At 33.3% G+C, this 115,343-nt stretch carries 99 protein-coding genes and 1 pseudogene (2 of these 100 running past the window's edge); 68 read left to right on the forward strand and 32 right to left on the reverse strand.

The window, feature by feature from the left end; genetic code table 11:
- The 6 genes from H2O64_RS15090 to H2O64_RS15115 form a co-directional block, all read right to left on the reverse strand.
- Positions 1-1,743, reverse strand: the 5' portion of a protein-coding gene (locus tag H2O64_RS15090) for an MSEP-CTERM sorting domain-containing protein (RefSeq protein ID WP_187563042.1). Its footprint begins 927 nt before the window's first position; only the first 1,743 of its 2,670 coding nucleotides appear in the window; it begins with the start codon at positions 1,741-1,743; the stop codon falls past the left edge of the window.
- Positions 1,721-2,230 (reverse strand): exosortase K, encoded by a 510-nt coding sequence (gene xrtK, locus H2O64_RS15095; RefSeq protein ID WP_187563043.1) that lies wholly within the window; start codon positions 2,228-2,230, stop codon positions 1,721-1,723. Before xrtK ends, H2O64_RS15090 begins: the two co-directional genes overlap by 23 nt.
- Positions 2,231-2,300: 70 nt before the next feature.
- Positions 2,301-2,612 carry a hypothetical protein gene (locus H2O64_RS15100; protein WP_187563044.1) on the reverse strand — a complete coding sequence of 104 codons (312 nt, stop codon included), beginning with the start codon at positions 2,610-2,612 and terminating at the stop codon, positions 2,301-2,303.
- Between the two features lie 113 nt (positions 2,613-2,725).
- Positions 2,726-4,138, reverse strand: a complete 1,413-nt coding sequence (gene creD / locus H2O64_RS15105; protein WP_187563045.1) for a cell envelope integrity protein CreD — start codon at positions 4,136-4,138, stop codon at positions 2,726-2,728.
- 184 nt (positions 4,139-4,322) lie between these two features.
- Complete coding sequence (locus tag H2O64_RS15110) at positions 4,323-4,619, reverse strand: winged helix-turn-helix domain-containing protein (RefSeq protein WP_187563046.1); 297 nt, start codon at positions 4,617-4,619, stop codon at positions 4,323-4,325.
- 5 nt (positions 4,620-4,624) lie between these two features.
- Positions 4,625-5,263, reverse strand: a complete 639-nt coding sequence (locus H2O64_RS15115; RefSeq protein WP_187563047.1) for a hypothetical protein — start codon at positions 5,261-5,263, stop codon at positions 4,625-4,627.
- 126 nt (positions 5,264-5,389) lie between these two features.
- Here H2O64_RS15115 and H2O64_RS15120 point away from each other — a divergent pair, with 126 nt between their 5' ends.
- The 7 genes from H2O64_RS15120 to H2O64_RS15150 all read left to right on the forward strand — a co-directional run bounded on the left by H2O64_RS15120 (position 5,390) and on the right by H2O64_RS15150 (position 13,195).
- Positions 5,390-6,673, forward strand: coding sequence for a sensor histidine kinase (locus tag H2O64_RS15120; protein WP_187563048.1), 1,284 nt, complete (start codon positions 5,390-5,392; stop codon positions 6,671-6,673).
- 27 nt (positions 6,674-6,700) lie between these two features.
- Complete coding sequence (locus H2O64_RS15125) at positions 6,701-7,981, forward strand: sensor histidine kinase (RefSeq protein ID WP_187563049.1); 1,281 nt, start codon at positions 6,701-6,703, stop codon at positions 7,979-7,981.
- 163 nt (positions 7,982-8,144) lie between these two features.
- Positions 8,145-9,968, forward strand: coding sequence for a helix-turn-helix domain-containing protein (locus tag H2O64_RS15130; protein WP_187563050.1), 1,824 nt, complete (start codon positions 8,145-8,147; stop codon positions 9,966-9,968).
- Between the two features lie 205 nt (positions 9,969-10,173).
- Complete coding sequence (locus H2O64_RS15135; protein WP_187563051.1) at positions 10,174-10,359, forward strand: hypothetical protein; 186 nt, start codon at positions 10,174-10,176, stop codon at positions 10,357-10,359.
- A 200-nt stretch (positions 10,360-10,559) separates the two neighbouring features.
- The gene (locus H2O64_RS15140; protein ID WP_187563052.1) at positions 10,560-12,362 is read left to right on the forward strand and encodes a helix-turn-helix domain-containing protein; all 1,803 of its coding nucleotides are present in this window, start codon (positions 10,560-10,562) and stop codon (positions 12,360-12,362) included.
- A gap of 99 nt (positions 12,363-12,461) precedes the next feature.
- Complete coding sequence (locus H2O64_RS15145; RefSeq protein WP_187563053.1) at positions 12,462-12,743, forward strand: hypothetical protein; 282 nt, start codon at positions 12,462-12,464, stop codon at positions 12,741-12,743.
- Between the two features lie 104 nt (positions 12,744-12,847).
- Entirely contained in the window at positions 12,848-13,195 is a 348-nt protein-coding gene (locus H2O64_RS15150) for a DUF1801 domain-containing protein (RefSeq protein ID WP_187563054.1), read from the forward strand.
- A 125-nt stretch (positions 13,196-13,320) separates the two neighbouring features.
- Here H2O64_RS15150 and kdsA read toward each other — a convergent pair whose 3' ends face one another.
- The 4 genes from kdsA to H2O64_RS15170 are packed head-to-tail and all read right to left on the reverse strand — an operon-like array spanning position 13,321 to position 17,678.
- A complete protein-coding gene (gene kdsA / locus H2O64_RS15155; RefSeq protein ID WP_187563055.1) occupies positions 13,321-14,139 on the reverse strand; it encodes a 3-deoxy-8-phosphooctulonate synthase in 819 nt (272 codons plus the stop codon).
- Positions 14,140-14,166: 27 nt separating this feature from the next.
- A complete protein-coding gene (locus H2O64_RS15160) occupies positions 14,167-15,360 on the reverse strand; it encodes a hypothetical protein (protein ID WP_187563056.1) in 1,194 nt (397 codons plus the stop codon).
- Complete coding sequence (locus tag H2O64_RS15165; protein WP_187563057.1) at positions 15,357-15,989, reverse strand: ATP-binding cassette domain-containing protein; 633 nt, start codon at positions 15,987-15,989, stop codon at positions 15,357-15,359. The genes H2O64_RS15160 and H2O64_RS15165 overlap by 4 nt, the downstream gene beginning before the upstream one ends.
- 18 nt (positions 15,990-16,007) lie before the next feature.
- Complete coding sequence (locus tag H2O64_RS15170; protein ID WP_187563058.1) at positions 16,008-17,678, reverse strand: DUF4836 family protein; 1,671 nt, start codon at positions 17,676-17,678, stop codon at positions 16,008-16,010.
- A gap of 647 nt (positions 17,679-18,325) precedes the next feature.
- Here H2O64_RS15170 and typA point away from each other — a divergent pair.
- The 6 genes from typA (at position 18,326) to H2O64_RS15200 (ending at position 25,307) form a co-directional block, all read left to right on the forward strand.
- On the forward strand, positions 18,326-20,125 hold the full coding sequence (typA, locus tag H2O64_RS15175) for a translational GTPase TypA (RefSeq protein WP_187563059.1): 1,800 nt from the start codon (positions 18,326-18,328) through the stop codon (positions 20,123-20,125).
- 235 nt (positions 20,126-20,360) lie between these two features.
- Complete coding sequence (locus H2O64_RS15180; protein WP_187563060.1) at positions 20,361-20,600, forward strand: uroporphyrinogen decarboxylase; 240 nt, start codon at positions 20,361-20,363, stop codon at positions 20,598-20,600.
- Between the two features lie 77 nt (positions 20,601-20,677).
- The gene (locus tag H2O64_RS15185) at positions 20,678-22,138 is read left to right on the forward strand and encodes a hypothetical protein (RefSeq protein WP_187563061.1); all 1,461 of its coding nucleotides are present in this window, start codon (positions 20,678-20,680) and stop codon (positions 22,136-22,138) included.
- A gap of 110 nt (positions 22,139-22,248) precedes the next feature.
- Entirely contained in the window at positions 22,249-22,461 is a 213-nt protein-coding gene (locus H2O64_RS15190; RefSeq protein WP_187563062.1) for a hypothetical protein, read from the forward strand.
- On the forward strand, positions 22,451-23,839 hold the full coding sequence (locus tag H2O64_RS15195; protein ID WP_187563063.1) for a class I SAM-dependent methyltransferase: 1,389 nt from the start codon (positions 22,451-22,453) through the stop codon (positions 23,837-23,839). Before H2O64_RS15190 ends, H2O64_RS15195 begins: the two co-directional genes overlap by 11 nt.
- Positions 23,829-25,307, forward strand: a complete 1,479-nt coding sequence (locus H2O64_RS15200) for a sulfatase-like hydrolase/transferase (RefSeq protein ID WP_215907176.1) — start codon at positions 23,829-23,831, stop codon at positions 25,305-25,307. The genes H2O64_RS15195 and H2O64_RS15200 overlap by 11 nt, the downstream gene beginning before the upstream one ends.
- Positions 25,308-25,313: 6 nt before the next feature.
- On the opposite strand, the gene H2O64_RS15205 is transcribed toward H2O64_RS15200, so the two are convergent.
- The 4 genes from H2O64_RS15205 to H2O64_RS15220 form a co-directional block, all read right to left on the reverse strand.
- The gene (locus H2O64_RS15205; protein ID WP_187563064.1) at positions 25,314-26,921 is read right to left on the reverse strand and encodes an Eco57I restriction-modification methylase domain-containing protein; all 1,608 of its coding nucleotides are present in this window, start codon (positions 26,919-26,921) and stop codon (positions 25,314-25,316) included.
- Positions 26,921-27,238: a helix-turn-helix domain-containing protein gene (locus H2O64_RS15210; RefSeq protein WP_187563065.1), complete on the reverse strand. Its 318-nt coding sequence runs from the start codon at positions 27,236-27,238 to the stop codon at positions 26,921-26,923. The genes H2O64_RS15205 and H2O64_RS15210 overlap by 1 nt, the downstream gene beginning before the upstream one ends.
- Positions 27,239-27,308: 70 nt before the next feature.
- Entirely contained in the window at positions 27,309-28,502 is a 1,194-nt protein-coding gene (locus H2O64_RS15215) for a phospholipase D-like domain-containing protein (RefSeq protein ID WP_187563066.1), read from the reverse strand.
- A complete protein-coding gene (locus H2O64_RS15220) occupies positions 28,499-28,729 on the reverse strand; it encodes a helix-turn-helix domain-containing protein (RefSeq protein WP_187563067.1) in 231 nt (76 codons plus the stop codon). The genes H2O64_RS15215 and H2O64_RS15220 overlap by 4 nt, the downstream gene beginning before the upstream one ends.
- A 298-nt stretch (positions 28,730-29,027) precedes the next feature.
- Between H2O64_RS15220 and H2O64_RS15225 the strand changes: the two genes are divergently transcribed.
- From H2O64_RS15225 to H2O64_RS15255, 7 genes are all read left to right on the forward strand, one after another.
- The gene (locus H2O64_RS15225; protein WP_215907177.1) at positions 29,028-29,870 is read left to right on the forward strand and encodes a FemAB family protein; all 843 of its coding nucleotides are present in this window, start codon (positions 29,028-29,030) and stop codon (positions 29,868-29,870) included.
- Positions 29,867-30,970, forward strand: coding sequence for a DegT/DnrJ/EryC1/StrS family aminotransferase (locus tag H2O64_RS15230; protein ID WP_187563068.1), 1,104 nt, complete (start codon positions 29,867-29,869; stop codon positions 30,968-30,970). Before H2O64_RS15225 ends, H2O64_RS15230 begins: the two co-directional genes overlap by 4 nt.
- Complete coding sequence (locus H2O64_RS15235) at positions 30,967-32,271, forward strand: O-antigen translocase (protein ID WP_187563069.1); 1,305 nt, start codon at positions 30,967-30,969, stop codon at positions 32,269-32,271. Before H2O64_RS15230 ends, H2O64_RS15235 begins: the two co-directional genes overlap by 4 nt.
- 32 nt (positions 32,272-32,303) lie before the next feature.
- Complete coding sequence (locus tag H2O64_RS15240; protein WP_187563070.1) at positions 32,304-32,867, forward strand: acyltransferase; 564 nt, start codon at positions 32,304-32,306, stop codon at positions 32,865-32,867.
- A gap of 61 nt (positions 32,868-32,928) precedes the next feature.
- Positions 32,929-33,477 (forward strand): CIA30 family protein, encoded by a 549-nt coding sequence (locus H2O64_RS15245; RefSeq protein ID WP_187563071.1) that lies wholly within the window; start codon positions 32,929-32,931, stop codon positions 33,475-33,477.
- Between the two features lie 119 nt (positions 33,478-33,596).
- The gene (locus tag H2O64_RS15250) at positions 33,597-33,839 is read left to right on the forward strand and encodes a hypothetical protein (RefSeq protein WP_187563072.1); all 243 of its coding nucleotides are present in this window, start codon (positions 33,597-33,599) and stop codon (positions 33,837-33,839) included.
- Positions 33,839-34,291 carry a tRNA (cytidine(34)-2'-O)-methyltransferase gene (locus H2O64_RS15255; protein ID WP_187563073.1) on the forward strand — a complete coding sequence of 151 codons (453 nt, stop codon included), beginning with the start codon at positions 33,839-33,841 and terminating at the stop codon, positions 34,289-34,291. Before H2O64_RS15250 ends, H2O64_RS15255 begins: the two co-directional genes overlap by 1 nt.
- Before the next feature lie 81 nt (positions 34,292-34,372).
- Here the strand turns inward: H2O64_RS15255 and H2O64_RS15260 are convergent, their stop codons facing one another.
- The gene (locus H2O64_RS15260) at positions 34,373-35,506 is read right to left on the reverse strand and encodes a glycosyltransferase (protein WP_187563074.1); all 1,134 of its coding nucleotides are present in this window, start codon (positions 35,504-35,506) and stop codon (positions 34,373-34,375) included.
- Positions 35,507-35,544: 38 nt separating this feature from the next.
- Between H2O64_RS15260 and H2O64_RS15265 the strand changes: the two genes are divergently transcribed.
- The 33 genes and pseudogenes from H2O64_RS15265 (at position 35,545) to H2O64_RS15425 (ending at position 79,225) form a co-directional block, all read left to right on the forward strand.
- Entirely contained in the window at positions 35,545-36,630 is a 1,086-nt protein-coding gene (locus H2O64_RS15265) for a glycosyltransferase family 4 protein (protein ID WP_187563075.1), read from the forward strand.
- Between the two features lie 3 nt (positions 36,631-36,633).
- Positions 36,634-37,059: a sugar 3,4-ketoisomerase gene (locus H2O64_RS15270; protein WP_187563076.1), complete on the forward strand. Its 426-nt coding sequence runs from the start codon at positions 36,634-36,636 to the stop codon at positions 37,057-37,059.
- A 515-nt stretch (positions 37,060-37,574) separates the two neighbouring features.
- The gene (locus tag H2O64_RS15275) at positions 37,575-37,817 is read left to right on the forward strand and encodes a transposase (protein WP_187563077.1); all 243 of its coding nucleotides are present in this window, start codon (positions 37,575-37,577) and stop codon (positions 37,815-37,817) included.
- Between the two features lie 497 nt (positions 37,818-38,314).
- Complete coding sequence (locus tag H2O64_RS15280; protein ID WP_187563078.1) at positions 38,315-39,079, forward strand: hypothetical protein; 765 nt, start codon at positions 38,315-38,317, stop codon at positions 39,077-39,079.
- 261 nt (positions 39,080-39,340) lie between these two features.
- Positions 39,341-39,940, forward strand: a complete 600-nt coding sequence (locus H2O64_RS15285; protein ID WP_187563079.1) for a toxin-antitoxin system YwqK family antitoxin — start codon at positions 39,341-39,343, stop codon at positions 39,938-39,940.
- Positions 39,924-41,153 (forward strand): hypothetical protein, encoded by a 1,230-nt coding sequence (locus tag H2O64_RS15290; protein WP_187563080.1) that lies wholly within the window; start codon positions 39,924-39,926, stop codon positions 41,151-41,153. The genes H2O64_RS15285 and H2O64_RS15290 overlap by 17 nt, the downstream gene beginning before the upstream one ends.
- The gene (locus H2O64_RS15295; protein WP_187563081.1) at positions 41,131-41,496 is read left to right on the forward strand and encodes a hypothetical protein; all 366 of its coding nucleotides are present in this window, start codon (positions 41,131-41,133) and stop codon (positions 41,494-41,496) included. The genes H2O64_RS15290 and H2O64_RS15295 overlap by 23 nt, the downstream gene beginning before the upstream one ends.
- Positions 41,483-41,965 carry a hypothetical protein gene (locus H2O64_RS15300; RefSeq protein WP_187563082.1) on the forward strand — a complete coding sequence of 161 codons (483 nt, stop codon included), beginning with the start codon at positions 41,483-41,485 and terminating at the stop codon, positions 41,963-41,965. The genes H2O64_RS15295 and H2O64_RS15300 overlap by 14 nt, the downstream gene beginning before the upstream one ends.
- Entirely contained in the window at positions 41,949-43,073 is a 1,125-nt protein-coding gene (locus H2O64_RS15305; protein WP_187563083.1) for a type II secretion system F family protein, read from the forward strand. The genes H2O64_RS15300 and H2O64_RS15305 overlap by 17 nt, the downstream gene beginning before the upstream one ends.
- Positions 43,074-43,216: 143 nt before the next feature.
- Positions 43,217-43,645: a type IV pilin protein gene (locus H2O64_RS15310; protein WP_187563084.1), complete on the forward strand. Its 429-nt coding sequence runs from the start codon at positions 43,217-43,219 to the stop codon at positions 43,643-43,645.
- 4 nt (positions 43,646-43,649) lie between these two features.
- On the forward strand, positions 43,650-44,138 hold the full coding sequence (locus H2O64_RS15315; protein WP_187563085.1) for a hypothetical protein: 489 nt from the start codon (positions 43,650-43,652) through the stop codon (positions 44,136-44,138).
- The gene (locus tag H2O64_RS15320; protein ID WP_215907178.1) at positions 44,128-45,549 is read left to right on the forward strand and encodes a GspE/PulE family protein; all 1,422 of its coding nucleotides are present in this window, start codon (positions 44,128-44,130) and stop codon (positions 45,547-45,549) included. Before H2O64_RS15315 ends, H2O64_RS15320 begins: the two co-directional genes overlap by 11 nt.
- A gap of 3 nt (positions 45,550-45,552) precedes the next feature.
- Positions 45,553-47,469: a type II secretion system protein GspD gene (locus H2O64_RS15325; protein WP_187563086.1), complete on the forward strand. Its 1,917-nt coding sequence runs from the start codon at positions 45,553-45,555 to the stop codon at positions 47,467-47,469.
- A gap of 2 nt (positions 47,470-47,471) precedes the next feature.
- Complete coding sequence (locus H2O64_RS15330) at positions 47,472-48,662, forward strand: hypothetical protein (protein ID WP_187563087.1); 1,191 nt, start codon at positions 47,472-47,474, stop codon at positions 48,660-48,662.
- Positions 48,662-49,180, forward strand: a complete 519-nt coding sequence (locus H2O64_RS15335) for a hypothetical protein (protein WP_187563088.1) — start codon at positions 48,662-48,664, stop codon at positions 49,178-49,180. Before H2O64_RS15330 ends, H2O64_RS15335 begins: the two co-directional genes overlap by 1 nt.
- The gene (locus H2O64_RS15340) at positions 49,170-50,132 is read left to right on the forward strand and encodes a hypothetical protein (protein ID WP_187563089.1); all 963 of its coding nucleotides are present in this window, start codon (positions 49,170-49,172) and stop codon (positions 50,130-50,132) included. The genes H2O64_RS15335 and H2O64_RS15340 overlap by 11 nt, the downstream gene beginning before the upstream one ends.
- Positions 50,133-50,142: 10 nt before the next feature.
- On the forward strand, positions 50,143-50,622 hold the full coding sequence (locus H2O64_RS15345; protein ID WP_187563090.1) for a hypothetical protein: 480 nt from the start codon (positions 50,143-50,145) through the stop codon (positions 50,620-50,622).
- A 7-nt stretch (positions 50,623-50,629) separates the two neighbouring features.
- On the forward strand, positions 50,630-51,127 hold the full coding sequence (locus H2O64_RS15350) for an OmpH family outer membrane protein (RefSeq protein WP_187563091.1): 498 nt from the start codon (positions 50,630-50,632) through the stop codon (positions 51,125-51,127).
- Between the two features lie 7 nt (positions 51,128-51,134).
- A complete protein-coding gene (locus tag H2O64_RS15355) occupies positions 51,135-51,722 on the forward strand; it encodes a hypothetical protein (RefSeq protein ID WP_187563092.1) in 588 nt (195 codons plus the stop codon).
- A gap of 279 nt (positions 51,723-52,001) precedes the next feature.
- A complete protein-coding gene (locus H2O64_RS15360) occupies positions 52,002-58,145 on the forward strand; it encodes a hypothetical protein (RefSeq protein WP_187563093.1) in 6,144 nt (2,047 codons plus the stop codon).
- Positions 58,146-58,171: 26 nt separating this feature from the next.
- The gene (locus tag H2O64_RS15365; protein WP_187563094.1) at positions 58,172-58,759 is read left to right on the forward strand and encodes a hypothetical protein; all 588 of its coding nucleotides are present in this window, start codon (positions 58,172-58,174) and stop codon (positions 58,757-58,759) included.
- A gap of 23 nt (positions 58,760-58,782) precedes the next feature.
- Positions 58,783-59,508, forward strand: coding sequence for a hypothetical protein (locus tag H2O64_RS15370; RefSeq protein ID WP_187563095.1), 726 nt, complete (start codon positions 58,783-58,785; stop codon positions 59,506-59,508).
- A gap of 91 nt (positions 59,509-59,599) precedes the next feature.
- Entirely contained in the window at positions 59,600-70,612 is an 11,013-nt protein-coding gene (locus H2O64_RS24385) for an RHS repeat-associated core domain-containing protein (RefSeq protein ID WP_187563096.1), read from the forward strand.
- Complete coding sequence (locus H2O64_RS15380; RefSeq protein WP_187563097.1) at positions 70,612-71,094, forward strand: hypothetical protein; 483 nt, start codon at positions 70,612-70,614, stop codon at positions 71,092-71,094. The genes H2O64_RS24385 and H2O64_RS15380 overlap by 1 nt, the downstream gene beginning before the upstream one ends.
- Positions 71,095-71,301: 207 nt before the next feature.
- Positions 71,302-71,861, forward strand: a pseudogene (locus H2O64_RS15385) (REP-associated tyrosine transposase).
- A 158-nt stretch (positions 71,862-72,019) separates the two neighbouring features.
- The gene (locus H2O64_RS24305) at positions 72,020-73,192 is read left to right on the forward strand and encodes an RHS repeat-associated core domain-containing protein (protein ID WP_317173836.1); all 1,173 of its coding nucleotides are present in this window, start codon (positions 72,020-72,022) and stop codon (positions 73,190-73,192) included.
- 4 nt (positions 73,193-73,196) lie between these two features.
- Positions 73,197-73,649 (forward strand): DUF6896 domain-containing protein, encoded by a 453-nt coding sequence (locus tag H2O64_RS15395; protein ID WP_187563099.1) that lies wholly within the window; start codon positions 73,197-73,199, stop codon positions 73,647-73,649.
- A gap of 162 nt (positions 73,650-73,811) precedes the next feature.
- Positions 73,812-74,897 (forward strand): RHS repeat domain-containing protein, encoded by a 1,086-nt coding sequence (locus H2O64_RS15400; RefSeq protein WP_317173837.1) that lies wholly within the window; start codon positions 73,812-73,814, stop codon positions 74,895-74,897.
- A 7-nt stretch (positions 74,898-74,904) separates the two neighbouring features.
- Complete coding sequence (locus H2O64_RS15405; RefSeq protein WP_187563101.1) at positions 74,905-75,570, forward strand: hypothetical protein; 666 nt, start codon at positions 74,905-74,907, stop codon at positions 75,568-75,570.
- Positions 75,571-75,834: 264 nt separating this feature from the next.
- Positions 75,835-77,028, forward strand: a complete 1,194-nt coding sequence (locus tag H2O64_RS15410; RefSeq protein WP_317173838.1) for an RHS repeat domain-containing protein — start codon at positions 75,835-75,837, stop codon at positions 77,026-77,028.
- 15 nt (positions 77,029-77,043) lie between these two features.
- A complete protein-coding gene (locus tag H2O64_RS15415) occupies positions 77,044-77,511 on the forward strand; it encodes a hypothetical protein (protein ID WP_187563103.1) in 468 nt (155 codons plus the stop codon).
- Between the two features lie 207 nt (positions 77,512-77,718).
- Positions 77,719-78,765 carry an RHS repeat domain-containing protein gene (locus tag H2O64_RS15420; protein ID WP_317173839.1) on the forward strand — a complete coding sequence of 349 codons (1,047 nt, stop codon included), beginning with the start codon at positions 77,719-77,721 and terminating at the stop codon, positions 78,763-78,765.
- On the forward strand, positions 78,743-79,225 hold the full coding sequence (locus H2O64_RS15425; RefSeq protein WP_187563105.1) for a DUF6843 domain-containing protein: 483 nt from the start codon (positions 78,743-78,745) through the stop codon (positions 79,223-79,225). The genes H2O64_RS15420 and H2O64_RS15425 overlap by 23 nt, the downstream gene beginning before the upstream one ends.
- Before the next feature lie 1,307 nt (positions 79,226-80,532).
- Here H2O64_RS15425 and H2O64_RS15430 read toward each other — a convergent pair.
- From H2O64_RS15430 to H2O64_RS15450, 5 genes are all read right to left on the reverse strand, one after another.
- On the reverse strand, positions 80,533-81,474 hold the full coding sequence (locus H2O64_RS15430) for a glycosyltransferase family 2 protein (protein WP_187563106.1): 942 nt from the start codon (positions 81,472-81,474) through the stop codon (positions 80,533-80,535).
- Entirely contained in the window at positions 81,474-82,370 is an 897-nt protein-coding gene (locus tag H2O64_RS15435; protein ID WP_187563107.1) for a glycosyltransferase family 2 protein, read from the reverse strand. The genes H2O64_RS15430 and H2O64_RS15435 overlap by 1 nt, the downstream gene beginning before the upstream one ends.
- A gap of 123 nt (positions 82,371-82,493) precedes the next feature.
- Positions 82,494-83,174: a cell division ATP-binding protein FtsE gene (locus H2O64_RS15440; protein WP_187563108.1), complete on the reverse strand. Its 681-nt coding sequence runs from the start codon at positions 83,172-83,174 to the stop codon at positions 82,494-82,496.
- A gap of 200 nt (positions 83,175-83,374) precedes the next feature.
- The gene (locus H2O64_RS15445) at positions 83,375-83,542 is read right to left on the reverse strand and encodes a hypothetical protein (RefSeq protein ID WP_187563109.1); all 168 of its coding nucleotides are present in this window, start codon (positions 83,540-83,542) and stop codon (positions 83,375-83,377) included.
- 194 nt (positions 83,543-83,736) lie between these two features.
- Complete coding sequence (locus tag H2O64_RS15450; RefSeq protein WP_187563110.1) at positions 83,737-84,264, reverse strand: hypothetical protein; 528 nt, start codon at positions 84,262-84,264, stop codon at positions 83,737-83,739.
- A gap of 371 nt (positions 84,265-84,635) precedes the next feature.
- Between H2O64_RS15450 and H2O64_RS15455 the strand changes: the two genes are divergently transcribed.
- The 3 genes from H2O64_RS15455 to H2O64_RS15465 all read left to right on the forward strand — a co-directional run bounded on the left by H2O64_RS15455 (position 84,636) and on the right by H2O64_RS15465 (position 91,243).
- On the forward strand, positions 84,636-87,671 hold the full coding sequence (locus tag H2O64_RS15455; protein WP_187563111.1) for a tetratricopeptide repeat protein: 3,036 nt from the start codon (positions 84,636-84,638) through the stop codon (positions 87,669-87,671).
- 51 nt (positions 87,672-87,722) lie between these two features.
- Positions 87,723-89,474, forward strand: a complete 1,752-nt coding sequence (locus H2O64_RS15460) for a TonB-dependent receptor (protein ID WP_187563112.1) — start codon at positions 87,723-87,725, stop codon at positions 89,472-89,474.
- A 143-nt stretch (positions 89,475-89,617) separates the two neighbouring features.
- The gene (locus tag H2O64_RS15465) at positions 89,618-91,243 is read left to right on the forward strand and encodes an amidohydrolase (RefSeq protein WP_187563113.1); all 1,626 of its coding nucleotides are present in this window, start codon (positions 89,618-89,620) and stop codon (positions 91,241-91,243) included.
- A 199-nt stretch (positions 91,244-91,442) separates the two neighbouring features.
- On the opposite strand, the gene H2O64_RS15470 is transcribed toward H2O64_RS15465, so the two are convergent.
- A complete protein-coding gene (locus tag H2O64_RS15470) occupies positions 91,443-91,982 on the reverse strand; it encodes a DUF2911 domain-containing protein (protein ID WP_187563114.1) in 540 nt (179 codons plus the stop codon).
- Positions 91,983-92,178: 196 nt separating this feature from the next.
- Here H2O64_RS15470 and H2O64_RS15475 point away from each other — a divergent pair, with 196 nt between their 5' ends.
- The 5 genes from H2O64_RS15475 to H2O64_RS15495 all read left to right on the forward strand — a co-directional run bounded on the left by H2O64_RS15475 (position 92,179) and on the right by H2O64_RS15495 (position 98,464).
- Complete coding sequence (locus H2O64_RS15475) at positions 92,179-92,337, forward strand: hypothetical protein (RefSeq protein ID WP_187563115.1); 159 nt, start codon at positions 92,179-92,181, stop codon at positions 92,335-92,337.
- A 242-nt stretch (positions 92,338-92,579) separates the two neighbouring features.
- A complete protein-coding gene (gene asnB, locus H2O64_RS15480; protein ID WP_187563116.1) occupies positions 92,580-94,244 on the forward strand; it encodes an asparagine synthase B in 1,665 nt (554 codons plus the stop codon).
- A gap of 292 nt (positions 94,245-94,536) precedes the next feature.
- The gene (locus tag H2O64_RS15485) at positions 94,537-96,258 is read left to right on the forward strand and encodes a DUF1036 domain-containing protein (protein ID WP_187563117.1); all 1,722 of its coding nucleotides are present in this window, start codon (positions 94,537-94,539) and stop codon (positions 96,256-96,258) included.
- 6 nt (positions 96,259-96,264) lie between these two features.
- A complete protein-coding gene (locus H2O64_RS15490; RefSeq protein WP_187563118.1) occupies positions 96,265-96,699 on the forward strand; it encodes a hypothetical protein in 435 nt (144 codons plus the stop codon).
- 748 nt (positions 96,700-97,447) lie between these two features.
- The gene (locus tag H2O64_RS15495; protein ID WP_187563119.1) at positions 97,448-98,464 is read left to right on the forward strand and encodes a dipeptide epimerase; all 1,017 of its coding nucleotides are present in this window, start codon (positions 97,448-97,450) and stop codon (positions 98,462-98,464) included.
- 75 nt (positions 98,465-98,539) lie between these two features.
- Here the strand turns inward: H2O64_RS15495 and H2O64_RS15500 are convergent, their stop codons facing one another.
- Positions 98,540-99,013, reverse strand: a complete 474-nt coding sequence (locus tag H2O64_RS15500) for a hypothetical protein (protein ID WP_187563120.1) — start codon at positions 99,011-99,013, stop codon at positions 98,540-98,542.
- A 146-nt stretch (positions 99,014-99,159) separates the two neighbouring features.
- Between H2O64_RS15500 and H2O64_RS15505 the strand changes: the two genes are divergently transcribed.
- Positions 99,160-99,786, forward strand: coding sequence for a hypothetical protein (locus H2O64_RS15505; protein ID WP_187563121.1), 627 nt, complete (start codon positions 99,160-99,162; stop codon positions 99,784-99,786).
- 141 nt (positions 99,787-99,927) lie between these two features.
- Here the strand turns inward: H2O64_RS15505 and H2O64_RS15510 are convergent, their stop codons facing one another.
- Entirely contained in the window at positions 99,928-100,947 is a 1,020-nt protein-coding gene (locus H2O64_RS15510) for a T9SS type A sorting domain-containing protein (protein WP_187563122.1), read from the reverse strand.
- 388 nt (positions 100,948-101,335) lie between these two features.
- Between H2O64_RS15510 and gyrB the strand changes: the two genes are divergently transcribed.
- Positions 101,336-103,273, forward strand: coding sequence for a DNA topoisomerase (ATP-hydrolyzing) subunit B (gyrB, locus tag H2O64_RS15515; protein ID WP_187563123.1), 1,938 nt, complete (start codon positions 101,336-101,338; stop codon positions 103,271-103,273).
- A gap of 69 nt (positions 103,274-103,342) precedes the next feature.
- On the opposite strand, the gene H2O64_RS15520 is transcribed toward gyrB, so the two are convergent.
- A complete protein-coding gene (locus H2O64_RS15520) occupies positions 103,343-104,083 on the reverse strand; it encodes a T9SS type A sorting domain-containing protein (RefSeq protein ID WP_187563124.1) in 741 nt (246 codons plus the stop codon).
- A gap of 180 nt (positions 104,084-104,263) precedes the next feature.
- Between H2O64_RS15520 and H2O64_RS15525 the strand changes: the two genes are divergently transcribed.
- From H2O64_RS15525 to secDF, 5 genes are all read left to right on the forward strand, one after another.
- Complete coding sequence (locus H2O64_RS15525; protein ID WP_187563125.1) at positions 104,264-105,310, forward strand: DUF6588 family protein; 1,047 nt, start codon at positions 104,264-104,266, stop codon at positions 105,308-105,310.
- A 99-nt stretch (positions 105,311-105,409) separates the two neighbouring features.
- Positions 105,410-106,336 (forward strand): malate dehydrogenase, encoded by a 927-nt coding sequence (mdh, locus tag H2O64_RS15530; protein WP_187563126.1) that lies wholly within the window; start codon positions 105,410-105,412, stop codon positions 106,334-106,336.
- A 130-nt stretch (positions 106,337-106,466) separates the two neighbouring features.
- The gene (locus H2O64_RS15535; RefSeq protein ID WP_187563127.1) at positions 106,467-107,453 is read left to right on the forward strand and encodes a SecDF P1 head subdomain-containing protein; all 987 of its coding nucleotides are present in this window, start codon (positions 106,467-106,469) and stop codon (positions 107,451-107,453) included.
- 114 nt (positions 107,454-107,567) lie between these two features.
- Positions 107,568-108,197 carry a hypothetical protein gene (locus H2O64_RS15540; protein ID WP_187563128.1) on the forward strand — a complete coding sequence of 210 codons (630 nt, stop codon included), beginning with the start codon at positions 107,568-107,570 and terminating at the stop codon, positions 108,195-108,197.
- 231 nt (positions 108,198-108,428) lie between these two features.
- The gene (gene secDF, locus H2O64_RS15545) at positions 108,429-111,461 is read left to right on the forward strand and encodes a protein translocase subunit SecDF (RefSeq protein WP_187563129.1); all 3,033 of its coding nucleotides are present in this window, start codon (positions 108,429-108,431) and stop codon (positions 111,459-111,461) included.
- Positions 111,462-111,590: 129 nt separating this feature from the next.
- On the opposite strand, the gene H2O64_RS15550 is transcribed toward secDF, so the two are convergent.
- The 8 genes from H2O64_RS15550 to cysS form a co-directional block, all read right to left on the reverse strand.
- Positions 111,591-111,746, reverse strand: coding sequence for a hypothetical protein (locus tag H2O64_RS15550; RefSeq protein ID WP_187563130.1), 156 nt, complete (start codon positions 111,744-111,746; stop codon positions 111,591-111,593).
- A gap of 111 nt (positions 111,747-111,857) precedes the next feature.
- Positions 111,858-112,061: a hypothetical protein gene (locus H2O64_RS15555; RefSeq protein WP_187563131.1), complete on the reverse strand. Its 204-nt coding sequence runs from the start codon at positions 112,059-112,061 to the stop codon at positions 111,858-111,860.
- Positions 112,062-112,235: 174 nt separating this feature from the next.
- A complete protein-coding gene (locus tag H2O64_RS15560; RefSeq protein WP_187563132.1) occupies positions 112,236-112,421 on the reverse strand; it encodes a hypothetical protein in 186 nt (61 codons plus the stop codon).
- Positions 112,422-112,497: 76 nt separating this feature from the next.
- Entirely contained in the window at positions 112,498-112,974 is a 477-nt protein-coding gene (locus H2O64_RS15565) for a DUF192 domain-containing protein (protein ID WP_187563133.1), read from the reverse strand.
- The gene (lgt, locus tag H2O64_RS15570) at positions 112,971-113,843 is read right to left on the reverse strand and encodes a prolipoprotein diacylglyceryl transferase (RefSeq protein WP_187563134.1); all 873 of its coding nucleotides are present in this window, start codon (positions 113,841-113,843) and stop codon (positions 112,971-112,973) included. Before lgt ends, H2O64_RS15565 begins: the two co-directional genes overlap by 4 nt.
- Positions 113,844-114,058: 215 nt before the next feature.
- A complete protein-coding gene (gene yidD / locus H2O64_RS15575; protein ID WP_187563143.1) occupies positions 114,059-114,307 on the reverse strand; it encodes a membrane protein insertion efficiency factor YidD in 249 nt (82 codons plus the stop codon).
- Between the two features lie 24 nt (positions 114,308-114,331).
- Positions 114,332-115,000, reverse strand: a complete 669-nt coding sequence (locus tag H2O64_RS15580) for a hypothetical protein (RefSeq protein ID WP_187563135.1) — start codon at positions 114,998-115,000, stop codon at positions 114,332-114,334.
- Positions 115,001-115,021: 21 nt separating this feature from the next.
- Positions 115,022-115,343 carry the final stretch of a cysteine--tRNA ligase gene (gene cysS / locus H2O64_RS15585; protein WP_187563136.1) on the reverse strand. 1,163 nt of this gene lie beyond the right edge of the window, so the window shows 322 of its 1,485 coding nt (coding positions 1,164-1,485); the start codon falls outside the window, past its right edge; it ends in the stop codon at positions 115,022-115,024.

Genomic DNA, 115,343 nt, shown 5'->3' on the forward strand with positions numbered 1-115,343 from the left:
AAAGTTGACAGGCGTTCTGTGATACAGCGTAAAACCTGATGTGCGCGTTTCATCTTTCTTAAAAGGAAAAATCTTCAAAGAAATCACATCATCATACAAATACTGCAAAATTCCAGGATCGCGCCGTTGATTGGTAATCTGTTCGTAAATCCAATTGGCAGCTTTCTTTTCGGCTAAAATCCCGAACGTTCTGCGACCTTCAATGTCCAAATAATAATCAGAAATAAACACATCTTTTGGCAAGGCAAATTCGCTTCTAAATTCGCGCATGCCTTTGCTATTCATGTTTGTAATGGCTAAATGCAATTGTGTTTTATAAAAATCGCCTTTAGCAACATATTCAGTTTCGTAGGTGTATTTTACGGTTGCATTCAAACGTTCAGGCGGACGATAGCCCGACCAAGGAAATGTTTGTTGTCCTAAGAATAAACGTTGAATTTCTTTTGTTTTTTGGTGTGATACTTGCAAATTATCAAACACATACCAATCGTAAAAAAGTGATAAAATAGGCAAACGTTGCTCTGGATTTTCAATAGAAAGTCTACGATTTCCTTTGTGCATTTCTCTAAAAATATATTCAATCTTTTTAACATCATAATCTGTATAGGTTGTATCTGAAGCGTCAAATTCATGCGTTTCCGCGATTAATTCGTTGAGGTAATCTCTATGATTTGCACAAAATCCAACATAGCTTACAGGAAGCAATAACAAGCAAGCGATACTTAAAATGATCACTTTATTTTTGCTGTATTCCTTTAAAATTAAAGGCAATTGTTTTGACATGATTTGATACTGTAATAACAGCAACACAATTGGCGTTAACATCAAAATTCCTGCACCAAAAACGATCAATGCTACAAAAGAAAGTGGTACAAAAGGCAAGAAGATAACGAAGAAATACAACACAATCGGAATGCCAAAACTGGCGCATAAAAAACCGATAAATTTTGCTAAAACGGAATCCATCAACAGTAATGTGAGACCAATTACATTTATGGCAAATGCGATGTAAATTAAAGTATAATTAAAGTTTCCAAACAATTCAAAATTTACATTCAAAGCCAATCCGACATACGGAAAAATCAATCCGAAAAGCAACACCATAAACGGATGTTTTGCTTTCAGGTTTTTCCCAACCATATTTCCCAATACAAAACGCAAAAAGAAAAATAGAAAAGCCGTAATGGCAATGCATACAGTTATTTTGGTCACAAATATTTCTAAACCATGATATCCTATTGTACGATTTCCAAAAATTGGAATAATGGCAATTACAAAAATGTACATGACAAACGGAACAAGAATAGCTGAACCCAAATTTTTCAAGTTGGATGAAAGTGTTCCATCCGGGCGAAAATATTTATAAATAAGATCAAGAATTGCATGAAAAATAGCGGGAATCGTCAAATACAACGGAATAATTTCGTAATTAACGCTGCTCGATTTTATGCGTGGAATGCCTCTAAAAAGATTCGATTCATACAACCAAAAAAGAAAAACTGCGTAACAAAGTATAATAGCGCAGGGCAAAATCCAATTTTTGATTTTTTGTGTTACTTCGAGAATAATTAATCCTGAAAATAACACAATTAAAATACCCCAACAAGTCGCTAAGCCTGAAAAATTAAACGTGTTTCCTTCGGGCGAATTGAATGCATTGTATAGCAGCCAACCCAAAAATAATTGCGGTAAAAGTAAGGATATAACATATCCGAGTGTTTTATGTAGTTTGAGTGGTAACATGTTTTGGTGAGATAAAATGATTTATAATAAGTAAGATGAAAATGTATAAAATGCTTCCGAGTGCTAAATGCGCATCTTTTGGATCAATAAACTGGTTCGTCCATTCCCATTCGGCTAATTTCATAGCGCTGATAATTCGTGTGGTATTTGCTAAAATCATGATGAGATAACTGCAAATTCCTAAAAAAGTGACACGCAAAATTGTATTTCTAATGGATTGAAACGTGCACAGTTTGAAACATAAAAAAGCAACACAGATAATAAAAAAGTTTCCGCCTGCACATGATTTTTCAATCACAATTCCGATTGGTGAACTAAAACCAATAGCATCAATCCACTCAAAAGAAGTCTTTGTAAATACTTCCACAAATGGAATCATTGGATACATAAACCATTTCAAAGCGTTTACGGTTGCAACGCTATACAAAGCTTTCAAGCATAAAATTAACCCGAGAATAAAGCCGATTTTTTGATATGTTTTGTTCATTTTGCAATAGTTTAAAAGCTTAATATTGAGATGTTTAATCATTATTTTACTTGAAATAATAAACAATCATTTAAGGAACATTATAACTCACAATCACACAGGCGTAACACAAACCAATGGGCACGTTTATAATCATGAGGAGCAATGATTTTAAGATTTTTTTGCGTTTCAGTTCGCTATGCATAAAAGTGATGAGCAGTGTAAAAAACAAGATGCTATTTACTAGTATTGCCATCAACATATAATAAATGCCATAATCTAAAATGGTATGTGCGCCAGAAAAATATAAATAGGCAATTAGTAAAAAAGTTCCGCCTAAAAAGCTCAAAATCGCAGTGATTTTTGCAGCTTTCAATAATTGATATAAAAAGGTAATATTCATTGTTATTTTTTTTGAAATTGAATTTGAAGGATGAAAACGAAACCCGAACTTTTCAGCACTCGAATCCCAAAAAGTCAGGAATCGTTTTCTCACCAAACTAACTGTTTTTTGAGTTATGAGTTATGAGTTGTCAGTTTTGAGTTTTGAGTGAAGTCGAAGCCCCAATCAATCTTTCGAGACACAAACATTACAATTCCGAGAATCAAGAACAATCCGATACTTCCAACAAGCAACGCGTAGTTTTCCATTTGAATAATTACGAAAATAAAACCATACAAAGCTGTTAATGAAGTTCCAATGAATACTGGAAATTTCCAGTTTTTTAAGATCGATTTCGAATAGAGTGTAATCATCACAATGACGGCAGTTCCTGCAATGAGATATGCTTTTAAGAAACTACTATGTTCCGAAATGGAAATCAACAACGTATAAAACATCACGAGTGCAATTCCGATCATTAAATACTGAAACGGATGAATCGGAATTTTGCTTAATGTTTGAATGAGGAAGAAGACTAAAAACGTCAATCCAATCACTAAAAAACCATATTTCGCCGAGCGTTCACTCTTTTGATATTCGTCCAACGGAATGATAAATTCGGTTCCAAACGCGTATTGATTCAAATTTGGTAGCACTTTAAAAAACTGTTGCGAAAATGAACGATTCGTATTCAAAAGTTTCCAATTCGCTTCAAATCCGCCATTTTCGGTTTCTCTTTCGCTTTGTGTGATAAAATTTCCAGCATGTTTGGGATCTTTCCAATCAGACTTCATCTGAACATTTGTTACTTTTCCAATTGGGATAAACTGAATACTTTTACTACCATTATACATGAGTTTAAAATTGAACGAGCGATCTGCTGTCTTTGGAATATCAGCCAATGCAATAAATGAACTTTCGAGTTCTTCCAACTTCGTATGCGATTTATTAATTGTATTAAAATTGGTTTCAAAACCATATTCGTTTCCGTTTAAGTTTAGTTTAACTTCACTTTTCAAACCTTTCAAATTGGTGGTTTTAATCAATAAGGTTGCTTTTTCCCAAACAATGTCAGCGTCAGCAATTGATTTTGATGAAAAATCTGGTGTTTCAAAAGTTCCCGAAGCGGCAATATCAGAGGTGAAAACTGCGGTTTCAAAGTTGTTTCGCTTTTTTGAAGATGCTTTCACGTCAGCTGTAATGTCTAACTTCTTAGGGAAAAAATAGGCGTATTTTATAATCGTACGATTTTCTTTAAACGTTTCTTTCATTTCCTCATTATACTTCACGGTTTCTTCGTAGGTTTTGTACGGAACTTTTAAAATAGGTCCATAGAGTAGAATGGAATTTCCCCACTTGTCATTCAATTCGCTCACAACACCTTGTTGTCTGATTTCACGTTCTTTAATCAATTTTTGAATCAGCGTAAGCGGAATCATAAGTAATAAAATTAATGCGCCCATCATCAGCATACGTGCTGTGATAGAGGTTTTGAACCAATTTGCAACTTTGGTGCCGTTGTTTTTTTCTGTTTGATGTGTTTCCATTTTTTTTGTTAGTTTTTAAAGTACTTTGAAATTCAAAGTTGATAGATAAAAAAAAGATTTTACTAAGTTGCTAGGAGTGAAGTCTAGCGTTTTTGTTTGTACAAAGTACCGTGTTTTTTTGTGTCTTATTCGTGATCATTTAGTAAGTGTTTGTATTGAATTAGTATGTGTTATGATTTTTATATTATTCGCTCTTTCTAATCAATTGTTCCAACGCTTCAATATGTTTTTTAAATTCTAGTTTTCCCAAAGGTGTTGCGCTGTAACGTGTATTTGGCTTTCGCCCGATAAATTGTTTCTCAACCTTTATATATTCAACCTTTTCCAGGGCTTTCGCGTGGCTCGCCAAATTTCCATCTGTAATAGACAGTAATTCTTTGAGCATTTTAAAATCGGCAAACTCATTCACCATCAGAATGGACATAATGCCCAAACGAATTCGGTGATCAAAAGCTTTATTAATATTTGTGATAATACTCAAAATGATTATTTAGTGGTTCGTTCAATTAAAATATACATCAATCCGCCGTAAACGATGTGAAATACACCAAAACCAACTGCCCAAAAATACAAACCGTATCCAATATATTGTGTGGCAATCAATCCTAAAATGATGTTGGCAATTCCTAAATATTTAACATGTCCGAGTGTAAATTTACTTGCGTTGACACAAGCCAATCCGTAAAAAATAAGTGTTACAGGCGCAATCAGTCCAACCAATCCTTTTTGAAGAATAATTAAAGCGAAAACTCCTCCAGTTACTAACGGAATTAAAAAGTTGATCAATAGTTTGAAAGCTGCTTTATCAAACATTTTCTCGCCGTTTTTTCGTGCTTTTCGTTGTGTTAAAACGATTCCTGTAACAATTGCTAGTAGAATAACAATGGCGGCAATTACTAATAATTTTGTGGTAACATCACTAGTTTCTGTATAGCGTCCGCCTTCAAGAAACCGATTGTTTACGTTGTATGCAGACATAATTTCTTGTCGTGCAAACCAGGCGCCAATTAAGGCATAAATCCCAGCGAGAATTCCCGAAAGTCCACTCAAAGAAATGAACCGAGATGATTTATTCATGAGATTTTTAATCTCCTTAATATCGTTTAAATAGTCTGATGATGTCATAGTAAAGCACTTTGAAATACAAAGTAAAATAAAAAGTATGACATGTGCAAGAAAAAATAGTTTTTTAGATACTAATTAATTAGAATCATTTCCATAACTTTAAAGACTTAACTTAAAACAAACTACTTGAATAAAGTTTTAAAATATCTTAAAGATATTGGCCGATTAGAACCTTTTGAAATTAAGAACAGTAGCTTTACGTTCGCGCTTGCCGGTCCTAGTACATATATTTATGTAATGATCATGTTGTATTACAACCCTGATCTCATAATTCCATACCGCGGTGAAATTGTATTTTCTGTATTGTTTGTAGTTGTAGGATTGATACCGTATTTGAAAAGCAAATTTTTAAATGAAAACTATGGCTGGGTTACGTTCATCAGTTTAATTATTTTTCAATATTATCTTACCTATACAACAGCACTCAACAATTTCTCTTTAGATTATTTGTTAGTGACGTATGTCTTTATTTTTGGATCTGTGTTGCTATTGAGCAATCGGTTACTTGTCATTATTTTCAGTGCTTCACAGCTGATTCATTTGGCGTATCGTGTGTATTATTCTGAGTTAGATCGGATGTCTGAAAGTGCAATTTTAGTATCGATGAGCACCATTTTTATATTTTCTTTTTTGGTGATGAATGGTTTAATTCGATATAGAAGAAACCTAGAAGCTGTCAATGTAGAATTGGAAAATAGAATTCAAGAACGTACACTCGATTTGGAAAATAGAGCCAAAGAATTACTCCGAAAGAATAAAGATTTAGAAGAGTTTGCGTATGTAGTTTCACATGATTTAAAACGTCCGTTGCGTAATATTTATACGTTAACAGATTGGTTGACCGATGATGATGAGTATGAATTTAACGAAGAAGCCAATCAAAGTTTGCGACTTATTAAAGAGCAAGTGACACAAATGGACTTGTTGGTAGAAGGAATTTTGAATTATTCCTTGCAAATGGATAAAGAGCAAGTTGTAAATACCGTTGATGCGCAAGCGTTGATCAAACGTATTATTACGGTAAATTCTACTGAAACGATTGACATCACGCTTAAAGAACGCTTGCCAAAAGTATCATTTAATGAATCGCAATTGTTGCAAGTATTTCAAAATTTAATTCAGAATGCCATTAAACACAACGATAAAAAATTGGTAGAAATTCATATTGGGTATAAAAAAATGAAAGTTGGACATCAATTTTCAATACAAGATAATGGACCGGGAATCGAGAAGAAATATCACGGTAAAATCTTTGAATTATTCCAAAGACTTCAAATAAACACAGAAATAGATTCTATTGGAATCGGTTTGGCATTGGTAAAGAAAATCATTGAGCGAAACGGCGGAAATATTTATGTAGAAAGTGAACTAGGCAAAGGAACAACGTTTGTTTTTACCATTCCAGCGTAAGTTGTATAAAAGCTCCATAATTTCAATATGAACAGAAACGTATTTAAAAATCTTGGAAGGCTTGAGCCTTTTGAAATCAGGAATAGCAGCATTACGCTATGTCTTGGTGCGCCGAGTACGTTTATTTATCTGGAGATTATGAAATATTACAATCCAGATATTATCCTACCTTTTTATGGAAACATCATCTTTGCAGTACTCTTTTTAATTGCGGGTATTTTGCCCAATTTAAAAAACAAATTCATCTTACAACACTACGGATGGTTTGTTTTTGCATCAACGATGGCATTTCAACATTACCTGACGTATGCAACCAATTTGAATAACTTTTCATTAGATTGTTTGCTCGTTTCTTATGTTTTCATATTTGGTTCTGTATTGTTATTGAGCAATCGAATTTTAGTATTGATTTATAGTGCTTCAGAAGCATTGCATTTATCGTATTATGTATATTATTCCGATATAGATATTGCTGATAAAAGCAATATTTTACTATCGCTATTCGTGATTTTTGTGTTTTCTTTTTTAGTTATGAACGGATTTATTCGGTATCGAAAAAAATTAGAAGGTATGAATATCAATCTGGAAGAAGTTGTGCAAAAACGTACGTTTGATCTTGAAATTAGAGCCAAAGAATTGCTTGAAAAGAATAAAGATTTAGAAGAGTTTGCCTATGTAGTTTCACACGATTTAAAACGTCCGTTGCGAAACATTTATACTTTAACAGATTGGCTTGGAGAAGATGAAGACGAACAATTTCATGGAAGTGCCGCCGAAAGTTTGCAACAAATTAAACAGCAAGTAACACAAATGGATTTGTTGGTGGAAGGAATTCTGAATTATTCCTTGCAAATGGATGCGGAGCAAGAAGGAAAAGAAGTCAATGTGCATACGTTAGTAAAGCGTATTATTAGCGCAAATACGTGCGAAGATGTGACCATTTCGATTGAAAAACGATTGCCTAGAGTCACCTTTAGCGAATCAAAATTGGTGCAGGTGTTTCAAAATTTAATTCAGAATGCTATCAAACATACAGATAAAAAACACGTAAAAATTTACATTGATTATAAAGCTACAAAGGCGGCACATCTGTTTTCTGTGAGAGATAATGGTCCTGGAATTCATGAAAAATACCATAAAAAAATCTTTGAATTGTTTCAAAAACTACACGTTGATTCAGAAGTTGGAGCCATTGGAGTTGGCTTGGCATTGGTAAAGAAAATCATTGAGCGCAATGATGGTAAAATTTACGTAGAAAGTTCTGAAGGAAACGGCGCAGCATTTGTGTTTACTATTCCAAAACGATAGTTTCGAGTTTGTGTAAAAAAAAATAAACATAAAAATCCTTTATACATTTACGCTCTCATGAAAGAATGTATTACACAATTATAAAAATAAACATACGTTTATAAAATATAATTTTTCTATTTTTGAGTATTCCCACAAAACTAAATTGCTATAAAACATATCTATGTCAATTCATCTATTTAAAAAAATTGGTGTGCAGTTCTTGTGCATGTCCATATATTGCTTTACAATTATTGTTGTTGCTCAAGATCAAGATGCTACTGTACAAGTAGATATTCCTGCTTTTGAAAAATCGTTAGAAGAGAAATCTTTTGATCAATTGCTTGATGCCTTTTATGCTAGTAAAGAGTTAGATTCTACAAAAGCAGCTACTATTATTGGATATCTAAAAAGACATTTTTTAAATTCAAAAGATGAAAATGAAGTTGCTGGAACATACCTAACAATTGCGACTTGGCAACAAAAAAATGATAGTTTAAAATTAGCAATGGCTAATTTGGATATTGCAATAGCAAAAGCTACTAAATTAAATAATAAAAATTTATTGTATCAAGCTTATAATAAAAAAGCATCTTACTGGTTCGTTAATGGAGAAAACGAAAAAGCGTTAGATAATTTTTTACCAGCCTTAGAATTTGCCGAGCAAACAAATAATTTAAATAGGCAGATTGCAACTTCTAATAATATTATTCTTATTAATATTCAAGCGAAGAATAATTTAGGAGCTGTAGCACTATATCTTGATAATTTAAAGAAAATTGAAAGTTCCAATAACCAGGCATTTAAAAACACGAAGCTTCGTATTTACCAAGGTTTGACCAAGGCGTACATCAATTTAGATAAATATGAAGATGCTGCTTTGTATTGTAATCTAGGCTTGGAAATGAGTAAGCAAATAAATTCTATAGCTTTTCAAGGATATTTCCGTGTTTTTTTAGGTGAAATTGCTTCCAATAATGGTCGTTATAAAGAAGCACATGATTTATTTAATAAAGCTGAAGAATTGATTAATAAAGCTGGTGGAGATAAAATTATGGATATTTTTTTAAAACTGTATGTTGGAAAAACGTATGCTTTAGAAAATAAACACAAAGAAGCAATTGACGAATTACTGAAAGGCGAACAGTTATTAGAAGGAAATGATGTTAGTTTTTTGAGTATTCAAGAACTGTATGTGAATTTGGCAAAATCATATTTAGCACTCGATAACATTCAAGAAAGTACTAAATATTTTGAAAAAGCACACGATATATATGCTAAGAATGAGAAAGCTAGAGCAATCATAAATTCTCGGATTACACAAGTCACCTATAGTAAGTTTAAAAAACAAATTGATGCTTTACAAAAAAAGTCTGAACAAACTAAATATATATATGCGATAGGAATAACGTTTTTGTTTTTTGTAATTATTGGTTTAATTCTTTACAATAAGAAACAACAGCGAAAAAATAAAAATCTTTTTAATGATTTGATGCTTCAATTAGAAGAAAAACGTCAACAAGAAAAGCTTCGTCAACAAAAGTTACAGCAAGAAAAAGAAACTTCAAACCTGAAAGAAACAATCTCAGAAAAACGAGAAGCTATTGAAGAAGATGTAGCACAAACCGAAACAAAAGTACAACTTACTGAAATTGACAGTAAAGATGCCGCGATTTTAAAAAAGCTAACCGAATTTGAACAAAAAGAACAGTTTTTAAGTAAGGAAAGCACGTTGGTAGAAGTAGCTAAAAAAATACATACAAACACCACCTACTTATCCAAAGTAATCAATACACACAAAGAAAAATCGTTTACAGCATACATTACCGACTTGCGTGTCGATTACGCCATAGAGCGATTGTCTCATGATCGTAAATTTAGATCGTTTACTATTGGTGCCATTGCGCAAGAAATTGGCTTCAAACGATCGGAATCATTCTCAAAAGCATTCAAGGTAAAAACTGGATTGTATCCTTCGTATTTTATAAAAGAGGTTGAGAAACAGTGAGTTGGTGATTTGTAATAGTCGTTATTTATAAATTACGACTAGCTATTTTAACACTCAACTTTATTTTCTATTATATTTGAAACCACATTAAAACAAACAAAATTTAGGATGATGTAGTTTGTGCTACATTACTTAAATCGATACCAAGCGATGTGTTGTAAACCAAGTTACATCAACCCTAAATGTAACAATTAAAAAAAACTGTATGAAAAAAGAAAGAAAATTAAAATTAGAAGTGAGCAGAGTAAGTGTTTCAAAATTAAATCATATTATTGGATCAGGTCCAAAAATATCAATAGAACTTTGTGCACTTACGACTCAATGTGATACAAATATTGACGGAGATTGTAAAACCTATATAACCGTTTTAGGTACAGTAGATGGATGTTAATCTATTTCAAAATATATTTTATAAAACTCCTAAGAACTTCTTAGGAGTTTTTTTGTGTATTATCTTTCGTGTTCTGTTATTTAAACTTATCTGTATTACTTCTGAAAAATAGCGTTATAAACTATACCCAAATTACAAGTAAAACCCTTATTTTTGAGTAAACACCTACCCAAAATATATTAATACAAAGAAAACTGTATATGTACCTCCAAAAATGTACAGCGTTATTGCTGCTTATTATTTCTTTCTGTTTTAGTCAACAATCTTTTGCAACTACTAGTTTTCAAGACACAATTCAAGGTTTTGACAAAGAAAAATTTATTACATCTTTAAAAGAATTACCTCCAAAAGAATTTGCACGCCACTTTGCGGAACAATACTCACAAGATTCTATAAAATCAATGTTGAGTATTTCGCACATAAAAGCAAATATGCTAACATCTGAAAATTTGGAAGTGCAGTTTTGGGGATATATTGGTTTGGCGGAATCGCAAAATTATAAGACCGATTTTAAAGAGTCAATCATCTATGCTAAAAAAGCTGCAAAAATTGCAAAAACGATTGGTGATTCAAATTTATTGCTGAATAATTATATGTTTCAAGGAAAAATCTATTACGATTATGGCAAGTACCAAGAGTCCATGGAAAATTATTTGAATGCCCTAAAATATGGAAAAGAAATAAAGCTTGTAGGATTAAAATTAGTTGTATCCAAAAACATTGGGTTATTGAAAATTGAAGTAGGTGATAATAAAGGTGCAATCGATTTGTTAGAAGGAACGCTAAAAATTCTAGAAGAAGAGCATTCAGGAAAATTCAAATCATTGCATGTCAGTTTATACATTGCACTGACAAAATCATGTATGCGTGCGAAAGAATATGAAAAAGCCGAGTATTATGGTAATAAAGGAATTGATCTTAGTAATAAGTATGAAGATGAAGACGCAAAAGTCTATTTCTATAATTTTCTAGGAGAGACCGATATCTTTAAAGAGAATTATGCAAAGGCAGCACAATTATTAAATAAAGCATGGAATAAGGCACATGAAATTAAAAGCGCGCAATCACAATTACCTTTTATAAACCTCAACAAGGCAAAAATATATTATCATAATGGTGATTATAAAACAGCGATTGATCTTTTAGAAAAAATTGAAGCTAATGAAAAACAAAAAAACACAAATTTCTTTAGTCTAGAAGATATGTATAAATATTTAGGGAAATCGTATAAAACGATTGATACTAAAAAGAGTTTATATTATTTTGAAAAGGCAAACGAAGTGTATACAGAAAATGATAAAAAGCAAAATGAAATTGGTGTCGAAATTATAAAAAAATATGACCTGCAATCTTTAAAAGAAGAGTTAAGTCAGGCAGAAAAAACTTCAAAAAAAACAAAAATAATTTTATATGTAAGTGTTTCATTAGCTGCTATTGTTGTTGTAGGATTAATTTTTTTTTATAAAAGACGCGAAAAAAGCAACCAACGTAAATTTGAAGCCATTCTAAAAAGTTTGGAAGAAGAAAAAGAAGAAATTGCAGAAAAAGTTGATGAAGTTGAAAAAGTAGTCGTCAAAGAAGTTGTTCAAACAAAAGCTGCAAAAGGTAAAGAAACGGATCCAAAAGAAGTTGAAATCATAGACGAAACAAAAGAACGATTATTACGAAAACTACAAAACTTTGAAGCGAAAGAATCATACTTGAGCAAACACAGTAGTTTAAATGAAGTTGCCAAAAAATTAAAAACAAATACTTCCTATTTATCAAAACTAGTAAATGCCCACAAGGGAAAATCCTTTACTGCATACATTACTGATTTGCGTGTCAACTATGCGATCAAACGTTTAAAGAATGATAAAAAATTCCGTTCCTATACCATCGATTCTATTGCGCAAGAAATTGGGTTTAACCGTTCTGAGTCGTTTTCAAGAGCGTTTAAAAACAAAACAGGTTTATATCCTTCATATTTTATAAAAAACCTTGATAATCAGGATATTGAATAGTCTATTTTATGCTCGGAATTTATGAATTTCTAGATACATTTTACTAAAAATAACAAGTGTGGATTTATATTTGAGGATAACTTAGTAAACCAAAGTATTATGAAGAAAAGAGAATTCACCTCCAAATTGCAATTTCAAAAAACAACTGTTGTATCATTCAACAAAATGTTAAACGTTAAAGGCGGAACCTTACAAAATGTTGATACACGCGTTGTGAGTTTAGACGGATATATGTGTTTAACAGGCGCATGTGTTACAGATAGCCCAACGACTGCTATAGATAATACTTGCCCGCCTCCAACAACAAGAACTGATACTGACACAATTTACTGTGGAATAGATGTTACTAAAATAGATTGTCTTGAGACAAGAAAATGCTAACACATTAAAACCACCATATTTCAAAAGAGTTTACAAGATGTAAGCTCTTTTTTTATGTTCAAAAAATTCAAAATATAATGTATCTTAGATTTTTAAAGTACATTATGAATCCCGCAGAAGCATACATTTTAAAACAACCAGAACCGTACAAATCAATTTTATTACAACTGCAAGTTGTCTTTGAACACCTATTTCCTGAAATTGAATTAAAATACAAATACAGAATTCCGTTTTATTACCTAAAAGGAAAACCATTCTGTTACTTAAACGCAAGTCACAAAAGACAATATGTAGATGTTGGTATTGTAAAAGGCAACCAAATTTTAATTCATAGTGAACATTTAGTCACTGAAAAAAGAAAAGTAATGGCTTCATTGCGTTACAAAACGCTGGAAGATATTGACAATGGTGTTTTAATTGAAGTGCTAAAAAAAGCCGCTAGTTTATACTAACGGCTTTCAACTATTTTATATAAATTAGAAATCTAAACTTCGATTTCGCTCTGTTGCCTTGTCTAACAAAGTCCAAGCAGTCCAATAATTAAGAAGTCTAACAATCTAAGAAAGTCTAAGTACGTCTACAAAGAATTAATCGTTTTACGAATCTTTACCAAATTAGTTAGCAAGCGTTCCAAATGATCTAAATGAAGCATATTTGCGCCATCGCTTTTTGCGTTAGCCGGATCAAAATGTGTTTCAATAAACAAACCATCAACATTATTCACAATCCCAGCACGTGCTATGGTTTCAATCATATCAGGTCTTCCGCCAGTTACACCACTAGATTGATTTGGTTGTTGTAACGAATGCGTCACATCCAAAACTGTTGGAGCAAATTGTTTCATCGTTGGAATCCCACGAAAATCTACAATCATATCTTGATAACCAAACATGGTTCCACGATCGGTAATCCAAGCATTCTGGTTTCCAGAATCGTGTACTTTCTTCACGGCGTGTTGCATACTTTCAGGACTCATAAATTGTCCTTTTTTCAAGTTCACCACTTTTCCCGTTTTGGCAGCAGCCACCACTAAGTCTGTTTGGCGCACTAAAAAAGCAGGAATCTGTAATACATCAACATATTCTGCAGCTTTGACAGCATCTGAAGCCTCGTGAATGTCAGTAACAGTTGGCACGTCAAAGGTCTCAGAAACCTTTCTAAGTATCTTTAAAGCGTTTTCATCACCAATACCAGTAAAACTATCAATTCTACTACGATTCGCTTTTTTAAAGCTTCCTTTAAAGATGTAAGGAATTTCTAAAGCATCCGTAATTTCGATCACTTTTTCAGCAATGCGTAATGCCATATCTTCACTTTCAATAGCGCATGGACCTGCAAGTAAAAAGAAATTATTAGAATCGGTGTGTTTTATTTTTGGAATAGAACTGAGTTGCATACGTTGTAAATTTTGCACAAAGATAAGTTAAATTTCAGAAGTCAATAAGCTTGTGTTTATTGCTGTCATTTGCTGAATTTTTCTATTGGTATGTTTGGTGTAATAAATAGCTAAGACAACAAATAGTATGATTGCGAATGCGAATACATATACCAGTGAAAATGAACTACTTTCAGATTGTAAGATGGCTAAATACGGCGCAAATGTAAATTTGCAAACTACCGCAAGTAAAAAAGCGATTAGGATAGAAATCCCTAAAATTTTATATGATATTTGATGGTATACTTTGGCAATCTGCGCTCTTGAAAAACCTAAAAAGTGCAATTGACAAATGGTTTGTTTGTTCTTTAAAATTAGCAAATTGATATTTGTAATGACCAGCGTAATAGATAATACAGTAATCAAAATTCCAATTCCAAGGACAATCATTAAAATTAATTGTAGAAAATAGCTAATTCGAGAAGTCTGTACATCATTCTTCAAGTATTTGTAATTGTTTGAATTTAAAAAATCCAATACGTTTGGGTCAGAAGGGTTTGTAACGTCTAAAATGATTCTGGAAACTTTGTTTACTTTTTCAGGACTTAAGGTTTGGTTTGTATACTTCAAGAAAGATTCAGGCACCAGAATAGAATTTATTTTTTCGGAAGCAGCTAAGATATATGCATTGTATTCTTCACGTTTAGACGAACCAATCAGCGTCAATTCAATAGGAATTTCACGAATAAGATTTTCATCAATCTGTTTCATTCCTGTGCTTGCAGCATACCCAAAATTATACAGATTAATGTAATTTTTTGGAATGATAATCGGCACTTCTTTAGCGCCGGGTTTCCATTTCCATTCAGGGCTTTCGATGTCGATAAAATTATCAGGAATGGCTTCCAGAAACATCTCTGTGGAAATTCCGGAGTAATTTGCAATGGAAACACTCGCCACAACACGATACGTTCCGTGTGTAAAACCACCAACTTTTTTGACAAAATCTTGTTGTGTTATGGTTGAAATTTCTTCTGGAGTGAACGCATTATTGCGCCCTAAATCTTTGTAAATGATTAAGTTTTGGTTGCCCAATAAATCGTTAGATGTACTAAAAAGCGATTGTGTATCAATAAAAAGTTGAAACGCTACCAATAAAATTCCCAATCCAAGGCTAGAAGTCAACGCAAAAAATAATAATTGCGAAAAGTGGATCTGTTTGTTTAATAAGGTGCGAATCACAGTAAGAAGGTTTTTGTGTAATCTATATCGTAGCTATTGCCCAAACTAGCAATAATGAGTGTTGCTTTTCGTTTGGCAACTTCTTCCGTGATTAATTGTGTTGCATTGACAATTTGTGCATCATCAATATGACTAAAGGGTTCATCAAGCAATAACAATTCAAAGGGTTGACACAACGCTCTGACAATTGCAACGCGTTGTTGTTGTCCGTATGATAAAGTTTCTGCTTTTTTGTGCGCGAGTTCAACAACATTCAACTGTTTCATGTACGCTAAAATTTCCGTTTCGGTTTTGTAATTGGTCAATTGGTTTTTCAATTGAATATTCTCTAAAGCCGTTAATTCAGGGAACAATCGCAATCCTTGAAAAACAATCGAAACTTTTTCTCGTCGCAAAGCTGTCCAATCGATTTCTGTGTACGATGAAATATCTGTCGCATCAAACAAAATTGTACCAGCGTATTTATTATTTAAACCGTATAAAAAATTAAAAAAAGAACTTTTACCACTTCCCGAAGCTGCTTTCATCAAGTACTTTCCGTCAGCTATTAATTCAAAATCTTTACTCCAAACTTCCGAAGAAGCAGGAGTAAAGTATGTTGGAATTATAGAAGTGATGTTAATGTTCACAAGGCAATTTAAAAAGTATTAGTAAGTACTTTGCATTGCGTCCAGTTCTTTAGCCATAGCGGCATAGTATAACATTACGCGAGTTAGTGAGTTTCCTTCACCTTTTACGTATGTTCTTGTTTCTATACCATCAACATCCATAAAAATGTGATTATCACTAAAATATTCACCATATAACTTTGAAGTATTTTCTGTGTATGTATCCAATCCTGGAACACCAGCACCTGTGAATGATTTCATAAGATCCGTAGTCATTTCTGAAATATTAGAACTCATGTACACGTATCCTGAATGTGATAAATTTGATTTGTATTTAAAGTCAGAAAGGTTGTTCGCTAATTTTCCGTTTGCGCTAATTTCATCTGCTTTTGATTCATGATTTGTAATAAAAAGTAAATCATCAGTAACCACAAGTGAAATATTATCTGGAAGAAGGAAATGATTTTTAGCTTTGGTTTTTAATCCACCTTTAGCTGAAGCAATATTCATCAATATATCAAACTTTTCTTTGTCTTTCAATGCAATTGCTCCATACATGTATGGCATTTTTTTATCTACAATTGTGTATGGCTCTTCATCATCTTCACCACCATTGTAATATCTTGCATACGGATTGTAAACGGTATCTTTTACAGTGATTCCTTCCGTAATAGCTACCATCATAGAACCTTCAAAAATACCCACAATATCTTCAGCGGTCATTCCAGTTTCGCCTTTTAATCCTTTATTCATATCACGAATGCTTCTTTGCAAATGTTTTCTTGCATCTGGCGGAATTACTTTATTATTTTGCATTCCTTCAAAATGTTCGTAAAATGCTGAAGGGCTGATAGAAAGTTTCATCAATACTGATGGATCGTTCGGTAAAACATCTAACATCGATTTGCTATAACCTGTTGTCATCCAATCTTTATATCCTAATAATCTGTCGATATCTTTATTCAATGTAGCTTTTGTTTGTGTAAATACAAACTCATCATCAAAATTAAGGTAGTACGATAAATTGTTGTTTTCTAAATCAACGTCTATTCCAGATGACATTGTCATAAATGAAGTTAAAAGCTGAGCCACAGGTGTAGAAGTAACGTGCATTCCCATGTCTTTACTAGCGTCAAAGAAACCTTTGTAATAATCTGTTGCATACACACTTTTAGATTTGTCTAGCTCTGTAAGATCTGTCAATTCCGTTGCTGCATAATCTTTAGCACCAATAATCAATGCAGTTTTTCCGTCCCAACCAATAGCTAATTGATCTGAAGCATATACAGTAAATGCTTTTCCTTTTCCAACATTTTCCATTTTCTCCATTGGTGGAGCTTTGTCCATAATTGGTTGAATGAATTTTTCAAAAGCTTCGCCACTTTTAATAGGAAGAATAAATCCGCCCATACCAGACATACGGTCTATAGTGACAAACCCTAGCATAAATTCTTTGCGGAATGTATTGTCCAAATTTTCTTTGGACATAATTTCAGTAATCATGTCGCCAAAATCTCCAGGAGCTTTCTTGGCAAAATCTGAAATACCTAATTCATTATAATTAATCTCACTACTTTTCTTAGCAAGCGATTCTATATTAACATACATAACAGCAATAGCGTCCTTAGGGATGTAATACGATTCAGAACTTTTTTGACCACAACTTGCCATTAAAACAGCAATTGTGAGTAAGCATACAATTTTTCTCATACTAAATAAAATGATAAATGTTTTACAAAATTTTTTGGTGATCGGTGGAGGAATGCAAAAATAACAATATCTACCTTTTTTAAGCAAAAAATACACAATAAAGAATAACTATTTTTACAACTGATACCCAAATAGGTAGGTAGAAAAACAGAAACGTTACACAATCATAACTAAAACTTTACATAGATAAAAAAGAAGTGGTACAAATAGAAGAAATTAAAAAGTGTACAAAAAGCGAACTTCGGTTTACTTTTTATAAAAATCCATACGATGATTTTATCGTTCAAAAGAATATAAACTTACCAAGCCATGCGTTGGATATTCCTGTGATAATGTGTGATATGCCTGATAATTATTGCTTCTTGCCTCCAAATAGTGCTTTGCGAATCTGCAAAGCTTTCTTTAAAATAATTGATGTAGTTTAAGTAAGAATGCAATTAAAAATCATCACAAAATATCAAGAAAACAGGATGAGCATTCTATTTTAAAGTGAAAGAATTAGCATTTATACCCTTAAATTATATTCAAAAAGCAGCAAGTTTATTGCTCATAAAGCATTAATTTACAGATTACTATGGAAAAACTTATGAAAGTTGCATTGTCTAATAAATAAACAGTACATTTGCACGCTTAAAATAAAGAGGTAAATGGCTTCAATAAAAAATATTGCAATTATTGCACACGTAGATCACGGGAAGACTACATTGGTAGATAAAATTATGTATCACTGTCAACTATTTCGTGAAAATGAAAACACAGGAGATTTAATTCTTGATAACAACGATTTAGAACGTGAGCGTGGAATTACGATTACCTCTAAAAACGTTTCTGTAAACTACAAAGGAACAAAAATCAACATCATTGATACACCAGGTCACGCCGATTTCGGAGGAGAAGTAGAGCGTGTACTAAACATGGCTGATGGAGTATTACTATTAGTAGATGCTTTTGAAGGTCCAATGCCACAAACGCGTTTTGTACTTCAAAAAGCGATTGACTTAGGATTAAAACCATGTGTGGTTGTTAATAAAGTTGACAAAGAAAACTGTACGCCAGAAGAAGTATATGAAAAAGTATTCGACTTAATGTTCGAATTAGGTGCGGAAGAATGGCAGTTAGATTTTCCAGTAGTATACGGTTCTGCAAAAAATAATTGGATGTCAGATGATTGGCAAAATCCAACAGACAATATTGAACCTTTATTAGACATGGTTATGGAACACATTCCATCACCAGATTTTAAAGATGGAACAACACAAATGTTAATTACATCTTTAGATTTCTCTTCATTTACAGGACGTATCGCAATTGGTCGTTTACAAAGAGGAACACTAAAAGAAGGAATGCAAATTGCTTTGGTAAAACGTGATAAAACGATTATCAAATCAAAAATCAAAGAATTATATACATTTGAAGGACTTGGTAGAAAGAGAGCTACTGAAATTCAAGTGGGAGATATTTGCGCAATTGTAGGTTTAGAAGGATTTGAAATTGGTGATACCATCGCTGATTTAGAAAATCCTGAAGGATTAAAAACAATCGCAATTGACGAGCCAACAATGAGTATGTTGTTTACAATTAACGATTCACCTTTCTTCGGAAAAGATGGAAAGTATGTAACATCACGTCACATTAAAGATCGTTTAGAAAAAGAATTAGAGAAAAACTTAGCACTACGTTTAGGAGAAACTGGAAGCGCAGACAAATTCTTAGTATTTGGTAGAGGTGTATTACACTTATCAGTACTAATTGAAACAATGCGTAGAGAAGGATACGAATTGCAAATTGGGCAGCCACAAGTAATTATCAAAGAAATTGATGGTCAAAAATGTGAGCCAATTGAAGAACTAACAATTGATCTTCCTGAAAATGTATCAGGTAGAGCTGTTGAGTTCGTAACGCTTCGTAAAGGAGAAATGTTATCAATGGAAGCAAAAGGCGATCGTATGGTATGTGAATTCATGATTCCATCAAGAGGAATTATCGGATTGCGTAACCAATTGCTAACTGCAACTGCTGGTGAAGCTATCATGTCACACCGTTTCAAGGAATATCAGCCAGTAAAAGGGCCAATTCCAGGACGTATCTCAGGATCTTTAGTATCTATGGAGAACGGAACTTCAATTCCATATTCTATTGATAAATTACAAGATAGAGGAAAGTTTTTCGTAGAACCAGGAGAAAAAATATACGAAGGACAAGTAATTGGTGAGAACTCTCGTCAAGATGATATGACCATCAACATTACAAAAGCTAAAAAGCAAAGTAATGTACGTTCTTCAGGAGCAGATGACAAGGCAAAAATTGTTCCTGCAATCAAATTCTCATTAGAAGAAGCATTAGAATACATTCAAAAAGATGAATACGTAGAAGTTACACCAAACTCTTTACGTTTACGAAAAGTACACTTAACAGAAGTAGACAGAAAACGTAACAAAATCATCTAGAAAATACGATTCACATCGAAAAAAAAGGTTTCATTGTTACGCAGTGAAGCCTTTTCTTTTGAAAAATAATGACTTCTCGATATAAAATTTCATACTGAATAGCTTTGCTAGGTATTTTCAATCAAAATATATTTTGATCTCAAATAATACTCGAAGTGACTTGCTATTAATAAAAGATTTATTTTTCTCATAAACTCATAAACTCATAAACTCATAAACTCATAAACTCATAAACATGGAATTACTAGGAATCACAGGAACAGAATGGATCGGATACTTAGCATCGCTCGCAGTATTAGTTTCATTCACGATGAAAGACTTAAAGAACTTGCGAATGATCAACGCAATTGGTTGCTTACTATTTGTTGCGTACGGTTTTTTAATGCCAACATTGCGTGTAGGTTTGCCAATTATCATTACCAATTTTGCAATCTTAGGGATCAATATCTATCATTTGACTGCGCGTAAAAAGTAAATTTGTTACATTGCTGCGATTTATCTAACAATACAGATCTTTAAAAAAATAAAGAAACGTTGCTATTCGCTCACAAAATGCTACAAAAATTCCTTAAAAATAAATGGAGCTATCTCATCATATCAGCCGTAGCTTCTGGTTTGTATGCAATTATACATACGTATGGAATAAACTTTTTACTCATAAACTCTTGGACTCAATTTGGAATACTACTATCGCTTTACATCCTATTGCCAATCCTAATATTCATACTGGTAACAGGAATCGTAAAGAAAATTTCAAAGTTAAAAAAGTTTCAAGTGTACGTCATTCCAATACTAAATGCTGCGTTTTTTGCTTTTTTCATCATAGGTAAAACCTACGGATTCAATGCGCGGAGAATGGTGGTTTTGGGGATTTTCGCTGCAATTTGCATCGCGATTATGCTCACCAAACATTACAAAAAAATAATCATTCTTCAATTGGTATTGGCACTCGTTGCTTTCGTGAAAATTCCGCCAATACTCTATGAATACGCAACACAATCTAACGAATGGTTGGAACAACCAGACGCAATCGAAACTGCAAAATTTAAAAAAACACCCAACATATATGTCATTCAGCCAGATGGTTATGTAAGCTTTTCTGAACTAAAAAAAGACCTGTACAATTTTGATAATAGCGAATTTGAAACCTATTTAGATGAAAAAAACTTCAAACTATATTCAAATTACAGAAGCAACTACGCGTCTACGATATTATCAAACAGTTCTATGTTTGCCATGAAACATCACTACAAAGGCGAACAATTATTTAATGCACGCGAAGTGATTGCTGGAAACAATCCTGTGATTTCTACGCTGAAAAACAATGATTACAAAACTTTTTTACTGTTAGAATATCCATACTTATTATTAAACCGACCAACAATTTTGTATGATGAATGCAATATTGAGTACAGCGAAGTTCCGTTATTTGGTTTAGGCGCTTTCAAAAATAAAAAAGAATTAATCGCTCCATTAAAAAAGGCAATTCAAAACAATCTAGCAACCCGAAACTTTTTCTTCATAGAAAAAATAGCGCCAAGTCATATTGCTACACAAAAAAAACATTCGGCGGGCGTAGAAGGTGAAAGAGATAGTTACATTCTTAGGCTCAAAGAAGTAAACAATTGGCTTCGAGAAATAACGGATGTAATCGTGGAAAATGACCCAAACAGCCTGATTGTTATTGTGGCTGATCATGGTGGTTACATTGGTCTAGAATATACATATCAACTCAAAACAAAGTTAACAGATAGCGATTTAGTACATGCTGTTTTTTCTTCTGCTTTAGCCATCAAATGGCCAAACAATACTGCGCCTGTCTATGATTCAACACTGAAAACGAATGTGAATTTATTCCGAACCTTATTTGCTTATTTAAGTGAAAACGAAAACTACTTAAAACACTTAGAAAAAGATCAAAGCTTTTCACTCATTGAAAAAAATGCACCAAGCGGCGTTTACGAATACATTGACGATGAAGGAACTGTAGTCTTTAAGAAGATTGAAAAATAATTTCAAAAAAACAGTTCCTCAAAACAAACATAACAATCAGCGAAATTAATATCTAGTACATTACAATGTGTAAAAAGTAAATTTTTCTATCTTTACCAAAATCTAAAATTATGCACTTTCTTTATTTTGACGCTGGATTAGGAGCGATGTTGATTCAAGCAATAGTTGCAGCTGTAGCTGGAATTGCATTGTTTTACAAAAGCATTAAATTTAAAATAAGATCCATCTTTGGATTGGACAAGAACGCGTCTGAAAATGAAGTGTTTGACGATATTAATATAGACGATTCTAAGATAGAAAACCCATCGAAAGATGACAACTAATTCCCGACATGCTTCTTCATATCGTGATCCTAGCGGACATGTATATATTGAAAATAATTTGATCAAAAGAATCATATTTCCTAGTTACTTTCCGCAATACGAAGCCCTAAAAAGTTCAGGTTTCTTCGAAAAAGCATTTCAACATAAACTGTTGATTCCGCATGAAGAAACAGAACGTTCAGCAACTCAAATTTGTATTCAACCAGAGCAAATTCCGTTTATTACGTATCCGTACGAATGGAGTTTTCAGCAATACAAAGAAGCGGCTTTATTGACGTTAAAATTGCAGAAATATGCCTTGCAAAATGATTTTTCACTCAAAGATGCAACCGCGTATAACATTGCTTTCCACAACGGAAACGCTATTTTTATAGATACGCTTTCGCTAGATTTTTATCAGGAAAACACACCTTGGCGCGCGTACAAACAATTCGTTACGCACTTTCTAGGACCGCTGGTTTTGGCAAAATATCACGGAGCTGAATTTCTAAAAACGATGTCAAATTTCATTGATGGCGTTCCGCTCAAAATGATTGCTTCCTTATTGCCGAAAACGACAAAACTCAATCCGTTTTTATACACCAACATTCACTTATTGGCAAAATATGAAAACAAGCATCAAGAAGAAGACGTAAAAGCAAGCAAACAGGCGTCGTTGTCGAAAAAAGGATTATTCAATATCATTGATAATTTATACAATTACATAAAAAAATTACAACTCAACGAGCAATCGGAATGGGGAAACTATTACCAAAAAACCAACTATTCTGACAACGCTTTTTCGTTAAAATCAAACATCATAAACGAGTGGATTCAATCGCTTCACGCGAAAAAAGTCATTGATGTTGGTGGAAACGATGGAACATTTGTGCGTCAAATTACGAGCGACATAGAATTGGCGTTGGTGGGCGATATTGACAACAATGCAGTAGATCAAAATCATTATGCTGTCAAAAAAGACAAAGAAACGAACATGTTGCCATTTGTGATTGATTTGCTCAATCCGTCAGCAGCGATTGGTTTTCAAAACACCGAACGTTTCTCGTTTGTGCAGCGTGTGCAAGAATTTAAGCCAGATGTTACCTTGGCACTTGCGTTAATTCATCATTTATCCTTGACAGGAAATGTGCCTTTTGAAAATTCGGCTGCTTTTTTTGCTGCGATTTCGGAGCACCTCATCATCGAATTTCCAAAACGAAACGATTCGTATGCAACGCGTTTGCTCAATGCAAAAGCAGAATTCAAAGATCAATTCGGACATTACAATCTGGAAGATTTTGAAAGAACGTATTCGGAATACTTCGAACTCATAGACAAAAAAGAAATCACGGATTCTGAACGCGTACTGTATTTATTCAAGAAAAAAGATGTTAAGTAAATTCCGAAAATACATAGAAGCATTTGTTGCAAACAGCAAAGAATATCCAGTTGTATTCGCAATTGCCGCAGGTTTATATTCGTTTATCTATGTCTATCATTCCAACTTTATGTTGGTCAATTCGGGGTTTCAATTCGTCATCTTCTTGTGTGCGTACCTTCTATTGCCGATCGTGGTTTTTGTAATTTCTTGGCAAATCATAAAGCGATTAAAATTTCTAAGTAAACTTCAACACTATCTATTGCCAATCTTAAATGCAGTGTTTTTTGGTTTCTACTTTATCGGAAGAATCTATGGTTTTCACGAACGAAAAATCATTTTAGCGTATCTCATAGGTTTTACGCTTCTCGCGATTTTACTCAGAAAACAATACAAAAAAATCGTTGTCATTCAATTCATCATGGCGTTTGTAGCATTTGTATGTTTATTGCCAACCTTATACAGAGCAACTTTTGATTCGGACGAATGGCAAACACAACCCGATGCAATTGTTAAAACGAAATTCAATAAATTTCCAAACATATATGTCATTCAGCCAGATGGATACGTAAACTTTGCAGAATTGGCGAAAGATCCATATAGTTTTGACAATGAGGAGTTTGAATACTATTTAAAGAAGAAAAAATTCAAACTCTATAAAAATTTCAGAAGTAACTATACGTCAACGATATTGTCTAACAGTTCTCTGTTTGCGATGAAACATCACTACAAAGGCAAACAATTATTTGGCGCACGTGAAGTCATTGCAGGAAACAATCCGGTGATAGAAACCTTGAAAAACAACGATTATCAAACGTTTCTATTCATTGAAAATCCGTACTTATTATTAAATCGACCAACGATACAATACGATTCGTGTAACTTTTCTATGGACGAAGTTCCTTGGTTTGGATTTGGCGCGTTTGGAATGCGTAAAAAACTCATTGATCCGCTAGAAGAAACCATCCGAAACAATCGCGGAAAGCGAAACTTTTACTTCATTGAAAAAATTGCGCCAGGACACATTACAACCTTCAAAAATCAAGCGCAAACGCTTGAAGTCGAACGCGAAAATTATTTAGAACAACTAAAAGAAGCAAACCAATGGCTTCGATTCATCACGCAAGTAATTGTGAAAAATGATCCAAACAGTCTCATTGTCATTGCAGCTGATCATGGTGGCTATGTTGGACTGAATTACACGAAAGAACTCTTTGAAAAGCAAACCGATAAAAAACTCATTTACTCAGCATTTTCATCAGCCTTAGCGATCAAATGGCCAGACAATATTGCGCCAGCGTACGACGACCAACTAAAAACGTCTGTAAATCTCTTCCGAACGATATTTACATATCTTGGCGATAACCCGAAGTTATTGGACAACTTACAACCCGACACAAGTCATTCCATCATCAATAAAAACGCACCAAGCGGCGTGTATGAGTATATTGATTCAGATGGAAATGTGGTTTTTCGGAAGGTTGATTAGTAGATTTTATTTCCCTCTGTTTAGCCTTCTATTTGAAAGTTTTTTCCAGATATTGTTAGCTAATTTTATGTCAGAATCAGAAAGACCATAATTTTTTTTCAGTATTTTTTGATTTGTTATTTTTAAAATTTCCGAAATATCTTTTTTTTCTCTTATCATTTTATCAATAACAGAAAGTAAATCAGCGTTGTTTTCATTATAAGGTAATAGAACTCTTTCTACTTCATTTGGCATTAATTCTAAAACTCCTCCTCCGTGACTTCTTCCGCAGATTTCTGTAAAGGCTAATGATAAAGAATTATAATAACTAGCTGTCAGAGCTTTTAGTTCAACGTTTGGTTTTGCTGTAACACGATGCATTGTGTCTGTTGTAAAGGCTTTAGCTTCATTGATAATTAATTTCGGATATTTATTGTTTCTACGAATGAAAAGAGCTTCAGAAATTCTTTGTGATGGTACAATTTGCCATTCATCTCTTATCCTACATTTATAGCCTTCATTAATTTTTTCTTCTTCTCCCCAAGCTATGTAGTCTCTTGCTCCAATAGAGCCATTTAAATCTGCCATTTTTGGAAAAGACAGAAAATGAGTTCTAGCTTCTTTATCTCGATTTCTATTCCAATCTTTAGTTGTGAAGATTGCACTTGGAACTTGTACACTTCTACCAACTAATGGTTTTGCATATTTCTCTAGATTATAGAATTTGACTGTTGAAAGAGGAACTGTGAAAAAAGGATTTGAGCCAGTAGTGATTCCAACTTCTACTTTTGCAAACTTTCCTAATTGATTGAATTTTTTGTCAGACTGAAGTCTTTCTAGAAAATCAATCTCTTCTTGCTCAAGAAAGTAAAAAGTCCATTTGTTTGATTTGAAATCAATCTTCTTTTTTGGACTTTTTAATTTTGAAACATCTAATTTTTTAAGCTCTTCCGCATCTCTTAACTCTAGATGTTCAATTAAATGAGAATTAGAGATGTTTTTCTCGCAAAGCAACAAAACTACTTCTTGTTGAATATTTGGAAATACAAGTTTCTCAAAAGAAACAATATTTATTTTGTTATAAAAATGAGCTAAAAACTCTCTCAAAGGTTGGGCGTATGAAACTTGAAGAATTTCAGCTGGTAAAACGAATCCAATTTTACCTTCTTTTTTTAAAAGTAAAGAAGAACCAACCACAAAAGAAACCCAAGCGTTCGTTAATTTTGAATATTTTAAACTTGCTTTATTAAAAATATCAGCTGCATATTGTTGTTGTTCTCTATCAAAATATTGATATCGAATGTATGGTGGATTTCCAACAATTAAATCAAATTTTCTCTCTGTATTAATACAATATTTATGAAAATCTTCATTAATTACAGACGATTTATTTAAACCAATAGTTTCTGACTTTTCTGCTTCAACTTCATCAAATTCAATTGCAGTAACTGAATTGTATTCGTAGTTTTCTTTTTGAATTTCTTTTAAAAAAACACCATCTCCACAACTTGGTTCTAAAATGTCTAATTCTTTATTTCCATTAAAAGCCCATTTTAAAATAAATGCAGCAATTGGTTCAGGTGTATAAAAACCACCTCTTAATTTTTCATCTGATGCTTCTTTAATTAATTGCATTATTTGTTGGCTTTATTTTTATTGTAATAATTGATTTTCTCTTCTGCAACTTTTAAAACTTTAGTTGCTAATTCTTCTTCTAAAATTGAATATGCAACTGTGTCACTTAAATGAGCTACAGTTAGTAAGTCTTCATCAATGTTAAATAAAATTGAAATATCCTTTATGAATTGTTTTGATGGATTTCGATTATTCTTTTCAATCTTTCCAAGCATTGAAGTATCAATTTTTAAATGCTTTGCAACTTCTCGTAATGTTAGATGATTTTCAATACGTAAATCTTTAATTGTTTCTCCGAATGATTTTTCTAATTGCATAATTTTTTTGGACAACTTCAGTCCAAATATACAAATGTCATTCGAACTAGCTACGTTTTTTTTAGATTTTTTATACAATATCAATTAAGAAGTCTTTATTTACTTCATATAAGTTTAATGTCTTACCTGAAAGACTACTTTTTTGTAAAACAGGAATAACAGTTCGTCCCCAATGAAGCCAAGTAGGCGTATTACCTTGTCCTGCTACTCTAGAAGAATCGTGGCTTAATTTTAATGTGAATTTCCCAATAGATTTTCCAGAAATTGAAATGTCAAATACACCAAATGTTTCTTCGTATGTAGCACTATGAGGTTTTGTTTTTACCCAAGTTAGTTTATTAAATACTTGATTTCTAAAATAAGTCTTTTGATCAATTACTTTGGTTCCTAATTTAAAACGTGCTTGTGCTAATTTTAAATTTCCTGTTATTGCAGTACCTGCAGGTACATCTTGAGCATCACTATTGCTTAGCTTTAATTTTTTCCAAACTAAATGCTTACTTGTTATAGTAGTTGTTACTGGAACAGTTGGTGAAATTGGTGCAACTGGAACGACAGTTGTAGGTTTGGATTTTTTACTTTTACTTGGAAATATACTTGAAGGTACTTTTGAAACACTTCTTTTAGGTACTTTTGATTTTTTCGACTTTTTTCCAGTTGAAGAAGAAGTGCCTTTTGAGTAATTTCTTTTTCTTGTTGCCTCGTCAGGGACAATTCCATCAAGAAAAAAATCATTAATTACTTTGTTATCTATTTTAAAAATATTTGGGTCAGAAAGATTTAAAAGTGACTTATAATATGTCTTTAATTCTGACAATAAAGCCAATCCATCTTTATCAGTTTGATTAAACTCTACAAGAAGTGAACTTTCTATATTTGTGAATAATCCAGTTCTAGTTAAGTTTGATGAACCTAGTATTATTTTAACGTCATTTGGTCCTTCAAATAAATAAAATTTTGGATGGAATATTGGATTTTCTTCTTGGTAGAAAATATAACTTTTAATATTCAAACTTAGAATTTCTTCAAGAGCTTCTTTTGAAGTTCCGCCTTGGTCAATTCCAACAATAATGGTTAAATTTTTAAAGTTCTTTTTAGCAGAATTTATGTGACCTGATAAACCATATATTCCAGCCTCACTTGCAAAAGCAGAAAAGCCAGTAAATGAATTGAACTTTTTTTCTTTTAAAAATTGAACTAATAAATTCCCAACAGCATTTTTTGATGTAGGTTCTATTCCTTGTCCTAAAAACGAAATTTTCATTGATGTATTTTATTTAATTTTTCAAAAATTAATTTCATAGATACATCAAGTCCTTTTGACAATTTTTCAATACTTTCAAGAGTAATATTTTTTTCTCCTCTTTCAATCATTCCAATATAAGTTCGGTGCAGATTCGATCGAAAGCCTAGTTCTTCTTGAGAAATATCTTTTCCTTTTCGAAGTTCTCTAATAATTTTACCGAAATCCAGTGATAATTTTGTATTCATTGAGTATACTATAGTTAGCACAAAGTAAGTTTATACTTTTGTTCTTGCTACATACTAAAGTTAGCATTTTAGCGTTGAAAAATTTTAATTCTTTTGGTTTTTAGAGTTCAGCCTAAGTGCTCACAAAAATATTTTTCAACACATCTATATCAACTCACATTAAAATTAGTAAATTCACTTTTTCTAAAACAAACCTAACATTTACACACTAACCAAATATACAAGTGAACATCAAACGCTTTGGGACAACTTTGTTTCCACAGCAAAAAATAGTTCATTTCTGTTCTATCGAAACTTTATGGAATATCATAAAGACCGATATGAAGACCATTCTTTGCTGCTTTTTAAAAAAGACAAGTTAGTTGCTTTGTTTCCTGCAAATCAGCAGGAAAACTGCTTGTATTCGCATCAAGGACTCACATTTGGCGGTTTGGTATTGCCAAAAAATATAGGCGCAGACGAAGTGAATCAATTACTGCTTTCTGTGATGGATTACGCGAAAGCGGAAAACTTTCAAGAACTGATTGTAAAAACGATTCCTGAAATCTATCATACGCAAAAAACGAACGAATTGTTATATTTTTTAAGCTTGCAAGGAAAATTGCAATCACGAAATCTCGTTTTAGCCATTGATTACAGTCAAGAAGTTCAACTTCATAAAACAAAACGAAAGCATTTTGATAAAAATCATGTGCTAGGTTTTGAAATTGAAGAAAACGGAAGTTTTCCTGAATTTTGGAACGATGTTTTAGCGCCAAAACTAGATTCAAAATACAGTGCGAAACCTGTACATTCGTTAGCCGAAATTACCAAATTGGCAACGCTTTTTCCATCAAACATCATTCAATATAACATAAAGTTAGAAGGTGAAATCCTAGCAGGAATTACCATTTTTAAACACAACAACGTTGTTAAATCACAATACGGAGCCAATACGACAAAAGGTGCTTCGTTGCGTGCGTTGGAATATTTATTTATCTATCTGATTGAAAAATTCGAAAAAGAAAACATGCAATATTTCAGTATGGGAACCGTTGATGCAGACAACGAACAAGGCTACAATTCCGGATTACTCAAACAAAAAGAAGAATTGGGTTGTGTTTGCTTTACGCAAGATATCTTTAAAATTTCGCTCACATGATCAAGTTTTTAGACTTACATATACTCAATGCACGGTTTGAAACTGAATTTCAGGAAGCATTCAAAAACTTTTTAGATTCAGGGTATTACGTGTTGGGAAACAATGTAAAAGCGTTTGAAAAATCGTATGCTGACTATTGCGGAACGGATTTTTGTGTTGGAATAAGTAACGGTTTAGATGCGTTAATCTTAATTTTAGAAGCGTATAAAATTCAAGGAAAACTCAAAGAAGGCGACGAAGTTATCGTGCCTGCAAACACATACATTGCCAGTATTTTAGGAATTACCAAAGCGGGATTAATTCCTGTGTTGGTTGAACCCGATTTGAGAACATTCAATATAGATTCAACTAAAATTGAAGCTGCCATTACACCAAAAACGAAAGCTATTTTGGTCGTACATTTATACGGTCAATTGGTTGAAATGATGGAAATTCATTCCATAGCAAAACAACATGATTTATTAGTCATGGAAGATGCTGCACAAGCGCACGGTGCAAAAAATAAAGACGGAAAAAAAGCGGGAAATCTAAGTGATGCAGCAGGTTTTAGTTTCTATCCAACGAAAAACTTAGGTGCGTTGGGCGAAGCTGGCGCAGTGACGACAAATGATTCAAATTTAGCAGAAATCATCACGAAATTGCGCAATTACGGAAGTTCTTCAAAATATGTAAATCAATACAAAGGTGTCAACAATCGGTTGGATGAAATTCAGGCAGCTTTTTTACGTGTAAAATTGCCAAAGTTAGATGCAGATAATGAAATTAGAAGAAATATTGCAAAGCGTTATTTGAGTGAAATCAACAATCCGTTAGTAATCTTGCCAAGCTATAAAAACGACGAATCGCATGTATTTCATCAATTTGTAATTAGAACGGAAAACAGAGCTAAATTACAAGTATATTTAACCGAAAATAACATCGGAACCTTGATTCATTATGAAATTCCACCGCACAAACAAGAAGCCTACAAAGAGTGGAATCACTTACATTTTCCGATCACGGAGAAAATTCATGATGAATGTTTGAGTTTGCCTATCAGTCCAGTTATGGAAACAGCTGATATTGATACAATTATTGCCGTACTAAATACATTCTCTTGAAGAAACTAAAAGCGCATATTGCAAACAACTTGCTATTGAAAATAACGTCTTTCAATAGTATTGCAATACTGATCAACGTAGTTGTTGGCGTGTTGACTTCCAAAGCATTGGCAGAATTTGTCGGTCCAAAAGGAATGGCTTCCGTAGGAAATTTGAGAGATTTTCTAAAAACAATTTACGCATTGGCAACATTCGGAATCTACTCAGGTGTTGTAAAATATACTGCCGAACATAAAAAAGATCAAACTGAACTTCAAAAAGTATTATCTACCGCGTTAGTGGTCATTTTAGTTGCCACAATTCTTGTGAGTTTCGCATTATACTTTGGCGCAACGTATTGGAATAACTTAATTTTTGAAGGAAAAGAGTTCGGCTACATCTTCAAAATACTAGCGTTTGTATTGCCTCTGTACGCGCTAAATATGTTTTGTTTGGGTATTATCAATGGATTTGAAAAATACAAAAAATACATCACGGTTACTATTATCGGATATCTTGTAAACCTAGTTGTAACGGTTTATTTAGTCTGGAAATATCAATTAGATGGCGCGTTGGTTGCGTTAAGTATTGTGCCGTCAATTCTATTAATTTTTAGTTTGATATTACTCTACAAAGAACGTGTTTCGTTGCCAAAATTAAAGTCGAAAGCATTCTCAAAAATATATTTTAAAAAATACCTGTCGTACACAATTATGGCGGCGGTTTCGGCATTTATTTTTCCTATCATTTATGTATTTGTTCGAAATCATATCATAGAAACCATTGGCGAAAATGAAGCTGGTTATTGGGAAGCCATGCAGCGAATTTCAAGTCAATATTTAATATTTGTAACATCGTTATTATCGTTGTATATATTGCCGAAACTTTCTGAAAATAAGACAATTAAAGGATTTCGGACAATTGTATTTAATTTCTATAAAACCATTTTACCTATATTCGGAATTGGCTTAATTTTGATTTATTTCTTGCGAATTTATGTGATTGAATTTGTATATAATGAAGAATTTTTAGCCACCGAAAGTCTATTTTTATGGCAACTTTTGGGCGATTTCTTTAAAGTGATTTCATTAGTAATTGCGTATCAATTGTATGCTAAAAAAATGCTGGGTCACTATTTATTTGTAGAAATAATTTCGTTAGTATTATTCTATTATTTAAGCATTTATTTAACGAATGAAGTTGGTATTGAAGGTGTTGTAATGGCACATTGTATTCGTAGTTTTGTCGCGCTTATTTTGCTGATCTTGATCTTTTGGAAATCATTATTTGGTAAAATTGACCTAGAAAACGCAGAAGTATAAGGCAGCTTGTAGAAAATGTGTATTTTTAAACAATGAAGAAATTTTTGAAACATAACATATTGCGCTTAAAAATTTGGAAATATAAGTTTCTAAGTACAAACGCACATACCATTGGAAAACCAAAACGCATACAACCGTTGCTGATAGAAGGTGATGGGAAGTTGCATTTTGGCAACAATGTGAGTTTCGGAATTTACAGAGCTCCATATTTATATAGCGGTTACAGTTACGTGGAAGCGCGCGGCGAAAAGTCGGAAATTTTCTTTGAAGCGAATGTCGCGATTAACAATTCGTGTGTAATTACGGCAGAAAAGAAAATCACGATTTCAAAAAATACTGTGATTGGTTATAATTGTCATATCAGTGATAGCTCATTTCATAACTTAGCAACAGACATACGTCACGAAACGGATCCAAACCCGGAAGAAGTTCACATTGGTGAAAATGTATTTATTGGCAACAATGTTACCATCTTAAAAGGTGTAAAACTTGGAAAAAATGTCGTTGTCGGAAGTGGTGCAATTGTCACCAAAAGTTTTCCTGACAATGTTGTTATTGCAGGCGTTCCAGCCAAAATTGTGAGCGAAATATCATAAAAATCAAGTGTGCATGAACTTTCAATCGTTTCAAAATCTTTGTATCTTTAGCTAAAAAAGAATGAAAAAGATATACATAATAAGTTTACTGTTCTTGACACAGTTTCTATTTGCACAACAAGCTGATGTTGACTTTGGAAAATATAAAGATGGTGATCTTTGGCGAATTACGGATGATGGCGTAATGGGCGGACTTTCCAAAGGCGATTATCGATTCTCAGATGATGGTGTTGTATTTGATGGAACAGTTTCCCTTGAAAATAATGGTGGATTTTCATCTTATAAAAGCAGGTTTAAAAAAACAGATCTTTCTTCATACACAAAAGTAATTATTCGCTATCGCTCAAAAAACTACATTATGGGTTTTACTTTTGAGATGGACAAACGTTGGTATGTTCCGTATTACAAAGTATCTTTGAAACCGACCGATTGGAAATGGGTGGAAGCAGAGATTGCTTTCTCAGAATTTGATCGATATAATATAGGAAGTAAAAGACCCGGAAGACTAACGCAAGAAGAATTAAAAAAGATTTTACGTGTTGGTTTTACTTCAAACGAAAAAAGAGCTGGTGATTTTAAGATAGAAATCGATTATATAAAATTTGAGTAAAGTTTAGCTTTGTAAGAAAAAAAATTAAATTAAATTTGAATTCTTCCCTTTTACCGTTTTTAATTTTTGGCCGATATTAAATCAGTAAAATACAATCAAAAGATATGAAAACAAGTGATATGGAAACATTTCGAGGGTTTATAGTTTTAATAGGTATAATTAGTGTAATTATTTCTTTCTATTTTGGTAAAATGGAAGTTATAAGTCAAAGTGAGATCAAATACAATGTAACAACAACAACAAGTCATTCAGGAATGAATGGTGGAGCAATTGGTTTTGGACTCATTAGTGGAATGAGTTTCATCGCAATAGCAATCACTTTTATAGGAAGAGAAGAAAATGATTATACAAAACATAGATAATGGCATACAACATTGTACTTATACAACCTGAAATACCAACAAACACAGGTAATATAGGTCGATTAAGTTTGGCTTCAGGTTCCAACTTACATTTGGTAAAACCGTTTGGTTTTGAAATCACAGATGCGCGACTCAAACGTGCAGGATTGGATTATTGGCAACATTTGTCAGTTCATATCTATGAAAATTTAGAAGAATTCTACGCGAAAAATGCAACAAAAAAAATGGTCTATCTCTCAAGTCATGGAAGTAAAACCTATGACGAAATTCCGTTTGAAGATGATTTATTTTTAGTGTTTGGGAAAGAATCTGTCGGTTTGCCCAAAGAAATCACAGACCAACATCCTGACGATTTATATACAATTCCAATGTTCAGTGAGCACATTAGAAGTCTTAACTTGGCAAATGCGGTTGCAATTGTTGTCTTTGAAGGAATTCGGAAGTTGAAGTAGTGAAATTTTAAATTACAAACGCTAAATCTTAAATGTAAAAGTAATTTTCGCTTACAAACGAAAAACAAATAAACAAATAAATCAAAGCCAACGTTCCACATACTGTTTTGCAACACTTTCGTACTCGTGAAAATCTTCAATAAAAGCGCGTGCATTCTTTCCAATTTGGAGTAACTCGTCTGGATTTTCAATCAAATTACTTAATTTTTCAACTAAATCATCCACATTTGGAGTTGCATTAATAACCACCGTTTTGTCCAATTTATAAAACTCTTGAAACGCAGTTTCGGCTCCTGAAAACACTACTTTTCCTTTCGCCATTGCTTCCAAAGCATTGTATCCTTGATCGTAACCATACAGCTGATCCATGATAATATGGGCTTCCTCGTATGTTTTAATGTATTCATTATAAGGCAAACTATATGCAGTTTTGACTTCAACTTGATTTGGATATTTTTCTGCAATAATCTTCAAAGCTTCATCAATCAAATCGTTACCTTTCTTTAAATAATTGACTTTATTCACACCGTGAAATATGTTCACTTTTCCTTTGTAAACTAATGGTTTAAACTTCAATAACTCTACATTAATAGGAAACGGAACTAAGGGCAAAGCCTTTGGATGCTTTCGATACGCCATATCATAATCAAAATTTGCAGGAATAATTCCTTTTACATTTTCAACCACAAAATGATGTAGTTTTTCGTGCGATTTTGATAAATACTGTAATGAATATTTATAACTTTTTCGTGCGTTTTTATTTTTTACATACGGTGTTAAAATGTGATACGGAAGCTCGGCGTTTAGAATATAATTCAGATAATAAAAGTCGTCTCCACAAGAAGATAAATACACATTTTTATTATGCTTGAAGATGTATTTTAATAATTTTCGTTCTATAAAAGGAGTCGTTGCAATTGGAAATTCATTGATCAATTGTACGGCGTCATAATCGCGAAATGATTTTCGATGTTTATAAAAACGATAGGCAATTTCTAACGAAGCAATATCAATAGTGCTCATTCGAAATAGTAGCTGGCGAAAAAGGTTTGGAATCTTTTTTTGAAAAAAAGTGGCTTCAAGCGAAATATCAATCGGGAAGTTTTTAAAGCTATCAGCGCGACCGACCAATGTAACATCGTGCTGTAATTTTTGTAGACCTTCTTTCAGCGAATTATGAAATCTACTGTATTCTCCTATCAATAATATTCGCATAAACAGTATATTTGCGTGAAAGATAGTAGGAAAACTTTATGCTGCAAAATTCTAAAAAGAAAATCTGTATAATTGTCGATTGTTTGAGTGGCGGCGGCGCGGAAAAGCAAGCGGCAAACTTTTCAAAATCTTTGCACAATCACGGATTTGAAGTGTCTATTATCTCCTTAAAAGATCAAATTACATACGATTACGAAGGAACGTTGTATAATTTGGGTAAAAAGGAATCTTCTCTAAAAATCATCAAGCAAGTTCAGAAGTTTTTTGCCTTTAAAAAAGCATATAAAAAGTGTAATGCTGATATGTATATTGATTTTCGATCGCGAAGTAGATTTGTGATGGAATATTTATTGCATCGATTCATATTTGAAGCTGAAAAGATGATGATGATAATTCATAGTTATGAAATTCATTGGCACATCCCGAAAGGGAAACTATTCAAAAAAATATATAATACTACGCATGCTGTTGTTGCGGTTTCGGAAGGAATAGAAGCAAAACTAGGCGAAATATATGATTTTGAGAATTTAATTCACATTCCAAATTATATTACACCAAACGAGAATCAACCTGAAAATACACAAGAAATTTCAGAAGAGTATATCATTGCTGTCGGACGTTTGCGAAATGATATCAAGCAGTTTGATCGTTTGATTGAAACCTATCACGCATCTGGCTTGACCGAGAAAAATATAAAATTGTTTATATGTGGTGATGGAGAAGATAAAGAATCACTCGAAAAACTGATTTCAACATTACAATTAAACGATTATGTGCGACTTTTGGGATTTGTAGAAAATGTGGATGAATATATTCGAAATGCAAAATTTTTAGTAGTTTCAAGTAGGGTAGAAGGATTTCCAATGGTTATATTAGAAGCATTGCAGCAAAAAACGCCCGTAATTTCATTTGATTGTAAATCGGGCCCGAACGAAATTATTCAACATAAAATTAACGGTTTGCTTGTTGAAAATCAAAACTTTGCGGATTTGAAAGATGCAATGATACTGTTAATCGAAAATTTTGAATTGTATACGGAATGTAAACAAAATACAGTATCTTCAATAAATAAATTCACTGAAAAAATCGTAATCCAGCAATGGATTCAACTTATAAACGTCTAAAATATGTCTACAACTGTTGCTGATATACAACTACTTACGATCCCCAAAATCGAAGACTTTAGAGGAAATATTTCTGTTATAGAAGGAGACACCATTCCTTTTAAAAGCAAGCGTGTCTACTATTTATATGACATTCCCAGTGGTGCAAAAAGAGGCGGACATGCACATGTAGAGCAGCATGAAGTGCTAATTGCATTAAGCGGTAGTTTTGAAGTGATTTTTAAAGACGGAACTAGTCAAAAACGAATTTTACTCAACAAACCCAATCAAGGTTGCTTGATTCCGCATGGAATTTGGCGCGAATTGGAAAACTTTTCTTCTGGAGCTGTTTGTTTAGTATTAGCTTCTGATGTTTTTGATGAAGACGATTACATTCGCGATTATCAAGATTATGTGATTACAAAGGAAGACATTAAGTTGTTTAAATAGTATTTTAGATTTTAGTATTGAGTATCTAGAAGTTTAAGGTAACTATTGAAGTATTTCTCGATACAATTTTTCTTCATTTTCATTACGAAAAACCATTCGAAATGACGCTAGGGAATTTTAAATGTAAAGTGTTTTTTCGAACAGTCGAATCAGCAAAAAAAACAAATCAACAAAAAGGAGCAAAGCGACTCTAATCATTCAAGAAGTCTAACAATCTAAGTAACCTGAGTTCGATATAAAATTCAATAGCGATTTTCTTCTTTTCCGCAGTATAGCAGGAATTTTTCGTTCAGAATTTTTGAAGCCACAACATTCCGAAATCTAAGTTTTCAATCAAAGATATTATATCTATTGGTGAATATTTTGAAAACAATTCTGAACTTTTAATTGCTTGTTGAATACATTATAAAAAAACTATTTGTACGCATGAAGACTACTTCTTTATTATGGAATAGTTACATATATCGGAACAGTATATTTAAGGATGTTTGCTACTAAACAAATATCCTAGAACAATGAAAAAACGTATTTACAGTAAGGAATTCAAATCCCAGACGGTTCAATTAAGTTATAATCGGTCTAACATTAAAGAATTCGCAGATGAATTAGGAATATCGGTACAACGGATCTACAAATGGCGAAAAGTAGCAAAAAAAGCTTCTACTCCAAAGCAAGAAACTCCTGTTGCCCAAGAACAACTAGAAATAAAACGCTTAACAAAGCTCTTAAGGGCAAAGAAATGGAACTTGAGATCTTAAAAAAAAAGCCGTTCACATTTTCTCCAAGAGCGACGGGAAATATATAAATTTATAGCGAGTTATCGACACTTATATCCTATTGAGAAGATGTGTAAAGTGCTAAAAGTAAACAGGAATAGTTAGTATAGGTGGTTTAGTGGTAAGCCATTCAAACGTGTTTTAGAATATCGTTTGTTTACTAAATTAATTGAGCAAGTGTTTGAAAACAGTAAAGAACGTTATGGTTCTACAAGAATTTTATCAATTTAAAAAGGTAGCATAGTCCTTAGAAAAATTGTCTCACTTTTTGTTGTTAGTCCACCTAGCGTAAGTTTTGTAACTCGTGCCGTACAGAGTAAGAATATAAAAACTCCAAAGTTGTAAAAAAGTATGAGGATTTTAAAATTTAAACCCTAAACTTCCCTTTTTTTAGACACATACGATAAGAATACGACGCTTATACAATATTTTCAACGCTTATACATTTGATCCTTATTTTATTCAAAAAAAAACTATTTTTGACTTTTAAAACAGGAAAAATTGTGGTTGCAAACATTCCTTTAAACACTTTAATATCAATAAAACGTATCTTAATGAATTACAAAAACATTTTAAAAACAGCCCTATTATGTTGTTTCATATCATTTACAAGTTGTAGTAGTGATGATGAAAATGACACCAATACTCCCGAATTCAATAGTGATGATTATCTCTATTACATTTCAGGAAAAATAAACGGTGAGCCTTTTCTATTCGGACAAAGAGCAGATGCAACTGTTTTAGATTATTCAGAGCCAGGGTTTGGAAACTCAATAACAACACCATGCGCTTTTAACCCTAACAATGGAGGCTTAAATTATGCCGCTGGTATATACCCAAGTTTAGATAACGAAGCACGACCAGAAATTTATTTTGATTTTGTTCGTTTTTATTTATGTGATCCAAATTTTAACAACAATGCCGCAGGATCATTCAACGACTCTTTTCCAGTAAGAATGTATGACTTAGCGACAAGTAACAACAGTATATCTGGTACTACAGGAGCTGTAGCTATGTTTTATGCCCCAGATGCTACAAACAATATGACGCGATATGGTTCATTAAATACAGATCAATCGGGTAATTCTTTTGAAATAACCTCTTCTACTAATACTAGTAATTTTGCACAAAGGAAGCAATTCATAGAAGGCAATTTTTCATTCAAATTATATAATGATCTAGACAGTTCAGATATTGTAGAAATCACAGAAGGTCAATTCAAAATAGATGTGTTTTTTGATTAAATACAAACTTAAAGTAGTCTGTGACTCCGTGGTTCTATAATATCAAATTATGAATTAAAAATACAGAAGTATAGAACTCCCAAGCCGTAAAAAGGTTTGGGAGTTTTTTTTAAATTAAAATTCTCTTTTTTTATGCAAAAAGTATAAAAACACGACGCTTATACAATATTTTCGACGCTTACTAAATATCATTGGCATTTTTGAGGTTTCTATCGTAATATGCGGTGATAATTAAATTAGAAATCCCCATAAACGCATATAATGAAATTTATACTCACTGCATTTTTCATCCTTATCTTATTACCTCAGAAACGAATTATTAATGATCAAAACTTTGATTACGAATTCTATATTTCTCAGGAGAAGATTAAAAAACCAAAGTCTGACAGAATTTATTATTGGTATCGATCTGGAGAAATTCACCAATCTACTTCGGCAATAGGCGGCGATATATTAGTGGATAATTATCAAAAATTTTACAAAACAAAACAACTTGCCGAAAAAGGAAATTTCAATGATGGTTTGAAACATGGAACTTGGCAAAATTGGTTTGAAAACGGAACGCTTCAGCAAGTAAAAGAATGGAAAAAAGGAATTCCTCATGGAAAATTTGCCCTTTATACTACTGATGGAAACAAAATTGAAGAAGGAAGGTATAAAAACGGGCAAAAACAGGGGACTTGGATTGATTATATCAAAAAAGATACGCTCCACTATTCATCTGGAAAAATTATTCCTAAAAAAGTAAAAGATACCCTAAAACGTGAACCGTTTTTAAAACGAATCTTTAAAAGGAAAAAGAAGAAATCTTCCGAAAATAAAGATTCTAAAAAAGTCAATAAAGATGTTGAAACAACTTAAAGCATCTTCGCTATTACACGCAGTTTTTGCCTGTTTACTAATTGCTCTTGTATGTTTTGGGATGCTTTTACTAGCGAGTTATACTTCTTTATTTCAGCATAGAGCACTTGAAAAAACACAGTTGCAACTCACGAATGACTCAGCGCTAGAATGGCAACTTTCAAAAGATATTTTTAATCAAGAAGAAGTACAGTCAATTTCAGTTTTCAATGATGATATTGAAACTAGAACTAAAACTCTAGATTGGGGGTTTTATAAAATAATTAACACAAAAACCTATCACAATCAAGATACGATTCGTAAATCAGTATTGGTGGGAGAAATTACTTCCGATAAAACCGCGCTATATATTACTGATTATGACAAAATTCAAAGTGTTGCTGGAAGCGTAAAAGTTATTGGAGCTATGAGTATCCCAAAGGCAAGGTTCAACGAGAAAAATATGCAGGGTGAAACTACAGCAATTTATATCAACGGAATCACAACGCCTTCGGAAGATAAATTGCCAAACCTTAAGGACAGAAATTTAAAATTTTCAAACAGCTATGATGATGAATTTAGCATAGATAACATTTCAAACAAAATACTATACATACATTCTTTTGATAAAAAAACAGCGCTTCTAAAGATTCCTGATAATCGTTTTTTGATTGGTAAAAAACTGAAAGGAAACATTATTATTGAAAAATTAGGCACGTTGGTCATTACCAAAAATATGGAATTAGAAGATGTCATTATAAAAGCCGATGAAATAAAGATTGAAAGCGGGTTTACAGGGAATCTTCAAATCATTGCTAAAAACACGGTTTATATTGAAGAAGGTGTGCAATTGAAATATCCCTCAAGTATTCTTATTGAAAAACCAAAAGACGCTGCTACGATTACAATTGAAAAAAACAGTGTCATCATGGGCGGAATTGTTTTGCAAAATTCGAATAGAAAAACTACTGAAAAATCCTTGATTAAAATTGAAGAAGAAGCATTGATTGTTGGTGTTGTTTATTGTGCAGGAACACTAGAATTGCATGGGAAAATCTACGGAAGTGTGTATACAGATCGATTGATGACGCACGTAGAAAATGCCGAATATAAAAACCTATTGATGAATGTTGAAATTGATCGTTCCAAACTTCCTGAAACATTTGTAGGCATTTCGTTATTTGATTCGAAAACAGAAAAGAAAACTGCGTATGAAGTCGTTAAAGAACTATAAAAAATTGCAAGCTTCATCATTGATGGAATCTGTGATTGCGACAGCAATCATCGCTATTTGTGTGATCATGGCAACCATTGTTTTTGTAAATGTATTTAAAACAGGACATTCAACCGCATTTTTTGAAGGTTCGCAAGAAATTCAGACGATCATCCATAAGTTAAAAGAACAACAACAAGTGACGGACGATATGTATACATATCCAAATTTCACGATTGAACAAAAGGTAACAAATTATGAAAGTTTACCAAATTTAAAACATGTACAGCTAGCACTAACAGTAAATCAGAAACGAAAAATAGTTCATTGTTTAATTAATGTAAAAGAAAATGATGTTGAGTAAAAAATACAAAGCATTTACGCTTACAGAAACCATTTTTGGATTGATTATTTCAAGCGTATTGATTGGTGTGATTTATACGGTATTTACCACATTCAATAAGCAATTTGTCATGTTTCAACAACAACAATTACAAAGCAATGCGTATGTTTTGTTTGATGCAACATTTAAGCAAGACTTATATAAAGCAAATGCCATTAGTTACAAAAGTGACCAACTCATTCTTGAGAATTATAAAGAAAAAACGAAAATATATACAGTTCAAAAAAATAGCATCATAAGAAATTTTGACGAGCATTCGGAAGTCATACTGACTAATGTACTTTCATTTGGGTATAAAAAACAGGATGCGTACCATATTATAAATTTACAAGTACGTATCTATGATGAAACCATCAATTTGACATATCAAAAAAAGGAGAATCCAGCGAATGTTATAAATGAAGCTTTTATAGATGAAATTAGATATTAAAAAACATAAAGTTACGGCGACAGTTACCTCAAAAAAGGTAGTGAAATCGAAAGGTTTTAACTTTGATTTCTTTACAAAATTCTCCAATAAAGACAAGGAAGCATTTTATAGAGAATTTGCCGTATTGATAAAATCTGGTGTAGATTTTAATCAATCGTTACAGCTATTAGCTGCGCAGCAAAAATCTGAAAAGATTAAAAATATTCTAATAACTATAAATGAAGATGTAGTTTCTGGAAGTACGCTTTTTGATGCATTACAAAAACACAACGCATTTTCGCCCTATGAATATTACAGTATCAAAATTGGCGAAGAAACTCGAAAACTAGCAGAAGTACTCACACAATTGCAACGCTTTTTTGCACGTAAAATAAAAATGAAACGCCAAATTGTTTCTGTAATGACGTATCCTGCATTTGTATTGGGAATTACGTTTATTGTATTGTATTTTATGTTGAATTACATCGTGCCAATGTTTACTTCTGTATTCAAGCAATTTGGAGGTGAATTGCCCGCAATTACCAAATTTGTGATTCGACTATCCGAAAACTTCAATACAATTATGTTCATAATAGTACTTGTTGTAATTACTGGGACTACGTTTCACAAACTAAACAAAAACAACAATCGTTATCGTGATATTTTAGGAAGAATTGTATTGAAAATCCCATTTATTGGCACTTTTCTAAAAAAGATATATGTAACACAGTTTTGCCAATCGCTAAGTTTATTATTATCTGCAAAAACACCTTTGATTATATCTTTAGATTTAACAAAAGAAATGATCACGTTTTATCCAATGCAAAAAGCGATTCAACAATTGAAGCTTGACATATTAAAAGGAAATACGCTTTCAAATAGTTTAGAAAAACATACCATTTTCCCCAAAAAACTGGTTTCATTAGTTGGTATTGGCGAAAAAACCAACGAACTCGACACCATGTTTAGTAAACTCAACGATCAATACAATGATGAAATAGAACACACCACTAAAATGATTGGAACAATCTTAGAACCATTAATCATCATTATCATCGGAGGATTGGTTGGATTTATCTTAATTTCTATGTACACGCCGATGTTTGACTTGAGTAAAGTGATTGGTTAAAATGTACTACTTTTCTTCAAATTAGGTGTTTTTTTTGAAAAAACTTAACGCTTATTAACTATTTACGACGCTTGTTAATTCATTCCCTATAAAACTACATTTTTTATATACTTTAGTTTCAGAATAATAAAAATAGAATACTCATGAAGAAGAAAAACCTTGCTCAAAAAAAGCAATCTTTATGGCTAAAAGGATATTCCCTAACAGAAATTCTTATTGTGTTGTGCATCATCGGAATCTTGATTTATTTGGTATTACCCAATCAAACACAAGCCGTTGTACAAGCAAGAGCCATTGAAGCAAAAACGACACTCAACTCGTTATATTCGTATCAGCGAAACTACTTTTTTACACACGCTAAATATTCTTCAAGTTTTGATGATATCGGATTTGAAAGAGAACTCACCATTGATAAAGGTGGACAAGCAGTGTATCGTATAGAAATCATTGAAGCTTCTATTAATAGTTTCAAAGCCCGCGCAGAATCTATTCAAGACTTTGATGGAGACGGAAACTACAATGCCTGGGAGATTGATCATAAACGAAATTTAAAAGAAGTCGTAAAAGACTAATCTTGTGAAAACACTCGTAACCATCATATTAGTACTAGTATTTGCGGTTATTATTTTTCAAGATTTCAAATACAGAGCCATTCATGCTATTACCATTATTGGTATTGGTATTGTCGCTACCATCTTAAACTACCTAGAACCAACACTTACCTTTTTTGACATGCTGCAAAGCATTAGTTTTTTAATCATTACAAGTATTGCATTCATGATATATCAAACAATAAAACAGAAAACATTTCAAAACCCTATTGATCAATCTATAGGTTTGGGTGACCTATTATTTTTCATCGTCATTACACCATTATTTCAAGTACATCAATACATATTATTTTTCATTGTGGGCTTACTGATTTCAGCAGGACTCTTTATGATTTCAAAATCAATTTTAAAAGAACAAACCATTCCATTAGCAGGGTATTTATCCTTTTTACTAATAATCTGTTTTGGTTTAAAAATCTTGAACATTGTAAATCCTTTTTTCATTGAATTTTAACAGTCAACATATCGAAATTTCTATAGAACAGCAACAAATTATCAATGCTGAACTTGCTAATCATTACAGGGTCATTCCTTTTGATGAAGATGCGAACAGTATTTCTTTTTACACTGATAAAAGTGAAGCAGCTTCTGTGAAACTTATACAAGAATTACAATTGTTATTGGATAAAAAAATTACGATTGCTGCCGCAGATACAGAAGTCATTCAGAAAGCATTAGCAACGTATTACCGAACTGGCGATCGTGATACAAAAACTTTACATGAATTGAATCAATTGAGTACTGACTTTTTAGATGAATTGATTCAGGAAGCGAAGCTTATTAGAGCAAGTGATATTCACATTGAAATTTTTAAAGAAGAAGCACGCGTCCGATTGAGAATAGATGGTTTATTGATTGAAAAGTATAAAGTTCAAACGGAGAATTACTTAGAACTCATCAACAAAATAAAAATTCGTTCCAACTTAGATATCACCGAAAAACGATTGCCGCAAGATGGTCGAATCAGTTTTGAAGCTTTTGACATTAGGGTTTCTATTTTGCCAACACATTATGGTGAAAAAGTTGTGATGCGTCTATTAGGTCGTGATGCTTCACATCTAAATTTAAATGCTTTGGGAATGGATACAGAAGAGCAAGAAATTTATAAAACTGCTGTCAAAAAAACCAATGGAATCATTTTAATTAGTGGTCCAACTGGTTCTGGAAAAACCACTACGCTATATGCAACTTTGAAACATCTCAATCATTCCAAAACAAACATTGTTACAGTTGAAGATCCTATTGAATATACATTAAAAGGCATCAATCAAGTGCAACTAAAAGAAGATATTGGACTCACCTTTACGTCCGCATTACGTTCTTTTTTACGACAAGATCCAGACATTATTATGTTGGGAGAAATCAGAGATGCACAAACGGCTCAAATGGCAATTAGAGCTTCGCTCACAGGACATTTGGTACTTTCTACCATACATACGAATTCAGCATTAGGAACCATTTCTCGATTGATTGACATGGGCGTTCCTGCATTTCTCATCGCGGAAACGCTCAATATTTCCATTGCGCAACGCCTAGTACGTAAACTTTGCGCGCACTGTAAAAAAGAAACAATACTTCATGTGGAAGACTTACCAAAATCATTACGAACTAATAACGTAATAACGCATCAGTATACTGCAAAAGGTTGTGATTGTTGTTATTATACAGGATATAAAGACAGAACTGCAATCTATGAAATGATTGCCATTACGGAAGACATTGCTGAAGTAATTAAGCAAGAACGCATACAAGAAGCCAAAAAACATATTGATCAAGAGAAAAGTTTGGCATACAAAGCATTACAATTATTCAAAGATGGCATTACCTCATTAGAAGAAGTATATCCAATTTTATTAAACTCTTAAGACATGTATAAGCACTATATATTCATACTTCTATTTTTATTTTCTGGATGGACATTTGCCCAAGAAAGCAATGATTATCGTGAAAAATTAGACGCATTGTCAACAGAAATCAACGCATATAATAAAACGATGCAAGTTGAAATTTCGGGGATTGCGTTATACGATTTTATTTCTGCAATTGCAGACGAACATAAACTAAGTGTTGATGTAGATACAGCATTAGATCAGTTAATTTCTAGCAATTTCTACGATGTTCCTGTGAAAGATGTATTGCTATTTTTGATTGGAAAACATGATTTGGAAATGGACGTAAAAGGTAAAATATTGGTCATCCGAAAAAAAGAAATTATTCCAGAAATTCCAAAGATAATTCCACTAAAAAAAATTGATGTTAGTTATAATAAAGAGAATGATTTCCTTTCTGTAAAACTGAAAAAAGATTCTATTGCAAAAGTTGCACAAGCAATTACAGATGCTTCTCAGAAGAATATTATTTTGTCGCCTTCTATCAAAAAACAAACCATTTCGGCATACATACTCAATCGCCCATTTGATCAAGTATTGGAAATGATGGCAAAGTCAAACAATTTGATGATTACCAAAGATGAAAATGATTTTTACTACATCGATAAGAGTGATATTATCATAAAAGACAATCCAACTACAAAAAAATCAGGGCGAAAGAAAAGTACTCAAAAGAAAAATGGTACGCTTACCAATAATGGGGAATATTCACTTGCCATTGATAAGAAAGGTTTTTTATCCGTAAATGCTTTTGAAGCAGACGTGCTGAGTATTTTGGTTGAAGCTGCTGAGAAATTGAATATCAACTATTTCATGTATGACAAACCTGAAAAAGTAACCACAACTTTACTTGCCACAGGAATTACATTTGAAGAATTGTTGAGAAATGTATTAAAAGGAAAAGAATATACATATAAAAAGGTTGACGAAGTATTTTTAATAGGAAAACATGATACTGACGGCATCCGAAAAACAATTTTAATTCAGATGGAAAACAGAACGATTGAGTCTGTAAAAGCTACGTTTCCAAAAGCACTGGTGCAAAAAATGGATATTGTTGAATTTGTTGAACTTAATGGTTTTGTCGTGACTGGTTCGGACATTCAAGTCAGAGCAATGCGCGAATTTTTAAGAGAAATAGACAAAGTAGTTCCCAATATTGAAATTGAAGTTATGATTGTACAATATCAAAAAGGATATGAAATACAAACAGGTTTTCAGGCTGGATTGGATGATAACAAACGAACGACTTCTGGCGTCTTATTTCCAACTACGGATGTGCAAGCAAATGCAAATTCAGTAAACGGATTAATTGATGCGTTCAATGGACTTGGTATTGTGAATCTCGGAAAAGTGACGGAACGTTTTTACCTAAGCCTAAAAATGCTAGAAAACAACTCCTACATCAAAGTAGAATCAACACCAAAGTTAGTCACCTTAAATGGTCATGAAGCCACAACTTCTATTGGAGAAACAAGTTATTATTTTGAACAGCAAAATCAATTAGTGCCAACTGGCGGCATCAATAATAACATCTTACAATCAGGGACTTGGAAATCAACAGAAGCCAACTTAAGTGTTCGTATCAAACCATTTGTATCTAAAGACGAACACGTAACACTTGAAATTTCTGTGGAACAAAGTTCATTTTTAGGAAGAGCAGGCGAAAATGCACCGCCAGGAAAAGCTACTCGAAAGTTTGAATCCATGATTCGTGTTAAGAATAATGAAATGATTTTACTTGGCGGATTGGACGAATTGGAGAATGAAAACTCAGGCACAGGAACACCTTTCTTTTCAAGAATTCCTGTGATTAAATGGTTTTTTAGTAGCCGAAAAAAGAAGAAAGAAAAGTCAAAACTTCACATTTTAATCAAACCAACTGTTACCTATTAATCATGTTTGAAAAATTAACACATAAAATTCCGTTACGAAGCACTTTTCAAGTGGTAGGCATTCATTTTCTTCATGAAGATGAAGTACAGTTTTGTGTATTGACAATTCACAAGAAACAGAATGAGTTTTCGGTTGGGAAACGTTTTGAATCAAATAAAATTGAAGCTATTTTTAAAGAAATTGAATCAAAATACCCTGTGTTGCTGCATTTTTCAGGCGTTGGAATTTTGAATAAAAGTGTTGAACGTGTTGCGAATTACAAACAGAAATTACTCTTTAAATCAAACCCTGATGATTTCTATTTTTATGAATTACATCAAGAACAAACAATTTTTGTATCGATGTGTCGAAAAAAGATCATTGATGCATATTTGGAACAATTTTCAGTTAAAAAATATCATGTATTAGACATTGCAATTGGTCCTTTTGTGAATTATGTATTGCGTCCATTCTTATCGAATCAAACAATAATATCAAACCTTTCAAGCATTACTTTATCACAAAATGATAGTATTGATTTTGAAGTGTTAGATGAAGTAAATGACAACACATTATATCAAATTGAAGACTTAATGTTTACTCATAAAGAAATTGCACTTTTTGCAATGATTTTGCAATACCACATTCAAGAAGAAGCTATACAACTTGAAGCGCCATTTTTACAAAAAAATAAAACAGATTTCACTTATTATAAAGCAACAAAACTTGCTGGGATTACAGGTGTTTTCATGCTGTTATTAGGAATTTTATTGGGGCACTTTTTATTAAATCAATATCAAACAAAAGTTGCAAATGAACAAGCAATTGTTGCGGAAGTGAAAGAAATACAGGAAAATATACAATTGCTTACAAAACAAAAGTATGACAAGGAAGAAATTATTGCGACTTCTGGGTTATTCAATCCGAAGTTTTTGACATCCTATTTTTATGATATTGGAAATTCGGTGGATAAACATACAAAGCTTTCTAGCATGGCTATTACGCCTGTTACAAAGAAGATGCGAGCCGATACAGAAGTAGCATTTTTTAAAAATCAAATTCATGTAGAAGGACTTGCGAACAACGATACCGATTTTGAACAATGGATTGCCCGACTGAATGAAAAATTGTGGGTAAAAAAGACTGAAATCGAAGCGTATATAACAGTAAGACGATCATCACAAAAATCATTTTTAATACATATATATTTCTAATGATAGCACAACTTTCATACAAACGTCGTTTTTTCTTGGTGCTGATCGTCATGATTATGTTGATTCTTGTCTTATACAAAAAAACATACAGTCCAATTTTTCAATTGCGAAGCGAGCTTCAAGTATCTGAAAAATTAATGACAAATTCAGAAGCTTCACTTGAAGAAATTCAGGCATTACAACACGAATTGAACGGTTTGGATATGATTATTGGGAATTCGGAAAACCATGCCTTCATACAACAAAAAATATTGCGTTTTATTACAAATAGATCGTTGAATATTAGCGTAATTTCAATGGAAGACACACATGTTTTTGAAGAGAAAATATTCACTGTTTTTACAAATAAAATTGTGCTAAAAGGAACCTATGAAAATTTATTAAAACTAATGTATATGATGGAAAAAGAATTTGCCGCTTCAAAAATTGCAAGTGCAAAATTTGTTTCCAAGAAAGATTACAACACCAATAAAACAGAATTATTACTAGAACTATATTTTCAAAATTATGGCAAATAACAATAAACTCTTAGGCTTAATGAGTCTTCTATTTTTTATATCGTGCGATGATATTTTAGAAGAAAACATTTCAAATGATTTAGTTACACCAATTACACCGACTTCTGAAAGTGTAATTACAAATAATGTGATCAACTTTTCATGGAATGCTTCGGATGGAGTTGACGATTACCGACTGCAACTATTGGATAACAATCAAAGTAATTTGATTATACTCGATTCGTTGGTTTCGACAACATCTTTTCAACATCCATTAGATCCTGGAAACTATAAATGGCGTGTGCGTGGAGAAAATTTCGCCTATGAAACGGCGTACTCCTTTCCTATTTCATTTAGCGTAATTGCTTCTTCTGATTTGACCAATCAGAGTGTGATTTTGAATACACCAACGGCTAATTTATACACAAACTCTACCAATATATTATGTACATGGAATGAGTTGCCATTTGCAGATTCGTATTCATTTGAATTGATTAAAAACCTCAACGGACAAACTACCGAGGTACAGCAAACAGGAATTACAGCAACAAGTTACAGTGTAAATACAAGTGTTTTTGATGTAGATGCGGAATATATCTGGAAAGTAAAAGCTGTGAATGCAACAACGGAAACAACCTTTACATCGCGTTCTTTGTTTTTAGATCGTGAAGCGCCAAATCAACCTTCCTTAGTATCTCCTGCAGATGATGAAATTATTACGACTATAGATATCGATTTCAATTGGACACTTGGTCAAGATAACGGAAATGTGCAATCGGAAATAGAAAGCATTTTAGAGATTTCGCAAGACGCAAACTTCAACAGTATTATAGAAACAATTACAGTAAATAATGGAAATTCTCAGCAAGTTTCTATTGAAAATGTTGGCACGTATTATTGGCGTGTTCGTGCAAAAGATGCAGCGCAAAATGTAAGTTCCAATAGTATTTCAAGATCATTTATAACTCAATAATTTTCACAGTTTGAAAACAAAAAAGTATGTAAACATTGTATTAATTCTCCTAACTATTTTCATTTGGGGTGCAATTGGTTATACGTATTTCTACAAGAAAGAAACGTCAAAAACGAATACATATGCTCCAAAAATGACAACAAACGTAGATTTTACGATTCGGAAAGATACATTTGAATTGATCGCGATTAAAAACCCTTTTTCAAGCACGATGAGAGTTCCTAGAAAAGCTTCTCAAACAATAAAAAAAAATTCAAGAAAAAAAACAAACATTCCTGTAGTTGTAAAATGGCCTTCAATTTCATATCACGGATATGTGGTTCAAGAAGGAAGTTCTAAAAAGTTGGGCATTTTAAAAGTCAATGGGAAAATTACAAGAAAGAAAACACAAGATATCATTTTGAATGAATTTAAAATTAAAAACATATACGAAGACTCTATTCAACTAACATACAAAAACACACTCAAAACATTTCAAAAACAAAAATAATAAACAAATGAAAACATTAAAGTTTCTTCCCTTCGTCAATCTCTGCATCTTACTTGCAGGAATCATTTTTATGGTCATACAATTAAATGATGATCAAAAAAAATACGGTTACGTAGACAATATTGTGTTGTTCAATCAATTCAATATGGCAAAAGATTTACATTCGATGGGTTTACCTCAGTTAAACGCGCAAAAAAAGAAAGTAGATAGCCTGTATCAATTGTTGCAAACTCAAAAAGATCCAAAATTGATCAAAGAATTTCAGCAACGTGTATACGTTCAAAACAATCATCTTCAAAAAATGGACACTGAACTCAAGCAGCAAATAAATAGTAAAGCTTGGGAACGATTGAACGGTTATTTAGAAGAATTTGGTGAGCAGCAAAAAGTGCATCTTATTTTTGGGATTCAAGGTGCTGGAAACATTATGTATGCTGACGAAGCATTTGATTTAACCCAAGAAGCAATTGAGTTTGCAAACGGAAAATATGAAGGTAATAAATAAAGGATCTATGAAAAAGTTAATTTTAATAATTGGCGTAAGTCTATTTTGTTTCACATCGTGTAAGAACGGCAAAAAAGAACGTGTGATCACGGAAGATTATAAGTTTTTCAACTTGGCGGTTGATGGATGGAAATCGAAAAAAATCAATCAATACATAAACGATATAAATTATACCGCGACAGAAGTTCCGTTACAGTATTATATCTTAAAAGATACTCAAGATTTTGAGACTGAAGCGGTCGATTCTATTTTCAAACTCCACGAAAACGAGCGTGTACTCGAAGTTGAATTTCATCACAATGAAGAAAAAGACTTATTGCAAAAAGAGTTTACTAATTTGGAGTATGACAAAGCTGTCGAATATATGGCATTTAAAATTCAAAATGATTTTAAGGTGATTACCAGTACAAATGATACCATTATATGTTCAGGTGTTTTATTTGAACGAAACTTTAAAGTGGCTCCTTTTAAAAGAGCCTTACTCTATTTTGGTAATATCAATCCGAATGAAGAAATTCAATTGGTGTATAATGATCAACTATTTGGAAGTGGATTGATGAAGTTTAACTTCAAAGCGAAACCATTAAAATTGTAAGAAAAAGCGTTGATTTTATCTTTTCTTCAACGCTTATACAATATATTCGACGCTTATTAACTATTTAACCTTTCATATTATATAAATCTATACTTTAGTACCTGTAGAATAAAAACCCACGTTGTTTCTTTCCCCAAAAGAAGCAAAATTTCCTCAAAAAAATATACCCATTGCTTCGCAACTTCACATTGGAACACTTCCATGTAAAGCTTGTATTGCATCCCCATAATATATTTATAAAAACAAAAAAATTAAGTTTAAAATAAAACTTAGCAATCAATGATGATACAACAGATTAGAACTGGAAAATTTTCTAAGGTGCTGTCTTGCTATTTAGCAATACAGTTGGTATTAACAACCATTCAGCCTACACAATTATTTGCGCTTACGGGCGGACCTTCACAACCTGAATTTACTGCTTTTACACCTATCGGAACTTCGGATATGGTAAATATAAATTCTGGGAGTTTCAATTACAACATTCCTATTATGGATGTGGGTGGGTATCCACTCAACTTAGCGTATGATGCCGGAATTACCATGGATCAAGAAGCTTCTTGGGTTGGACTGGGTTGGAACCTAAACGTAGGACAAATAAACCGTAACGTCCGTGGAATTCCAGATGATTTCAAAGGCGATATAATGACCTATGAAAACAGCATGAAAAAGAACAAAACGGTTGGGATGACATTATCTATTAATGGTCAGGCTTCAGGAACTGAATTTGGATTTTCAGGAAATGCTAGTGCAACATTACTCCATAACAATTATGACGGTTTCAGTTTTACACCTTCTTTTGGGGTTTCTTATAAGTTTTCAACAGGGACTAGTGTTGGAATGAATTTGTCTCCGTCTGTTGAGAATGGAGCTTCTTTGACACCAACTGCATCGCAAAGCTTTGATGGGGAAAATCAAAAAACTGAAAAAACTACTGTTTCTGGAATAAGTCACAGTATTGGAATTGGAACAGCTTTTAACAGTCGACAAGGATTAAGCTCTTTTAACATAAACACTTCAACATCTGGAAGGGTTATGAAAAATCAATATGGCCTTTGGAAATATGTCGGAAGGTCTTCTAATAGTGGAAATTTAGGAAGTTTATCATTCATTGACAACACATTCACACCCGCTAAACGAACTGCCTATCATAACGAAAATTATACATTTAGAGCTTCCTTAGGTTTCCAAGTTGCTGCATTTAGTTTTGAAGGAGGTGCTTCCGCTTTTTATTCTGTACAAAGACTCAAAAATCAGGTGCAACATGAAAAAGCATACGGGTATGAATTTACTAGGAATGCCACACATAATGATGTCTTAGATTTTAATAGAGAAAACGAGCGTATGGTTTCCAAAAACACCACTACGTTACCAATAGTCAACTACACACACGATATCTATCACATACAAGGACAAGGAATTGCAGGGCAATTTCGTCCTTTTAAAAGTCAATCAGGCTATGTATATAACCAACGTGTAGAAGACTCTGGAGATAGTTTTAGCCTTGGGGCAGAAATAGAAGGTGGTTGGGGATTTCGAAATGGAATTGACATTCACTATTCACCAACACGAAGTCATACAGGTGTTTGGGATACACCAGGGCGTTACAGATTTCAGTCATCAAATACAAATGATATCGACTACGAAGAAACCTATTTTAAAACGATTGGTGATTTAGGCATTGATAAAGACCAACAGGAATTGTATGAATCTGTATTATCTGCAGAAAAACCAATGTCATTGGTGTTGACTCCTGAAGGTAAAGCTTATGGCAAGCAAGCGATGAATGTTTTTAATGTAAAAGAATATAATATAGATAATACCATTGCCGATAATTCACAAGTAACCATTACCGAACCAATTAAAAGAAAACATCGCGAACAAAGAAATCAAGCCATTTTAAAAGTAAACAAAAAAGAAGCCTTAGTAGATCCTTTTATCAATGCGCATACTAATTTAAAACCACATCATACCAATGGGATTAAAATTGTACAGCCAAGTGGTGCGACCTATGTATATGGAGAAGCAGCAGTAAATCACTCTAAAGAAGAAGTGACATTTGCAGCTGATGGAATTCCAACCTTGGAAGACGGAACGATTGCTGTAAATGGTCAAGATCATCCCGGGAATACAAGTGGTATTGATAATTATTTCAATAAAATTACAACGCCTGATTATGCACACACGTATTTACTAACTACAGTGCTTTCTAATGATTATGAAGACCTTACAGGTGATGGTGCTACCGATGATGATTTAGGTGCCTACACCAAAATGCATTACAACAATTTTATAAATGATACCGATATTAGTGGAGCTAAGATTACCTCTGTAGTTGATGATTATAAATGGAGAGTTCCTTATGCCGCTAATGATGCTTCTTACAATCCAGGATTGTATACCAAAGAGAATGACCAAAAAGGAAGTTATGTTCGTGGAGAAAAAGAGTTGAAATATGTAACCATGATTGAGACGAAAACGCATGTGGCAATTTTCGACTTTAGTCCTCGTGAAGATGGACTAGATGCCGATGGAAGAAATGCGTCTCTTAAGGTTGATGCTATCAGACTTTACTCAAAACCCGAAGCAAAAGCTGCAAATCTATTAGACGATGATGATTCTAACAATCAATTTGTTGCACCTATCAAAACGGCTCATTTTACCTATAACTATTCCTTAATGCCAAACACGCCAAATAGTGATGCTTTAGAAACAGGAAAACTTACCCTAGAAAGAGTACACTTTACCTATCGCAACTCAAACATGGGAAAATATACACCGTACATTTTTAATTATGATAATATGAATCCAGACTATCAAATAAAATCGTATGATGTTTGGGGAAATTACAAGCCTTTATTTGAAGAAGGTGTTACAAAAGTTGATACTGACAATGATGGAATTAACGATGATGTGACACTTCCAACAGGCAATATAAATACAAGTTGTGAAGTACTATCGGATATCACAGCGCAGGAATTCCCATTTGTGCAACAAAATGATAAAGAATTGCAAGATTTGTATACAGCCGCTTGGACATTATCCTCTGTTGATCTTCCTTCTGGTGGACGAATAGAATTGGAATATGAATCAGATGACTATCAATATGTACAAGACAAACCTGCTATGGAAATGTTTAAGGTTGTGGGTGTTAGTGACATTGCTCCTGAAAGCTTTGGTGACCTTACTACTAACTTATATACTAACGCACAACACACACGATTTTTAACCGTTGAGTTGCCTGAAACGGAGCAAATACCAATTGATGACTTTAAAAATAGATATTTAGGTGAATACATAGACAATCCGTTGTTTTTTAGATTTCTATTAAACATGGAAAAACACGATGTAAGTGCTTGCTCGTATGACTATGTCGAAGGTTATTGTAACATCAATCAATCGGGTGCTTTTTCAGTTTTTAAAGATCCGGATAGCGGAAAAGTCTATGGAGCCATCCCTATTCTCTTAGAAAAAAAAGAAGGTGGTGCTGATGCAAGCACTCAAGTAATTCTTGAACATCCAACAGTACAAATAGGTGCAGACACAAACCCTATTGCAAAATCAGGTTGGTTTTTTGCAAGAAAACATTTAAATCGCTATGCGCTTGGAACAGGTGACGATGAACCAAATTCACCGAATATTCGAGACATTTTAAATGCAATTGGAAGTAGTTTAGGAACACTAGCCGAAATATTTATAGGTCCAAATGGATACCTAGAAGAGCGTGCAATTGCTAGAAAATTCAAACCAGAAAAGTCATGGATTCGATTAAAACATCCATCGAATACTAAGCTTGGAGGCGGATTGCGTGTCAAAAAAGTTATGATGCACGACAATTGGGATGTAATGATTGAAAATGTACAAGCAAATTCTATAAATGAATACAGTAATTTTTATGGTCAAGAATATGACTATACGTTAGGAGAAAATCAAGGATCAAGTGGTGTTGCTACTTGGGAACCAAATATGAGTAAGGAAAATCCGCTCCTACAACCATTTTATGACGATTCAGAAAAATTACAAGCAAGGGAATATGTAGAAATGCCATTTGGAAAATCATTTTATCCTTCGGCAACTGTTACCTATAGTAAAGTAACCGTAAAAAATCTTGATCGAACAAATCTTGCTGAAAATAAAATTGTCAAAAAGCACGCTACAGGAAAAGTAACGAGTACGTTTTACACCTCAAAAGATTTTCCAACAAAATCGGATCATACCAATATTGATGGCATGAATAATTATAAAAGTAATCAAGCCAATATCCTTGACAACGTACTTCGATTAAGTGTTCGAACAGAATTAACACTTTCACAAGGGTTTTCTATTGTTACAAATGATATGAATGGAAAATCTAAATCTCAAGAGATTCATGACGAAAACGGAAATTTCATTTCAGGAGTAGATTATATCTACAATGTTACAGAAAATGGAGAATTGGACAACAAACTTCCTGTGATCTTAGCAGATGGAACTATTGATAAAACAAAAGAAATAGGTGTGCATTATGATGTAATTACTGATTTTAATGAAAATTACAACTTATCAGAAAGTTACGGAGTTAATACGAATCTTACATTTTTTAACGCTGGTATTATTCCAATACTTCTAGGACAACTCCCTTTTGAATACAAAAGAAATGAATCCATACTACACACTACTACCACGACAAAAGTGGTTCATAAAACAGGAATTTTAGTAGAAAAAGTGGCACATGATTTAGGCGCAAGTGTAAGCACCAAAAACCTAGCTTGGGATGCGTTGAGTGGACAAGTATTGCTGACGGAAACTTCCAATGCTTATGAAGACAACTACTATAATTTCTCATATCCAGCGCATTGGGCGTATAAAGGCATGGGACAAACTGTTACAAACTTGGGTGTGGAATGTCGTTTAACTTCTCTTCCTGAAAACCTTTCCAGCGATTATGATGGAGATGAAAACGGCGCATCTACTTGGTACGAAATCCAAGGAGCAACATCAACAAACAGTAGTCTTGATGAACTATTTTTACCTGGTGATCAAGTAATGGTTTTCGATGATGAAGGCGAATCAATCTCAGATGACAATGCCTATTGGATCAGTCAAGTTGAGAATATAGGTGCTACTTCTGGTAAAAAAATGGTCTTAATTGATCGAAATGGAGCATACTTAAATGCCTGTGGAGAAGATGTTAATCTATCTGATATTACCATTAAAATCGTAAAATCTAGTTACAGAAACTTCCAAAGTGCAGCCATGGCTTCTGTTACTTCTATGAAGAATCCAATGAGTGGAGATATCATTAATGCTAATGATTTTACGTATGATAGTAATAATGTTGAAACTGATAATCCAAGAATCATCAACGCATCTGCTGTAGAGTACGAAGATTTTTGGTTAAATCCAGAAGAAAATATTGGAGTCCAAAGATATCCATCTGTAGCTTTTCAGAACTCAAATCAACATTTGATAAAATATCCTGCATATCATACAACAAATCCATTTTTGTATAATATTAAAGGAGACTGGCGCGCTGTAAAATCGTATGCGTATTTAACCACACGTTCATCTACAAGTACCAAACGAAATAGTGGGTTCTTTGAAAAATTCGATCCTTTCTATACCTACGATGCAACTACTGAAAAATGGCTACGAAATACAGATGTTAACAATGAAGATGATTGGACCTACGCTAGCGAGGTAACACAATATTCACCTTACGGAGCAGAATTAGAAAACAGAGACGCACTTGGTAGACATTCAGCTGCACAATACGGTTACAATTATAAACTTCCTGTTGCTGTCGCTTCCAATAGTGAGTACAGACAAATGGGCTATGAAGGCTTTGAAGACAGAGAGTCCGAAGATGTAATTAATTCACACTTTAGAATTTCAAATTATGCAACAAATACAAATGATGTCTTTGTTACAGAGGAAGAATCTCATACAGGTAGATTCAGTCTAAAAGTGGAAGGAGGAAGAAGAGCGTTTATTAATAAGAAATTATACAACGACTGTTTAGAAAGGACACAAAGGTTAGATTGTGCACCAGCATGTAATAATGGCTGTGATATTGATGAGTATCCTGATTGTGATTGTAATGGTATGCCGACTTGTAGTTATGAAGGTATCGGAATAGTATCTGATAATGAAATTGCAATCCCAATACTTTTAAATTATGGGTCTGATGGACCATTACCTGCGAATGAAGGATATTCTTTAGTTTTTAATTATTCGTCAGGATCAATTAGTGAGGTTTCTTATGACAGCCAAACAGGATTATATCTATACAAATGGATAATTCTTAACACAGGCGAATACTCAATCACTTATGTTATAACAGATAATAATGGGAATGACCAATGTAGTGATACTATTACAATTACTAATGGAGAGTTCGCATTTAACAATGCTCCTAACTCTCAATCATTGTCTATAAATCATTAAAAATATTTATTTAAAAAAATAACATTATGAAATACATACTTATCATAAGTGCATTACTACTAAGTAGCTTAATAAAAGCACAAACCTTTAACTCTAGTTGCTCTTCATTTCAGCCTTTACCCGGAGAAAAATACATCATCAGTGGTTGGGTAAAAGAAAGCAATAGTCAGACCAAGAAAACCTATACAAATGGCGTGTTGGAAATAAATTTTTATAATGACACTAATGATTTTGCTCCTGCATTGCCAACCATTACAATGTATCCCAGCGGAAAAATTATTGAAGGTTGGCAACGAATTGTTGGGATTTTATCAATTCCTACAGAAGATAATAACATGTTAGAAATAAAAACGATAGGAATTAATTTATCCTGCCTAAATGCTGGAACTGATTGCTACTTTGATGACATCCGAATTTTCCCTTTCAACGGAAGCATGAAAAGTTTTGTGTATGACAAAGATACACAACGCCTCATGGCAGAACTAGACGAAAATAATTACGCTACGTATTATGAATACGATCAAGAAGGCGGATTAGTACGAGTCAAAAAAGAGACAGAAAAAGGAGTCTACACCATTCAAGAAACACGCTCTAAAAGTAAAAAAGAACAATAATGATAGTACTAAAAAACAGTTCCATGTATAGAAAACAACTACTAATCATACTATGTATGCTATGTTTTCAGACCTATAGTTTTGCACAAGATAAAACAGTTGATGAAATTCTTATGGAGTCACAAAACACGATGCAGAATTTTCAAAACATGAGTTTTGATATGAAATATAATTGGTACGAAACCTATACCGAAGAAAAACCCTCTATTTCATATCTAGGAAGCCTTATAAAATTTGAAAAGACAACGTATTCAAAAATAAATAAAACGTTTTTTATTACGGATTCAAAGTTAAATATGGCTATTAAATGTAATGAAACTGAAAAAGCATTTATAGTCACAAACAATACTAAAGCCTCTGAAAATCAATCACCTTTAGAATTGTTGAATATCTTCATCAAGCAATTTAAAATAAAGGAAGTAAAAGATCACGGCGATCAATGGATTTGTACGTTAACCACAGATGTCATTACACAACTTCCGTATGGCAAAGTAGAAATCTACATAAATAAAGAAACTGCCCTTGTTGAAAAACAAGTCCTTTATTTCTTATCAAGAGTTCCGTATACAGACGAAAAAGGAGAAAAAAAAGTGGGAAATCCAAGAATGGAAATCACCCTTTCCAACTACAAAAAAAAGCTATCTGAGGATGAAAAAATCATCACAAAAATCGCTTCGTACGTAAAAAAAAGCGGAAAAGAAATAGTTCCTACCATAGCATACAAAGAATTTAAAATAAGTCAATATTAACATCGTAGAACCATTTCAAACCTCAGAAAATCTCTGATAAAAAATAGTTCCATTTGATATCCAACACATAAAAAATTAACACATGAAAGTGATGAAATCAACATCTGTATTCAAAACCATCCTATGGATAAGTGCTCTTTGTTCTTTTGCTTTAGGATATGCACAAGGAGAAATCCCTAAAGTTCATGAAAGTGATGATTATACGCATATACAAATCAGAACTGCGTATGACAATTCACCTAATAATTATATTTCGTTTGTAGAATCAGTCAGCAGCGCAACAAATAGTTCCATATACAATCCTGAAGCTTATGTATTACTTCAAGTAGATAATGATTCACCTCCATTTGTGGAATATGTATTTGAATTGCAACTAAGAATTCATCCTGCTTTATCTGATGGAACAACTTTCGAAACCACAGGATACAATCAACTACTAAAAGTGGAGTATAAACCTTTTGCAAACATTGGAAATAGTTTAGATCAAGTATATCACAGCATACAAAATAGGTATGGAGCACAAGTCTATATAGAAAATATAACAACTACATACACAGCTACAAATACAACTGTTACTGAAGTACCTGCAAATGTAAAATTGACTTTAGGATTTAATGGAATACGAGTTCAAGATATCTCAAATAGTGCTGCGCCAGTTACCAGCACATTAGGTGACAACCCACAAAACACTGGTGAATACTTATTATCTTGGAATCCTGTAAATGGGGCTTTATCCTATGATGTAGAATGGACTTGGATTGATAATTATGGCGAAAGTATGGCAACTACTGTGAGTCCTAATCAGATTTCGTTGACAGAAAAAGAGTTTCAAAGAAACAATACGAGGATAAATACAAAAAATACGCAGTACGAAATTCCAAAAATTTATGACAAAGGCTTTATTATTTATAGAGTAAGAGCGGTAGGTCGTTTTCCTGATGACTATCAAACCAATTTCTACGGACCTTGGAGTCAAACAGGTACTGAGAACTCAACACTTGCAAATTGGACACATGCGGAAATTGATGGACATGAAGACAACAAAAACTGGCAATTTCAAGCAAGTTATGCCGAAGAAGGTAAAAAGAAAGAAGTGGTTAGCTACTTTGATGGAACTTTAAGAAATAGACAAACGGTTACAAAAATTAATACCGACGATAATGCAATTATAGGAGAAGTAATTTATGATACACAAGGTCGTCCTGGTATCGAAGTCCTTCCAGCTCCTACCACAAGCAATGAATTAAAATATTATGAAAATTATAATATAAACAATACAGAAGGTAAAAAATACTCTCACTTAGATTTTGATTGGGACGTAATAAATGCCACAGATCCTGCAAACTGTGATATTCCTGCCGATGGAATGAAAAATACCTCTGGAACAAGTAAATACTATTCTGCAAATTATAATGGAACTAGTGAATTTCATGATGCTGTTCCAGATGCTCAAAATTACCCTTTTTCACAAATTGAATACACACCAGACAATACAGGAAGAATCAAACGTAAAAGCGGTGTTGGTGTTACACATCGATTAGGTACTGGTCATGAAATGAAATACTTTTATGGGAAACCTTTTCAAACAGAATTAGACCGTCTATTTGGTTCCGACATTGGATGGGATGCCTACTACAAAAAAAATACAGTCGTTGATCCTAACGGACAAGTAAGTGTGAGTTACATTGACCCACAAGGACGCACCATAGCAACTGCTTTAGCTGCGGATAATCCTGAAAATTTAGACGGACTTGAAGATGAAGAAGATAATAGTTTACACAATCCTACTACTGAAGATTTACTAAACAAAGTAATTTCAACTGATATTGATACCGAAATTGACAATAACATCTTATTAAATACGGGACGTTTCTCAAATCTCAATATTAATGATGGATTGAGATATAATGGCTTTAGAACAGTACCAAAGTCTGGAGTTGAACATACATTTCAGTACGATATTGATATAAATAACGCTTATACCGATACGTGTATTGTAGGTCCTTTTCCATTCGTTTATGATTTATCAATAAACATAAACGATGAATGTGGTAATAGTTTAGTGTCGGAAAACATTAACGGCTTTTCTGGTCCTGAAAACAATTCTTATTCAATAATACCACCTTTAGGTGATTTAGCCATTCAAAAAACATTACAAGTAAACGAAGATGCACTAAACATATATGTAGATCAATACATCCAAGAAGCGCAAGCTGCAGGCTGTGTTTTAGAATTAGCTGACTTTGACATTTCAGAAAGTATTGAAGGTTGTTTTGAAGACTGTCCTGATTGTGTTGAATCTTTAACTGATGATTATGACGGTGATGGAGATACAGATCAGGATGATTATGTACATACTCGTGTAGACATTTATGGATTAGCAACGAATGACCCAACTAGAGATGCACTCATAGCACGATTCGAAAGAGAATATAATTTATTAGTAGAAGCATGTATGGCACCATGTAACAATGAAGCTGGTGTCGATGCATGGAGCAGTTCTGCAACACAAGGAACCAATTCCATATCATGTGCTGTTACCTTACAGACACTTATCAATGACATGAAACGAGTAGGTCAGTACGGAATGCAAATCAGTGAATTAAATGCAAATGATGAATATCAATTGGTAGATATTGCAGCAGAACTAAGCATTTTTAGTTCAACGAACCTTTTAAAAAATTCATTCAATACTGAACTCTATGAAAGTTTTCCAAACGCTCCTACAACACCAACCGTATTTACATGGCAAACACCATTCAATCCTAAATATAGTGATGATCCTTACCATTATTACAATAGCAATGGAGATATTATAAAAATATTAATTCCATTAGAAGGAAATACGTATGGGTTAACTGAAGATCCTTTAAATGTTGGTTTTGGTGCCATAGAACCTCAAAATTTAACTGAAATAGACTTTCAAAACCTCTGGCAAGATCAATGGGCAGAATCATTAGTAGCGTTTCACCCTGAATACGTCTATTCGCATTTTGCAAATCAATTATGTGTGCTGACATCAACAGTAGCAACAACTTCACATGGCACATTTGACGTAAATATTGACGGCTATGAAAACTACTTGAATGAATTACCAGTTACAGATGCAATAGGAGAATATTTAAACACAAATACACTTGAGAAAATTGTAACTGACGATCCTTTGTTTGCCAATAATTTTCCAACATCGATAGGATTTAGTAGCACCAACCCTGATTTTCATAAGGATATGATGCTGAGTGTTGTAAATATAGATTACCAAGGAACGGGTGAGCCAATGCTTCATACGGCACTCTTAACAATTGCTTGCAATAGTATTAGTACAGATTGCCCTATTGATATCACTAACATGAGTCCCGAGCAAAAAGCAGAAGTGTGGCCTATATACAGAGGAATGTACATGTCTTTTAGAGATCGTGTAAAAAGTGTGTTGGCAAATATGTACGCCCATACAAAAGGAGCGTATAATGGCTGTATTGGACCAGATGCCGGAAACCCAGGAGATCCATTATTAAATTTAGGAGCTTATACAGGTTTTGCTACGAATCCACCAGCTGGAACTGATGGAAATATTTGCGGAGACAATGCAAACTTTTATGCAAACAAAATAAAACGCATCGTTTCAGAAGATGTAAACTATGACTCTAGTCAAAGCGCCGCAGAAACAGGAGAACAGTTAGAGCAACTTACCGATTATCAATACTATGTACAATCTGGTCAATGTCCAATGGGGCGCGATTTTGAAACATTTATGAAAGGTTTAGTTGAAGACAGTAATGCAACAGCCAATACACAATTTGGAGCTATTGGAGATTTCTATGGCAACTACTTAAGTATGGATTTGTTTGATGATCTAGGAGGAACGCCAACTAGTGATACTGTTTCAAATTCAGGCATTGCAGTAACATCTGTTCCAACAAATCAAAACGTTGCAATTACGATCAATGTTACAGCTGGACTTGGAAATCAACCTCAGGTATTTCCTACTATAAATTTAACAATCAATACGACTGCTTATAGTTGGAGTGATTACGGTACTACTTGGCAAATTAGTGAAATTAGCCAATTCAATTATACAACGTATGACAATGCTTCTCCTAGAAGATTCTCATTTGATATGGCTGTAAAAATAGTAGCACCAGGAACAACACAAATAATCGATGAAGTCATTATCTCAGGAAATACCATTGCCAGAATTGGGGAATGCAGCGTGGATGGACAAGAAGATGTTGCCTATGCAACAGATGGCACTACTATTGGAGAAGAATTAGGCGATGGAGGTGTCATGAATATTGGAAATCTTGACTGTGAAGATGCTGATAATTTTGGACTAGATTTTAAAAACCTTCTAAACGAATTGGAAGAAGAAAATCTATTCTTATCAACAAATGTTGCACTAGCAAATTTATCTTCATATCAAGGCACTATACTTCCTGTATTATTTGGAGATGCCAACGATCAGGCAGTATGGAATAAAATTGACGATGATACCTTTACTGTTACGGTCAACGGAACGGAAGTATTCAGGATTGATTTCGAGATGTTTAATTTAACTACGCAAACAGCAGTAACCATAACAGAACTACTCACCGTAGAAAATTTTGGCCTATTAGAGAATTTTAGTGCTATTGATTTCAATACCGAAACTCAAATACAACTTTCGTTTTTTAAACGGGCTTATATACATCAAGCCAATCAAATTCGACCTGTTGTTGGTCCTTTTCAAATACAAGCCACCATTACAACATTAGCCTATGATTGTTGTGCAATTGTAGCTGGAGATGATAATGGAAATAACATCGATTGTGGATCCGTAGATACCGATGGTGATGGAATTGGTGATTTATGTGACACTACACCATGTGGAGAAGCTGTTGGAGATAATGACATCGACGGTGACGGAATTGCAAATGCTTGTGATAACTGTATCAAATTTGCAAATCCTGATCAGCTAGACACTGATGGCGATGGTATTGGTGATGGTTGTGATAATTGTGTGAATACTTACAACCCTGATCAAGCAGACTTAGATAATGACGGTATTGGTGACGTTTGTGATGAAGACACTAATAATCAAGCTTGTATTGCAGAAATAGAAAACAACAGTACTGTTTTTAATGAAGGAATGACACAACTGTTGAACAATGTATTAAGCACGGGTGATTTCTATACAACTCAAGTTGTAACACAACATTTCACTCCAGAGTTATTAACTTTCTTTACCAATAACGCTAGATTATTGTATAATGATGAAACCATTACATTTTCAACAGTAGGATGGACAGCTCCACTAGCGATAAATTCTAATTTATCAAATACGATCAAATTATTTTTTGATAATCCTAACACGATTGATCATTACTATGTTGTTATAGAACTTACCGATGCATTAATGCAAAACGGAATTGCAAACAATGGAATTTTCAATGCGATAGAACCTTATGGACCACCTTCAAATACCTTGCCTACAGAATATGGAATAGCTTATGATTCGCCGTCTGGCACAAATGCTGTTACGGTAAGTAATATCTATCAATCACCTGATAGAGGATTTCGCCAATTATTCCCCCTAAATTTCGATTGCGATTTAGATACGGTAAGAACTGACGGCGGAAGATATACTGCATTCAGAAATGCAGAAACAGAGATCAGAATTAAAAGCAATAACTCAGAATACGAACCATGTATTGCCTGTATTCCACAAACCATTGATCCTGTAGACAGAGAAGACATGTGGAATTCATACACTAATGCAGTAGCAACTATTGCTAATTATAATATGCCAAGCAATTACAACCTAGAGCATTTTGATAACATGAATTATCAATACATTACAGAAGGGTATATACAATACCTGCAAGCTTTTACGGGAACCAATGGCATAAATGGAACGGATCTGTATTTCTTAACGATATCAGAATTTGGTGCAACACCATTAAACTATGGGTTTAACGATTATACAACTGTAATTCAGGCTTATAAAACGTATAGTACAACAAACACAAATCCGTCAGGGTATTTCACAGCTGACGATGCTGACTATAAAACATGGAGAGACTTTGTCATTAACTATTTAGAAGAATATCCTAGAACTTGCCCTCCGAAACCAATGTTTCCAACGATAAACCTGCAAATCAACGATCCATTAAGTGATTGTCAAGAGTTTGCCATTAACATCGCAGAAGCGTATGGTTTGGACAATTACAATTCGTACATAGAGCGTATCAAACATCAATTCAAACTAGACTATGTGCAACAAGCAATGCAAAATGCCGTAGAAAACTTTACGCTTACGTATGATGACAAAGAATACCAATACACATTATATTACTATGACCAAGCAGGAAATCTTACTCAAACGGTGCCGCCACAAGGTGTAAAACGAATTGAAAACAACAATCTTGATGCAACAATTACTAATGCGCATAGAAACTCGAACCAAGGGAATGGAGTTATTCCAGGGCATGAACTAAAAACGGAGTATAAATACAATTCACTAAATCAATTAGTATGGCAAAAAACGCCTGATGGCGGAATCACAGTATTTGCGTATGACGATTTAGGAAGAATTATAGCTTCTCAAAATGCCAAACAACAAAATGAAAATCTGTATAAAGATTTTAGTTATACACGCTATGACGGACTCGGAAGAATTTTGGAAGCAGGCGAAATAGAACTAAACGATTTCGCATTCGATTATACAATCAACAATAAAGGAGAATTAGTTTTAAACGGAACTCCTGTAAACAATTTTGAAGATGCCTATACAGCACTAAACAAAAGAGAAGTAACGCGTACAACGTATGATGATAGAATTGTTGTAGAAAATGATGCTAACAATACTGTATACTCATCTGACTTATTTACAGCTTCGTTTACTGCTTTTAATAGTATCAACAGAGTAACCGCAGTTACCTATTACGATCAAATCCAAGCAGGTAAAAATCCTCATTTTGACAATGCATTATTCTATAACTATGATGTGCATGGAAACGTAAAAGAATTAGTAACCTACATTACGGAACTTAAAATTCCTGATTGCACCCTACAACCTGATGTATTGGATTGTGAAATACATCTAAAACGAGTGCATTACGAATATGATTTAATCAGCGGAAATGTAAAAAATGTAACATTCCAACCGCAAAAAATAGATCAATTCATACACAAATATGAATATGATGCAGATAACCGAATCGTTGCAGCATACACTTCCAAAGATGGGTATGTTTGGGAAGAAGATGCCAATTACAAATACTACGAACATGGTCCATTGGCGAGAGTTGAAATTGGAGACAAAAAAGTACAAGGAACAGATTATTTGTACACGCTTCAAGGTTGGTTAAAAACCGTCAATGGAGAAAGTTTAGCCGCTACGGCAAACGATCTTGGACATGATGGAGAAGGAAACCGAAGTCACATGGCAAAAGATGTCTTTGGATACACATTGCACTATTTCAGTGGAGATTATATGGCTTCAAACACAGCCGTAAACAGTTCGGTGTTCAAATTATCAAATACAGGAACGGTTGCCACAAGCACAAAAAATCTATACAACGGAAACATCAAAACCATGATGACTTCCTTGCGCGATCAAAATGAAAAAATACTAACCACACAAGTCAATAACTACACCTACGATCAATTAAATCGTATCAAAGGTATGAGTTCATTGGCAGTAACGGATAAGCCTTTCAATTCATTGCAAACACAGAACAGTTATGCGTCATCCTATACATTTGATAGAAATGGTAACCTTCAAACATTACAGCGATTTGTTCCGCAAAACGGAGTGTTAAAAATGATGGATAATATTGATTATAAATACATCATAGAAAATAACAAACCTACAAACAAGTTAGCTATTGTAAGTGATATTATCAATAGTAACCAATACGAAACGGATGCGGATATAGAAGATCAAATAGCAACGTTGGCAAGTGTTGGATACGACTATGACGTTGACCCGAATGATACAAACAATCACAATTACATATACGATGACATAGGACAACTCATTGAAGACAAAACCGAAGGATTAAAAATCTTTTGGAGAGTGGATGGAAAAGTAAAAGAAGTACACAAACTTCCATTCCAAGCGCAAGGAATCGCAGATGTCATTGCGTTTCAATATGACGGATTAGGAAACCGAATTGGAAAATCCAAATACAAATTGGGAAATAGCAATGACAAAGCTTCCACATTCTATGCGCGTGATGCACAAGGAAACGTATTAGGTGTATACGATGCCGAATTTTCTAAAAATTCACAAGAGTTCGACTTAACAATGAATTTAAAAGAAAATCATGTATATGGTAGCTCAAGACTCGGAATCGAAAACAGAAATACAACCATTGTAGATGAAAATTTCCAAACAGGTATTCTATCAAACAATGATGGAACAGGAGTTCCAATCTTTTTAGGAAGTTTCAACAAAAGTGGATTGCGAACAACACCAGAAACTTATTTCTATTGGGATCACCCAGCAACTACCTCAAGCAACGAATCGGAGTTTAATGGAATGAATTTGCAAACGCAATTTAAAATTGCAACGACTGTTCAAACCAATTCCGTTTTAATCCTAAGACATAGCAACGAAAAAGAAGGAGGTTTGCAACAATATTATGAAGCAACAGTACACGTTATTAAAAACCTAACTACGGAAAAATGTGCTTTACTATTCTCTATTCGAGAAGAAAACGAGGACATCAAAAATGATGGAACTGGGTATTTCACTCGCAAACAATACATTACACCGTATGATTTTACGGCAGATTTTTTAGCGACGAAAGGAGTGAAAATTGACTTTAATTTCTTTGGTCAAAATGCAAATGCAGTCATCAATGGTGTTGAATATGATCCAAACAGCAACACACATAAATTAGTGATTCTAACCCCAACTAATGGAAACGTAACCACTATCAATACACAAAGCAGAGGATTTGTGTATCGCAATCCAGGGTTACAAACCTTAGATGTAGCGCATCTTAGCTATAATTTTGATATCTCAGGAGTGGATACTACTGTCATCAATTTCCCAATGTTAGACACGGATTTCCTAAAAAATAACTTAGGTGAAGTGATGAAATCAATTTCTACCATAACCTTAACAGAAAGTGATTACATCATTCCAAATAGCTTCTATGCCGATACCGATGGTGATGGTGTGGACGATTATTTGGAAGATCTCAATGCAGATGGAAACTTAGATAATGATGATACAGACGCAGACGGAATTGCAAACTACCTAGATGTAGATGATGACAATGACACCATTCCAACATTCAGAGAACATCTTTTGGGAGATACGGACAATGACGGAACTCCAAACTATCTCGATACAGACGATGACAATGATCAATGGCTAACCGCCGCAGAAGGACAAGCAGATGATGACAATGATGGTGTCCCAAATCATTTAGACAATACACATTATGAAAATCCGGTAAACGGACCGCTAACACATCAAAACTATGAAAATCATATTGGCGACAAAGCATACGAGCTGTCCAATCATTTAGGAAATGTACTCAGTGTCATCTCTGACAAAAAAATCTTGGCGTTTGGCACGCAAATAGTTCAAATACATGAAGGGATCACAGGTTTTCAAGCAGATGGAAATGAAGTAAGCTTAGCCATCGTAGACAATGGAAATTCCTTGCAATGTGCTACAAGTTTCAACAATACGGGAACATTCTTCAATCAAACCCTACAAGCCAACACTGAATATATCATAAGTGTCGATATCAACAAAGACACCTATGATGCTGACATAAAAGTAGTTGTAGAAGATGCCACTGGAAACATATACCACACCAATACCATCACACAATCTGGATACAACTTCTTTACATTCACGGCTCCTGAAACGGCGACTTACAAAATACGTTACCTAAAACAGCACGAAGATGTAGGAGATGAATCTATACAAGCATTTTATATTAAAAAATTCTTTATATTTACCCTTGAAGAAACCCAAACAGTAAACGGTTTCCTCGCAGACGTTCTTTCATATAATGATTACTACCCGTATGGGATGCTTTTACCGAACAGACATGCAAGTGACGAAAGTTATAGATATGGCTTCCAAGGTCAAGAAAAAGATGATGAACTTAAAGGAGAAGGGAATTCTATCAATTATAAATACAGAATGCACGATCCTAGATTAGGTAAGTTCTTAAGTGTTGATCCATTAGAGCCCAACTACCCTTGGAACTCTCCATATGCTTTTGCTGAAAATAAAGTTATTTTGTTTATTGAATTAGAAGGTTTAGAGACTCCTCCTAATACAGCAACATCTGCAACTACAATAACAAAGCCTACACCATTAGTTAAACTTATTGATACAAAAGAACTTGCTCGACAAGCAGCATCAAGAGCTTATAAAGGTCAAGGAACAGCCGTTATTATCAGAAAAGAAGCTTCAAGATCTTTACTAAAAAAGACATTAGGCTTTGTTGCGAGTCGACTTGGTAATACTATATTTGCAATACTATCAACGTCTTCAGTACATGGCCCAAATCTTAATCATGATTACATCATGGACCCTTCTGTTTTTATTCCTACAGAACCAGATGTAGTAAAAAATTCGGAATATTGGGAAGAATATGTCAGAATTTTCAGCGCATTGACAAGATCGCAAAGAATTACTAATGATCCAACAAAATTGTCAGATCAGGAATGTGCTGATGTAAGAATGCGAATAGAAACAGGAAATGCTTCACAACAAGATCAACGGTATGCAAAAGAAGCCTATAATAGAGCAGACAACCCTACAAACGCACCTGTAAACTCTCCTCGTTTTTTGAATTATGAAAATTCTGGTCATCATGATCCTTGCGGAGGTAGGTTACCTTATAATAACAGAAAAAGTGTATTACCAAACAATCATCTTGAATTGTGGAATTTAAGTGTTGCTGAAGAAGGTAAAGGTGACGTTAGATGGACAAAAGTAGGTAGTGGAAATAAAGCGGTCTATCATAGGTTTCAAGATGATAATAATGGTACCTGGCATTGGAATGGATCAACAAATGGAAGAACTCAAAGCGGAGTAGAGAATAAAATTAGTATTAATAATGTACCGAATAGTATAAAAAAATTATAATGATTGTAGGTAATAAAAGTGTTTTTGGATTTGAATATAAAGTAACTGATGATAGTTTATTTTATGGAAATGGCAGAATATGGTTTGGAGAAAATCCTATTTGTACTTTTGAAGATGAAACTCATTTAATACATTTAGTAAACGGTCTCAAAAGAATTAGAAATTCAAAAAAGTTAAGTAATTATAATATAAGTTCAATTGATAATATTTTCGATGAATTAATGAAAAGAACAGAAAATATAGATGATGAACAAATTTATGATTATGTAATTAGTTTTGGAGCATCATCTGATGATTTTTTAATTTTTTCATTTTCATTAGGTAATTACATTTATATCTTATGGAAAATTATAGTCAACAAAAGTGTTTTCGATGACATAAATATTTTATCAAAATCAGTTTATCATTTTAAAATAAAAAAAATGGATTATGACAAAACGATGTCTATGATAATAACTAAAGTACCCCCCCGCTACCGCTAGTTTGTAACTAGTGGCGTACCGAGTAAAAACATAAAATTATAAACTTAGAAAACTTCCAAGCTGTAAAAGGCTTGGGAGTTTTTTGGTTTTAAGAGCATAACAATCTCTACGCTGCAATCCCCGCTCCCGCTAGTTTAAACTAGTGGCGTCAAAGATAAGTACAACGAAAAGCTATGCATTACGTATAGCTTTTTGTATTTTAGAGTTATGAGCAGAAATTATAAATTCCATAACAAAAGCGGTCTATATTTTGTAAGTTTTGCTACAGTAAACTGGATCGATGTTTTTACACGACAAGTTTATTTTGATGTATTAGCAGAAAGCATAAACTATTGCAGAAAAGAAAAAGGCATGGAATTATATTGCTATTGTTTCATGCCGAGTCATGTACATTTTATATTTCGTTCAGCTAGTGAAGATATCCATCTGGACTGATTCGAGATTTTAAACGACATACTTCCAAAAAAATAATAGAATCCATAAAGAACAATTCACAAGAAAGCAGAAAAGAATGGCTATTATGGATGTTTAAGCGAGCTGGTAAAAAGAATGCAACCACAAGTACATATCAATTTTGGCAACAGCATAACAAACCTATAGAATTATGGAGTGAAAAAGTTATTAAACAAAAAATTGACTATATACATAATAATCCAGTAGAAAGTGGTTTTGTTACAAATCTAATTGATTGGAAATATTCAAGTGCTCGAAATTATCAAGAAGATCACACTATTTTAGAGATTGATGAAATTGGTTTTTTAGCATAATCAAGAATACACGCTCAATGAGGTCTGTGACTTTATAACGGTATTAAGAATGTGTAATTTATGAAATAAGTACACAAGCAAATACAACAAAAAACTTCCAAGCTGTCCAAAAGGTTTGGGAGTTTTTTTGTGTTTATAAAGAGAACATATAATTTGTTATATTTACCCTTGAAGAAACCCAAACAGTAAACGGTTTCCTCGCAGACGTTCTTTCATATAATGATTACTACCCGTACGGGATGCTTTTACCAGAGCGACATGCAAGTGACGAGAGTTACAGATATGGTTTCCAAGGGCAGGAAAAAGATGATGAGCTTAAAGGAGAAGGGAATTCTATGAATTATAAATATAGAATGCACGATCCTAGAATTGGAAGGTTCTTTGCTGTTGATCCGTTGGCAGGAAAATATCCTCATAATTCTGTCTATGCATTTAGTGAAAATAGAGTTATAGACGGTATTGAATTAGAAGGTTTAGAATTCACTCCACAAATAGCAAAAGAAAAGACTAACAGACCTGTGTTTGTTAAAGGAAACGGAGAATCTAATATACAAAGACTTAACAATGCTTTATTAAATACATTTAGTTTTCTTGCTAATAATACATATATATTGGCTTATAATGTTTCTTCAGATGCAATTAATTTTACAGGAAACTTAATCGCTGGAGAGTACAACAATGCTAATCTCGGTAATATTATAAATGGTGGTTTAACCTCTATTGATAAAGGAACAGATGGAATTATAGATTATCATTTAAGTACCCCAATAGGAGAACAACTAAGTGATGCAGGAAATACTTTAACTACTTTAGATAATTGGGATCTCTCTTTTCAACTAATAGTTGCTAAGAGACTATCTACTAGGCCAAAAAAAATAAGCCCTAATAGTAGATCACAAGGTTTAGCTTCAGCTACAGAACAAACTATTGAAAGTACCGCCACTCAAAGACCACTGATTCTTATGATGGTTAATGGTCCAATAAAAAACGCATTAGCTAAGGTAAAATCCCTAATGAAATGGGAAGTAAAATCTGGTGATCTTTCTGCCAACAAAATAGCCAATATAATGAATGAATATAAAAATACAAATATAATGAAGCCTATACAAATAGTAGAATATAAAGGTGTAAATTATGTAGTAAATGGTCATCATAGATTAGCGGCTGCCAAACAGCTTGGGTTGGAAAATATTCCAGTAGTTAAATTAACTCAACAACAAGCAATTATTGAAGGACGAAAAATGGGAAGATGGAGTAATATGGAAGCTCTAAAAGCAATTGCTGAAAGTGTAAAAAATATTCCTGATGTTAAACCTTTAGGTTCAAATTAAATATATGGAAAATATTAATAAATTTAAAATACTGTTATCAACTTACTTAAAAAATATTCATAAGGGTCTTCATTATTTAGAAAAATTTTCAAATAATAATAGTTTTTATCAAGAAAAAAGAGAAGGTTTCTTAGATACAAAAAAAGAGATTCATTTTCAATTTCATGGCACTGGATGCTACATGGAATTTGATAGAATTAAGATTGATTTTAATTTACCCGATATGATTGGAGGAAAAATAACTATTGATCCTTTTTTTATTATTGAATTTTGGAAGATTAATAATAGTATTGTCAATTTTGAAAAAGAAGATGAAATCTTAAATGTATTTAATTTTTTAATAAGTGAAAAGAACTATAATGTTTGTCAATTTAATAAAGATCATCTTGAATTAGATTTCCCATATATATATAATCTTTTCGGAGATAAATTTCTTTATGACTCTATATTAACGTGAGCCGGTAGTGTAGTAAACTAGGTCATGACTTAAACCCCCGCTCCCGCTAGTTTATAACCAGTGGCGTACCGAGTAAAAACACAAACTAATAAAAATAAAAAACTTCCAATCTGTTAGCAATTTGGGAGTTTTTTGGTTTATAAAGAGAACATATAATTCTTTATATTTACCCTTGAAGAAACCCAAACAGTAAACGGTTTCCTCGCAGACGTTCTTTCATATAATGATTACTACCCGTATGGGATGCTCCTACCAGAAAGACATGCATCTGACGAAAGTTACAGATACGGCTTTAACGGTAAAGAAAAAGATAATGAAATGAAGGGAGAAGGAGTTCAGTATGATTATGGATTTAGAATTTATGATGCTAGATTAGGTAAATTTTTGTCTCAAGATCCATTATTCAAATCTTATCCTTGGTATACTCCTTATCAGTTTGCAGGGAATAAACCCATTTGGGCAACAGATTTAGATGGACTAGAAGAATATATAGATAATCAAGTTAGAATTGTTCATAAAATATTTGTTTGGAATCAAGGTAGAACAACAGTTAATGGTAATGTTCAAGTTTCATATAAAAAAGGTGACAAAATTATTACGAAAACAGTTGAAACTGGTACTCATGTTTTAAATGAAGGTTATGAAGGCGGTCCTTTAAGAATTGATAGAATAGATTATTATGCAAGACCTTTCAATAGTGCTAATGGAGTTAGAAGATATATTAAAATTCAGAGACTAGTAGACTGGAAAAATGCTACCTTACCAAAGCCAAGTTATGAACCAGAAATAACAATAAAAGAAGAAGAACCTGTTATTAGTGTTGTGAGAAAAAAAACCCCCATCATTGTAAATCCAAAACCTGATCCCGTATTTCAGCCTGGCACAGAATTTTCTGGGGATGATATTGTTGGTAGAATGTATCCGTATATGGATGGACGAGGTTTCTTATGGAGAGATCCTAATACTAATAGCTACGGACTAGGTGCTAAAGAATTCTTATCTAATTTGGCTGATGGTTTAAATAAAAGCCCTTTAGTTAAGGAACTTATAATAACTTCAAGTGTAAATTCAGGAAGCCTCGATCCATATAAAGTAAGAGTAGCATTGGTACAAGGTTTGCAAAGATTACAAGAAGAATTATATAAATTAGGAATGAGACGTCCTGATTTAAAAATTACTATAAATCATGATAAGTTAGATGTATCAAAAAATAGTGATGGTAAAACTACGTTCGAATTTAAAAATTAATTTTAATATGCTAAAAAGAAGAGTATTTAGTGTGATATTTTTTCTAACCCTATTTTTAGGGTATTCACAAAATAATAATGGTTTAGGTCTTATTTTTGAAGAGATTCCTGTTGATAATGGTGAAATTTATCTTAACAGAAAGATTGATAAAATTATAATAGTTGAAAAATTGTATTCAAATATAAAGTTAAAGGAAAATACAATAGATATTACTGATAATAACATAAATGATTATTTAAGCGATCTTTCCTTTAAGAAGGAAGGTAAAAAATATCTATATTTTTATATTTCAGAATATACTAAAATAGGAAACTCTGCTTTTACGGATAACAAAACTAAATCTCAATTGAATCAAAGTTGTTTTGATCCTCCAAGAGATTTCAAAAAAATTATCTTTGAAAAAATAGAGTTTGAAGAATTTAAGGCATGCAATGAAATATTTAACAACAATAATTCAACATTTTATATCGATTTCTTAAATTCCTATTATGGATTTATAATTAGCTCAAAAAAAGGTAAGAATAATTATAAATTGCATTGTATTAATTCAGAATGCAAATCTCAATATGAATTAGTAATCAATAAAGAAAATATGATATATAAGAAAATTAAAGAAAATCTTTCTATTTTTTATATCAATGAAACTTACATAATAGTCAGTGATAAAGGGTAATGGGGTAAAATAGGTCATGAATTAAAATATAAGGCAGTGTCCTAAAATGGCCCCCGCTCCCCCAGATGGCGCTAGAATAGCGTAATCGCTAGCGCTAGTTTTTAACTAGTGCCGTACTGAGTAAGGTTTTTAAATTATGAATTCAGAATGCAAAATTATGAATTAAAAAATGTAAAAAAACAAACAAATAAAGTGTAAAAACTTCCAAGCTGTCCATAAGGTTTGGGAGTTTTTTTGGTTTATAAAGAGAACATATAATTTGTTATATTTACCCTTGAAGAAACCCAAACAGTAGCTGGTTTCCTCGCAGACGTTCTTTCATATAATGATTACTACCCGTATGGCATGCTTTTACCAAAACGTCATGCAAGTGACGAAAGTTACCGTTATGGTTTTCAAGGACAGGAAAAAGATGATGAACTTAAAGGAGAAGGAAACAGCCTGAACTATAAGTACAGAATGCACGATCCTAGGATTGGGAGGTTTTTTGCAGTTGATCCATTGGCTCCTAAATATCCTCACTACACACCTTATCAGTTCTCAGGGAATAAAGTTATTCACATGGTTGAATTAGAAGGACTTGAAGAAGCAACTCCTAAAAAAGGAAAACAAAAAACAAAAAATAAAAAAGATAGTAACCTAACTGTGATTGATGAATTGATGATTTATTTCTTTGATGGTTTAGGAAGTATGACACCAGATGTTAAAGCGGGTATGTTTATTACTCCTGATGAAGCTAAAACTAAGGTTAAAAACTTAGTAAATTTCTTTAGTAATTTCTCAATACTTGACAATCTTTATGATGCGATGAAAGATAAAAAATCAAGAAAATTTGGTAGTATTGTTGCAGATCAAATAAATCAAGAAACTTCATTTTATACTGATATTTTTTCTCAGATGAAAGAAAGTTTTGATACATGGCAAGCTCATGTAACTAGTGGAGATGCATATGTTACTGCATATGCTTTCGGTCAAGCTACGTATGTTGGTGCTAGCTTCATTAACCCAGTCACAGGCGAAATAAATTTTGTTTCTAGAATAACTAATTTTGCGAGAGCAAATACTTGGAAAGCTCATGGATTTAGGGGTGTGAAAATAGGAAATACTTATATTGGAGCTAGTTGGAGATTTAGGGGAATTTCAATAAGAAATCATTTTAATGATGGTAGAATGGTAGGTCATGATTTTCATTATTTTCCTGGAGTCAATAAATGGCCTGTTCGTCATGGACACTATTTTCAAGATAGTTTTTTAAACAAACAACCCATTTTTAGTGGAAAACGACATATTGATTGGAAAGCAGTAGAGGATGTTGTCGGAAAACAAAGATTGAATGACGTAATAAGAAATGGATTTCGTGAAGCAAACTTTACGAAGGATCCAGTTTATAAAGCCATGATGGATAATTCGAAAAGGTCCGCAAGACAATTTATAGGACCTACGCCTGATAAGCAATAATAATTAGAATAACTTATGAAGTCTAAAATATATTCAAGAATAATTGATTTTTCTTCTGAAAATCAATCCATAAAATCTAAAGAAAGAATTAATGTTATAAATAATTTATTTAATAACAAGAAAATATTTCTTTGTAGCTATGGAGGAATCATAGACAAGAAAAAAATTGATCTACTTGGGTTTAAAAACATAATTATCAATACTAATGAAATTGTAGTCTCTATTAATTTTAACAATAATAAACTGCAAAGTTTAATTGATTTATTAATATCATTAGAAAATGAAATTTATGTTTTTAAACATGATACTTCTTTCTCATTGGAAGATGTTTTAAAATCTAAAAAAAAACTCATGATTAGACATCTATTTTCAAATAATTTAATTTTTCATAGATGGAAAAAATTTAGTGGTACATTATTTTTTTATAATGATCACTTAGGATATATTTTAATTTATTCTGAAAAGCCCCTCTTGATGGAGTAGATAAAGAATATCAAGGAAATTACCCCTGATGGCGCTAGAATAGAGTAATCGCTAGCGCTAGTTTGTAACTAGTGCCGTACCGAGTAAGTTTCTTAAATTATGAATTAAAAAAATGTAACATACACCAACAAATAAAGTGTAAAAAACTCCCAAGCTGTTAACGGTTTGGGAGTTTTTTTGGTATATAAAGAAAACATATAATTTGTTATATTTGCCCTTGAAGAAACCCAAACAGTAGCTGGTTTCCTCGCAGACGTTCTTTCATATAATGATTACTACCCGTATGGGATGCTTTTACCAGAGCGACATGCAAGTGATGAAAGTTACAGATACGGCTTCCAAGGACAAGAAAAAGACGATGAGCTAAAGGGCGAAGGAAACTCGCATAACTACAAGTACAGAATGCATGATCCTAGGATAGGAAGGTTCTTTGCGATTGATCCTCTTTCTCCAAAATACCCTCACAATTCTCCTTACGCATTTTCTGAAAATAGAGTAATTGATGCAATAGAATTGGAAGGATTAGAGAACTATATAGTTCATACAAGATGTTTTGCTCCTTTTGCATACTTTGGACCACTTTTTATGGCTAAAGGAGATAATAGAGGTTTTACTATGGATACTGATAAACAGACTACCTCACGTTTATCAATGATAACAAATTTTGATCTTCAAGCAAAAAGATGGGACACCTTTTATTTTGGTTCAATATCTACACTTTTTGATATATATGAGACTACTTCAGAACCTGACCAAAAAGGCGTGAAAACTAGTTGGGGTTTAAGTGAACATGCTTATATATCAGGTAATGATGATGCGGTCATACCGTTTGTAGATTTGCTTCCAGAATCAGTTTCAAATTTTCAAAGCCCTGATATTGATTTACATAATTATATAATAATAACATCGAATCTGGATAAAACTAAATTATATGTCAGTGGAATAATTTCAGGAAGTGCTTTTCCAAATGCGGAGTCATTTATAGAAGATCCTTCAGGTAATAAAATTTCATTGGCAAGATTTGAAACACCTTATGGCCCACAAGAAGGTCCTTTGCTACATCTATGGGGAGATCCAAATTTGGGGTTGGATATTTATAGTCTTGAAATTGATATTGATGAAAATGGTAACTTTTTAGAAGCAAAAACATTACTTCGTACCCCAGACTGTTCAGGAGTAGACTGTAGTGATGTAAGAATTAAGTTTAAAGAAAATAAAAAAAATAATGATAATGGAGATAAGAAGAAAGGTTAACAGAATAACAATTTCCCTCTATTTAATTGCAGCTATATTAATGAGTAGTTGTTTTACAAATTCAAGTAGAGATATTTACATATTACCTGATAATTATGAGGGATGTGTATTAATTGTATTTGATGTTAAAAAATCATCTTCAAAAGACTTTGACAACCAGGGTAATAGGATATTTTATATCCCTAATAATGGAATTTTAGAAAGTCAGTTTAAACCAAGATACGGAACGAACTTGAGACCTAAATTCTATTACAAAAACGATTTAGGATTAAAAGAACTAGATTACATAGAATCAAATCAATGGAATAATGATATCGAAGATTCAACTAGAGTAGCATCAACATTAGAATATGGAGAAAATTTGAAGCCATGGAGATCTTTTATAGTAGGCAAGTTTGGTGATCAAAATATTTGTTCTGATCGTCATAAAAATGTTTTAAATTATTTTCGTAATAGATAGGGTAATGTAGTAAACTAGGTCATGGATTAAAACATGATTTTAAAATATTGAAGACCAATAATTAAAGTGAAATTTAATTATTGGTTTTTAACCCCGCTCCCGCTAGTTTATAACTAGTGGTGGCATGAGTATGGTTCTTAAATTATGAAGTAAAAAACCCGATAGCGCGGACTTGTAGTCCGTGCCTTCTAGTGACAGTATGAGTAAGGTTCTTTAAATTATGAATTCAGAATGCAAAACTATGAATTAAAAAAATGTAACATACACCAACAAATAAAGTGTAAAAACTTCCAAGCTGTCCATAAGGTTTGGGAGTTTTTTGGTTTATAAAGAGAACATATAATTTGTTATATTTACCCATTCAGCAACCCAAACAGTAAACGGTTTCCTCGCAGACGTTCTTTCATATAATGATTACTATCCATTTATGGGAAAGCACTCAAGTAGAAATGATTAAGGTTTAATATTCCAAACCAACATATTGGTAAAAAAAGGAAGTATCAAAAAGGTACTCCCTTTTTCTTTTATCTTAATTGGTTCGTTTTATATACATCTGAAGATGTTAATAGAAAATTTGATTAGTTGATACACTTATCTAAAATATTTAAATAATATTCTAAATTCTGTTTTTTAATATATTTTTTACTTTTTTCAGCTTCTGATTTTAGATTTCCACAATTTTTAAACATTTTTAAAGTGTTTTTATTTCTGGAGTGTTTAAAACTATGATCTATTTGATTACTATCCAACTTACATAAAAAATGGGAGTTATCAAGTTATGTAAACAAACAGAAACTACAAAATTTACTATTCCCACACGGAATACAGTACAGCCGTGAAAAAGACAGTTATCTAAGTTTTGAGGTGAATCCTGTATTGAATTTAATAAGTTTATTATCAATAGTTTTTAATGAAAAGAGCACAAGTCAAAACACAGATAAAATGAAAAAGTTCGCTTTTGTAAGCCTTGGAGAAATCTAAGATTCATGAACTCCTATTTAATGAAATAGAAAACTGTGAACTAAAATTTAGAAAAATTCATGCGGTTTTAGTTTTTCAATAAAAGAAAAACTAAAAATACTTCTGGAAATGTTTACATTCATGAATACCTTGATTTGAAATATAAATGCTTGAGCTAAAAGTGCATTTTCTTTTGTTGAAGCCTGTGCTGAACTTGATTCAGTATTCTTTGTGCGAGCAAAGAAAACGAAAATAAAAAACTAATTTTCAGTACTTTAGGCTTTATATGGTAAATGTTTCTTGATTTTATTTGAATGGAACTTACGTCGAACTCACGTTAAGTAAGTCTAAAAAGAAGTTACCCTAACATTCCGTTTCAACAAAAAACCTTTTATTTTTTTTAATAGTAATAACACAAATCGTGGACTTTTAAGCAACAAGCGCTGTTTAAAAGTTAAATTTGCATAATCTATGTGTTGAAGCATGGCGTTTCGTTGCGGAATTGCATTTTCTAAAAGATATAGAGACGCAAAAATATAGCGATACAAATCCAGGTATTTTTTTAATGAAATATTATCTTTTGCGATACTTTCATAGCGATCCAAATCGGGAAGTGTTTTAGAAGCAATAGAATGTTTACTCATTTGGTTGGGTACATCAAAGCGAACTTCGGCAAGTGCTTCATAATGATAGGCAACTTTATATTTTGAGCCGTATTTTATATAAAAGTCAATGTCTTCAGCAAACGTAATCTGAGGATTGAAAATAACACTTTCTACACAAATTTCTTTCTTAAAAGCCAAATTGCTTTGCGAAAATATAGGTTGAAACATATTTGCATCAAAAAAATCGGATACGACAAATGAAGTTCCTTTCAGCGCTATTGAAATGTTCTTTTTGGGTTCTAATATTTCTTGTTCTGTGTATTTTTCAATATAATCTGTTCCATACAAGGAAGCTTCTGGAAAAGTTTCATACAAATTTTTAATGGTTTCCAAAAAAGTAGGTAGCCACAAATCGTCAGCATCTAATAGCGTAATAATTTTGCCTGAAGCTTTTGAAATCCCATGATTTCTGGTCGTGGATAGTCCTGCGTTATTTGGATTTTGTATGATTTGAATTCGCGGATCTGAAATTTTAGAAACAATGTCCACACTTTTATCCGTACTCGAATCATTTACAACGATCAATTCGAAGTCAGCAAAGGTTTGTTGCAACACACTTTCAATGGTTTGTTGCACATAATTCTCTTTGTTATAAAGCGGAATGATTACGGAAAATAGTGGCATTATTGGCGCTTATCTAAGTAGCAAAGATACGTTAATCTGTATAAGTCAAAAATAAACATGGAAGGATTGTTTGAAAGCAAGTTTTTCTCAAATCGTTTTCCAAACCATTTGTACATGACGGATAAAATAGGATGCAAACCAAACTTTTTTACACGGGAAAATACTTTGGTGATCAAAATATCATTGTGCTCAATCAGGTTGTTTTTTAAAAATAAAATTAAGACTTCTACAGATTCCATGGACTTGCGAATAAACGCAGCACTTGTATCCAAACCTAAGTGATATACTGGATTGTGAATATGTGTTAAATGTACTTTGGCATGTTTCAAATCGTTTGCAAACAAAGTGTCTTCATGACGTGCATTTGGAATGTCTTCGTTGAATTTAACTTTGTGAAAAACATCTTTTTTAATCAAAAAACTTAAAGTTAGAAAGCGCAAATATGAAGCTTCATTACGTTGTTTTACACTTAATGCTTCACGTTCTTTTCCATACACCCAGCGCAATACATTTTCTTGTTTTGGCTTTTTTTCTTGATATAAAATGCCACCATAAATTACTTCTTTCTCGTCTGAAATGGTTTCTACATATTTTGTAATGAAATCTTTTCCAGCAGGAATTACATCTGCATCTAAAAATAACAACCAGTCGTAGGTTGCTTTTTGCGCTAATAAATTTCTGATTCGGCTGCGACCGATATTTTCAGGCAATACCGTATACGAAGCATTTGAGAAGGAATTGATACGCTGATTTTGCTTGATCGTTTCTAAATTGGTAGAATGATCATCAAAGCACAAAATCTCAAAAATTGAATCCGTTAGTATCAATTGTGAATGTATTTCTTCCACTAAAGTAGAAATATCATAATTATACGTTGGTATAAGGACTGACAGCATTGGTTGGTAGCAATTAAAATAGTTTTAGGAGATGAAAATCCAAAACAAGTGTCTTTTCATCGGGCTTGTAATGTACTGTTTTTACTTGAAATTAAACGATTTTTAATCGTTTTTTTAAGTATACTACGAGCTTTTCTGAACCACTTCAAAGACTTTGCCCTCGTCGCATTTTAAAGTTTTTGAAGGATATTTTAGAATTAATGCATAATCATGTGTCGCCATTAAAATGGTACGTCCACTTTTATTGATTTCTTGTAATACTTGCATGACTTCAATACTAGTTTGAGGATCTAAATTTCCAGTGGGTTCGTCGGCAAGAATCAGTTCAGGATCATTCAAAAGTGCGCGTGCAATGGCAATACGTTGTTGTTCTCCACCAGAAAGTTGGTGCGGAAACTTGAAGTTTTTGGTTTTCATTCCAACTTTACCCAAAACCTCATCAATCTTTGCCTGCATTTTCTCTTTGTCTTTCCAGCCAGTAGCTTTTAGGACAAACAGTAAATTATCGGCAATGGTACGATCTTGTAATAATTGAAAATCTTGAAAAACAATCCCCAATTTTCTACGTAAAAAAGGAATGTCTTTTTCTTTTAGGGTTTTCAGGTTAAAATCAACAATAGTTCCTTCGCCGTCTGTCAATGGCAAATCGCCATACAACGTTTTCATTAAACTACTCTTTCCCGAACCTGTTTTTCCAATCAGGTATACAAAATCACCTTTATGAATCGTAAGATTGAGTTCTGAAAGGATCAAGTTTTCGCGTTGAAAAATAGAAACGTTTCTGAGGTTGAGAATTTGCTCCATGAATTGTGTGTGATTTTAAATCGAATACACAAAGTAAACAATTAAACCGCAATACGAAAAACTAAAGTGAAGAAATAGTTGTGTAATGTGAATTTGACACGATTAAGCTTAGTGTGATTTATTTGGAGAACGTCAGATTGAATTCACATTAATTTAGAAAGCATAAAAAAAGCGAACCTTTTAAAGTTCGCTTTTATGTTTTAATTCACAGGATTATTGTCTACAGGACTGTCTTTTGTAGGACAATGTCCGTAAGAAGGACAGTGACAAATAGATACTGGTTTTGAATCTGTTCCACCTTTTAATTTGTGAATTGTTGAAATAGTTTCTTTGCTTAAGTCAAGTGACTTGATTACTTTCTTTTTCATAAGAATTAAAGTTTTTGGTTAAAAATATACATCAATATACAAAATGGATTACTGAATACAAGTACGGGAAAACAGAATTAACATCAAATTATGAATTTGATAAAAATGATAATTTTCAAACTGCATTCCTTGTTGAAAAAAGCACTAGTTGTCTCGCCACATACGAGTTGTAAAGTGGTTTTTTGATCTGCTAATTAACAATTAAGGTTTCCAACTAAATAGGCGAGAAGACAATCGATGTCTTCTTGACAAAGCTCCTCGTCACCAGAAATTGCTCCAAATTGAGGCACAATAGCCAAAAATGCATAAGCTACATCATTACTATTAGTAACTCCGTCATCATTATAATCGCGGAAATTATACGGAACATGTACTCCTCCGTTACCTATCCACAGACTAAAATCACCAGTGTTTGAAGTTCTGCTTGGACCATCTATGCATCCGTCGTAGTCAAAATCAAGATAATTTAAAATGACTTGTAAATGCAATAAATCATCGGCTGTAAAATTTCCATCATTATTTAGATCTAAATCAAGTGCTAGAATTGTATCACAGTCACAGGTCATTTTACTCGTAAAGTTATTTGTAGTGCTGTCCTCTATATTTTGATCTGTGGTATCAAAATTCATATCTTCTGTTTCACAACTGCTAAACAGTATCGTAGCAAAAACAATTCCTACTGCAATTAAAGATTTACTTAATTTTTTCAATTTTTTTTTCATGATAAAATGATTTAAAAGTTTATATACAACAAAGCTACTGATTCAAATTGCGCAAGTAAAATAGTACATACGCTGATTCCGTGAATTGTCGTAAACTTTAAAGGAAATGTAGTTTGTATTTTAACTCGAAAAAAGAGTTAAATTCTAAAAATGAAATTGTTAAGAAAATACTAAATAAACTGTTCAAGTTCTTTTTTAATGCACGATGATATAATTATACTAAAAAAGACGCGTTATCTCTACATGTAAATGTATTTCTAAAGACAAAAGCTACTCGTGAAAGTTAGCGAAACACATATATTTGCGTTAAGTTTGTAGTACCTGGAAATACAAAAGCAATTCATTGCAAAACTCATCAAACAACAAGATTCATGAGCAAAAAAAATCTTCAACTTATTCTATGCTTTGTGCTACTATGTTTTACTCTTTCGCATGCGCAAAAAACCAAAGTGTATACGCATGATTTAAAAGATTACAACGAAGCGTTGCACTTATATAATAGCAAACAATACCAAGCGTCACAAGCACTTTTTGATCGCGTAAAAGGCGGAACTTCTGATTATGAAACCGAAGCAAATTGTGCCTACTATATTGCCAATTGTGCAGTACGACTAAATCAGTTAGGAGCTGATACTATGATGGAAGATTTTGTCACAAGATATCCAACAAGTACCAAGCGAAACTCAGCCTATATTGATGTTGCTGATTACTATTTTGAAAACGGAAAATATTCTCGTGCTTTAAAGTGGTATAATAAATCGGGTGAAAACAATTTGACCAATAGTCAACGGGAAGAATACAATTTCAAAAAAGGATATGTGTATTTTGTGTCTAAAAAATACGATCAAGCAAAAACATATTTTAAAAAATTATTGGATTCGCCAAAATACGGTTCGCAAGCAAAATATTACACAGGTTATATGGCGTACCAAGAAGATGATTACAAACAAGCCAACGAATATTTTGAAGGTGTTTCTGAAGAAGATGAATACAATGAAAAGTTATCATACTTCAAAGCAGATATGAATTTCAAGCTTGGAAACTTTCAAAAAGCGATTGATTTATCAGAAAAAGAATTGCCAAATGCAGATCGAAAAGAAATTTCAGAACTCAATAAAATCATTGGAGAAAGCTATTTCAATTTAAAAAAATATGCAGAAGCAATTCCATACTTAAAAGCCTACAAAGGAAAAAAAGGAAGATGGAACAACACCGATTTCTATCAATTAGGGTATGCGTATTACAAGCAACAAGAGTATGAAAACGCCATAAAACAGTTCAATAAAATTGTGAGTGGAAGCAACTTTGTAGCGCAAAATGCTTATTACCACTTAGGTGAATGTTACTTAAATACAGACAAAAAGCAAGAAGCGTTGAATGCTTTTAGAAACGCTTCACAAATGGATTTTGATCTAAAAATTCAAGAAGATGCTGGTTTAAACTATGCACGATTGAGTTATGAAATCGGGAATCCTTATGAAAGTGTGCCATCTGTATTAACTTCGTACTTAAAGAAATATCCGGAAACGGAACACCAAGAAGAATTAGAAGAACTATTAGTAAGTTCATACATTACGTCGAAAGATTATGAAGCGGCGTTAAACTTATTAGAAGCAAGTAAAAAATACAGCAACAAAGCCACCTATCAAAAAGTAGCCTTTTACAGAGCCATTGAATTGTTCAACGATAGTAAATATCAAGATGCATTGGCATATTTTGAAAAATCGTTAAAAGAAAACGAATCTCCAGAATATACAGCAAGAGCAACTTTTTGGAATGCAGAAACAAACTATTTATTAGACAACTATGATGTGGCGTTGGAAGGCTTCAAGTCATTTGCCAATGCAAATATCACAGATACAGAAGAAGCGAAAACCATTAATTACAACTTAGCATATACGTATTTCAAACAAAAAGAATACGCAAGTGCAATTTCGAATTTCGAGAAATTTATTACCAATAATGCGGACGATAAAGCCCGTGTAAATGACAGTTATTTACGTTTAGGAGACAGTCATTTTGTAACGAGTAAATATGCAGACGCCATCAAAGCGTATGACAAAGCTATTGCAATGAAAGGTGTGGATGAAGATTATGCATCCTTCCAAAAAGCAATCAGTTACGGATTTACTGGGAAAAAAAATACAAAAATTAGCGAACTCGATGCATTCACTAAAAAATATAGAAAATCATCGTTACGTGATGATGCATTATACGAATTAGGAAATACATACATCAGTCAAGAAAATACACAAGAAGGATTGAACGCATACGCGAAAATGATTGAAGATTACCCAAAAAGTTCGTATGTGTCAAAAACAATCTTAAAACAAGGATTGATCAATTACAACGATGGAAAAAAACAAGTGGCACTCACAAAATTCCGATCGGTCGTAGCGAAGTTTCCAAACACGGAAGAAGCAATTCAGGCAGTTGCCACCGCAAAATTAATCTACATTGACTTAGGACAAGTGGAAGTCTATGCAAATTGGGTGAAAAATCTTGACTTTGTAGAAGTAAGTGACGCCGAATTGGACAAAGCAACATACGAATCTGCGGAGAAACAATTCATTCAAAACAACACAGAAAAAGCCATTGATGGTTTTGAAAAATACATTCAGCAATTTCCAAATGGATTAAATGCAGTCAAAGCAAATTTCTACTTGGCACAATCATACTTTAGCAAAGGAGAAACACAAAAAACCATTCCGTATTACGAATACGTTTTACAAAATGAACGCAACGAATATACAGAACAAGCCTTAGCACGATTGGCGCAAGTATTGTTAGAAACGGACAATTATACCAAAGCAATTCCGGTGTTAAAGCGTTTGGAAGAAAGTGCTGATTTTCCACAAAATATCATGTTTGCACAATCTAACCTAATGAAAGCAAACTACGAACTCAGCAACTATGAAGCTGCGGTGAGTTATGCTGAAAAAGTATTGGCAAATGACAAAGTAGACAATCGAATCAAAAGTGATGCACATGTAATCATTGCGCGTTCGGCAATTGCCACAAACAATGAAGACAAAGCAAAAGAAGCATACGCTGAAGTACAAAAAATTGCTACAGGAAAACTAGCGGCAGAAGCGTTATACTACGATGCGTATTTCAAAAATAAAGAAAACGATTATGAAGGTTCAAACAAAGTGGTGCAGACTCTCGTAAAAAACTATTCTAGTTACAAACAATTTGGCGCCAAAGGATTAATAGTAATGGCTAAAAATTTCTACGCTTTAGAAGATTCGTTTCAAGCAACCTATATTTTGGAAAGTGTGATTAAAAACTTCACAAAATATCCAGAAGAAGTTGCAAAAGCAGAAGCGGAATTGGCAAAAATAAAAACTGCTGAAGCTAAACGTAATTCATCGGTAACACCCACCGAAAAAGAAGACGGCAACTAATAACAAAGCGACATTTTGAAATCAAACACAAACATACAAAGCAAGCAACACATGCGAAACCAAATATTAAAATCGAGTTTTATACTAGTGATATTCTTTATGGCTAATTTGGCGATTGCTCAAGATAAAGACAAGGATAAAGACAAAAAAGAAACTGTTGGGACAGAAGTTGTTAACGTGGTAAAGCCATACACGCCTTCTGTATCTGATGCGTTCAAAATAAAACAAACGCCTTCGTTGAACGATAAAGAAACGGGGAAAAAGAAGGAAATTAAATATTCCATTTTTTCGTTTCCAGTAGCATCTACATTTACACCAGCAAAAGGAAAAGCCGAAGGGTTAAAGAAAGCAAAAAGAGAAAAACTATACAACACCTACCTTTCACTTGGTTTAGGAAACTACAATACGGCCGCATTAGATTTTTACACAAGTAGAGCAATCAGCAGAAACGAAACCTTTGATGTTTCTTTGCGTCATCATTCTTCTCAAGGTGGAATTGACAATATAGAATTGGATGATAAATTCTTTGACACAAAATTAGATTTAGCATACATCAATCGCAGTAGAGACTTATCATGGAAAGCTAAATTTGGATACCAACATCAAATTTACAATTGGTATGGACTGCCAGAATTCATCACAACAACAGATCAAATAGTAACAATTAGCGAGCAACAAACCTATCACAATGTATACTTAGGCGCTGATATAAAAATGGACGATTCATTCTTCAACGGGGGAAAAATATTATACAGACGTATGTTTGACGCGTTTAGTTCAGGTGAAAACAGATTAATCTTACAACCAGAATTTGAAGTAGAAATTGCAGGCGAACTCATCAAAACAACCGTTGATGTAGATTATGTTGGCGGAACATTTGAAAACAATTTCTCAGGAACAGGAAGCATTGATTACAGTATTCTAAAAGCGGGAATCTCACCAAGTTTAGTCATCTTACGAGATGATTTAACGGTCAACTTTGGTGCAGCTATTTACTATGGATTGGATGCTGAAAACAGTGATAGCGATTTCTTTATCTATCCAAGAATTACAGCACAATACAGATTAAATGGTGACAATGTAATCGCTTACGCGGGAATAGAAGGTGACTTACAGCAAAACTCGTACTACGACTTTGTACAAACGAACAACTTTGTATCGCCAACGTTGGGAATTGCACCAACCGATCAACAATACAATGGATACTTAGGAATCAAAGGAAAACTAACATCTAACGTAAGTTACAACGTAAGAGGTTCATACATTTCTGAAAACAACAAAGCATTATTCCAAGTAAATCAATTTAGTCCTTCAAGTAACGCTGACAACGGTTATACTTACGGAAACTCGTTTGGAGTTGTATATGATGATATAAGTACAATTTCTATATTTGGAGAATTGAATGTAGACATTACAAGCAATTTCAAATTTGTAGTCAAAGCAGAATACTTCAATTACAGCACAGATCAGCAAGCAGAAGCGTGGAACTTACCAGATATTGAAGCGTCTATCTTTGCAGACTATCAAATCACGGAAAACTGGTTTGCAGGCGCAAATATCTTCTACATTGGCGAACGTAAAGACTTGATCACACCTGGACTAACGTTCACTCCAGTACAAGAAGAAGTTACACTAGACAGTTTCTTTGATGTAAACGCACACGTAGGGTATCGTTTCAACGACAGACTTTCTGCGTTTGTAAAAGCAAACAACATTGCCAATCAAGATTACCAACGTTGGGTAAACTTTCCTGTACAACAATTTCAAATCATGGCAGGCGCGACTTATAAATTCGATTTCTAAAAAATATCACAAGCAACATACCAAAAGCGTTCAATATATATTGGACGCTTTTTTTTGTGAATTTTCTTCGCGAAGACAAAAAAGGGATTCAAATAAACATTTAAAAGTTGTATTTTTAAATCTTTAAACCAAAACTTAACCGAATGAAAAAAGGAATCTTACTCTTAGCATTATCATTTATAATTTTTTCTTGTACCCAAAAAGAAGAAGCTGATATGATTGTAACCAATGCAAAAGTTTACACCGTAGATGGTAATTTCTCTAATGCAGAAGCGTTTGCTATTCGCGATGGAAAATTTGTAGCCGTTGGAACTTCAGCAGAAATGCAAGAAAAATATCAAGCAAAAGAAACGATAGATGCTAACGGAAAAGCTGTTTTTCCAGGATTTATAGATGCACATTGTCATTTTTACGGACTTGGTTTATTCAAACAAAGTGTAAACTTATTTGGAACCAAAAGTTACGAGGAAATCATTACGAAAATTGTCGCTTTTCAAAAAGAAAGAAACATGCCATTCATTATTGGTCGAGGTTGGGACCAAAACGATTGGGAAGTCAAAGAATTCCCAACAAAAGATCGTTTAGACGAACTATTTCCAGATACGCCAGTTGCCTTGACACGTATAGATGGACATGCATATATTGTAAACCAGAAAGCATTGGACATGGCAGGAATCACTGCGGAAACCAAAGTTGAAGGTGGCGAAATACAACTAAAAGATGGAAAACTAACAGGAATTTTAGTTGATAATCCAATGGATTTGATCGATAAAATCATTCCACAACCAACACGCGTACAACAAATACAAGCACTCAAAGAAGCTGAAACAGAATGTTTTTCTTACGGTTTAACAACGATTAGCGATGCAGGATTAAATAAAGATGTCATCAACCTAATTGATAGTTTACAAAAAGCAGACGCGCTCAACATGCGTATCTATGCAATGATTAGCAATACGCCAGAAAATGTAGCACATTACATCAACAAAGATCCATACAAAACCGATTATTTGAATGTGCGTTCGTTCAAAGTATATGGTGATGGTGCGTTAGGTTCGCGTGGCGCAGTCTTAAAAGAATCGTATTCTGATAAAGAAAATCACTTTGGTGCAATGGTGATCAGTCCAGAAAATTTAGAAAAACTAGCGGCAAAAATTGCAAAAACAAACTATCAAATGAACACGCATGCCATTGGTGATTCTGCAAACTATCAAGTCTTAAAAACGTATGCAACTGCGCTAAAAGGTCAAACAGGACGTCGTTGGAGAATAGAACATGCACAAATCATTGACGAAACAGATTTTGATCTATTCAAAAATAAAAACATCATTCCGTCGGTACAACCAACACACGCTACCAGTGATATGTATTGGGCAGGCGATCGTTTAGGAAAAGATCGTGAAAAAGGCGCGTATGCGTATAAAAAACTTTTAAACTTATCAGGTCAAATTGCTTTAGGAACCGACTTTCCTGTGGAACATGTAAGTACGTTCAAAACATTTTATGCGGCTGTTGCCAGAAAAGATTCAAAACATTACCCTGATGGTGGTTATCAAATGGAAAATGCATTATCTCGTGAAGAAACTTTAAAAGGAATGACAATTTGGGCTGCCTATAGCAACTTTGAAGAAACCGAAAAAGGAAGCATTGAAACTGGTAAATTCGCGGATTTCATCATTTTAGATAAAAACATCATGGAAATTCCAGAAAACGAAATCTTAACGACTACTGTTGTGGAAACGTATTTAGCTGGGAAAAAGGTGAAATAGATATTAGACCGCTTCGCTGTTGGATATTAGATCGCGCTGACGCGCTTTTAGAAAGTAGCGTATTATTCTTTTGAAGGTTGATCTCAATCAATACTCAATACTAAAACCTCACTACTAACTTCCATAAACGAAAAAAACTCAGAAGTAAATAACCTCTGAGTTTTTCAAATAACCAATAATAACAATAAATAAAGAATAATTAAAAACTAAACGGTACAGCAACGCTAATATTGTCCCATGCTAATATCATGTTGGCACCATCAGTTTCTTTTGTGAATGCAATAGAAAAATATTCTACCTCATCAGTATTTTTTGCAGGAATGTCAATGCGGGCAACATCTTTGTCTTTATCATAATAATAGGAGCCCCAAACATCCGTGTCTGAATTTAAAATAATTGTCCAAGATTTTTTCCCTGGAATTGTGAATAATGTATATGTTCCGGCTTTAATTTCTTGTTCTCCTAGTTTTATATCTTGGAAAAAAGTAATCTCGGTGGCTTCATTAGCGCCAGTTCGCCAAATTTTATCATAAGGAACTAAATTTCCGAAGATAGTACGGCCTTTCTTTTGCGGTCTTCCGTACAAAACCTTAATCACTGGCGGCGCATTTCGTTTCGCCTTAAAATAACTTATATCATGCGGACTTTTATCAATGTCGCTAAATTTTTGTGCAGAAACATCAATGCTAATAAGCATTAGTAATATAAAAAGACCTGTAGCTAAAAAGCGCTTTCTCATGGTAGTTATTTTTCGATATAAATTTAGCAAAAGTTATTCTTAGCATTATGTTAAACTTTCGTTTGATATGTTAAATTATGAAATCTGCGTATGATTTGTATTCCAATAAGTAAGGTGAAGCCGTATTTCTTTCCAAAAAAAATGAAGTAAATTTAAGAACATAGAAAACTTACTAACATCACAAAAACCAAAAATCATGAAAAAACAACAACTAAAAAGCGTCTTACACTTTACAAAAGCGACAATTGTGAATTTTAACAATCGTGAACAAATCAAAGGCGGATTCGGTCGTACAGGAGAATCTTGTTTTGAAGCTTGTGATACACAAACTGAATGTTCGTGGGGAGCTGAATAATAAGCATAGTCTATTCGCTTCAAGTGAAAACAATCGTATAAAGGAGCATGAAAATCATGTTCCTTTTTTTATGCCTTTTTATAGGCTGTAAGTTTTAAAGCGTTTTTTAAGTAAAATAATTGAGAATGATACTAAAAATAGCTTTTTATGTTTTAATATGTAACTATAAATAGCTTTTATGTTTTTAAATTGAAAGGTTAAAGCCATATTTGTAGTGTAATTATAACAAAAAAAGATAAGTTATGTGTGGAATAGTATGCGCATTCGATTTAAAAGAAACAACAGAAGTATTACGACCTCAACTTTTAGAGATGTCGAAAAAAATCCGTCACCGTGGACCGGACTGGAATGGAATCTATAGCTCAGCAAATGCAATCTTAGCGCATGAGCGTTTGGCAATTGTAGATCCAGCTTCTGGAAAACAACCATTATTCAGTGAAGACAAACAATTAATATTAGCCGCAAATGGCGAAATATACAATCATAGAGAGTTGCGTAAGCAATTTGAAGGGAAATATAACTTTCAAACACAATCTGATTGTGAAGTCATTCTAGCATTATACAAAGAAAAAGGAAGTACATTTTTAGATGAACTTAACGGAATTTTCGGTTTTGCAATTTATGACGAACAACAAGATTCGTATTTAGTTGCCAGAGATCACATGGGAATTATTCCATTATATATAGGTTGGGACAAAAACGGAACCTTCTATGTTGCTTCAGAATTAAAAGCTTTAGAAGGTGTTTGTAGCAAAATAGAAGTATTTCCTCCAGGACACTATTTAGATAGTAAAGAAGGAGAATTAAAACAGTGGTACAAACGTGATTGGATGGACTATGAAGCTGTAAAAGAAAACCAAACAAGTATTGACGAATTGCGTGATGCGTTGGAAGCAGCCATTCACAGACAATTAATGTCTGATGTACCGTATGGTGTATTACTTTCTGGCGGATTGGATTCTTCTATTACTTCTGCTGTCGCGAAAAAATATGCACAAAAACGAATTGAAACCGACGATCAAAGTGATGCTTGGTGGCCACAATTACATTCCTTCTCAATTGGATTAGATGGTTCTCCAGATTTGGCTGCAGCGCAAAAAGTTGCAGATCATATTGGAACGATTCATCACGAAGTAAAATTTACCATTCAAGAAGGTTTGGACGCAATTAAAGATGTAATCTATCACTTAGAAACATACGATATCACGACAATTCGTGCGTCAACTCCAATGTATTTATTGGCAAGAGTCATCAAATCGATGGGAATCAAAATGGTATTATCTGGTGAAGGCGCAGATGAAATTTTCGGAGGGTATTTATACTTTCACAAAGCGCCAAGCGCAGAAGAATTACACAAAGAAACAGTTCGTAAACTTCATAAACTCTATCAATACGATTGTTTACGCGCCAACAAATCGTTAGCAGCTTGGGGAATTGAAGGTCGTGTGCCTTTCCTTGATAAAGAATTTATGGATGTTGCCATGCGCATCAACCCGCAAGATAAAATGATCAACGGCGAACGTATGGAAAAGTGGGTATTGCGTAAAGCATTTGAAGCGTACTTACCAGAAAGTGTTGCTTGGAGACAAAAAGAACAATTCAGCGATGGCGTTGGTTACAACTGGATTGACACTTTAAAAGAATTGGTAGAAAGTGAAGTGTCAGACGAACAATTGGCAAATGCGAAATTCAGATTTCCAGTGCAAACGCCACGTGCCAAAGAAGAATATTACTACCGTACTATTTTTGAAGAGCATTTCCCATCAGAAACAGCTTCACTAACGGTTCCATCGGTTCCTTCAGTAGCATGTAGTTCGGTGACGGCTTTAGAATGGGATGAATCATTTAAAAACATGAATGAACCTTCTGGTAGAGCAGTAACAGCTGTGCACGATGAAGCGTATTAAAAATAAAAATATCACTTCGATTTCATTCCTTTTACATTGAGTGGAGTCGAAATGCGAAAAATAGTTTCTAGAAAAAACGTCATACAATTAGTATGACGTTTTTTTATGGCAAACAGTCAAGTTCATCCGAATTACCTTAAAGGTTAACAATTATTCATACTATGATTTGGAATCGAATAAAATAAAATTGTATATTTAATACTTACCCTAAATACTGTAATTCTTTAACCCGATGAAGTTTACAGTCATATCATGTATAATGATTATGAGCCAACCATAAATAATCAAAATTATGAGAAGAATTATTACGATTGCATTCCTATGCTTTTTTCAACTATGCGTAGCACAAAATTTTTATGAAATTAAGTGGAAAGGTGAAAGCGGTATAAAGTATACGGCTTTAGTTGAGTTTTTTGAAAAAGAAAATATCAAAGTTCGAGTAAAATATACTGTAAAGGACGGAACGTATAAAGTTGCAAAATACAAATGTGTTGGAAAATATCTCTACAACGAAGATGGGACAAAATACTTTGTGTTTGATGGTGAAGATGCTGAAATGGTATATTCATCAAAAGAAAGTACTGTAGGCTATTCTGCGGATAATTTTGTGTTCAAAAACATGAATGCGAATAATGAATTCGAAAAGCTATACACCTATGACGACCAAGATTTAAAAGACGGAAAGTTAGACAATATTAAAGATGCAACGTTTAAAAAACTAGACCCTGCCAAAGATTTTACAAAAGCATATATCCATAGTTTCTTTTGGACAAATGAGCCAGAATATACAACCTATACAAGTTTAATATCAAGTACTGCGAGCACCTCTACGACTACGAACACTAGTTCTAGTTCTAGTAGTTCAAGCAGTTCTAGTACTGTGGAACATTATAGGTTGAAATTCAGAAATAAGTGTAACAAACCTGTAAAAGTACTCATTCGTTATTTGAATTTTGAGGATGAGTGGAAGTCAAAAGGATGGTGGGAGATTGCTCCAAACAAAACCGTATATGTAGAAGATTCTAAGAATCGTATTTTTTATTTCTATGCCAAAACGACCGATGGAAAATTAGTCTGGAGCGATAAAGACAACAAAAGAGATTTTAAAGGAAAAAAGTACGGATTCAGAAAGCTTGAAAAATCAAATTCCGATTATGGCTCGTGGATTTCAGACATTACTTGCACAAATCAGACGAGTACGCAATCGGCAACCACCTCAACTTCTACCGGAACGACTACTGGAAATCAATTCAACAAAAATGTAAAATTACATTTACTAATGGTCGCTGATACTAACGATCCGCAAATTGGTTCGAGTGTAGAACAAGATTTAAACGATGTAACCAATCTTTTTCGAAAAGCAGCACGCGAAATTGGCATCAAATACGGAATCAACAAACTGTACGGAAATACATTTGACAAAAGCAGCATCATGTCTAAAATTAATAGCTTAGGTATCAAACCGAATGATGTGGTTATATTCTATTATTCAGGACACGGTTACAATGATACTTCTGGAAGCAATCGTTTTCCTAATATGAGTTTGGACGGATCGGACTTAGGATTGGAAAGTATTCATAGATACATAAAAAGCAAAGGCGCACGATTAAGCATCACTGTTGGAGATCTTTGTAACTCTATTCCTCGTACTCGAGATGGTATCAAAAGCGATGAGGAAATTCCATTCAAATCAGGGTTTCTATTTGATGAAGATAAATTAAAACGATTATTTATTTACTCAAAAGGTTCCTTAATCTCAACTTCTTCAGGTAAAGGCGAATGGTCGTTTTGTATGACAAATTCAAACGGAAGTATGGGTAATGGTCACTTTACAAATGCTTTTATCAATTCTTTTGCAAAAGAAGCAAGTAAAGTAAATGACAACAATGGTTCTTGGCGAACGATGTTTTCAAGAGCGTACAATGAAGCAAAAAGCAGAACTCAATATCAGCGTAATCAAAATGGAAGATACGGGCAATCTGGTTTCAATTCCAATACAATAACTTATAACTAATGAACCATGAAAACACTCACCTTCTATATAGTATCGCTACTACTAATTTCTTGTAATGGAATGAAAGATATCTCCGAAATCAAAGATGAAGACACCATGACGGTCTGTTTATTAAGTAATGAAGTTTACAACGCAGATTCGCAAGATACAGCAAAAGAATACCTCGAAAGAAGACAAGTTGTGCGTAAACTGGTGTTAGAAGGCGATCAGCGTGCGTCGCTTCTAAAAGAATTTCTCAACGATAGCAACTACGAACCGCTTTCGCGAAAATGTAAATTTGAACCTGTATATGCACTTTTAGTAAATGACAAACTCCTTGCTTTATTTGATGTAGAATATTGTCCAACCATTGAATATGTAAACAAAGAAAAAGATTCAAAATATATAGGTATTACAGCTGAAAACACCTTAAAAAAACTTTTAGAAGACTATCTGAAATAATCACTAAACAAAAGCGTCATCTAACAAGATGGCGTTTTTTAGTTACTTTTTCTCCAAAAATAACGTGCTAGCCAAAAAAGACCAAAAGTCATAACAAATGCCATTATCGATAAATAGGTTCTTTCTGGTGCGATATCTGGTGCGGATGAATTCCAAATTCTCATAGATTCTGAAATTCCTGAGATTCCAAGTATTCCACACAAAAACGCGAGAGCTTTGTAGCTTCCTTTACTCATTAGACATTATTGATGTTAGTATGTGTAAAACTACTTGTTTTTAACTGTTATTGGTAATTAGATAACCTAAGTTTGATCTAATAGCGCTAATTTTTATAAGTAACGGATTCTTTTTCCGCAGTGTAGCAGACATTTTCCGTTAAGAATTTTCGAAGCCTTGGAGAAATCATAGATTCATGAACTCCTATTTAATGAAATAAAAACAGCGAACTAAAATTTAGGAAAATGAATGCGGTTTTAGTTTTCGATAGAATAACTAAAAACACCTCTGGAAATCGAAGATTCATGAATACCTTAACTTAAAGTGTAAATGATATGAACTAAAAAGCGCATTTTCTTTTGTTGACGCCTGTGCTGAACTTGATTCAGTATTCTTTGTGCGAGCAAAGTAAAAGAAAAAAACAATTACAAACGAAATACTGAGTTCAAAATTTTCTAGAAATAATTAAGTTTTTATTTCTAGAAGTTATATTAAATATTTAAAAATAACTCAAATCAACTATCTTTAAAAGATGAAATTACAACTCTCTATACAAAGTTTTGAACTTCCTTTAAAAAACCCGTTTACCATTTCTCGGTATACAATTACGGTTCAAAAAACGGTGGTGGTTTCTATTACAGACGGAAACTATATTGGCTATGGAGAAGCAACGGTAAATCCGTATTACAACAGTACAATAAACAGCTTGAAGCATTCCGTAGCGAGTGTAAAATCTATTTTTGATACTGTTGAAAAAGAATTGCATCCAACCAAACTCTGGACGCTTTTAGCACCAAAATTACAAGACAATTACTTTGCGCTTTGCGCGATTGATTGCGCGTATTGGGATTTATATGCACAACAACAAAAAAAGCCATTGCGAAGGTTTTGGAGCGAGTACGATGATGAGTTGCCAAAAACGAACTTTACCATTGGAATCGATTCTATTGAAGTAATGAAATCAAAGATTCAACAAACGCCGTGGCCGATCTATAAAATAAAATTGGGTACAAAAAATGATCTTACAATCATAAAAGCACTTCGCGGAATTACAGATTCAGTATTTCGAGTTGATGCCAATTGCGCTTGGACTGTGGAAGAAACGCTTGAAAACGCAAAAATTCTAAAAGAACTCAACGTAGAATTCATCGAACAGCCATTAAAAGCCGACAATTGGGAAGACATGAAGGTTCTCAAAGAAAAAAGTGTATTGCCAATTATTGCGGATGAAAGTTGTCAAAAACTAGCAGATGTAGCAAAGTGCGCAGAAGTTTTTCACGGAATCAATATCAAGCTGATGAAATGTGGTGGCATTACGCCTGCGTTGCAAATGATTCAAATCGCGAAAGCGAAACACATCAAAATAATGGCAGGCTGCATGACCGAATCTTCTATTGGAATTTCAAACTTGGTACAATTAGCTCCTTTACTAAATTATATGGACGCAGATGGCGCTATACTATTACAAACCGACATTGCCAAAGGTGTTACGTTTAACAATGGCGAAATTGTATATGTTGCCAAAAATGGTTCAGGTGCTTCTTTTTGATTTGTTACGATTTAGTCTTTATTCTATGATCTAATAGCGAAGCGGTCTTTTATCTTTTGTTGAAAAAACTAAATACTATTCCGATTTTTTTACAGCATAGGTGAATTTTTCAAAACGCTTCGGAAACTCGTTGGTAATTTCTAATTTGTTGGAAGTAATTGTTGGTTTAATCTTAATAACCTTCACAGAATCAGCAAGTGTAAAAGAATGCATACTTCGCATATTTACAACGTCAATATGTTGTAATTTCACTTCATAATCGCCTTTTTTCAAGTCTATAATTACATATTCACGACCTTTAATTTGTCCCAATGCTTTGCCGTTTATCCAAACATTCAAGCGCGCAGTATTGTCAATCTTATGTAAAATATCAGCTCCATTATAAATAAGTACTTTTCCGTTTCCTAGTTTTTCTAAGGTAACATCTTCAAAATTTGTTTTCACAAAATCATATTCAGATGCAATCGGTTTCAAAGCACAAGAAGTAACTAAAAGTAGCGTCATAGCTATCACAACGAATCGAATATTTTTAATAACAATAGTGTTCATAATTGAAATGTTTAGAAGACAAACTTACCAATTAAGCAACGTTTTATTTTGCGAAAATCACAAAAAATAAAATTCTAATTCGTGATTACAACCATTTACACTGTATAAATCACAATACTTTTGAATTGAATTTAAAACGTAATCTTATGAAATTTCTATGTTCAGTAGTAGTATTCGTATTTGCAATGTCAACACTACAATCTCAAAATGATTCGTCAGCATATAATCCGTTTGACAACGCAACATTTGCCATTGGTGGCGGTGTATTCATGCCACAAGGAAAACTAAGTTCCTACTTTGGGACAGCTCCTTTTTTAGAACTAAGTGCAAACTTTCCATTTCGCAGAAAAAAAGCAATTGGCTTAACTTTGCAAGTTGTGATTCCTAACCAAAAAGATGATTTTCTATACCGAAGAACCATTGATACTATTCAAGTAAAAAGCACCATGATGTTAAACTTTACGGTAGATTTCAAAAAGAGTTTGCATACAAGTACCAAAGGAAATCTTGAATTAAAACTAGGTCTAGGTGTTTCAGGAATTACGACTGATGCGCGAAATCCGTTTTACAGTGGCGAAGATGGTGAAGAAAAATATGAAATTGTCAGCTCTGTACTATTCAGTCCAGGATTGGAATATCAATACGAATTTAATGAAAACAGCAAATTTATCATTGGAGTTAGTGTGAATTATGCTCCGTATAAAGTAGAAGGTGCTGTGCGAGAAGATATTGGCGGTTTGGCATTTGTCCCCAAAATCGCGTATGTTTTCTAAAGAAATAGTATCGTGTAAAAAAACGCGCAAAATCTTAAATTTAAATACGTTGCGCGTTTTTTTTAATATTTTGTCTAATAGTGAAGAAGTCATTGAACGTCTTGACGCTCTATGCAGAAAGCGAAGCGTTCTTATAGCTGCTTACTGCTTTATAAACTTCTTCGTTGCTGACTGTCCAGTTTCCGTTTCAAGTGTCATAAAATACATTCCTTGTTGTAAATTAGCAACAGAAATACTTCCCGTGTGTTGACTTGACGTAAAAACAGTTCTTCCTTGAACATCTACAATAGTAACTGTTTTAATCTCTTGACTATTATTTGTTTGTATCGTGATCAAATCTTTTGCAGGATTTGGATACAATTGAAAATTAGCAGCAGCTAACGTATTGTTTGTAGAAAGTGTAATAGCTGTATTACGTTCAAATGTTTCCGTGGTTTGATCGACTCCTAAAAATGCTGAAATAAGGTGTGCATTATTATACCTGTACGCTAAATTATCGGCACCATTGTCATAATAGTAATACGTAGTTTGTGTTAACGTTCCTATATTATTAAAAATAGGAGGAATGCTAAAACTCAAGGTTTGGTCTATGCGTAAGCGTGTTACATTTCCTGTATAGCCGCATCCGCAAAGAAGATCGTTCATGGTTAACATTCCATACGCATCAACTGTTGCAGTAACTGTTCCTGTAAAAGTTCCGCTTGTTCCTAGGTATGAAAATGTCCCAGAAACAGCTCCAGAATTATTTGCTCCAAAATTTAACGGAAACAATCCAATAAAAGCATTCGTGCCACTATAATTCAATATAATATCGCCTTGAGAAACTCCAGTAATTGAAGTTCCGCTTCCATCTTCTTTCAAGAAAAATTCACTTACAGTTGGCGTTCCACCTTGTGAAGTAATCGATAAAACTTCCGTTGTACCAGGATATGTAGTTAATTGAGCTGCGGTTGGAGCTGCATACGAGTCAATATTGTTTCCTGCAGGAATTGATCCGCTAAAGTCCCAAACGACATTAGCGCCTGTTGGTGTTTGGTCTGGTACAATAGTTGGAGTTACAACCGTAAAATCAGTATTTGGATCACTTCCAAATTTTGTAATCGTTTGAGAAAAAGAAGCAATGCTAAAAAGCGATGCTAGTAAAAGTAATTTTGTTTTCATAGAACAATATTTAGTAGAATAGTTATTAGTACCGTAAAATTACTAAAAACAAAAGCGAAGCATGTTAAAAAAAGCATTTTTCTGTTGATAAAAAGTAACTTGTAGGTGTTTTAACCTAAAAAACAAAAGTCAAAATAGCGCTTCTGTGCGATGCTTTTAATTTCTCCGTCAGACGAGAAGAAAAAAGTAATTCAAAAATCATTCTAAAGGTGTTTTAAGCCATTCTAAGCAAGTTTTATTAAAAACACTAAATGTTAATAACTATTTGAAAAGCGGCTTAAAAGTGTTTAAAAATCAATTCATGAAGTGTTATATTTGTTTGTTAAGAGTAAAATAAATCAGAACACTTTATGCTGTTCTAAAAATATAAAAACTAAGGAGAATATTTATGAGCGAAGAAAAGAAAGATCAATATTCAGCTGATAGTATACAGGCATTAGAAGGAATGGAGCATGTTCGTATGCGTCCTTCCATGTATATTGGAGATGTTGGAACTAGAGGTTTGCATCACTTGGTATATGAAGTTGTCGATAACTCTATTGATGAAGCATTAGCAGGACATTGTGATACGATTAGTTTAGTAATCAACGAAGACAACTCGATTACAACGGAAGATAATGGTCGTGGTATTCCGATTGGAATACACAAAAAAGAAGGTGTATCTGCGCTAGAAGTTGTAATGACGAAAATTGGTGCTGGTGGAAAATTTGATAAAGATTCCTATAAAGTATCTGGTGGATTGCACGGAGTTGGTGTAAGTTGTGTAAATGCATTATCAGCTCATTTAACAGCAACTGTTTTTAGAGAAGGAAAAGTTTGGGAACAAGAGTACGAACGCGGAAAACCATTATATCCTGTAAAAGCTATTGGCGATTCTGATAAAAACGGTACTATAGTAACGTTTAGACCAGATCCTACGATCTTTACACAAACCTTAGAATACAACTACGAAACTATTGCAAATCGTATGCGTGAATTGTCATACCTTAACAAAGGAATCACAATTACACTCACAGATAAGCGTAGCAAAGACGAAAAGGGAGAATACCTTGGTGAAGTTTTTCATTCTACGGAAGGACTAAAAGAATTTATCAAATACTTAGATGGAAATCGTGAGCAAATCATTACCGAAGTTATTGCCTTTGAAGGTGAGAAAAACGGTATTCCAGTTGAGGTTGCAATGACGTACAACACTTCGTATTCTGAAAACTTACATTCGTATGTAAACAATATTAATACACACGAAGGTGGAACACACTTATCAGGATTTAGAAGAGGTTTAACGCATACACTTAAAAAATATGCGGATGGAACTGGAATGTTAGACAAATTAAAGTTTGACATTGCCGGAGATGATTTCCGTGAAGGATTAACCGCAATTATCTCGGTAAAAGTTCAAGAACCACAATTTGAAGGACAAACCAAAACAAAATTAGGAAACCGTGAAGTTTCTGCAGCGGTAAGTCAATCTGTTTCAGAAATGCTAACAGATTACTTAGAAGAACATCCAGACGATGCTAAAACCATTGTGCAAAAAGTAGTTTTGGCTGCACAAGCACGTCATGCTGCTCAAAAAGCACGTGAAATGGTACAGCGTAAAACGGTGATGAGTATTGGCGGTTTACCAGGGAAACTGAGTGACTGTTCTGAGCAAGATCCTGCAAAATGTGAAGTATTCCTTGTCGAGGGAGATTCGGCAGGTGGAACGGCAAAACAAGGTCGTGATCGTATGTTTCAAGCAATTTTACCATTACGTGGAAAAATCTTGAACGTCGAAAAAGCGATGCAGCATAAAGTATTCGAAAACGAAGAAATCAAAAATATCTTTACAGCGCTAGGTGTTACCATCGGAACTGAAGAAGATAGCAAAGCACTAAACCTTTCAAAACTAAGATATCATAAAGTAGTGATTATGTGTGATGCCGATGTCGATGGATCGCATATTTCTACCTTAATCTTAACATTCTTCTTCCGTTACATGAAAGAACTCATTGAAAACGGACACATTTACATTGCTGCACCACCATTATACTTGGTTAAAAAAGGAGCAAAACGTAAATATGCATGGAATGATCAAGAACGAGATGAAATTGTTGATGAATTTGGTGGCGGAGCAGGAATTCAACGTTACAAAGGTCTTGGAGAAATGAACGCAGAACAATTGTGGGACACAACCATGAATCCAAACTTTAGAACATTACGTAAAGTAGTTATTGATAGTGGAGCAGAAGCAGACAGAGTATTCTCCATGTTAATGGGAGACGAAGTGCCACCACGTAGAGAATTTATTGAAAAGAATGCTGTTTATGCAAATATTGATGCGTAAATAAGTCTTACTATTGACCCGTCCTGAAAAACCGTTACAGATTTTATAGGACGGGTCATTTGGTATAAATCATTCTTTGATAAATCGGGAAACATTCGTGTCTCCATCTTTATAGGTAGTTTTGATAAAATAAATTCCAGGAGACAAAAATGATAAGTCTAAGGAATTATCTTGATGCGAAATTTTTGTTTCAAAAATACGCGAACCTACTACTGAAAGCACATCTATTTTTTCTACCGAAAATCCTTTGAAATCAAAATACAATTTCTTTTTTACAGGATTAGGATACATAACAATGCTTTTTTTCTGAAACTTTTCAAGTGAAAGTACAAAGTTGCCATGTACAGCTCTATTTCCTTCTGGTGTATCAATAATCAATGTTTTATGACCATTGCCTTCATCAATAATTTGATAATCAAAAGTTCTTGGTGGACTACTACTACCAGTAATTATAAGACCTAGATATTGACTTTCCAACGCACAATTCGTAGAACATGATCCTAGTGTAACACCTGGAAACTGAACTGTAAATGTACCAGAACCAAAGGAAAGTGATTGTGATGCGTTGAAAGCAACATTGATATCTCCTGCGTTCGCATAAAAATCATAATAGTTAGGTGATGATTCAAAAAATTGAATTCCTGGGTGGTAACTTGGATTTGATGGATGCGGTTGTGTCACATTAATAGTAGTTCCATTAATTACCATATAATGCAATGTCCATATGTTTCCATCACCAATTAAATCTTGTTGTGCAAATCCAAAATGAAAACAAATGAATGCACATATTGAAAGTGTAATTTTTTTCATAGCGTAAAGTATTTACATAAATATACAAAAAATATCTACAGATGTAATATGTTATTTAGATGCTCATTAATATATATTGCATCATAACTTTTTTATACAAAAACAAAAAAGGGCTATTTCCTGTGTATAAAATAGTACGTTTTTATTATTTTAGTCAAAACTAACTTAACCTAATAAGTCATGAAAAAAACAATTACACTTCTTGTAATGCTATTTGTATCGGCATTGCAAGCACAAGAATTAGAAAGTCTATTGCTATCAGGAAATGATGCAAGCAAGCTTACCGAAAACTATATGAATCCGCTAATGAAAGGATTATTATATAGTATGAATGGCGGTTGGTATACGACTGCAAAAACGCATAAAAAATTTGGTTTTGACATTACAGTTTCTGCAAATGCGAGTTTTATACCAAGTTCAAGTCAAAATTTTAATTTCAGTCCTGCTGATTATGAATTTCTTACAACGGCGAATGGAGAAACATCATTGCCAACTGTAATGAGTGAAAATAGTTCTGAAACTACAATTAACGTAAGCATTCCTATTGATGGAACAAATACATTTAAAGTTGGAAGTTTTCAAATGCCAGGCGGCATCACCGAAGACCTACCTATAAATGCTGCGCCAGCACCTATGATTCAAGTTGGACTTGGATTGCCAACACGAACGGATGTAAAATTACGATTTGTGCCGAAACTAAGTTTTGATGATGATGTAGAAGCTAGTCTTATTGGCGTTGGATTACAACATGATATCACACAATATTTAGGCCCGATAGACAAATTACCACTAAGCGTTTCTGTACTTGCTGCGTTTACTCGACTAAAAGCAACGTACGCCATCAATGACGACAGTCTTACGGATAATGTGAGTATCCAAAATGGAGAAGCAGAATTTACGATGAATGCTTTTACAATTCAGGCTTTGGGTTCATTAGACTTTAAAATTATTACGCTATATGGTGGATTTGGATATAATCAAGGGAAATCTGAAGTCAACCTCAAGGGCGATTACAATTTGAGTTATGAAGTGCAAGATAGTAGTGGAAACACCATATCAACTGTAAACGAAACAGTATCAAATCCGGTGAATCTAGACTTTGAAGCAAACGGAATACGAACCACACTTGGCGCACGATTAAATTTGGGTCCAATAAAAATATTTGGCGACTACACCTTTCAGAAATTCAATACATTAAGCGCTGGTATAGCTGTGAGTATTCGATAACTGATTTGCTACAAATAATTTAAAATAACGTTGTTTTTCAGTATAAAAAATGGCAACTTTGCAGCTTTAGAAACAATACATCCAAAAAAAATAAAAAATATGAAAATTACAGTTGTAGGAGCAGGAGCCGTAGGCGCAAGTTGTGCAGAATACATTGCCATTAAAAACTTTGCTTCAGAAGTCGTTTTATTAGATATTAAAGAAGGATATGCAGAAGGAAAAGCGATGGACTTAATGCAAACAGCTTCTTTAAATGGTTTTGATACAAAAATCATAGGAAGTACTAGTGACTATTCTAAAACAGCTGGAAGTAATATCTGTGTAATTACTTCAGGAATTCCTCGTAAACCAGGAATGACTCGTGAAGAATTAATCGGAATCAATGCAGGAATTGTAAAAACAGTTTCTTCAAGTTTAATTGAGCATTCTCCAAATACAATCATCATTGTAGTAAGTAATCCAATGGATACAATGACCTATTTAGTTCACAAAACAACAGGATTGCCAAAAAGCAGAATCATCGGAATGGGTGGTGCTTTAGATAGTGCTCGTTTCAAATACAGATTGGCAGAAGCGTTAGAAGCTCCAATATCTGATGTTGACGGAATGGTTATCGGTGGACACAGTGATAAAGGAATGGTGCCTTTAACAGCGCATGCAACACGTAACAGTGTAAAAGTTTCTGAATTCTTATCAGAAGAACGTTTAGAGCAAGTAAAACAAGATACCAAAGTTGGTGGAGCTACCTTAACAAAATTATTAGGAACCTCTGCTTGGTATGCGCCAGGAGCAGCAGTTTCAGGATTGGTTCAGGCAATTGCTTGTGATCAAAAGAAAATGTTCCCTTGTTCTGTTTTACTAGAAGGTGAATACGGATTAAACGATTTATGTATCGGAGTTCCTGTAATCTTAGGGAAAAACGGAATTGAAAGTATTGTTGAAATCAACTTAAGCGATGCTGAAAAAGCACACTTATCTGAAAGTGCTGAAGGTGTAAAGAAAACAAACGGATTGTTAGAATTGTAAAATTCTGATTTTAAAATAAATACACAAAAACCTCATTGCAGTTAGCTTTGAGGTTTTTTTTATGAATCAATATGTAACATCTTTACACGATCAGACACTTATGTATTGTTGTTTAAAACGATACATCTCTATGAAAAAAAAACACATTCTTAGTTGCACACTTTTTTTAGCATTTTGTTTAATGGCTTGTGAAGGACCTTCTTCTGGATCGAAAGCGCAAATTCAATTTGAAATCACGGAAAATAATTTTAGTGAGGATCAAAGAGTAAAAACCAAACATGTCATTCAAAAACGCTTGGAGTCTTTAGGCGCGAGTAACATAGAAATTACAGAAGATCAGAAAAATATAGTTGCAAATTATACAAAAGGAGCTGATTCGGTATTGACTTGGCAAAGTTTTCAGACTATAGGAAAGCTGGAATTTTTTGAAGTATGCAATAAAAAAGAGATTCTATACAAATACCTAGATAAAACGTATGCTTCTAAGCTAAAATCAGATGAAAAAATCACGATACTGAAGGATGATGAAATTGAATTAAATCTGGAAGAAGCTGTGAATTTCTTAGGAATTATTGAACTCAATTTTAACTTTAATGAAGATCCTATTTTTGGATATGTGGCTGAAAAACACAAAGCACGTGCTGAAGAATTATTAATACAGAAAGAACCTGTATTTATAAGTGCGCTGAAAAGAAGAGTCAAGTTTCTGTTAGGAAAACCTGATGCTAATTATAAGCAAGGTAAGTATCCTTTACATGCTGTATATGTAACCTCAACAAATGAAGCGCCATTGGATGGAAGTTATGTCACAGAAGCGGGCGTATCTGATGGTCATATTGAAAATAGGTATGTTATCAATTTACAAATGAATAAAGAAGGTGCAATTATTTGGGAACGATTAACTGAAAAAACATATCAGGAAAGAGGAAATATTGCCATCGTTATTGATGATGTTGTATACTCAGCACCAAGTGTAAACACTGGAAAAATTGTAGGTGGTAACACTCAAGTCTCTGGAAATTTCACAAGAGGTGAAGCAACAATCTTAGCAAGTATTATTCGTTCTGGAGTGCTTCCGAACGTTAAAATTGTGAAAATGCAAACCGTTAAAGAATGACAATCTGCAAAAAAGCTCAAAATGTAAGAGTAGCAATATAATATTCAATAGATTAAATCAAAATTAATTACCAAAACAGGACGATTTTGCACTCTTTCTTTTTATATTTGGCACATGATTGCTAAAAAATATTTTAGTGCTTTAATAATCCTTATCACGCTACTTGGTTTCTACAAGAAGCAATCGCCTGCGCCAAATCAGGAGATTGAACTTCAGTTTGCAGACCAAACGACTGTGTTAGCGGAGACAGATGAAGTAATTGAAGCAATCACAGCGCAGTTAGAAGCGTTAGGTGTTGAGAATATTCAAGTTCGACAAACAGCTGGAATACTCAAAATTGCATATTACAGCGATGAAAATGTTGCTGAAATCAAAAAAATTCTTGCTGAAGAAGGATTCGAGTCAGAAGACAAATCAGAAGAAATTCCAACCAATAAAAAAGCAGTAACGTTTCAAGAGTACGGAATTGTTGATAGCTTTAAAATAGATGTATATGAATTGCAAACGGTTTCTAATCCGTATACAGCAATTCACGGAAAATACATTTTAGCATTACATAAAGACTACGATAAATCTCCAAGTCCGAATTCGTCAGCAAATACAAGTTCGTTCCTTACAGGAGAAATCAAAACTACGATTGCATTAGCCTATACAGAATCTAGTTATACGGCTATTCCAAAAGAAAACATTTCGTATGAAATCCCAGATGTTCGCGCGGGACCTTTCACAACAATGCATTCATAAATCAAACATAATTTTTTAGAGATTATCAATACGATTTACGAACGTATCTTACCGTAAAAAGTGTATTAAATTGAGAAAACTCGATTCAATACGCATAAAATATAGCTTCTCGGTATGATTACGAAGGCTATTAAATTCACAATCAAATCATCCAAAAAAAAATAATTGTCAAATTTTACAGTAAATTATATAGTTGCTCGTTTTAAAAAATTTGACCAAAAACATTGAATAATGCAGAACAAAGGATTAGTAAAATTATTTGCTATTTTATTCGGATTGGTAAGTATTTACCAGTTGTCGTTTACGTTTGTAACGAATAAAATTGAAAACGAAGCAAAGACGTATGCCGTAACACAAGTGCCGAAACCAACAGAAGGAGCGGACACAAAAGAGAATGCAGATAAAAGAAGTCTTATTGAAAAGACCTACTTGGATTCTATTGATAAAAATGAGCCAATCAATTATGGACTTACTACGTATTCATATAGTGAGGCAAAAGAAAAAGAATTAAACAAAGGATTAGACCTTAAAGGTGGAATCAACGTAATTCTTCAAATTTCTGTAAAAGATATCTTATCTGGATTGGTGAGTAATCCAGACAATGAAACATTTAGCAAAGCGTTGGCAAGAGCTGATGTGCTTCAAGCGGAAGCGCAAGAAGATTACGTAGAATCATTTTTTAGAGCATTTGACGAATTAAAACCAGATGGATTATTATTAGCAAATCCGGATTTATTCTTTACACAAGCTTTGGAAGAAGATTTAAAGAAAGACGGAATGAAAACACCTGATGGTGTTGTAAAAAATGTGATCAGACAAAAAATTGACCAATCAATTATTTCAGCGAAAGAAGTATTAAACAAACGTATTGACCAATTTGGAGTTACACAACCAAACATTCAACGTTTAGGAACTTCTGGACGTATCTTAATTGAATTGCCAGGTGCGAAAGATGTAATTCGTATTGAAAAGTTAATTCAACAAACAGCAGAACTTCAATTCTGGACTACGTACAACGATAATGCAAGGTTAGGTACATTCTTAGTTTCAGCAAACGAGAAGCTCAAAGAACTTCCTGAATATGCTACAGAAGATGTAACAAAAGCTGACGATGCACAAGATGCTTTGTTAACTTCAACAGAAGACTCATTAAATGTAGTAAATCCATTATTAGATAAACTTCAACTTGTAAACCAAGGTGGCGGAATTATTGGTACTGCTAAAGGAGAAGATAGAGATGCAATATTAGAATTGTTATCAAACGATATTTTAAAGCAAGTACGACCAGCTGAATTGCGTTACGTACGTTTTGCTTTTGGAAAACAAGCAGATCCTGTTTCAGACAGATATGAATTATATGCTTTAGCAGGAGAACGTAAAGGAAAAGATGCGGAACCACAAATGAAAGGTGATGTAATTGATGGAGCAGCACAAGGATACGGAAGTGCTGGTAGACCGAACGTAAACATGCAAATGAACGGTATCGGAGCAAAGCAATGGGAAAAGTTAACTGGAGACGTATACAACACTCAAGGGAACATCGCAATTGTTTTAGATAACATTGTATATTCTGCACCAGGTGTAACAACTGGGCCAATCTCAGGAGGGAACTCTGAAATTTCAGGTCAATTTAGCGTAGAAGAAGCGCAGGATTTAGCAAACGTACTAAGAGCAGGTAAATTACCAGCAACAGCAGATATCTTACAATCGGAAGTAGTAGGTCCTTCATTAGGACAAGAAGCAATTGATAGTGGTTTAATGTCATTTATGATTGCTTTAGTATTAGTATTAATCTGGATGGTATTCTATTACGGTAAAGCAGGTATTTTTGCAGATGTTGCATTATCCTTCAACATTCTATTAATATTTGGTGTATTAGCCAACTTAGGAGCTGTATTAACATTACCTGGAATTGCAGGTATTGTATTAACCATTGGTATGTCGGTGGATGCAAACGTACTTCTGTTTGAAAGAGTTCGAGAAGAGCTAGCCAAAGGAAAAACATTAAAAGAAGCGCTTGACCATGCATTTAGCTGGAAAGGTGCAATGTCTTCTATCTTTGATGCAAACATTACAACAGGATTAACGGCATTGATCTTATTCTTATTCGGAACAGGACCAATTAAAGGATTCGCAACTACCTTATTAATTGGTATTGCAACCTCATTATTTACAGCAATCTTTATCACTCGTTTATTAATTGACTGGTATATTGCTAAAGGAAAGAACTTAGATTTCTCTACAGGAGTTACAAAGAACTTATTCAGAAACAATAAGGTTTCATTCTTAGCGAAGCGTAAAATTGCATATGTTATCTCTGGAATTATTATTTTAATCGGTATAGGATCTATCACTTTTGGAAATGGAATAAATCAAGGTGTTGATTTTGTTGGTGGACGTTCGTATCAAGTGCGTTTTGCAAATGATGTAAGTTCACAAGATGTAAAGTCTGCTTTAGAAAAAGAATTCATCGTTGACGGTGCTGTTATTTCTCCAGAAGTAAAAACATTTGGTGGAGAAGATCAGTTAAAGATTACTACAAAATATAAAGTAAACGAAACTGGAACTGAAGTTGATGAAGAAATCAAAAAGAAATTGCATAAAGGATTAGAGTCATTCTTACCAAAAGGTATGACGCTTGAGCAATTTGTTGATGGAGCAGAAGATAAGCAAGTAGGAGTAATGCAGTCTATTAAAGTTGGACCAACGATTGCGGATGATATTAAGAAAGATTCATTCTGGGCAGTATTAGGTTCGTTAGTAGTTGTGTTCTTATACATTTTATTACGTTTCCGTAGATGGCAATTCTCATTAGGAGCTGTTGCCGCAGTATTCCATGATGTATTAATTGTATTAGGGATCTTCTCACTTGCGTGGAAATATGTGCCATTTACAATGGAAATTAACCAAGCATTCATTGCAGCAATCCTAACAGTAATTGGATACTCGCTGAATGATACCGTGGTTGTATTTGATAGAATTCGTGAATTTATGGACGAACGCCCAGATTGGAAACTGAGTAAAGTTGTAAATGCAGCCTTAAACAGTACATTAAGTAGAACGTTGAATACATCGTTAACTACATTAGTAGTATTAATGGCGATCTTTATTTTCGGTGGAGAATCTATCCGAGGATTCATGTTTGCCTTAATCGTAGGTGTAATTGTAGGTACGTACTCATCGATGTTTATCGCAACACCAATTATGTTTGATACGATCAAAAAAGGAGATATCAACAAAGGATTAGTAGAAACTGAAGAGTAATTTCTTCAAACTATAGAGTTCAATTTATAGCTAAAGAAAAGCGCTACTCAGTACGAGTAGCGCTTTTTTTTATTTATGATGCGATTGAAATTGTTTAAAAACAAGGTGAAACCGCATCACATCTAATTTCTATTTGTCATCACAAATAAGTGCAGAGTTTTCACAAATGCTTCCACAAGTTACGTTTGTTACGTTTGTTGTTGGTTGTTTTCCTCCTGTAAGTTCATTAAATATTGCGATTGATTTCTTGTTTAATGCTAAACTCTTTAAGTTTTTAGTTTTCATACTATTGTAAATTTTAAGTTAACTCTAAAGTTAGAAATCTGATATTAGAACCTGTTACGGGAAAACCATACAATTTACTTTTGATACAACAAGGAAGTCGTTTTTTAAACGCTATTGTTTGCCTGTCGGAGTTTGTAAATCACAAACAACTCCACCAGGACAGTCTGTATTGATACATGTTTCTGCGGTTTCTGTATACGTAGGATCACATATTATTTCTGAGTTCGTAAACCATCCTCCATGTACGCTATTTAATTGAAGATGGGAAATAGATTTTTTGTTGAGCTTTAATAGTTTAAAATTTCTCTTTTTCATAATAATTTGATTTTGATTCATCTTAAAATTATAAAAACAACTTAGTACGCATTTACGGTAAGACCGTACTTAACATTTTAATAACTAAAAAATAAAGATGTTCTTTTAATGAGAAATGCCAGTTATATTTCGGAAAAAGAGTCCGTTGTGTGTAACTTTTTTATCAAACTCAGGTTAATGTAACTTCGTTATTTGATAAAAAATAAAAGTTATAAATCCTAAAGGAATCAATCCGATAGACATTCCTGTTCCAATCGTTTTATATTTTGGAGTATTGAAAAGATAGAGTGTTAATAGAGGTGTTGCAATCATAGAAATTGCTAACGGCACTATATGATTTAATAGGGAAGTTGTCAGCATTCCGAAAAACGGAATTCCAAGTGATAGTGCAATGCCAAAAAAATATATTGAGTATTTTCAGAAGTTAAATTTTAACCTAATTTTTTACAAAAGTGACCAAATCGCCAATTTCTAACAACCATTTTTCAGCCAAACCTGCGTTGACTTCCAATACGTACATTGCTGGAATTTCAGAAGGCAATCCAGTTTCGTCCATAGGTTTTGCATTCTCTTGAAAACTTACAATTTTCTTGTTTGAATCTAAGTAGATAATGTCTAAAGGAATGTAGGTGTTTTTCATGTAAAAATTTCGAGGAAACTCCGCAGAAAATATAAAAAGCATCGCTTGGTTATCTTTCATCGACGTGCGATACATTAAGCCAGTTTCGCGTTCGTAATTGGTTTCTGCAAACTCTACATCAAGTGTAACTACATCTTCTCCGCTAGGTTTAGAAAGCGTCAATTGACCTTCTTTGGTAAACTTAATCTCCGCAGTTTTTACTTTTTTATTTTTATCTGAATCACAAGAAACAAAAGCAATTGTGAAACATAAGAGTATCAATATCTTTTTCATGACTTTACAGAATCTGTTGTAACTTCTTTGGTTTGTCTAAACATAAAATAAAATCCAACAATAATAAACGGAATGCTTAACCATTGTCCTGTAGTTAATATATTTCCAAGTTTATCTTCAAATCCACCTTGACTTTCTTTTACAAACTCTACAAAGAAGCGAATGGTCCAAAGAATCACTAAGAAGAGTCCAAAAAGGTAGCCAGGTTTATCTTTTTTGTTTGTTTTCCAGAATAAATACCACAAACCAACAAATAGAATAATATAGCAAAGTGCTTCATACAGTTGCGCCGGATGACGTGGAAGTGTATCGCCTCTTCCTTGAAATACAATTCCAAAATCAGAGTTTGTGTACTTTCCAACAATTTCAGAATTAAAGAAGTTTCCAAGTCGTACAAAAGCACCACCAATAGCAACAGGAACTACGATTCTATCTAAAATCCATAATAAGCTTTTATATTGATGCTTTCGTCTGTGTAAATACATGGCAAAAATAACTCCGATTGCGCCTCCATGACTTGCCAGACCAGCAAATCCTGTAAATTTATAACCACTAATAAAGCCAAGTAATGTTGCATTTGGGTCTTCCTTTATTGGTAATAAAATCTCCACTAAATGATCTTGATAGTACGCCCAATTGTAGAAAAATACTTCTCCCAATCGCGCGCCAAGTAACGTGGCAATTACGGAGTACATAAACAACGAATCCAAATATTCTAAGGGAACATTTTCTTTTTCATACATCTTTTTTAGGATATAATATCCCAAGCTAAATGCAATGATGAACATTAAGCTATAATATCTAATTTGAATTGGACCTAAATTCAATAAAACTTCATTAGGATTCCAGTTGATACTTAATAAATGCATATGGAGTTGTTTATAAAGTGTAAATATAGGGAAACGAAACGAAAATCAAAGGAAGCAAATCGTAAAGGAATGTTATTTCAGTGAAACTCAATTTTGAAAAGTCTGAAAGACGTATTCAAAGTTGTAAGTTGAACTGATCTCGTTGCATAACGAGATCCAAAATTTAGTATATAAACCCTTAAATAGTTCTTTAAATTTGGTGTCTGATTGGAAATTTAATGCTTTTTTTTAGGAAGCTCATCTGGCACAGGATCATGTCCGCTTCCGCCGAAAGGATGACAACTAAAAATACGTTTGATGGCTAACATTCCACCGCGAAATAAACCATGTTTTTGCAATGCTTCTGCTGTATAATGTGAACACGTTGGCGTATACCGACATGCCGCAGGTAAATATGGAGAAATTGCCGCTTGATAAAAGCGGATGATGAGCAAAAAAGGGTATATCAGTATCTTTTTAATAATAATTAAATTTGATGTGAAACAAAGTTATATTTTTTCTGTGGAAAAGTAAATACAATCTTTATAACCACTTTGAAATAATGATTTCTTTAATTCTTTGTATTGATCAATATGTTCATCTGTATAGATAAGGTACATTGGATATTCACGATCGTTTAGTGAAAGCATCACGGGAATAGTTGCTACGGATTTGTTGCTGAGTTTTGTTTTCTGCATTACAGCATAATCTACCGTTTTATTATTGGCTTCACACTTTTCAGAAATTGCTCCCATAATCATTACAAGATCAACTCTAAGATTTCCTGTGATAGGAACTTGAATGTCTTTAATGTTTAAAAAGTCAATATTTGTATGAAAAAAACCTTCTTTATTTACATGTGGATAGGATTCTAGGTATTCAAGCATCAATCCAGATTTTAACTGACTTTCTATATCATTTTTAAGCACATATTTTCTGTACAATACAAAAGGCGCGATGATGAAGAATATGAAAATAGCAATGACCAATGCAATCAAAGAAGAAATTAGCGCACGCGCGCTAAAGTTGTTTTTAAAAAAATATTCCCAATAATTACCAAGTGAATTAGTGGCAAAAGTATATTGTATAATTTTTATTAGATTGGAAAAATGAATGATAATATTTACTAAAATAATAATACCACCAATAATTAGTGCAATGATGCCTATGCCATTCATATATGTGTTGTTTTTGAATTGTTAGCTAACAGAAAAAGAAGTGCCATCTTTTCCGTCTTTCAGTTGAATTCCCAATGCTAATAATTCATCACGGATTTTATCTGAAGTCGCAAAATCTTTGTTGGCACGCGCTTCATTTCGTAAACTAATCAATAACTCAACCACACCAGAAAGTGCATCGCCATCATCCGATGAACCGCTTTGTTGCTCTAATCCTAAGATATCGAATACAAAGGCGTGTATACTCTTTTTTAAGTCTGCTAAATCTTCTGCTAAAATAGTAGCTTTTCCATCTTTCAATAGATTGATGAATCGTACAGCTTCAAACAAATCGGCAATTAAA

Source organism: Kordia aestuariivivens, from assembly GCF_014397005.1.
Lineage (GTDB): Bacteria > Bacteroidota > Bacteroidia > Flavobacteriales > Flavobacteriaceae > Kordia > Kordia aestuariivivens.

What these genes read in the sequence shown, in the direction of transcription:
- gyrB (WP_187563123.1), top strand. Translation starts at nt 101,336, where the DNA reads ATGAGCGAAGAAAAGAAAGATCAATATTCAGCTGATAGTATACAGGCA.
- H2O64_RS15220 (WP_187563067.1), bottom strand. Translation starts at nt 28,729, where the DNA reads ATGAATACAAAATTATCACTGGATTTCGGTAAAATTATTAGAGAACTT.
- H2O64_RS15520 (WP_187563124.1), bottom strand. Translation starts at nt 104,083, where the DNA reads ATGAAAAAAATTACACTTTCAATATGTGCATTCATTTGTTTTCATTTT.
- H2O64_RS15215 (WP_187563066.1), bottom strand. Translation starts at nt 28,502, where the DNA reads ATGAAAATTTCGTTTTTAGGACAAGGAATAGAACCTACATCAAAAAAT.
- H2O64_RS15485 (WP_187563117.1), top strand. Translation starts at nt 94,537, where the DNA reads ATGAGAAGAATTATTACGATTGCATTCCTATGCTTTTTTCAACTATGC.
- H2O64_RS15305 (WP_187563083.1), top strand. Translation starts at nt 41,949, where the DNA reads ATGAAATTAGATATTAAAAAACATAAAGTTACGGCGACAGTTACCTCA.
- H2O64_RS15405 (WP_187563101.1), top strand. Translation starts at nt 74,905, where the DNA reads ATGCTAAAAAGAAGAGTATTTAGTGTGATATTTTTTCTAACCCTATTT.
- H2O64_RS15470 (WP_187563114.1), bottom strand. Translation starts at nt 91,982, where the DNA reads ATGAGAAAGCGCTTTTTAGCTACAGGTCTTTTTATATTACTAATGCTT.
- typA (WP_187563059.1), top strand. Translation starts at nt 18,326, where the DNA reads ATGGCTTCAATAAAAAATATTGCAATTATTGCACACGTAGATCACGGG.
- H2O64_RS15555 (WP_187563131.1), bottom strand. Translation starts at nt 112,061, where the DNA reads ATGAAAAAGAGAAATTTTAAACTATTAAAGCTCAACAAAAAATCTATT.
- H2O64_RS15425 (WP_187563105.1), top strand. Translation starts at nt 78,743, where the DNA reads ATGGAGATAAGAAGAAAGGTTAACAGAATAACAATTTCCCTCTATTTA.
- H2O64_RS15355 (WP_187563092.1), top strand. Translation starts at nt 51,135, where the DNA reads ATGAAAAAGTTAATTTTAATAATTGGCGTAAGTCTATTTTGTTTCACA.
- H2O64_RS15295 (WP_187563081.1), top strand. Translation starts at nt 41,131, where the DNA reads ATGAAGTCGTTAAAGAACTATAAAAAATTGCAAGCTTCATCATTGATG.
- H2O64_RS15250 (WP_187563072.1), top strand. Translation starts at nt 33,597, where the DNA reads ATGGAAACATTTCGAGGGTTTATAGTTTTAATAGGTATAATTAGTGTA.
- H2O64_RS15440 (WP_187563108.1), bottom strand. Translation starts at nt 83,174, where the DNA reads ATGGAGCAAATTCTCAACCTCAGAAACGTTTCTATTTTTCAACGCGAA.
- H2O64_RS15130 (WP_187563050.1), top strand. Translation starts at nt 8,145, where the DNA reads ATGTCAATTCATCTATTTAAAAAAATTGGTGTGCAGTTCTTGTGCATG.
- H2O64_RS15455 (WP_187563111.1), top strand. Translation starts at nt 84,636, where the DNA reads ATGAGCAAAAAAAATCTTCAACTTATTCTATGCTTTGTGCTACTATGT.
- H2O64_RS15245 (WP_187563071.1), top strand. Translation starts at nt 32,929, where the DNA reads ATGAAAAAGATATACATAATAAGTTTACTGTTCTTGACACAGTTTCTA.
- H2O64_RS15100 (WP_187563044.1), bottom strand. Translation starts at nt 2,612, where the DNA reads ATGAATATTACCTTTTTATATCAATTATTGAAAGCTGCAAAAATCACT.
- H2O64_RS15510 (WP_187563122.1), bottom strand. Translation starts at nt 100,947, where the DNA reads ATGAAAACAAAATTACTTTTACTAGCATCGCTTTTTAGCATTGCTTCT.
- H2O64_RS15560 (WP_187563132.1), bottom strand. Translation starts at nt 112,421, where the DNA reads ATGCTGACAACTTCCCTATTAAATCATATAGTGCCGTTAGCAATTTCT.
- H2O64_RS15565 (WP_187563133.1), bottom strand. Translation starts at nt 112,974, where the DNA reads ATGAAAAAGATATTGATACTCTTATGTTTCACAATTGCTTTTGTTTCT.
- H2O64_RS15580 (WP_187563135.1), bottom strand. Translation starts at nt 115,000, where the DNA reads ATGAATGGCATAGGCATCATTGCACTAATTATTGGTGGTATTATTATT.
- lgt (WP_187563134.1), bottom strand. Translation starts at nt 113,843, where the DNA reads ATGCATTTATTAAGTATCAACTGGAATCCTAATGAAGTTTTATTGAAT.
- H2O64_RS15310 (WP_187563084.1), top strand. Translation starts at nt 43,217, where the DNA reads ATGAAGAAGAAAAACCTTGCTCAAAAAAAGCAATCTTTATGGCTAAAA.
- H2O64_RS15210 (WP_187563065.1), bottom strand. Translation starts at nt 27,238, where the DNA reads ATGCAATTAGAAAAATCATTCGGAGAAACAATTAAAGATTTACGTATT.
- H2O64_RS24385 (WP_187563096.1), top strand. Translation starts at nt 59,600, where the DNA reads ATGAAATCAACATCTGTATTCAAAACCATCCTATGGATAAGTGCTCTT.
- H2O64_RS15145 (WP_187563053.1), top strand. Translation starts at nt 12,462, where the DNA reads ATGAAGAAAAGAGAATTCACCTCCAAATTGCAATTTCAAAAAACAACT.
- H2O64_RS15225 (WP_215907177.1), top strand. Translation starts at nt 29,028, where the DNA reads ATGGAATATCATAAAGACCGATATGAAGACCATTCTTTGCTGCTTTTT.
- H2O64_RS15450 (WP_187563110.1), bottom strand. Translation starts at nt 84,264, where the DNA reads ATGAAAAAAAAATTGAAAAAATTAAGTAAATCTTTAATTGCAGTAGGA.
- mdh (WP_187563126.1), top strand. Translation starts at nt 105,410, where the DNA reads ATGAAAATTACAGTTGTAGGAGCAGGAGCCGTAGGCGCAAGTTGTGCA.
- H2O64_RS15395 (WP_187563099.1), top strand. Translation starts at nt 73,197, where the DNA reads ATGGAAAATATTAATAAATTTAAAATACTGTTATCAACTTACTTAAAA.
- H2O64_RS15495 (WP_187563119.1), top strand. Translation starts at nt 97,448, where the DNA reads ATGAAATTACAACTCTCTATACAAAGTTTTGAACTTCCTTTAAAAAAC.
- H2O64_RS15435 (WP_187563107.1), bottom strand. Translation starts at nt 82,370, where the DNA reads ATGCTGTCAGTCCTTATACCAACGTATAATTATGATATTTCTACTTTA.
- H2O64_RS15380 (WP_187563097.1), top strand. Translation starts at nt 70,612, where the DNA reads ATGATTGTAGGTAATAAAAGTGTTTTTGGATTTGAATATAAAGTAACT.
- H2O64_RS15205 (WP_187563064.1), bottom strand. Translation starts at nt 26,921, where the DNA reads ATGCAATTAATTAAAGAAGCATCAGATGAAAAATTAAGAGGTGGTTTT.
- H2O64_RS15505 (WP_187563121.1), top strand. Translation starts at nt 99,160, where the DNA reads ATGAAATTTCTATGTTCAGTAGTAGTATTCGTATTTGCAATGTCAACA.
- H2O64_RS15270 (WP_187563076.1), top strand. Translation starts at nt 36,634, where the DNA reads ATGTCTACAACTGTTGCTGATATACAACTACTTACGATCCCCAAAATC.
- H2O64_RS15185 (WP_187563061.1), top strand. Translation starts at nt 20,678, where the DNA reads ATGCTACAAAAATTCCTTAAAAATAAATGGAGCTATCTCATCATATCA.
- H2O64_RS15125 (WP_187563049.1), top strand. Translation starts at nt 6,701, where the DNA reads ATGAACAGAAACGTATTTAAAAATCTTGGAAGGCTTGAGCCTTTTGAA.
- H2O64_RS15170 (WP_187563058.1), bottom strand. Translation starts at nt 17,678, where the DNA reads ATGAGAAAAATTGTATGCTTACTCACAATTGCTGTTTTAATGGCAAGT.
- H2O64_RS15500 (WP_187563120.1), bottom strand. Translation starts at nt 99,013, where the DNA reads ATGAACACTATTGTTATTAAAAATATTCGATTCGTTGTGATAGCTATG.
- H2O64_RS15200 (WP_215907176.1), top strand. Translation starts at nt 23,829, where the DNA reads ATGTTAAGTAAATTCCGAAAATACATAGAAGCATTTGTTGCAAACAGC.
- H2O64_RS15360 (WP_187563093.1), top strand. Translation starts at nt 52,002, where the DNA reads ATGATGATACAACAGATTAGAACTGGAAAATTTTCTAAGGTGCTGTCT.
- H2O64_RS15240 (WP_187563070.1), top strand. Translation starts at nt 32,304, where the DNA reads ATGAAGAAATTTTTGAAACATAACATATTGCGCTTAAAAATTTGGAAA.
- H2O64_RS15325 (WP_187563086.1), top strand. Translation starts at nt 45,553, where the DNA reads ATGTATAAGCACTATATATTCATACTTCTATTTTTATTTTCTGGATGG.
- H2O64_RS15550 (WP_187563130.1), bottom strand. Translation starts at nt 111,746, where the DNA reads ATGAAAACTAAAAACTTAAAGAGTTTAGCATTAAACAAGAAATCAATC.
- H2O64_RS15190 (WP_187563062.1), top strand. Translation starts at nt 22,249, where the DNA reads ATGCACTTTCTTTATTTTGACGCTGGATTAGGAGCGATGTTGATTCAA.
- H2O64_RS15275 (WP_187563077.1), top strand. Translation starts at nt 37,575, where the DNA reads ATGAAAAAACGTATTTACAGTAAGGAATTCAAATCCCAGACGGTTCAA.
- H2O64_RS15285 (WP_187563079.1), top strand. Translation starts at nt 39,341, where the DNA reads ATGAAATTTATACTCACTGCATTTTTCATCCTTATCTTATTACCTCAG.
- H2O64_RS15490 (WP_187563118.1), top strand. Translation starts at nt 96,265, where the DNA reads ATGAAAACACTCACCTTCTATATAGTATCGCTACTACTAATTTCTTGT.
- H2O64_RS15135 (WP_187563051.1), top strand. Translation starts at nt 10,174, where the DNA reads ATGAAAAAAGAAAGAAAATTAAAATTAGAAGTGAGCAGAGTAAGTGTT.
- H2O64_RS15300 (WP_187563082.1), top strand. Translation starts at nt 41,483, where the DNA reads ATGATGTTGAGTAAAAAATACAAAGCATTTACGCTTACAGAAACCATT.
- H2O64_RS15335 (WP_187563088.1), top strand. Translation starts at nt 48,662, where the DNA reads ATGATAGCACAACTTTCATACAAACGTCGTTTTTTCTTGGTGCTGATC.
- secDF (WP_187563129.1), top strand. Translation starts at nt 108,429, where the DNA reads ATGCAGAACAAAGGATTAGTAAAATTATTTGCTATTTTATTCGGATTG.
- asnB (WP_187563116.1), top strand. Translation starts at nt 92,580, where the DNA reads ATGTGTGGAATAGTATGCGCATTCGATTTAAAAGAAACAACAGAAGTA.
- H2O64_RS15260 (WP_187563074.1), bottom strand. Translation starts at nt 35,506, where the DNA reads ATGCGAATATTATTGATAGGAGAATACAGTAGATTTCATAATTCGCTG.
- H2O64_RS15230 (WP_187563068.1), top strand. Translation starts at nt 29,867, where the DNA reads ATGATCAAGTTTTTAGACTTACATATACTCAATGCACGGTTTGAAACT.
- H2O64_RS15525 (WP_187563125.1), top strand. Translation starts at nt 104,264, where the DNA reads ATGAAAAAAACAATTACACTTCTTGTAATGCTATTTGTATCGGCATTG.
- H2O64_RS15535 (WP_187563127.1), top strand. Translation starts at nt 106,467, where the DNA reads ATGAAAAAAAAACACATTCTTAGTTGCACACTTTTTTTAGCATTTTGT.
- H2O64_RS15195 (WP_187563063.1), top strand. Translation starts at nt 22,451, where the DNA reads ATGACAACTAATTCCCGACATGCTTCTTCATATCGTGATCCTAGCGGA.
- H2O64_RS15460 (WP_187563112.1), top strand. Translation starts at nt 87,723, where the DNA reads ATGCGAAACCAAATATTAAAATCGAGTTTTATACTAGTGATATTCTTT.
- H2O64_RS15475 (WP_187563115.1), top strand. Translation starts at nt 92,179, where the DNA reads ATGAAAAAACAACAACTAAAAAGCGTCTTACACTTTACAAAAGCGACA.
- creD (WP_187563045.1), bottom strand. Translation starts at nt 4,138, where the DNA reads ATGGAAACACATCAAACAGAAAAAAACAACGGCACCAAAGTTGCAAAT.
- H2O64_RS15445 (WP_187563109.1), bottom strand. Translation starts at nt 83,542, where the DNA reads ATGAAAAAGAAAGTAATCAAGTCACTTGACTTAAGCAAAGAAACTATT.
- H2O64_RS15265 (WP_187563075.1), top strand. Translation starts at nt 35,545, where the DNA reads ATGCTGCAAAATTCTAAAAAGAAAATCTGTATAATTGTCGATTGTTTG.
- H2O64_RS15370 (WP_187563095.1), top strand. Translation starts at nt 58,783, where the DNA reads ATGTATAGAAAACAACTACTAATCATACTATGTATGCTATGTTTTCAG.
- H2O64_RS15540 (WP_187563128.1), top strand. Translation starts at nt 107,568, where the DNA reads ATGATTGCTAAAAAATATTTTAGTGCTTTAATAATCCTTATCACGCTA.
- H2O64_RS15290 (WP_187563080.1), top strand. Translation starts at nt 39,924, where the DNA reads ATGTTGAAACAACTTAAAGCATCTTCGCTATTACACGCAGTTTTTGCC.
- H2O64_RS15365 (WP_187563094.1), top strand. Translation starts at nt 58,172, where the DNA reads ATGAAATACATACTTATCATAAGTGCATTACTACTAAGTAGCTTAATA.
- H2O64_RS15180 (WP_187563060.1), top strand. Translation starts at nt 20,361, where the DNA reads ATGGAATTACTAGGAATCACAGGAACAGAATGGATCGGATACTTAGCA.
- H2O64_RS15255 (WP_187563073.1), top strand. Translation starts at nt 33,839, where the DNA reads ATGGCATACAACATTGTACTTATACAACCTGAAATACCAACAAACACA.
- H2O64_RS15415 (WP_187563103.1), top strand. Translation starts at nt 77,044, where the DNA reads ATGAAGTCTAAAATATATTCAAGAATAATTGATTTTTCTTCTGAAAAT.
- xrtK (WP_187563043.1), bottom strand. Translation starts at nt 2,230, where the DNA reads ATGAACAAAACATATCAAAAAATCGGCTTTATTCTCGGGTTAATTTTA.
- H2O64_RS15430 (WP_187563106.1), bottom strand. Translation starts at nt 81,474, where the DNA reads ATGCCACTATTTTCCGTAATCATTCCGCTTTATAACAAAGAGAATTAT.
- H2O64_RS15150 (WP_187563054.1), top strand. Translation starts at nt 12,848, where the DNA reads ATGAATCCCGCAGAAGCATACATTTTAAAACAACCAGAACCGTACAAA.
- H2O64_RS15340 (WP_187563089.1), top strand. Translation starts at nt 49,170, where the DNA reads ATGGCAAATAACAATAAACTCTTAGGCTTAATGAGTCTTCTATTTTTT.
- H2O64_RS15115 (WP_187563047.1), bottom strand. Translation starts at nt 5,263, where the DNA reads ATGACATCATCAGACTATTTAAACGATATTAAGGAGATTAAAAATCTC.
- H2O64_RS15465 (WP_187563113.1), top strand. Translation starts at nt 89,618, where the DNA reads ATGAAAAAAGGAATCTTACTCTTAGCATTATCATTTATAATTTTTTCT.
- H2O64_RS15140 (WP_187563052.1), top strand. Translation starts at nt 10,560, where the DNA reads ATGTACCTCCAAAAATGTACAGCGTTATTGCTGCTTATTATTTCTTTC.
- H2O64_RS15330 (WP_187563087.1), top strand. Translation starts at nt 47,472, where the DNA reads ATGTTTGAAAAATTAACACATAAAATTCCGTTACGAAGCACTTTTCAA.
- H2O64_RS15350 (WP_187563091.1), top strand. Translation starts at nt 50,630, where the DNA reads ATGAAAACATTAAAGTTTCTTCCCTTCGTCAATCTCTGCATCTTACTT.
- kdsA (WP_187563055.1), bottom strand. Translation starts at nt 14,139, where the DNA reads ATGCAACTCAGTTCTATTCCAAAAATAAAACACACCGATTCTAATAAT.